98 protein-coding genes, 1 tRNA gene and 1 pseudogene (2 of these 100 only partly in view) are annotated in these 115,343 nt (G+C 70.0%); 61 read left to right on the forward strand and 39 right to left on the reverse strand.

Annotated features, from left to right (window positions below; all coding sequences use genetic code 11):
* The 3 genes from LX16_RS06715 to LX16_RS06725 all read left to right on the forward strand — a co-directional run.
* A protein-coding gene (locus LX16_RS06715; protein WP_147134682.1) for a quinone oxidoreductase family protein crosses the window boundary here: on the forward strand, positions 1-866 show its 3' portion. The gene continues 100 nt to the left of window position 1, outside the view; 866 of the gene's 966 nt are visible here — the last part of the coding sequence; its start codon lies off the left edge, out of view; its stop codon occupies positions 864-866.
* A 314-nt stretch (positions 867-1,180) separates the two neighbouring features.
* On the forward strand, positions 1,181-1,987 hold the full coding sequence (locus tag LX16_RS06720; RefSeq protein WP_147134685.1) for a DUF6042 family protein: 807 nt from the start codon (positions 1,181-1,183) through the stop codon (positions 1,985-1,987).
* A gap of 57 nt (positions 1,988-2,044) precedes the next feature.
* A complete protein-coding gene (locus LX16_RS06725) occupies positions 2,045-2,248 on the forward strand; it encodes a CsbD family protein (protein ID WP_147134688.1) in 204 nt (67 codons plus the stop codon).
* A gap of 63 nt (positions 2,249-2,311) precedes the next feature.
* Here the strand turns inward: LX16_RS06725 and LX16_RS06730 are convergent, their stop codons facing one another.
* Together LX16_RS06730 and LX16_RS06735 are read right to left on the reverse strand one after the other, a co-directional pair.
* Positions 2,312-3,877, reverse strand: coding sequence for a multicopper oxidase family protein (locus LX16_RS06730; RefSeq protein WP_147134691.1), 1,566 nt, complete (start codon positions 3,875-3,877; stop codon positions 2,312-2,314).
* Positions 3,874-4,311 (reverse strand): hypothetical protein, encoded by a 438-nt coding sequence (locus LX16_RS06735; RefSeq protein WP_147134694.1) that lies wholly within the window; start codon positions 4,309-4,311, stop codon positions 3,874-3,876. The genes LX16_RS06730 and LX16_RS06735 overlap by 4 nt, the downstream gene beginning before the upstream one ends.
* Positions 4,312-4,511: 200 nt before the next feature.
* Here LX16_RS06735 and LX16_RS06740 point away from each other — a divergent pair, with 200 nt between their 5' ends.
* The 5 genes from LX16_RS06740 to LX16_RS06760 all read left to right on the forward strand — a co-directional run bounded on the left by LX16_RS06740 (position 4,512) and on the right by LX16_RS06760 (position 9,841).
* Positions 4,512-5,672, forward strand: coding sequence for a sensor histidine kinase (locus tag LX16_RS06740; protein WP_147134697.1), 1,161 nt, complete (start codon positions 4,512-4,514; stop codon positions 5,670-5,672).
* Positions 5,669-6,331, forward strand: a complete 663-nt coding sequence (locus tag LX16_RS06745; protein ID WP_147134700.1) for a response regulator — start codon at positions 5,669-5,671, stop codon at positions 6,329-6,331. The genes LX16_RS06740 and LX16_RS06745 overlap by 4 nt, the downstream gene beginning before the upstream one ends.
* A 63-nt stretch (positions 6,332-6,394) precedes the next feature.
* On the forward strand, positions 6,395-6,955 hold the full coding sequence (locus LX16_RS06750) for a DUF4352 domain-containing protein (RefSeq protein WP_147134703.1): 561 nt from the start codon (positions 6,395-6,397) through the stop codon (positions 6,953-6,955).
* Between the two features lie 62 nt (positions 6,956-7,017).
* Entirely contained in the window at positions 7,018-8,784 is a 1,767-nt protein-coding gene (locus LX16_RS06755; RefSeq protein WP_147134705.1) for a glycoside hydrolase family 20 zincin-like fold domain-containing protein, read from the forward strand.
* 82 nt (positions 8,785-8,866) lie between these two features.
* Positions 8,867-9,841, forward strand: coding sequence for a magnesium and cobalt transport protein CorA (locus LX16_RS06760; protein ID WP_147134709.1), 975 nt, complete (start codon positions 8,867-8,869; stop codon positions 9,839-9,841).
* Between the two features lie 9 nt (positions 9,842-9,850).
* Here the strand turns inward: LX16_RS06760 and LX16_RS06765 are convergent, their stop codons facing one another.
* The 3 genes from LX16_RS06765 to LX16_RS06775 all read right to left on the reverse strand — a co-directional run bounded on the left by LX16_RS06765 (position 9,851) and on the right by LX16_RS06775 (position 14,360).
* A complete protein-coding gene (locus LX16_RS06765) occupies positions 9,851-12,325 on the reverse strand; it encodes an ATP-dependent Clp protease ATP-binding subunit (protein ID WP_147134712.1) in 2,475 nt (824 codons plus the stop codon).
* A 64-nt stretch (positions 12,326-12,389) separates the two neighbouring features.
* Positions 12,390-12,953 (reverse strand): HdeD family acid-resistance protein, encoded by a 564-nt coding sequence (locus LX16_RS06770; protein ID WP_147134715.1) that lies wholly within the window; start codon positions 12,951-12,953, stop codon positions 12,390-12,392.
* Positions 12,954-13,103: 150 nt separating this feature from the next.
* The gene (locus LX16_RS06775) at positions 13,104-14,360 is read right to left on the reverse strand and encodes a multidrug effflux MFS transporter (RefSeq protein ID WP_244615696.1); all 1,257 of its coding nucleotides are present in this window, start codon (positions 14,358-14,360) and stop codon (positions 13,104-13,106) included.
* 482 nt (positions 14,361-14,842) lie between these two features.
* Here LX16_RS06775 and LX16_RS06780 point away from each other — a divergent pair, with 482 nt between their 5' ends.
* Entirely contained in the window at positions 14,843-15,574 is a 732-nt protein-coding gene (locus tag LX16_RS06780; RefSeq protein ID WP_147134721.1) for a DUF7873 family protein, read from the forward strand.
* 534 nt (positions 15,575-16,108) lie between these two features.
* Here LX16_RS06780 and LX16_RS06785 read toward each other — a convergent pair.
* Entirely contained in the window at positions 16,109-16,951 is an 843-nt protein-coding gene (locus LX16_RS06785) for an endonuclease/exonuclease/phosphatase family protein (RefSeq protein ID WP_244615697.1), read from the reverse strand.
* Positions 16,952-17,193: 242 nt separating this feature from the next.
* On the reverse strand, positions 17,194-17,931 hold the full coding sequence (locus LX16_RS06790; protein ID WP_147134726.1) for a GNAT family N-acetyltransferase: 738 nt from the start codon (positions 17,929-17,931) through the stop codon (positions 17,194-17,196).
* 382 nt (positions 17,932-18,313) lie between these two features.
* Between LX16_RS06790 and ruvC the strand changes: the two genes are divergently transcribed.
* The 6 genes from ruvC (at position 18,314) to secF (ending at position 24,310) form a co-directional block, all read left to right on the forward strand.
* Positions 18,314-18,841 (forward strand): crossover junction endodeoxyribonuclease RuvC, encoded by a 528-nt coding sequence (gene ruvC, locus LX16_RS06795; RefSeq protein WP_147134729.1) that lies wholly within the window; start codon positions 18,314-18,316, stop codon positions 18,839-18,841.
* A complete protein-coding gene (gene ruvA, locus LX16_RS06800; RefSeq protein WP_147134732.1) occupies positions 18,838-19,443 on the forward strand; it encodes a Holliday junction branch migration protein RuvA in 606 nt (201 codons plus the stop codon). Before ruvC ends, ruvA begins: the two co-directional genes overlap by 4 nt.
* On the forward strand, positions 19,440-20,516 hold the full coding sequence (ruvB, locus tag LX16_RS06805; RefSeq protein ID WP_147134735.1) for a Holliday junction branch migration DNA helicase RuvB: 1,077 nt from the start codon (positions 19,440-19,442) through the stop codon (positions 20,514-20,516). Before ruvA ends, ruvB begins: the two co-directional genes overlap by 4 nt.
* A gap of 146 nt (positions 20,517-20,662) precedes the next feature.
* Positions 20,663-21,022, forward strand: coding sequence for a preprotein translocase subunit YajC (gene yajC, locus LX16_RS06810; RefSeq protein ID WP_211354318.1), 360 nt, complete (start codon positions 20,663-20,665; stop codon positions 21,020-21,022).
* Between the two features lie 96 nt (positions 21,023-21,118).
* Positions 21,119-23,098 (forward strand): protein translocase subunit SecD, encoded by a 1,980-nt coding sequence (gene secD, locus LX16_RS06815; protein WP_147134741.1) that lies wholly within the window; start codon positions 21,119-21,121, stop codon positions 23,096-23,098.
* A gap of 3 nt (positions 23,099-23,101) precedes the next feature.
* On the forward strand, positions 23,102-24,310 hold the full coding sequence (gene secF / locus LX16_RS06820) for a protein translocase subunit SecF (protein ID WP_147134744.1): 1,209 nt from the start codon (positions 23,102-23,104) through the stop codon (positions 24,308-24,310).
* Positions 24,311-24,422: 112 nt separating this feature from the next.
* On the opposite strand, the gene LX16_RS06825 is transcribed toward secF, so the two are convergent.
* The 4 genes from LX16_RS06825 to LX16_RS27050 form a co-directional block, all read right to left on the reverse strand.
* Entirely contained in the window at positions 24,423-24,674 is a 252-nt protein-coding gene (locus LX16_RS06825) for a hypothetical protein (RefSeq protein WP_147134746.1), read from the reverse strand.
* A 93-nt stretch (positions 24,675-24,767) separates the two neighbouring features.
* Entirely contained in the window at positions 24,768-27,158 is a 2,391-nt protein-coding gene (locus tag LX16_RS06830) for a RelA/SpoT family protein (protein ID WP_280176794.1), read from the reverse strand.
* Positions 27,159-27,257: 99 nt separating this feature from the next.
* On the reverse strand, positions 27,258-28,175 hold the full coding sequence (locus LX16_RS06835; protein ID WP_147134749.1) for a peptidylprolyl isomerase: 918 nt from the start codon (positions 28,173-28,175) through the stop codon (positions 27,258-27,260).
* 57 nt (positions 28,176-28,232) lie between these two features.
* On the reverse strand, positions 28,233-28,577 hold the full coding sequence (locus tag LX16_RS27050; RefSeq protein WP_211354319.1) for a hypothetical protein: 345 nt from the start codon (positions 28,575-28,577) through the stop codon (positions 28,233-28,235).
* 350 nt (positions 28,578-28,927) lie between these two features.
* On the opposite strand from LX16_RS27050, the gene LX16_RS06845 reads away from it, so the two are divergent.
* On the forward strand, positions 28,928-29,632 hold the full coding sequence (locus LX16_RS06845) for an MBL fold metallo-hydrolase (protein ID WP_147134751.1): 705 nt from the start codon (positions 28,928-28,930) through the stop codon (positions 29,630-29,632).
* Positions 29,633-29,696: 64 nt separating this feature from the next.
* Positions 29,697-31,022, forward strand: coding sequence for a histidine--tRNA ligase (gene hisS / locus LX16_RS06850; protein ID WP_147134754.1), 1,326 nt, complete (start codon positions 29,697-29,699; stop codon positions 31,020-31,022).
* Between the two features lie 45 nt (positions 31,023-31,067).
* On the opposite strand, the gene LX16_RS06855 is transcribed toward hisS, so the two are convergent.
* Positions 31,068-31,769 (reverse strand): hypothetical protein, encoded by a 702-nt coding sequence (locus LX16_RS06855; RefSeq protein WP_147134757.1) that lies wholly within the window; start codon positions 31,767-31,769, stop codon positions 31,068-31,070.
* Between the two features lie 274 nt (positions 31,770-32,043).
* Here LX16_RS06855 and LX16_RS06860 point away from each other — a divergent pair, with 274 nt between their 5' ends.
* The 3 genes from LX16_RS06860 to LX16_RS06870 all read left to right on the forward strand — a co-directional run bounded on the left by LX16_RS06860 (position 32,044) and on the right by LX16_RS06870 (position 34,808).
* Positions 32,044-32,400 (forward strand): DUF485 domain-containing protein, encoded by a 357-nt coding sequence (locus tag LX16_RS06860; protein ID WP_147134760.1) that lies wholly within the window; start codon positions 32,044-32,046, stop codon positions 32,398-32,400.
* Entirely contained in the window at positions 32,397-34,070 is a 1,674-nt protein-coding gene (locus LX16_RS06865; protein ID WP_147134763.1) for a solute symporter family protein, read from the forward strand. Before LX16_RS06860 ends, LX16_RS06865 begins: the two co-directional genes overlap by 4 nt.
* A 168-nt stretch (positions 34,071-34,238) precedes the next feature.
* Positions 34,239-34,808 carry a DoxX family membrane protein gene (locus LX16_RS06870; RefSeq protein ID WP_147134766.1) on the forward strand — a complete coding sequence of 190 codons (570 nt, stop codon included), beginning with the start codon at positions 34,239-34,241 and terminating at the stop codon, positions 34,806-34,808.
* 87 nt (positions 34,809-34,895) lie between these two features.
* Here LX16_RS06870 and LX16_RS06875 read toward each other — a convergent pair whose 3' ends face one another.
* Positions 34,896-35,726, reverse strand: a complete 831-nt coding sequence (locus LX16_RS06875; protein ID WP_147134769.1) for an LppU/SCO3897 family protein — start codon at positions 35,724-35,726, stop codon at positions 34,896-34,898.
* Between the two features lie 490 nt (positions 35,727-36,216).
* On the opposite strand from LX16_RS06875, the gene gltB reads away from it, so the two are divergent.
* The 6 genes from gltB (at position 36,217) to LX16_RS06905 (ending at position 45,681) form a co-directional block, all read left to right on the forward strand.
* A complete protein-coding gene (gltB, locus tag LX16_RS06880) occupies positions 36,217-40,686 on the forward strand; it encodes a glutamate synthase large subunit (RefSeq protein ID WP_147137147.1) in 4,470 nt (1,489 codons plus the stop codon).
* Positions 40,679-42,172, forward strand: coding sequence for a glutamate synthase subunit beta (locus LX16_RS06885; protein ID WP_147134772.1), 1,494 nt, complete (start codon positions 40,679-40,681; stop codon positions 42,170-42,172). The genes gltB and LX16_RS06885 overlap by 8 nt, the downstream gene beginning before the upstream one ends.
* 38 nt (positions 42,173-42,210) lie before the next feature.
* Complete coding sequence (locus LX16_RS06890) at positions 42,211-42,798, forward strand: GNAT family N-acetyltransferase (RefSeq protein ID WP_211354320.1); 588 nt, start codon at positions 42,211-42,213, stop codon at positions 42,796-42,798.
* 63 nt (positions 42,799-42,861) lie between these two features.
* Positions 42,862-43,278 (forward strand): hypothetical protein, encoded by a 417-nt coding sequence (locus tag LX16_RS06895; protein WP_147134777.1) that lies wholly within the window; start codon positions 42,862-42,864, stop codon positions 43,276-43,278.
* A gap of 85 nt (positions 43,279-43,363) precedes the next feature.
* Positions 43,364-44,785 carry a pyruvate kinase gene (gene pyk, locus LX16_RS06900; RefSeq protein WP_147134780.1) on the forward strand — a complete coding sequence of 474 codons (1,422 nt, stop codon included), beginning with the start codon at positions 43,364-43,366 and terminating at the stop codon, positions 44,783-44,785.
* On the forward strand, positions 44,785-45,681 hold the full coding sequence (locus LX16_RS06905; RefSeq protein WP_147134783.1) for an acyl-CoA thioesterase: 897 nt from the start codon (positions 44,785-44,787) through the stop codon (positions 45,679-45,681). Before pyk ends, LX16_RS06905 begins: the two co-directional genes overlap by 1 nt.
* A 67-nt stretch (positions 45,682-45,748) precedes the next feature.
* On the opposite strand, the gene LX16_RS06910 is transcribed toward LX16_RS06905, so the two are convergent.
* Positions 45,749-46,921: a hypothetical protein gene (locus LX16_RS06910; RefSeq protein WP_147134786.1), complete on the reverse strand. Its 1,173-nt coding sequence runs from the start codon at positions 46,919-46,921 to the stop codon at positions 45,749-45,751.
* A gap of 180 nt (positions 46,922-47,101) precedes the next feature.
* Between LX16_RS06910 and LX16_RS06915 the strand changes: the two genes are divergently transcribed.
* From LX16_RS06915 to LX16_RS06940, 7 genes are all read left to right on the forward strand, one after another.
* Positions 47,102-50,107, forward strand: coding sequence for an AfsR/SARP family transcriptional regulator (locus LX16_RS06915; RefSeq protein WP_147134789.1), 3,006 nt, complete (start codon positions 47,102-47,104; stop codon positions 50,105-50,107).
* A gap of 131 nt (positions 50,108-50,238) precedes the next feature.
* The gene (locus LX16_RS06920; RefSeq protein WP_147134792.1) at positions 50,239-50,688 is read left to right on the forward strand and encodes an RrF2 family transcriptional regulator; all 450 of its coding nucleotides are present in this window, start codon (positions 50,239-50,241) and stop codon (positions 50,686-50,688) included.
* Positions 50,689-50,827: 139 nt separating this feature from the next.
* The gene (locus tag LX16_RS06925) at positions 50,828-51,709 is read left to right on the forward strand and encodes a sulfite exporter TauE/SafE family protein (RefSeq protein WP_147134795.1); all 882 of its coding nucleotides are present in this window, start codon (positions 50,828-50,830) and stop codon (positions 51,707-51,709) included.
* 50 nt (positions 51,710-51,759) lie between these two features.
* Positions 51,760-51,900 (forward strand): hypothetical protein, encoded by a 141-nt coding sequence (locus LX16_RS26515; RefSeq protein WP_158645509.1) that lies wholly within the window; start codon positions 51,760-51,762, stop codon positions 51,898-51,900.
* A gap of 109 nt (positions 51,901-52,009) precedes the next feature.
* Complete coding sequence (locus LX16_RS06930) at positions 52,010-52,969, forward strand: MBL fold metallo-hydrolase (RefSeq protein WP_147134798.1); 960 nt, start codon at positions 52,010-52,012, stop codon at positions 52,967-52,969.
* A 1-nt stretch (position 52,970) separates the two neighbouring features.
* Complete coding sequence (locus LX16_RS06935; protein ID WP_147134801.1) at positions 52,971-54,500, forward strand: FAD-dependent monooxygenase; 1,530 nt, start codon at positions 52,971-52,973, stop codon at positions 54,498-54,500.
* A 114-nt stretch (positions 54,501-54,614) separates the two neighbouring features.
* Entirely contained in the window at positions 54,615-54,827 is a 213-nt protein-coding gene (locus tag LX16_RS06940) for an alpha/beta fold hydrolase (RefSeq protein ID WP_147134804.1), read from the forward strand.
* A 10-nt stretch (positions 54,828-54,837) separates the two neighbouring features.
* Here the strand turns inward: LX16_RS06940 and LX16_RS06945 are convergent, their stop codons facing one another.
* Complete coding sequence (locus LX16_RS06945) at positions 54,838-55,605, reverse strand: RNA polymerase sigma factor sigma-70 region 4 domain-containing protein (RefSeq protein ID WP_147134807.1); 768 nt, start codon at positions 55,603-55,605, stop codon at positions 54,838-54,840.
* 54 nt (positions 55,606-55,659) lie between these two features.
* Positions 55,660-55,734: transfer RNA gene (locus LX16_RS06950), tRNA-Leu, on the reverse strand.
* Between the two features lie 317 nt (positions 55,735-56,051).
* On the opposite strand from LX16_RS06950, the gene LX16_RS06955 reads away from it, so the two are divergent.
* From LX16_RS06955 to LX16_RS06975, 5 genes are all read left to right on the forward strand, one after another.
* Positions 56,052-56,672: an ANTAR domain-containing response regulator gene (locus LX16_RS06955; protein WP_147134810.1), complete on the forward strand. Its 621-nt coding sequence runs from the start codon at positions 56,052-56,054 to the stop codon at positions 56,670-56,672.
* Positions 56,673-56,831: 159 nt separating this feature from the next.
* Positions 56,832-58,214 carry a branched-chain amino acid ABC transporter permease gene (locus LX16_RS06960; protein WP_211354321.1) on the forward strand — a complete coding sequence of 461 codons (1,383 nt, stop codon included), beginning with the start codon at positions 56,832-56,834 and terminating at the stop codon, positions 58,212-58,214.
* A gap of 15 nt (positions 58,215-58,229) precedes the next feature.
* Complete coding sequence (locus tag LX16_RS06965; protein ID WP_147134813.1) at positions 58,230-59,234, forward strand: branched-chain amino acid ABC transporter permease; 1,005 nt, start codon at positions 58,230-58,232, stop codon at positions 59,232-59,234.
* On the forward strand, positions 59,224-60,114 hold the full coding sequence (locus LX16_RS06970) for an ABC transporter ATP-binding protein (RefSeq protein ID WP_147134816.1): 891 nt from the start codon (positions 59,224-59,226) through the stop codon (positions 60,112-60,114). The genes LX16_RS06965 and LX16_RS06970 overlap by 11 nt, the downstream gene beginning before the upstream one ends.
* Positions 60,114-60,947 (forward strand): ABC transporter ATP-binding protein, encoded by an 834-nt coding sequence (locus tag LX16_RS06975; protein ID WP_147134819.1) that lies wholly within the window; start codon positions 60,114-60,116, stop codon positions 60,945-60,947. Before LX16_RS06970 ends, LX16_RS06975 begins: the two co-directional genes overlap by 1 nt.
* A 316-nt stretch (positions 60,948-61,263) precedes the next feature.
* On the opposite strand, the gene LX16_RS06980 is transcribed toward LX16_RS06975, so the two are convergent.
* Positions 61,264-62,514, reverse strand: a complete 1,251-nt coding sequence (locus LX16_RS06980; RefSeq protein ID WP_147134822.1) for an ABC transporter substrate-binding protein — start codon at positions 62,512-62,514, stop codon at positions 61,264-61,266.
* A 194-nt stretch (positions 62,515-62,708) separates the two neighbouring features.
* Here LX16_RS06980 and polA point away from each other — a divergent pair, with 194 nt between their 5' ends.
* The 5 genes from polA to coaE all read left to right on the forward strand — a co-directional run bounded on the left by polA (position 62,709) and on the right by coaE (position 70,257).
* Complete coding sequence (gene polA, locus LX16_RS06985; protein ID WP_147134825.1) at positions 62,709-65,402, forward strand: DNA polymerase I; 2,694 nt, start codon at positions 62,709-62,711, stop codon at positions 65,400-65,402.
* A 213-nt stretch (positions 65,403-65,615) separates the two neighbouring features.
* The gene (rpsA, locus tag LX16_RS06990; RefSeq protein ID WP_147134827.1) at positions 65,616-67,121 is read left to right on the forward strand and encodes a 30S ribosomal protein S1; all 1,506 of its coding nucleotides are present in this window, start codon (positions 65,616-65,618) and stop codon (positions 67,119-67,121) included.
* A 99-nt stretch (positions 67,122-67,220) separates the two neighbouring features.
* Positions 67,221-67,952 (forward strand): lysophospholipid acyltransferase family protein, encoded by a 732-nt coding sequence (locus LX16_RS06995; RefSeq protein WP_147134830.1) that lies wholly within the window; start codon positions 67,221-67,223, stop codon positions 67,950-67,952.
* A gap of 130 nt (positions 67,953-68,082) precedes the next feature.
* Entirely contained in the window at positions 68,083-69,024 is a 942-nt protein-coding gene (locus LX16_RS07000; RefSeq protein WP_211354322.1) for an acyl-ACP desaturase, read from the forward strand.
* A 33-nt stretch (positions 69,025-69,057) separates the two neighbouring features.
* Positions 69,058-70,257: a dephospho-CoA kinase gene (gene coaE / locus LX16_RS07005; RefSeq protein ID WP_147134833.1), complete on the forward strand. Its 1,200-nt coding sequence runs from the start codon at positions 69,058-69,060 to the stop codon at positions 70,255-70,257.
* On the opposite strand, the gene LX16_RS07010 is transcribed toward coaE, so the two are convergent.
* A complete protein-coding gene (locus LX16_RS07010) occupies positions 70,247-71,002 on the reverse strand; it encodes a class I SAM-dependent methyltransferase (RefSeq protein ID WP_147134836.1) in 756 nt (251 codons plus the stop codon). The two genes, coaE and LX16_RS07010, sit on opposite strands and share 11 nt — an antisense overlap.
* 99 nt (positions 71,003-71,101) lie before the next feature.
* On the reverse strand, positions 71,102-72,520 hold the full coding sequence (locus tag LX16_RS07015; RefSeq protein WP_147134839.1) for a hypothetical protein: 1,419 nt from the start codon (positions 72,518-72,520) through the stop codon (positions 71,102-71,104).
* Positions 72,521-72,654: 134 nt separating this feature from the next.
* Here LX16_RS07015 and uvrB point away from each other — a divergent pair, with 134 nt between their 5' ends.
* Positions 72,655-74,754, forward strand: coding sequence for an excinuclease ABC subunit UvrB (uvrB, locus tag LX16_RS07020; RefSeq protein WP_147134842.1), 2,100 nt, complete (start codon positions 72,655-72,657; stop codon positions 74,752-74,754).
* Between the two features lie 6 nt (positions 74,755-74,760).
* On the opposite strand, the gene LX16_RS07025 is transcribed toward uvrB, so the two are convergent.
* Positions 74,761-75,258 (reverse strand): mycothiol transferase, encoded by a 498-nt coding sequence (locus LX16_RS07025; protein WP_147134845.1) that lies wholly within the window; start codon positions 75,256-75,258, stop codon positions 74,761-74,763.
* A gap of 375 nt (positions 75,259-75,633) precedes the next feature.
* Here LX16_RS07025 and LX16_RS07030 point away from each other — a divergent pair, with 375 nt between their 5' ends.
* Positions 75,634-76,740, forward strand: coding sequence for a TerC family protein (locus LX16_RS07030; RefSeq protein WP_147134848.1), 1,107 nt, complete (start codon positions 75,634-75,636; stop codon positions 76,738-76,740).
* Positions 76,741-76,794: 54 nt separating this feature from the next.
* On the opposite strand, the gene LX16_RS07035 is transcribed toward LX16_RS07030, so the two are convergent.
* Together LX16_RS07035 and LX16_RS07040 are read right to left on the reverse strand one after the other, a co-directional pair.
* Positions 76,795-77,706, reverse strand: coding sequence for a C40 family peptidase (locus LX16_RS07035; RefSeq protein ID WP_147134851.1), 912 nt, complete (start codon positions 77,704-77,706; stop codon positions 76,795-76,797).
* Between the two features lie 94 nt (positions 77,707-77,800).
* Positions 77,801-78,913 carry a mandelate racemase/muconate lactonizing enzyme family protein gene (locus LX16_RS07040; protein WP_147134855.1) on the reverse strand — a complete coding sequence of 371 codons (1,113 nt, stop codon included), beginning with the start codon at positions 78,911-78,913 and terminating at the stop codon, positions 77,801-77,803.
* Between the two features lie 272 nt (positions 78,914-79,185).
* On the opposite strand from LX16_RS07040, the gene LX16_RS07045 reads away from it, so the two are divergent.
* Positions 79,186-80,922 (forward strand): thiamine pyrophosphate-dependent enzyme, encoded by a 1,737-nt coding sequence (locus tag LX16_RS07045; RefSeq protein ID WP_147134860.1) that lies wholly within the window; start codon positions 79,186-79,188, stop codon positions 80,920-80,922.
* 18 nt (positions 80,923-80,940) lie between these two features.
* Here LX16_RS07045 and LX16_RS07050 read toward each other — a convergent pair whose 3' ends face one another.
* From LX16_RS07050 to LX16_RS07070, 5 genes are all read right to left on the reverse strand, one after another.
* Positions 80,941-82,323, reverse strand: coding sequence for a sulfatase family protein (locus tag LX16_RS07050; RefSeq protein WP_147134862.1), 1,383 nt, complete (start codon positions 82,321-82,323; stop codon positions 80,941-80,943).
* A gap of 122 nt (positions 82,324-82,445) precedes the next feature.
* Entirely contained in the window at positions 82,446-83,528 is a 1,083-nt protein-coding gene (locus LX16_RS07055; protein WP_147134865.1) for a hypothetical protein, read from the reverse strand.
* A complete protein-coding gene (locus LX16_RS07060) occupies positions 83,525-84,037 on the reverse strand; it encodes a SigE family RNA polymerase sigma factor (RefSeq protein WP_147134868.1) in 513 nt (170 codons plus the stop codon). The genes LX16_RS07055 and LX16_RS07060 overlap by 4 nt, the downstream gene beginning before the upstream one ends.
* A 123-nt stretch (positions 84,038-84,160) precedes the next feature.
* A complete protein-coding gene (locus LX16_RS07065; protein WP_147134871.1) occupies positions 84,161-85,012 on the reverse strand; it encodes a serine hydrolase in 852 nt (283 codons plus the stop codon).
* 78 nt (positions 85,013-85,090) lie between these two features.
* A complete protein-coding gene (locus tag LX16_RS07070) occupies positions 85,091-86,365 on the reverse strand; it encodes an RNA polymerase sigma factor (RefSeq protein WP_244615700.1) in 1,275 nt (424 codons plus the stop codon).
* A gap of 151 nt (positions 86,366-86,516) precedes the next feature.
* Between LX16_RS07070 and LX16_RS07075 the strand changes: the two genes are divergently transcribed.
* Both LX16_RS07075 and LX16_RS07080 read left to right on the forward strand, forming a co-directional pair.
* Complete coding sequence (locus tag LX16_RS07075; protein WP_147134875.1) at positions 86,517-87,101, forward strand: hemerythrin domain-containing protein; 585 nt, start codon at positions 86,517-86,519, stop codon at positions 87,099-87,101.
* Between the two features lie 187 nt (positions 87,102-87,288).
* Entirely contained in the window at positions 87,289-87,906 is a 618-nt protein-coding gene (locus LX16_RS07080; RefSeq protein WP_147134878.1) for a hypothetical protein, read from the forward strand.
* A 3-nt stretch (positions 87,907-87,909) separates the two neighbouring features.
* Here LX16_RS07080 and LX16_RS07085 read toward each other — a convergent pair whose 3' ends face one another.
* Positions 87,910-88,512: a response regulator transcription factor gene (locus LX16_RS07085; protein WP_147134881.1), complete on the reverse strand. Its 603-nt coding sequence runs from the start codon at positions 88,510-88,512 to the stop codon at positions 87,910-87,912.
* Complete coding sequence (locus LX16_RS07090) at positions 88,509-89,702, reverse strand: sensor histidine kinase (RefSeq protein ID WP_147134883.1); 1,194 nt, start codon at positions 89,700-89,702, stop codon at positions 88,509-88,511. The genes LX16_RS07085 and LX16_RS07090 overlap by 4 nt, the downstream gene beginning before the upstream one ends.
* Positions 89,703-89,858: 156 nt before the next feature.
* On the opposite strand from LX16_RS07090, the gene LX16_RS07095 reads away from it, so the two are divergent.
* From LX16_RS07095 to LX16_RS07105, 3 genes are read left to right on the forward strand one after another with little or no spacing between them, the layout of a single operon-like run.
* Positions 89,859-90,833: an ABC transporter ATP-binding protein gene (locus LX16_RS07095; protein ID WP_147134886.1), complete on the forward strand. Its 975-nt coding sequence runs from the start codon at positions 89,859-89,861 to the stop codon at positions 90,831-90,833.
* Positions 90,830-91,585 (forward strand): ABC transporter permease, encoded by a 756-nt coding sequence (locus LX16_RS26520; RefSeq protein WP_158645510.1) that lies wholly within the window; start codon positions 90,830-90,832, stop codon positions 91,583-91,585. Before LX16_RS07095 ends, LX16_RS26520 begins: the two co-directional genes overlap by 4 nt.
* Before the next feature lie 17 nt (positions 91,586-91,602).
* Positions 91,603-91,830, forward strand: a complete 228-nt coding sequence (locus LX16_RS07105) for a hypothetical protein (protein WP_147134889.1) — start codon at positions 91,603-91,605, stop codon at positions 91,828-91,830.
* A 56-nt stretch (positions 91,831-91,886) separates the two neighbouring features.
* Here the strand turns inward: LX16_RS07105 and LX16_RS07110 are convergent.
* From LX16_RS07110 to typA, 3 genes and pseudogenes are all read right to left on the reverse strand, one after another.
* A pseudogene (locus LX16_RS07110) lies at positions 91,887-92,234 on the reverse strand (MerR family transcriptional regulator); the annotation flags it as partial.
* A 24-nt stretch (positions 92,235-92,258) separates the two neighbouring features.
* On the reverse strand, positions 92,259-93,026 hold the full coding sequence (locus LX16_RS07115; RefSeq protein ID WP_147134895.1) for an SDR family NAD(P)-dependent oxidoreductase: 768 nt from the start codon (positions 93,024-93,026) through the stop codon (positions 92,259-92,261).
* Between the two features lie 87 nt (positions 93,027-93,113).
* Positions 93,114-94,973 carry a translational GTPase TypA gene (gene typA / locus LX16_RS07120; RefSeq protein WP_147134898.1) on the reverse strand — a complete coding sequence of 620 codons (1,860 nt, stop codon included), beginning with the start codon at positions 94,971-94,973 and terminating at the stop codon, positions 93,114-93,116.
* A gap of 174 nt (positions 94,974-95,147) precedes the next feature.
* On the opposite strand from typA, the gene LX16_RS27885 reads away from it, so the two are divergent.
* A complete protein-coding gene (locus LX16_RS27885; protein ID WP_147134901.1) occupies positions 95,148-97,544 on the forward strand; it encodes an Hsp70 family protein in 2,397 nt (798 codons plus the stop codon).
* Positions 97,545-97,555: 11 nt separating this feature from the next.
* On the opposite strand, the gene LX16_RS07130 is transcribed toward LX16_RS27885, so the two are convergent.
* The 3 genes from LX16_RS07130 to LX16_RS07140 are packed head-to-tail and all read right to left on the reverse strand — an operon-like array spanning position 97,556 to position 100,258.
* Positions 97,556-98,023 (reverse strand): GNAT family N-acetyltransferase, encoded by a 468-nt coding sequence (locus LX16_RS07130; RefSeq protein WP_211354323.1) that lies wholly within the window; start codon positions 98,021-98,023, stop codon positions 97,556-97,558.
* Positions 98,020-99,021, reverse strand: a complete 1,002-nt coding sequence (locus tag LX16_RS07135; RefSeq protein ID WP_147134904.1) for an acetylxylan esterase — start codon at positions 99,019-99,021, stop codon at positions 98,020-98,022. Before LX16_RS07135 ends, LX16_RS07130 begins: the two co-directional genes overlap by 4 nt.
* Positions 99,022-99,031: 10 nt before the next feature.
* Positions 99,032-100,258, reverse strand: a complete 1,227-nt coding sequence (locus tag LX16_RS07140) for a LysR family transcriptional regulator (protein WP_244615770.1) — start codon at positions 100,256-100,258, stop codon at positions 99,032-99,034.
* A 108-nt stretch (positions 100,259-100,366) separates the two neighbouring features.
* Here LX16_RS07140 and LX16_RS26525 point away from each other — a divergent pair, with 108 nt between their 5' ends.
* Complete coding sequence (locus LX16_RS26525; protein ID WP_158645511.1) at positions 100,367-101,599, forward strand: hypothetical protein; 1,233 nt, start codon at positions 100,367-100,369, stop codon at positions 101,597-101,599.
* A 431-nt stretch (positions 101,600-102,030) separates the two neighbouring features.
* On the opposite strand, the gene LX16_RS07150 is transcribed toward LX16_RS26525, so the two are convergent.
* Positions 102,031-102,678 carry an MBL fold metallo-hydrolase gene (locus LX16_RS07150; protein WP_244615701.1) on the reverse strand — a complete coding sequence of 216 codons (648 nt, stop codon included), beginning with the start codon at positions 102,676-102,678 and terminating at the stop codon, positions 102,031-102,033.
* Between the two features lie 280 nt (positions 102,679-102,958).
* On the opposite strand from LX16_RS07150, the gene rsgA reads away from it, so the two are divergent.
* The 3 genes from rsgA (at position 102,959) to uvrA (ending at position 108,238) form a co-directional block, all read left to right on the forward strand.
* On the forward strand, positions 102,959-104,038 hold the full coding sequence (gene rsgA, locus LX16_RS07155) for a ribosome small subunit-dependent GTPase A (protein ID WP_244615771.1): 1,080 nt from the start codon (positions 102,959-102,961) through the stop codon (positions 104,036-104,038).
* Between the two features lie 122 nt (positions 104,039-104,160).
* Complete coding sequence (locus LX16_RS07160) at positions 104,161-105,246, forward strand: hypothetical protein (RefSeq protein WP_147134916.1); 1,086 nt, start codon at positions 104,161-104,163, stop codon at positions 105,244-105,246.
* 100 nt (positions 105,247-105,346) lie between these two features.
* A complete protein-coding gene (gene uvrA, locus LX16_RS07165; protein WP_244615702.1) occupies positions 105,347-108,238 on the forward strand; it encodes an excinuclease ABC subunit UvrA in 2,892 nt (963 codons plus the stop codon).
* Positions 108,239-108,286: 48 nt separating this feature from the next.
* Here the strand turns inward: uvrA and LX16_RS07170 are convergent, their stop codons facing one another.
* Positions 108,287-108,889 carry a DUF1349 domain-containing protein gene (locus LX16_RS07170; protein WP_211354324.1) on the reverse strand — a complete coding sequence of 201 codons (603 nt, stop codon included), beginning with the start codon at positions 108,887-108,889 and terminating at the stop codon, positions 108,287-108,289.
* Positions 108,890-109,104: 215 nt separating this feature from the next.
* On the opposite strand from LX16_RS07170, the gene LX16_RS07175 reads away from it, so the two are divergent.
* Positions 109,105-109,701, forward strand: a complete 597-nt coding sequence (locus LX16_RS07175; RefSeq protein ID WP_158645512.1) for a prepilin peptidase — start codon at positions 109,105-109,107, stop codon at positions 109,699-109,701.
* Here the strand turns inward: LX16_RS07175 and LX16_RS07180 are convergent.
* Positions 109,688-110,053, reverse strand: a complete 366-nt coding sequence (locus LX16_RS07180) for a YbjQ family protein (protein ID WP_147134922.1) — start codon at positions 110,051-110,053, stop codon at positions 109,688-109,690. The genes LX16_RS07175 and LX16_RS07180 overlap by 14 nt on opposite strands.
* A gap of 149 nt (positions 110,054-110,202) precedes the next feature.
* On the opposite strand from LX16_RS07180, the gene aroC reads away from it, so the two are divergent.
* From aroC to aroQ, 3 genes are read left to right on the forward strand one after another with little or no spacing between them, the layout of a single operon-like run.
* Complete coding sequence (gene aroC / locus LX16_RS07185; protein WP_147137171.1) at positions 110,203-111,381, forward strand: chorismate synthase; 1,179 nt, start codon at positions 110,203-110,205, stop codon at positions 111,379-111,381.
* Entirely contained in the window at positions 111,378-112,940 is a 1,563-nt protein-coding gene (gene aroB / locus LX16_RS07190; RefSeq protein ID WP_147134926.1) for a 3-dehydroquinate synthase, read from the forward strand. The genes aroC and aroB overlap by 4 nt, the downstream gene beginning before the upstream one ends.
* Positions 112,937-113,371, forward strand: coding sequence for a type II 3-dehydroquinate dehydratase (gene aroQ, locus LX16_RS07195; protein ID WP_147134929.1), 435 nt, complete (start codon positions 112,937-112,939; stop codon positions 113,369-113,371). The genes aroB and aroQ overlap by 4 nt, the downstream gene beginning before the upstream one ends.
* 6 nt (positions 113,372-113,377) lie before the next feature.
* Here the strand turns inward: aroQ and LX16_RS07200 are convergent, their stop codons facing one another.
* On the reverse strand, positions 113,378-114,625 hold the full coding sequence (locus LX16_RS07200; RefSeq protein ID WP_147134932.1) for a CynX/NimT family MFS transporter: 1,248 nt from the start codon (positions 114,623-114,625) through the stop codon (positions 113,378-113,380).
* Between the two features lie 304 nt (positions 114,626-114,929).
* On the opposite strand from LX16_RS07200, the gene efp reads away from it, so the two are divergent.
* A protein-coding gene (efp, locus tag LX16_RS07205) for an elongation factor P (RefSeq protein ID WP_147134935.1) crosses the window boundary here: on the forward strand, positions 114,930-115,343 show its 5' portion. The gene runs 144 nt beyond the window's last position; 414 of the gene's 558 nt are visible here — the first part of the coding sequence; its start codon is at positions 114,930-114,932; its stop codon lies off the right edge, out of view.

Consider the following 115,343-nt stretch of genomic DNA (forward strand, 5'->3'; position numbering starts at 1 on the left):
ACGTCTCCGCGTGCGGCGTCAACTTCATCGACGTCTACCACCGCACCGGACGGTACCCCGTGGACACTCCGTTCACCCCGGGTCTGGAGGGCGCCGGGACCGTCGCCGAGGTCGGTGAGGACGTCACCGACCTGGCGGTGGGGGACCTGGTGGCCTGGTTCCAGGTGATGGGCAGCTACGCCGACCAGGTGGTGGCCCCCGCCGACGCCCTGATCCGGGTTCCGCAGGGCGTGACCGCCCGGTTGGCCGCCGCGGTCCTACTCCAGGGTGTCACCGCCCACTACCTGAGCCATTCCACCCACGAGGTCCGGCCCGGCGACCGGGTTCTCATCCACGCCGCGGCGGGCGGCGTCGGCCTCCTGTTGACCCAGCTGGTGAAGCATCGCGGGGGCTGGGTCGCCGCCACGGTGTCCACTCCCGAGAAGGCGGAACTGGCGCGCGACGCGGGAGCCGACGAGGTGCTGGAGTACGCGGGCTTTGCCGAACGGGTACGCGACCTGACCGACGGCCGGGGTGTCGACGTGGTGTACGACGGTGTGGGTGCCGACACCTACGAGGGCAGCTTGGCGGCGTTGTCCCGCCGTGGTCTGCTGGCGCTGTTCGGGCAGTCGAGTGGGCCGGTGCCGCCGATCGACCCGCAGGTCCTGGCCCGGCACGGTTCGCTGTTCCTGACCCGTCCGACCAGCGGTGACTACGTCGCCACCACCGAGGAGTTCCGTTCCCGCAGCGGCGAACTGTTCGCGCTGGTGGCGGACGGGACGTTGTCGGTGCGGATCGGCGCGGAGTACGAACTGCCGGACGCGGCTCGGGCGCACCGGGACCTGGAGGAACGCCGGACGACCGGCAAGCTGCTCTTGCTGCCCTGAGCCGGTGTGGCACGACTGAATGAATACTTGAAACGCACACCTTGTGCGTCGTGGGAGTCCGTCCTTGTGGATAGGTTGTGGCCGTGCAGCTTCCTCACGGCCCCGGCGGGTCCGCCGGTCCGGCACCACGGCGGCGTTCCGGGACCGCCCGGCGGCACGGCGCACCGACACCCCGCCTGGCGATTCCGGACCACCATGCCGCCCGCCCGCCGTCGGCCGAGGACCCGAACAATTCGAGCTGAGTGTGCGCGCGGGCCTGTGGCTCCGGATCGACCTGGTGCGACGTCCGGGCCGGCGCAGTCAGGAGCACGGCGATGTCGTACAACGAGGAGCACTGGACCAGGCTGATGGACTGGGACCACACCGGATGGTGCCGGTTCCTCCCCTGGGAGGGCGCACTGCTGTGGCGGATGTTCTGTGAGGCCACCGCGAACGACGTGACCGGTGACCTCGACACCCTGGTGGACTGGTACTCCGAGGTCGATCCGGTGGCGTTCGGTCCGGAGTTCTTCTCCGGTCTGGACGCGCGCATCGAACACCGCCGCAGTTGGTCGGACCGCCGTCGGTTGGCGCGGTTGTTCGACAAGGCGACGCTGGTGTACCCGCAGACCGCCCGGCAGACGGCCTGGGCGGGGAGGGACCTCGGGCTGTACCGCTTCGACCCCGATCCGCCGCGGTGGCGCGTGCCGATGGCGTTGCCGCTGCCGACCGAGGTGCTTCCGATGACGCCGAGGCAGCGGCAGGTGGAGGACGCCCGGCGGCAGCACCTGTTGTGGTCCGAACCGGCCGCGGTGATCGTGGAGGTGCTGCGGGACGTCGGATGCCCGGAGCGGGTGCGTACGAGCGTCGACGAGTTGGCCGATCTGATCTGCGAGCCGCCCGAGACGGTGAGGCACAGCCTGGCGTTCCTGAACGACACGCGGTTCGGCGGGCACCTGGGGCGACCCATGATGCGGGTGATGACCTCCTTTCCGCAGGGCGCCGACCGCACCGCCGATCCCGAGCGGCTGGAGGGGCCGGAGGAGTTCCAGCTCGTCCCGAACTGGCAAGCGCTTGCTGCTACCTATGGCACCGTCTGGGAACTCACCCACCCCGGAGAGGACTGGCTCGACCGGGCGTGACCTGCCGGTTTCGGACGTCCCGGGGCGGGGTAAACCGCTGTCGGAGGTGAGTAACTGATGTCGGAGAAACAGGACAAACTGATCGGCAAGGCCAAGGAGATGGCGGGCAAGCTCACCGGCAACGAGAAGCTTGAGGCCGAGGGCAAGACCCAGAACGCCAAGGGGACCGTCAAGGACAAGGCCGACGAGGTCAAGCGCAGCGTGGAGGGGACCGTCAAGGGACTGCGCGACGACAAGCGCGACAACCCGATGGACCGCTGACCGGTCGATCACCACAGCGCGACGGCCCGCCCGGCCCAGACGCCGGGCGGGCCGTCATCGTGCTCAGACGACGTCGAAGTTCGCCATCATCGCCATGTCCTCGTGTTCCAGGTTGTGGCAGTGCATCATGTACCGGCCGCGATGTCCGGTGAACCGCACCGCCACCTCGACGAACTCGTAGGGCCGCAGGTCTACGGTGTCCTTCCACCCGGCGTCCTCCGGCACGGGCGGTTTGCCGTTACGGGTCAGCACCCGGAAGTGCGCCAGGTGCAGGTGGACCGGGTGATGGAAGTCCGAGGTGAAGGTCCACCTCTCCACGGTGTTCAGTTCCGGGGATGCCAACGAGTCCGCCGGATCGAACGGCCGCCCGTTGATGGTCCACATCTGTCCGTGGGAGTGGTTCGTCAACGCGAACGCGAATTCCCGCTCCGCGACCGAGTCCTCGGCGCTGATCTCGACGGGGTCGGCGAGCCGGTCGGGGACCGTGTAACCGGTTCCGCCGCCGCGATCGACGTCGAAGCGAAGCAGCTCGGCCATCTCCCCGGTCCCGAGCAGGTTCCGCAGCACCACCCGGTCGCCCACCCGGTGGCCGCCGAAGTCGACCAGCACGTCGAACCGCTCGCCGGGGGACATGGTGAGGGTCTTCAGGCGTTGCGGCCGTGCCAGTAGACCCTGATCGCTGCCGATCTGCACGAAGTCGCCGCCGTCGTCGCGTTCGAGCCGGTAGCGCCGGGCGTTGGAGGCGTTCACCAGTCTCAGCCGGTAGGTCCCGGTGTCCACCGACACGACCGGCCACGGGGTGCCGTTCACCAGTGCGACGTCGCCCTCCACACCCTGGTGGAAGTCCCCGGTCACGCCCGGTTCGGCCAACAGGGAGTCGTCGACGGCCGGGTACTTGAAGTCCCCGTCGGCGTCGAACGCACGGTCGCAGATCATCATCGGGAGCTCACGCTCACCCGAGGGCAGCCCGAGCCGGTCCTCCTCCTCGTCCCGGATCAGGAACATCCCCGCCAGGCCCCGCCACACCTGCGGCGCGGTGAAGTCCATCCGGTGGTCGTGGTACCACAGGCCCGCTGCGGGCTGGTCCAGCGGATACTCGTACTCGCGGCCTCCGTCGTGGAGCCGCCACTGATCGGCGGCCACGGCCATGTGGGAGTGCGCGCCGGGTGTGAAGGCGTCCGCGTGAGCCGTCGCCACGATCAGGTCGGTGGGGTAACCGTCGGACTCCGCCGGGGTAACGCCACCGTGCAGGTGGGTCGAGGTGGGGGCGGGCAGTTCGTTGCGGACCTCCACCGCGATCGGTTCGCCCCGGCGCACGTCGAACGTCGGGCCGGGGAAGACCCCGTCGTACCCCCACACCCTCGTCCGGGTGCCGGGGACGATCTCCAGCTCGGCCTCCCGCTGGGCCATCAGGTAACGGCCGGGAGCCACCGGCGTGGCGACCGGGGGGATCCGCAACGGCGTCGTGAACCGTTCAGGGAGTGGGAGGTCGCTGCGCAACAGGCGTCCGGCCTGTTCGGGGGTGATGAGGTTGCAGCCCGCCAGCGCCCCGCCGCCCGCGACCGCCGCCACTCCCAGCGCGCCCATCGTCAGCACGCGACGGCGGCTCCACCGGTGTCCCGTCGTCATCGGCCGGCCTCCGCTCGCCGTGCGGCGGGCGACACCGACCACCGTGCGAACGCGACGGCGGCGGCGGCGACCACGAACGCCAGCGGGAAGTGCAGTTCGAGGATCCGGAACGCGCCCAGGACGGCCTGCGCGGCGACGAGCAGGAAGAGGATCCCGGCGCGCAGCACGAGTCGGCCGGAACCGCGTCCGGGCCGCCAGTACAGGACCGCGGCGACGACGAGCGACAACGACGCCAGCGCCATGAACACGGCGACCAGTGCGTGTACAAGGAGCATGGCGACGTCACCCGTGACGAACAGGCCCGCGACGATCGGCTGGACGATCGCCGAGGCCGCCAACGGGAAGGCGAGAACGCGCAGCGTCCAGGTGATCCATCCGGGTATCGTCGGCGGGTCGCCGACCGTCTCCGGCACCGGTGTGGTGGTGGTGCTCATCAATCCTCCGAATCTCCGACGGCTCGCTGAATCCTTCCCGCGCGAGGCCGGGCCGGCGTCGGTCCGCAGAAGACATTTCGCGGTACCTCCCGGGGAGTGGGTGACCACCGGTCGGAACCCGGGTCGTACTCCCCCGGAAGTAGGCACCGCTCGTCCACCGGGATGGTGTGACACGGTCACGGGTGCCGTAGTTTGGCCGGATGCGACGTGGTCATGAGGCGGTGAACGCCCGTTGGGATCCGCTGGTGGCGCTGGTGGTCACGGTCGTCTCGGTGGTCGGCGCCGGGGCCGCGCAGGAGAGCGAGGTCGTCGTCCGGATTCCCGCGTTGCGGGCGGCCGGACTCGTACTCCTGGTCGCCGCCTGCCTCTCACTCGTGGTCCGGCGGCGGTATCCGACCGTCGTGGCCGTGTTGGGGGCGTCGTGCGCGGGCACCTACTTCTTCCTGGTGAACGACAACATCGCGGCGTCGATCCCGGCCGCGCTCGGCCTGTACACGCTGGCGAGCCAGGGGTACCGGGCACGTGCCGTCCTGCTTACGGTGGCGTGCACGGTCTTGGCGGTCCTGACCGCCGTACTGCTCGACGACTCCCCGGTGGACTCCCTGCAACGGACCGCCGGACGCACCGGCTGGATGGTGGCGGTGATGGTCGCGGGGGAGGTCACGCGGCACAACTGGCAGAACCTGCGGCGGGCGCGGGCGCGGGCGCGGGACGCCGAGCACGCCCGGGAGCAGACGGCCCGCCGCAGGGCCGCCGAGGAACGGCTGCGCATCGCCCGGGAGCTGCACGACTCCCTGACGCACTCCATATCGGTCATCAACGTGCAGTCGTCCGTCGCCCTGCACATGCTGCCCGACCGGCCGGAGGCGGCGGAGGTCGCCGTGCGGCACGTCAAGGACGCCAGCCAGGACGCGATGCGGGAACTCCGTGCCACCCTCCAGACGTTGCGGATCAGCGAGACCGACGCGAACCCCACCCTTCCGGCGCTCCCCAGACTGTTGGACGGGGTGTCGGCGGTGGGGATCGACGTCGCGCTGGTGGACGAGTCCGGTGACCGACTGCCATCCGAAGTGGACACCACGGCCTACCGGATCGTGCAGGAGGCGTTGACGAACGTGGTGCGCCACTCCGGCGCCGCCCGGACGTGGGTGACCCTGCGGCGCGAGGCCGGGGACCTGGCGATCACCGTCGTCGACGACGGACTCGGCACGGACGGTGTCGTGGTGGCCGGCTACGGGATCGACGGGATGCGCGAACGCGTGGCGGCATTGGGCGGTCGGTTGTCGTTCGGGAACCGGCCGGGTGGCGGTTTCGGCGTGGAGGCGTGGTTGCCGGTGGCGGGTGTGGAGGCGGCGGCGTGATCCGGGTGCTGTTGGCGGACGATCAGGCGCTGATCCGGGCCGGCTTCCGGGTGCTGCTGGAGGCCGAGAGTGACGTCGTGGTCGTCGCCGAGGCGAGCGACGGGGAGCAGGCGGCCGACCTGGCGCGGCGGTATCGACCGGACGTGGCGCTGGTGGACGTGCAGATGCCCGGCCACGACGGGATCCACGCGACCCGCCGGATCTGCGCCGACCCGGAGACGGCGGGGGTCAAGGTGGTGATCCTGACGAACTTCGCGCTGAAGGAGTATCTGTTCGACGCGCTGCACGCCGGGGCGAGCGGCTTCCTGGTGAAGGACTCCGAGCCCGAGGACCTCATCCGGGCGGTGCGCCTGATCGCCGGTGGCGAGGCGTTGTTGGCGCCGTCGATGACCCGGCAGTTGATCGCCGAGTACGTGGCCTCGCCGAGGCGGGCGGCGACGGTTCCCGAACTGGACGTGTTGACGCCCCGTGAGAGGGAGGTGCTGACACTGGTGGGCGGTGGTCTGTCCAACCGGGAGATCGCCGAGGCGCTGTACATCAGCCACACGACCGCCAAGACGCACGTCAGCCGGATAATGGTCAAACTGGCGGCCCGGGACCGGGCGCGGCTGGTGGTGATCGCCTACGAGGCCGGCCTCGTCGTGGCGAGGGGCCGGTGAAGATCGAGACGTGTAGATATCGCGTTCTTGACGGGATGTTAACAGAACTACTATCGTGCAGCCATGAGATGGCTGATCGGATGCGCCGCCGCGGTCGTGCTCGTCGGTGCGGTCACGGCGTGCGGTGGCGAGGCGACTCCGCCGGTGGCGGACGAGGACGAGCATCACCACCACGGCGACGGCACCGTCGCGGAGGGCTCGGGCGAGTTCGACATCGGCCTCGGCGGGCCGGTGTCGCTGTCGGGTGACTTCGACGCGATCTCCTACGAGGTCACCTATGCGGTCACCGGTGTGACCGTGGTGGAGACCGACGACGCCGGTGAACCCGCGGCCGAGAATGACGTGCTCCTGGTGGCCGAAGTGGAGATCACGGGATTCCGGGGCGACCACGAGGCCGGACCCGGCAACACCGACTTCGTCTTCAGTCTGCTCGACGCCGAAGGCCGGGAGTATCCGCGCTCGGACCAGGTGGTGGCACCCGAGCTGGTGGGCACCGTCGAGGCCGACCAGACCCTGACCGGCAGGGTGGTGTTCGACGTACCCGAGTCCGCCGCGGAGTCGGGCAGCGTCCGCCTCGCGGCCGAGGCCAACGGGAGCGACCTCCTCATCGACTGGGAGTACTGACCTGCTCGCGGGTTTGTTCTGCCCCTGTACAAAATAGGGGCGGCCGGGTACCGTCTCTGGCCATGGCAGCCACCGAACTCACCCTGGTGCCGCGCCCCCGCCGGATGGAGACCACCGGACAGGCAGGCTGCGGCATCGACACCCCCGTCCAGCGAGCGCACGACGCGAGCCTGCCCGCGCAGGGCTTCGACCTCACCGTCACCGAAGACACCGTGTCACTCCGATACGCCGACGACGCCGGCGCCCGGTACGGCCTGGCCCTGCTGGACCAGATCCGGGGACAGTCCCACGGACAGCTGCCCGCCGTCCACGTCTCCGACTGGCCGGACTTCGCCGTCCGGGGCTTCATGCTCGACATCAGCAGGGGACGGGTGCCCACGAGGGACACCCTCGACCGGCTACTCGACCTGCTCGACCTGGTCAGGATCAACCAACTCCAGCTCTACACCGAACACACCTTCGCCTACCCCGGCCACGAGATCGTGTGGCGGGACGCCTCACCGATGACCCCCGAGGACATCGCGTGGCTCGGCGACCGCTGCGACGCGCTCGGCATCGAACTCGTCGCGAACCAGAACACCTTCGGGCACATGGAGAACTGGCTCCGCCACCCGGCGTACCGGCACCGCGCCGAGATCCCCGACGGCTTCGAACTGTTCGGCCAGCACCGCCCCGCCACGACACTCGCGCCGACCCAGGACAACGCGGACTTCGCGATCGGCCTCATCGACCAGCTCATGCCCCACTTCCGCAGCAGGCGGGTCAACATCGGATGCGACGAGACCTGGGAACTGGGGAGGGGCGCCAGCGCCGCCGAGGCGGCCTCCGTCGGTAAGGGAAGGGTCTACGCCGACCACCTGCTGCGATTGCTGAACCCACTGCTCGCCAAGGGCTACGACGTCCAGTTCTGGGGCGACATCATCGCCCACCATCCCGAACTGGTCCCCGAGCTCCCCACCGGCGCCACCGCCGTCGCCTGGACGTACGAGGCACCCAAGCCACCGGTCGACTGGCCGGCCCCCGTGGTGGCCGCGTTCCGTGAGGCGGGGGTGGACCCCGAGACGTTGAGCGCCGGATTCGGGCACACCGCCTCGGCGTTCACCGACGCCGGCTACCCGTTCTGGGTGGCACCCGGCACCTCCACCTGGCGTTCCTTCCTCGGGCGCATCGACAACGCCGTCGGGAACCTGATCGACGCGGCCGAGGTCGGCATGGCCCACGGAGCGGGCGGATACCTCGTCACCGACTGGGGCGACCTGGGGCACATGCAGCCGCCGTCGGTGTCCTACCCGCCCATCGTGTTCGGTGCCGCCGTCGCCTGGTCGCTGGAGGCCAACCGCGACCTCGACCTGACCGCGGTGGTCGACCGGTACGTGTTCGAGGACGCCACCGGCAGGCTCGGCGCCGCCATGGACGGGCTCGCCCGCGTCTGGGACCGCACCGGCCTCATCACGTTCAACGCCAGTCCACTGTTCGTCGCGGTCACCCAGGCACGCAGCACCGTGGCCGGCGCGGCCGACGTCGACCGGATCACCGAGGTCGTGGCCGACATCGACCGGGCCGTCGCCGAGATCGCCGCGTCCTCACCGGACAGTCGCGACGCCGACACCGTTAAGGCCGAGCTGACCGCGGCCGCGCGACTCGCTAGGCACGGCGGATACCGACTGCTCAGCGAGGCCGGCGGCAAGGCCCCCGACGGCGAGGCGCTGGCCGCCGACCTCGACGAGGCCATCGGCCTGCACAAGGAGGCGTGGGCACTGCGCAGCCGCCCCGGCGGCATCGAACGCGGCCTGGCCGAACTCGAACGCACCGCCGCCACCTACCGGTGACCCCTACCGGGCCGGTGCACCGCACCGGCCCGGTTCACCCCGCCGCCACCGCCGTCTGTGGGATCCTCACACCGGGGGAGTGATGAGCGGGACGACCTACTGGCACGGTGACTCCGAGGGGCTGCGCAGGATCACACCGGAGGACGCGGCGGCCGAGGCGGGGGCGGAGCCGGCCGACGACGGGTTCCTCTGGATCGACACGGCGGACCCGGAACCCGCCGAACTCCACCGGCTCGCCGAGACCGTGCGGCTGCACCCCTCGGCGCTCAGAGACGCCGCCACCGTCAACCGCCGCTCCCGGTACGACTCCTATGGCGGGATCCGCACCATCGTCCTGAAGACACTGTGGTCGAGGCACGGCGACGACGGACTCGGCCACGGCACCGTCACGATCGTCGTCTCATCCACGGTGCTCCTCACCGTCAGGCACGGCGACCACGACCCGCTGCCGGACACACGGGAATTCCTGGACGCGCACCCCCGGCTGCTGTCCCACGGCGCGGCGGCGGCGGGTTTCGCCGTCCTCGACCGGATGCTGTCGCGGTACAGGGAACTGTGCGACGACGTGGACGAACGGGTGACCGAGGTGGAACGCCGCGTCTTCTCCGGCGGCAGGGTCGACGCGGTGGGCGACATCTACGCCGTGCAACGCCGGGTCGTGGAGCTGCGGGAGGCGGTGACGCCCCTGCTGGCGCTCGCGGAGGACCTGCTGGAGGACGACGACGCCCGGCCCGGCCGGGCGACCGGGTTCCTGCGCGGGGTCGGCCACCACATCCGCCGGGTGGACGCGTCGGTGACGTCGAGCGAGATGGTGCTCGACAACATCCTCAACGCACACCTCGGCCAGATAAGCATGTGGCAGAACGAGGACATGCGCAGGATCTCCGCGTGGGGCGCGATCATCACCGTGCCCACCCTCATCGCCGGCGTCTACGGGATGAACTTCCGGCACATGCCGGAACTGCGCTGGTGGATCGGCTACCCGTTGATCCTGGCGGTGATGGCGGTGGTGTGCCTCCTGCTGTACCGGGGCTTCCGTCGCAACGGCTGGCTGTGACCGGTGCCGTCAGGACGCGGCCGCGTCGCCGCCCTCGCCGCCCTCCACCGTGACGACGAGCCCGTCCTCTCCGGAGTCGACGCGGACGGTGTCCCCCGGTCCCGCGTCGCCGCCCAGTACCAGTTGCGACACCCGGTTCTCCAACTCGCGCTGCACCGTGCGCCGGAGTGGCCTGGCACCGTACTCCGGCTGGTGACCGGTCGCCGCCAGCCGGTCGAGGGCGGCGTCGGTGACCTCCAACCCGATCTCCTGGGCGGCCAGCCGCCGCCGGGTCCGGTCGACGAACAACGCGGTGATCTCCCGCAACTGGGTTCGGTCGAGTCCCGAGAAGACGATGATCTCGTCGATCCGGTTGAGGAACTCCGGCCGGAAACGCTCACCCAACAGGCCCAGCAGCGTGTCGTGCAGTTCCGACACCGGCCGCCCGGCGCTCTGCGCCGCCAGGATGCGATCGGCCCCGACGTTGCTGGTCATGATGACGATGGTGTTGCTGAAGTCGACGGTGCGGCCCTGCGCGTCGGTGACCCGGCCGTCGTCCAGCAGCTGCAGCAACGTGTGGAACACGTCCGGATGCGCCTTCTCGACCTCGTCGAACAACAGGACCCGGTACGGCCGCCGCCGCACCGCCTCGGTGAGTTGACCGGCCTCCTCGTAGCCGACGTACCCGGGAGGCGCGCCGACCAGCCGGGAGACGGTGTGCTTCTCCTGGAACTCGCTCATGTCGAACCGGACCATGCTCGCCTCGTCGCCGAACAACGCCTCGGCGAGCGCCCTGGCCAGCTCGGTCTTGCCGACCCCGGTCGGCCCCAGGAACATGAAGGAACCGTCGGGCCGCTTCGGGTCACCCAGGCCCGCGCGTGCCCGCCGGACGGCCTCGGCCACCGCCGTGACCGCCTCGTCCTGGCCCACCACCCGCTCGTGAAGGTGCGTCTCCAGCGACAACAGCCGTTCCCGTTCGGCCTTCGTCAACTGGGACACCGGTACACCGGTGCGGCGCGAGACCACCTCGGCGATGTCGTTGACGTCCACCTCGGGGACCGGCCCGCCGTCACTGCGGGCCTCGGAGAGCCGTGCCTCGGCGGCGTCGATGTCGGCCTTGATCTCGGAGGCGCGCGCGTAGTCCTCGGTGTCGACGGCGGCGTCCTTGTCGTTGCGCAGCCGGGTGATCCGGTCCTCCAGCTGCCGCGTGTCGGGTGCCGGGGTGCGGGCGAGCAGCCGTACCCGGGCGCCCGCCTGGTCGATCAGGTCTATCGCCTTGTCCGGCAGGAAGCGGTTGGTGATGTACCGGGCGGACAGTCCGGCGGCGGCGTCCAACGCCGCGTCGGTGAACCGGACCTGGTGATGCGCCTCGTAGTGGTCGCGCAGGCCGCGAAGGATCTCGACGGTCTCGTCGACGCTCGGCTCGGGGATCAGCACCGGCTGGAACCGGCGCTCCAGTGCCGAGTCCTTCTCGATGTGCTTGCGGTACTCGTCGAGGGTGGTGGCGCCCACCACGTGGAGTTCGCCCCTGGCCAGCGCCGGCTTCAACATGTTGGAGGCGTCCATCGCGCCGTCGCCACCGCCGCCGGCACCCACGACGGTGTGCATCTCGTCGATGAACAGGACCAGGCCGCCCTCCGCCGCGGCGCCCTCCTCGATGACCTTCTTGAGCCGTTCCTCGAACTCGCCGCGGTACTTGCTGCCCGCGACCATCCCGGCGAGGTCGAGGGCGACGACCCGCCTACCCGCCAGCACGTCGGGCACGTCGTTGTTGACGATGCGTTGCGCCAGGCCCTCCACGATCGCCGTCTTGCCGACGCCGGGTTCCCCGATCAGGACGGGGTTGTTCTTGGTGCGGCGCGACAGGATCTCGATGGTGTCCTGGATCTCCTCCTCGCGTCCCACCACCGGGTCGAGGGCGCCCGCCTCGGCCTCGGCGGTCAGATCCCTGCCGTACTCGTCGATGGTGGGGGTCCGGCCGCGGCCTTCCCCGCCGCCGCGCGGTGGACGGGTGGGGGACGTGCCGTCCCCGCCGCTCACCAGCGCCCGCAGCGCGCGTCCGGCGGCCGTCTCGGGGTTGGCGGCCAGGCCGAGCAGGATGTGGTCGGGTCCGATGTAGGACACGCCGGCCTCCCGCGCCTGGGTGTGCGCGTCACGCAGGGCGCGTTTCGCGGCCGGCGTCAGTGGCGGTACCCGGTCGGTGGCCTGTCCCCGTTCCGCCAGGGCGTCCATCTCCTCGGCGAGCGCGTCGGGGTCGGCGCCGCTCTCCGACAGCATCCGCCGGGCCGGGTCCTGCCGGGCCGCAGCCCACAGGATCTGGTTCACGTCGACGTCCACGCCCTGTTCCCGGGCGTGCCGCACGGCGGCGGCCAGCAGCGAACGCGACTGGTCCGACAACACCCGGTCGAGGTCGATCCGCTGCACCGGCCGGGCGGCGAACGGGTCACCCCCGAAGAAGCGGTTGATCAGGTCGTCGAACGCGCCGGTGCCGGCGTACGAATCCATGGACGTGCCCTCCCCCTCGTCACTGTCGTCGCCGCGGCCCGCGGGCCGCGCTCACGCCTCGGGATCAGCCGAACGCCGTCGCACCGAGGCCGCCCTCCCGCCGCGAGACACCCCGCATACGCAGTCCCAGGACGATGCTGAGCACCCCCCACACGATCGCGAACACCCCGATCGTCACGACCAGGGCGACCGCTCCGGCGGCCGGTTGGAACAGCAGGACCACGCCCAGACCGATGGAGGCGACACCGGTCAGGCCCAACAGCCACTCGTTGTCGATCTCCCTGCGCAGCCGCCACGCCGCGACCAGGTACATGACACCGGTCAGCACCGCCCAGAACGCGATGACCCACAACAGCACCAGCGCCGTCACACCCGGCCAGACGAACGCGATCAGTCCGGCCAGGACGCCGACGAGCCCCATGGCCACGAGCACCCACCGTTCTCCACCGCGCCCCGAGAACCCCATCACGATCGCCATGACGCCGTCGACGATCGCGTACGCGCCGAACAGGACGACCAGCGCCAACAACGTGATCTGCGGCCACAACAGGGCCAGCGCCCCGAATATCACCCCGATGACGCCCCGGAACACGACGAGCCCCCAGGTGCGTCCGAGAAGTTCCCGCATCGCCGCCGCCTCTCCCCGCCGGATGGACCACTGTCAATCGCATCCTCACCCGGCGCGGGGCGTTTCGTGGCCGATTCGCGGTATTCCGGCCCGTGCACGCCGAGGGGCGGACCGGGGATACCGGTCCGCCCCTCGGCGTGTCGTCGGCGGTCAGGCGGCCAGGCGTGCCACCCGCCGCGACGAGAAGGCGTACACGACCGCGGCCAGGACCGTGACACCCAGCATCACCACCGCCATGCTGTCGAGCGTGACGGTGCCGCTGCCGGTCATGGTCGCCAGCGAGGACAACCCGCCGCCCAACGCGAACTGCAGGGTGCCCATGAGGGCGGAGGCGGTGCCCGCCACCTGCGGGGACTGGCTGGCCAGTGACATGGTCGAGGCGTTGGGGAAGACGAACCCGACGCTGAACATCATCACGAAGAACACCACGGTGATCGAGACCAGGCCGGCCCCACCCGCCACGTCCAGGAGCGCGAGCGCGGCGACGGCCGTGAGCGTCCCCACCAGGCCGTAGACCAGCCGCCGGTGCATCTCGACCTTCCCGATGAGGAAGGCGTTGAGCTGCGTCCCGGCCAACAGGCCGACCGTGTTGATGCCGAACATCAGCGCGAACTGCTGCGGTGTCGCGCCGAACTCGTTCTGCGACACGAACGAGAAGTTCGCGATGTAGGTGAACATCGCGCCGAACGCCATCGACAGGGTCAGGGTCGGGCCGATGAAGCGGACGTCCCGGAGCAGGCCCTTGACCGTGCTCCACAGGGTGGCGGGCCGCAGCGGAACGCGCTGCTCCCTCGGCAGCGACTCGGGCAGGAAGAAGTAGACCAGCACCAGGCTGATCACCGACACCGCGGTCAACACCGCGAAGCCGAGCTGCCAGGGGCCGAACTCCAGGAGCTGCGCTCCCAGCACCGGCCCGAGCATCGGGGCGAGCATCGTCACCAGCATCAGGCGCGAGAAGAACCTCGCGACGTCGTCGCCCTCGAAGTGGTCGCGGGCGATCGCCCGGGAGATGACGGCACCGGCGGCGCCGGCGAGACCCTGAACGAACCGCAGCGCGATGAACGCCTCCGCCGAGGGCACGAACATGCACAGCAACGACGTGATCGTGAATATGACGGTGCCGATGAGCAGCGGCCTACGGCGGCCCCAGGCGTCGCTCATCGGGCCGACGACGAGCTGGCCCAGCGCCATGCCGATCATGGCCGAGGTCAGGGTGAGTGCGATCTGGTTCTCGGTGGCGTTGAGGTCGTCGGCGATGACCGGGAACGCCGGCAGGTAGAGGTCGGTCGCCAGTGGCCCGGTGGCGGCGAGGGTGCCGAGCACCAGGACGAGCGCCACGATCGAGCGACGCGGTTTCGGCGCGGTCGTGGTCGTCGTGGTCTCGGCGGGCGCGGTTGCGGTAGACAACAGAAGTCCTAAGCGGGGTCGCGTGCGTGTGTTACCGGAGGAGTTCGGGGAACGGGGATCGTTGAAGACCGGTGAGTGGGTGTCCACCGGCACCGTTCGCAATGCGCGGCGATGGGCCTCGCGATTCCGGTGTGCGGGATGCGGCCCGGAGGAGGGGCGGCATTCGGGTGATCCTGTCCCCAGGAGGCCGCGCTCACACCGGTACGTACGTCGTGAAAGCGGTCTCCAGGAAGTCCGTAACAGACGATACGTCTCCTCGGCGGTTATGCACAGGCATTTGAGAGTGAGGCAACACCGGCGACTTTGCGGCGGCGACCGGTCACCCACCATCGGTGCCGGAGTACCCGGTGTCACCCGTCTCACCGAATGACCGGCCCTCCCACGACACCGGACGCGACCCACGTCCACAGCGGACCGGAATATCCCGTTGTCGCCCTTGACCGTCCCCACTACAGTTCGGCTGCGAACCGAGGAGAACGCCGATGACAAGACTGAACCAGCTGATCGCCGTCGAGAAGACCGTCAAGGGCAAGGCGCAGCAGAAGATCGCCGAGGTCGGCCGCGACCTGGCCAAGGCCGGCCTGCTGTCGGGCATATCGCGCACCTACCAGCCCAAGGACGAGGACGGGGAGCAACTGCCGCCGGAATCGACGCGGGTGCAGGTCCGCGCCGACGTCGTTCTCAAGGAGGTCGCCGACGGTCTCACCCGGCTGTTCGACGTGACGGCCTCCAAGGACCTCACCAACTGCACCGCCCGCGCCGACGTGGTCGTGGACGGCCAGCCCCTGCTGCGGGACGTTCCGGTCACCACACTCCTGTTCCTCGAGAAGCAGTTGGCCGAGATGCAGGCGTTCCTGCGGCGGCTGCCGGTGCTCGACGCCGCGGAGGTGTGGGGCTACAACGACGCCGCCGACTGCTGGTCGACCGAACCGGTCCGCACCATCCGGACCAGGAAGGTGCCCCGCAACCACGTGAAGGCCGAGGCCACCGAGCACCACCCGGCCCAGGTCGAGGTCTACCACGAGGACGTCCCGGTCGGATACTGGACGTCGGTCAAGTTCTCCGGAGCCATGCAGGCCAAGCGGCTCGGTGACCTGCTCGACCGCGTCGACACACTGCAGCACGCCGTGAAGTTCGCGCGCGAGGAGGCAAACGCCACCGAGGTCGTGGACAGCCGCATCGGCGACAAGGTTTTCGGTTACCTGTTCCGGTAACCTGGAGACTTCCCCCGAGCGGGGGAAGAAGTGCAGGAGCACAAGCTGAAACTGAAGTCGAAACTGATTCGCGGTCAAGACGCGGGTTCGAATCCCGTCACCGGTACGTGCCGGTGTAGCCCAATGGTGAGGCAGCCGCGTGAGACTCAGACTATCGCTCCAGACTCAGCATTCGCCATCACGCACCGGCCGACGACGGACGGACGACGGGACTTGAGGTTGCAGGTTCGACTCCTGCCCGCCGCGCCACATGCGGCGGTAGCTTCAATGGGAGAGCGCAAGGCTTGAAACGGATCCGTCCGCGACGGGCCGGCAGCGGCGATCACGGTGGCATCTCCGGGGCTCGGGGGAAGGCAATCCTCCGAGCCTCCCTCATGCCCGGTCCGCCGTGAGGCTCCACCGTGGAACATTCACCGGGCGGGCCACGGGCGGCCGTCGCCGGGTCGCTTCACGGTCGCGCAGGGTCCCGGCGGGGCGCCGCCGGACGGGCCGCGGTGCCGTGCGCCTCACGCCCACGACACCGCGGCGACCGGACTAGTGGAGCCGCAGCTTGTACTCCGCCACCAGCGGAAGGTGGTCGGAGGCCAGCGGGTCGTCGGTCACGACCTCGGCCGACACCGGTGTCAGGTCGGCCGAATGCCAGACGTAGTCGATCCTGACCTTCGGGTCGATCGTGTTGTAGGTGTGGCCGGGGCCGTCGCCGACGGCGGTCCACACGTCGTCGACCACCGAGTCGATCGTGCTGATCTCGGGGGTGCCGGTCTCGGCGTTGAAGTCGCCGGTGACGACGGTCCGCCGCGGCCGGTTACCCAGGATCTCCGCGATCGCGGTCGCCTGTGCCTCACGTTCGAGGTTGTTGTTGTGCTGGAGGTGGGTCGTCGCCACGTGCACCGGCATCCCGGCGGGCGTGGCCACGGTGACCTCCAGGAAACCCCGCTGTTCGCCGTTCTCGAACTTCGGCAGCAGGGTGTTGTGCCTCCTGATGATCGGCCACTTCGACAGCACCAGCGTTCCGTACTCACGACCGGGATCACCCGGCCGCTCGGCGGGCAACTGGACGTTGGGCGCGTACGCCTTCCACATCCGCAGCCGGCGCGCGAACCACTGCGGTTGGTCGACGAAGTCACTGCGGGACCAGAAGCGGTCCACCTCCTGGAGCCCGATGACGTCGACGTCCATCGACTCGATGACGGTGGCGATCCGCTCCAGGTCCACCACGTTGTCGGGGCTGGCGGCGTGATGGATGTTGAACGTGGCGAAACGGAGCCGGTTGTGCCTGTTCGTGGCGACCTCCTCGGCCGACGCCGCGCCCGGCGCGGCGAGGGAGGCGCCCACGGCACCGATTCCCAGACCGGTCAGCAGGGCTCTACGGGACACTGCGAGAGGTTTGTTCCGGGCGGACAATGGGGGCCTCCATTGTGGTGCCCAAGCCGTCGCGGCTTGGTGGGCGATACGGGACGAAGCCATCTTGGCGCATCCGGGCGCGCTTTGCACGCACGTCGCGCCGCACAGCCACATTGGAGTGTCGCCGCGCCCGGAACCGCCGCACCGCCATCGTGCCCGGCCGAGGTGACGACCGGGTGTCCGTCCGGTGGCCGTCGACCCACCCGGCGGCGACGTCAGGCTGCGGGCATCCGGCCGGAACACAGCACGTGGACGTCCCGGTACCCCAGTCTCCGGTACAACCGGTGCGTGGCCTCCTCACCGGCGTAGGACCCCAACGCCACCATGGGATGCCCCCGTTCCAGCAACCGCCGGGTGACCCACGAGGTCAATGCCGACGCCAGGCCACGCCGCCTCGCGTCGGGATGCACCGCCACCGAACCCAGCATGGGGCCGATGCCCTGACCGGTGTTGGCGTTCCCACAGGCGACGATCCGACCCGAGGCGTCCCGCGCCCCGAACCACTCCATACCCGGGCGTTCCCCGTCCGGCCGGCTGGAGGCCGTCGGGAACGCCACCTCCAGTAGCGCGTCCACCTCCGCATGGTCCACCGGATCGATCCACTCGCACGCGGCCTCGGCCGGTGTCTCCGGTGGCGCCGAACGGGTGTAGAACCAGTGCCACGCGCCCTCCACGGCGGGCCTACCCGGTTCGGGCAGTTCCTCCAGCACCGGGCGCGGGATCGTGAACCGCTGCACCGGTACCTCGGCGGCGACCCGCGCGAACAGCCCCGCGACCGCCCGGGGCTCACCGTCTCCCATGAGGACGGTCCGGTCGTGGTGGCCGCGATACCACACCACCGCGCCCTCCTCGGCGAAGCCGACCGAGTCCTCGGAGGCGAAGCAGCGGACCAACGGGAGGTCGGCGGCGGCGAGCAGCGCGCCACGCCCGCTCAACCGGGTGGGAAGGCTCATCGCCTCCGCTCCACATCGCCGTCGCCACCCGTCGGACTCACGGCCGGGGGGACCGGCCCGCGCATCACCCAATCCACGGCTGAATCGTGACACCGCCGCCTCGGCATCCGCAATGTAATGCGGAGCACGCCTATGGCGTGGGTGCCGAGCACGCCTCCGGCGCGACGCCGAGCACGTCTCCGGTGTGGGTACCCAGCACGGTGCCGAGCACGTCGGCGGCGTCTGGCGACGTGTTACGGCGGCGCGGGGCCGGGTCCCCGACCACGGTCGTGTCCCCGGACGGCCGTCCCCGATGCCGTCGCGCGACGAGTGTCCGGACGGACCTGTCGGTCCCCACGACTAGAGTGATCGAACGGACGTTCGCGGCGGAAGGGAACGGAACATGCGGATTCTGGGCGTCGATCCCGGCCTGACCCGTTGCGGCGTCGGCGTCGTGGAGGGACTGCCCGGCAGGCCGTGCCGGCTCGTGGCCGTCGGCGTGATCCGCACCCCTCCCGAGGACGACATACCGGACCGGCTGCTGGCGGTGGAGGCCGGAATCACCGAATACCTCGACCGGTACCGGCCCGAGGCCGTCGCCGTGGAACGGGTCTTCAGCCAGCACAACGTCGCCAGCGTCATCGGCACCGCCCAGGCCGCCGCCGTGGCGATCCTCGGCGCCGCGCGGCGGGGCATCCCCGTGCACACCTACACGCCCAGCGAGGCCAAGGCCGCGGTCACCGGTTCCGGTACCGCCGACAAGAGACAGATGACCACCATGGTCACCCGGCTGCTGCGACTCGCGGAACCGCCCAAACCCGCCGACGCCGCCGACGCCCTGGCGCTGGCGATCTGCCACGTGTGGCGCGGTGGCACCAAGGCGCGACTGCTGGCGGCCGGGCGACGGACGACGAAGGGAGTCAGGACGTGATCGCCAGCCTCACCGGCACGATCACCTCGGTGACCGGCGACAGCACGGTCATGACGGTCGGAGGGGTCGGCTACCTCCTGCGGGCCACACCGGGGACACTCGCCAACCTGCGGGTGGGAGCCGAGACGACCCTGCACACCACCCTGATCGTCCGTGAGGAGTCCCTGACCCTGTACGGATTCGCCACCGTCGCCGAACGCGACCTGTTCGAACTGCTGCAGACCGCGAGCGGCGTCGGGCCCCGGCTGGCGCAGGCGGCGTTGGCCGTGCACAGCCCCGCCGCCGTCCGGCACGCCATCGCCTCCGCCGACACCGCGACACTGACCCGCATACCCGGTGTCGGGAAGAAGGGCGCCGACCGTCTCGTGCTGGAACTCAAGGACAAGATCGGGGCGGCCCCCGCCACCGACGAACCGTCGGGCGGCGGTGACCGGCCGCCCGCGTGGCGTGAGCAGGTCTCCCAGGGCCTCCAGGCGTTGGGCTGGTCCGCCAAGGACGCCGCCACGGCCGTCACCAAGCTCGACGCCGGTTCCGAGGTCGACGCCACCGACGTGCCGGGCCTGCTCAAACAGGCGATCCGGCTGCTGGGGCGGACCCGATGACCGAGTTCGGCGACCTCTACGAACCCGACCTCGTGTCCGCGCAGGCGCTTCCCGCCGAATCCGGCGCGGAGTCGGGAGTGCGTCCGGCCAAACTGGACGAACTCATCGGCCAGTCCCGGGTCCGCGAACAGCTGGAACTGCTGTTGTCCGGCGCGCGGGCGCGAGGCGGCGCCCCCGACCACATCCTGCTGTCGGGACCGCCGGGACTGGGCAAGACCACCATGGCGATGATCGTCGCCGCCGAACTGGGCGTGTCGCTGCGGCAGACCTCCGGTCCCGCCATCGAACGGTCCGGCGACCTCGCCGCGGTGTTGACGTCGCTGGGGCCCGGGGAGGTGCTGTTCATCGACGAGATCCACCGGATGGCCCGGCCCGCGGAGGAACTGCTCTACACCGCCATGGAGGACTACCGGGTCGACGTCATGGTCGGCAAGGGCCCGGGGGCCACCGCCATCCCGCTCGACCTGGAGCCGTTCACACTGGTGGGCGCCACCACCCGGTCCGGGCTGCTCACCGGCCCGCTGCGCGACCGGTTCGGTTTCGTGGGCCAGCTCGACTTCTACGACCGGCCCGAACTGGAGGCGATCGTGCGACGCACCGCCTCGATCCTCCAGGTCGACATCACCGAGGACGGCGCGGTCGAGATCGCCGGGCGCTCCCGTGGCACACCCCGCATCGCCAACCGGCTGCTCCGGCGGGTCCGGGACTTCGCGCAGGTGCGTGCCGACGGTGTCATCACCCGCCCGGTCGCCCACGAGGCGCTCGCGCTCTACGACGTGGACCACATCGGGCTCGACCGGCTCGACCGTGCCGTACTCACCGCCCTCATCGACCTCTTCTCCGGTGGGCCGGTCGGGCTCACCACGCTGGCGGTCGCGGTGGGGGAGCAGCCCGACACCGTGGAGGAGGTGTGCGAGCCGTTCCTGGTCCGGGCGGGGTTGCTGGCCCGGACGCCCCGTGGCCGGGTCGCCACGGTGCACGGTTGGCGGCACCTCGGCCGGACCCCGCCCCAGTCGGGTGCCGGGGTGGCTCCGGCACCGCTGTTCGGCGCGCGGGAGTCCGACGAAGACTGAGGTCGCCAAGGGTTGTGGCGGCGTTCACGTACCCAGATCGGCAGGCTAGACTCCGCAGACGTCCCAGAATCCGTATCTCAGGAAAGGCCCTGCGCGTGGGTAACGAAGGCTCAAGCGGCTTGCTTATGCCGGCGATCATCATCGTGATGATCTTGGCGATGTACTTCCTCATGATCCGTCCGCAGAACAAGCGCCGCCGCGAGATGATGGAGAAGCAGCGTCAGGCCGGCCCCGGCCAGACTGTCGTCACCATCGGCGGATTGCACGCCACGATCATCGACAGCGACGACACCACGGTGACCCTGGAGGTCAGCCCGGGTGTCATGTGCGTCTACGAACGGGGTGCCATCGCCCGGGTCCTGGACGACGACGGCGTGGACGAGGACACCACGACCGATTCCGAGCCGGAGGACGGTATGCCCGCGACCGACGCCAAGGCCGACGAGCCGGCCGCCGAGGACTCGAAGGCCGGCAACCGGCCGCCCGGCGACGGAACCCAGAACTGAGGCATTCCGGCGCGCCGACCCACGCGCCGCCCGATACGGCTGCCGGACCACCCCCAACCCGATTCCCGGCACCCGAAGTGAGGAGAGAACACGGCTGTGGCTCGTAGACGAAAAGGGCTGGCCCGCAAACAGCTGCGGGTAGCGCCCTACTTCATCGCGCTGCTGGCGCTCACCGGCCTGCTATGGCTGTCGGCGTTCGCAGGCGTCGGGTTCAAGAGTTTCCCGATGCCCAAGCTCGGCCTCGACCTGCAGGGCGGCATGAGCATGGTCCTGTCCGCCGAACTGCCCGACGGCGGCACCCCCGACGCCGAGAGCATGGAACAGGCCCGGCAGATCATCGAGGACCGGGTCAACGGCACCGGTGTCGCCGAGCCCGAGATCTACGTCGAGGGCACCAACAACATCGTGGTCAACGTGGCCGGTGACCAGACCGACGCCGACCAACTGCGCGAGGTCGGTGCCCCGGCCGAGTTGCGGTTCCGCCAGGTGCTCCAGGGTCCGTTGCCCGACTACACCCTTCAGGACCCGGCCGACTTCGAGGACGAGCCCAACGACGGTGCCGAGGACGGCGAGTCCGGCGACGAGTCGGGCGATGCGTCCGAATCGCCCTCGGCGGACGGCTCCGAATCCCCGTCGGCCGACGGCTCGGAGACCCCGTCGGCGGACTCCTCCGAGTCCCCCTCCGGTGAGGCGTCGGTGAGCCCGTCCGGAGACGCCTCCGAGTCCCCCTCGGGCGAGCCCTCCGAATCGCCGAGCGAACCGGCCGCCGAGGACCCGGCCGAGACCAACCCGGACATCGAGCAGCGCCGCGAGGAGGTCCGCGCCAAGATCGGCGAGGACGTCTGGGCGATGGCCGAGAGCCTGGTCGCGTCCGGCACACCGGTGCCCACCGACCAGCTCGCCGTGTACATGCAGGCCTTGGCGCCGTTCGGTGAACTGTTGGGCGAAGAGGTCGCCGTCCTCTCCCCGGAGATGCAGTTCTTCATCCCCACGATCGGCTGCGGCCAGCTCACCGGGCGGCCCGCCGGCTCCATCTCACCGATGGACCAGCAGGTCGTCGCCTGTGACCGCGCCACCCCGGAGGAGGTCGCGGCGGCCGAGGAGAGCGGACAGTCTCCCTACGGCAAGTACCTGCTCGCGCCCTCGACCGTGGAGGGACGTGACGTCTCCACCGCGGCCATGCAGCAGGACCAGCAGTCTCCCGGCGCCTGGGCCGTCGGCCTGACCTTCACCAACGATGGCCAGGACCGCTGGATGACGCTCGCCAACGAGGCCGTCAACACCCAGGTCGCGGTCGTGCTGGACAACGTCGTGGTCACCGCCCCGACCATCCAGCCCGGAGCCGCCAACGGCGGCACCGTCGAGATCACCGGTGGATTCACCTCCGACCAGGCCAGGCTGCTCGCCGAACAGCTCAACTACGGTTCGCTGCCGCTGGCCTTCGACGTCGAGACCATCGACACGGTCTCGGCGACGCTCGGCCTCGACCAGATGGAGGCCGGTCTGCTGGCCGGTGGCATCGGCGTCGCCCTGGTCATCCTGTACTGCCTGGCCTACTACCGGTTCCTCGGCGTCATCGTGATCCTCAGCCTCATCGTCTCCGGTGCGCTGCTGTACCCGGCGATCGCCATGCTCGGCGAGCAGATCGGCTTCACGCTCACCCTGGCCGGCATCGCCGGTTTCATCGTCGCGATCGGTATCACCGCCGACTCCTTCGTGGTGTTCTTCGAACGACTGAAGGACGAGATGAAGGAGGGCAGATCGCCGCGCAGCGCGGTTCCACGCGCGTGGGTCAGGGCCAGGCGCACCATCATGTCCGCCAACGCCGTGTCGATCCTCGCGGCCATCGTGCTGTACTTCCTGGCGATCGGCGCCGTGAAGGGCTTCGCCTTCACGCTGGGCCTGTCGACCGTCATGGACATCGCGGTGGTCTTCCTGTTCACGCACCCCGTGGTCTCGTGGCTCTCGCGACGTGGCCGCATCCTGTCGTCCTCGCGGCTGTCGGGTCTCTACAGCGGTACCGCGATCCGAGTACAGCCGTCCCGCCGCGCCGTGACCCGCCCGAAGGAGTCCTGAGCCGTGAACCCCTTCTCCAAGGTCGTACGCGTATGGCGCACGCTCTACCACGGTGACAACAACTACAACTTCATGGGCTACCGCCCATGGTGGTACGGGCTGTCCGCGGCGTTGGCGCTCGTCTCGATCGTCGGGATCGCCGTCGTCGGCTTCAACCTCGGCATCGAGTTCTCCGGCGGCAGCCAGTTCACGGCTCCCGCCACGCAGAGCGACGCCACCCTCGACGACGTCCGCGGCGCCGTCGAATCCACCGGTGTGGAAGTCGCCTCCGCGCAGGAGTTCAGCGGCGGTGAGCGCTACCTGATCCGCACCGAACTGGTCGGCGAGGACGAGTCCCTGGAGATCCGGGACGTCATCGGCTCCGAGCTCGGGATCACCGCCGACGACGTCGACGTCACCGAGGTCAGTTCCTCGTGGGGCAGCAGCGTGAGCCGTCAGGCGATCATCGCGCTGTGCGTCTTCCTGGTGCTGGTGTCGATCTACCTGTGGTGGCGTTACGAACGCAAGATGGCGGGCGCCGCGATCGCGGGTCTGATCCACAACCTGGTGTTCACCGCCGGTGTGTACGCGCTGGTCGGATTCGAGGTCACGCCGGGAACCGTGATCGGGATGCTCACCATCCTCGGTTACTCCCTCTACGACACCGTCGTCGTGTTCGACAAGGTCGACGAGAACACCCGCGGCACACTCGCGCAGTCCCGTTACACCTATCAGGACGGCGCGAACCTCGCCATCAACCAGACCCTGATGCGGTCGGTCAACACCTCGATCATCGGTCTGTTGCCGGTGGCGGGCCTGTTGTTCGTCGGTGCGGGCCTGCTCGGCGTCGGAACCCTGATGGACCTGGCGCTGGTGCTGTTCGTCGGTATGTTGACCGGTTCGTTCTCGTCGCTGTTCCTGTCGACGCCGCTCCTGGTGGACTTCAAGCTCATCGAGCCCGCCTACAAGACCCACACCCGCAAGGTCCTGGCCAAGCGGAGTGCGGGCGGCGACGCCGCCAAGGACGCCGAGGAGATCCGCGAGGAGATCACGGCCGACGTGGAGTCGGAGGTGGACTCCGACCTCGACTCCGACGGCGAGCCGGAGGAGTCCGAGGAGTACGACGTCACGGCGGAGGCCGAACCTGAGGGCGACCGCCGCGCGTTGGCGGGTACGGCCCCCCGGCCGGGTGCCCGGGGAAGCCGCAGGCCGCCCAAGCGCCGGCGGCGCTGACCGGCCTCACGCACACGAACGGGGCGGATCAGACATCGTCTGATCCGCCCCGCGTGTTGCTGTCACCGCTCGTGGGGCGACACGTCACCGCACCGCCTCACGGGCCAGGCGATCAACGGCGGCCGGGGTCCTTCGCCCGTCCTGCCGTCCGGTTGGCCTGGTCCTGGTAGGACCGGTTTCCGGTCTCCGCGGTGCCGGCCGCGCCACCCCGGGCCTGGCTGCGCGCCTGCGTGGCCTTGCCCTTGGCTTCCGCCTTCTTTCCCTTGGCGCGGCTCTCGGCCTCGGTGCGCTTGCCCCGGGCCGCGTCGCCGGCCTTGCCCCTGGCGCGATCGGTGGTTTCGTCGAACCTGTCTGAGATCCCCATTGCTGCCCCTCGTGTAGGAATGGCTGCATTTCGCATCTACACGTTAGGACGGCCGGAACGATTCCGGGGGAAGTCCGCTAAGTTACCGGGAAGTCACTCGTCGTCGCCGGAGGTGATCCGATAGGCGTCGTACACACCCTCCACCTTGCGCACCACGCGCAACACGTGATCCAGGTGTTTGGGGTCCGCCATCTCGAAGGTGAAGCGGGACAGGGCCACCCGGTCCCGCGTCGTGGTGACCGTCGCCGACAGGATGCCGATTCGTTCCTCCGACAGGGCCTGTGTCACGTCGGCGAGTAGCCGGTGCCGGTCGAGCGCCTCCACCTGCATCACCATCAGGAACGCAGAATCGGACGCGGGCCGCCACGAGACCTCCACGAGGCGTTCCGGTTCGTCCTCGGCCCGCATCAGGTTCGGGCAGTCGCTCCGGTGCACGCTGATGACGTTGTACCGGGTGACGAAACCGATGATGTCCTGATGCGGCACCGGGTTACAGCACCCCGCGAGCTTGACCGCGGCGTCGCTGTTGCCCATCCCCGCCACCACGACCGCGGCGTCCTGGACGTGCCGGTGCTGCTTGCTGCGGTCGGGGGAGGTGACCTCCGCGATGTCCTCCACGGCGCCCTCGGTGCCGCCGTAGCCGGTGACCAGCCGTTGCACGATGTGCTGCGCGGACACCTGGTTCTCGCCCACGGCCGCGTACAACGCCGACACGTCGGTGAGGTGGAGTTCCCGGGCGATGGCGTTGAGGGCGCTGGTGGTCAGCAGCCGCTGCAACGGCAGGCCCTGCTTGCGCATCGCCTTGGTGATCAGGTTCTTGCCGTTGTCGATGGACTCTTCCCGGCGCTCCTTGTTGAAGTGCTGCCGGATCTTGGTGCGGGCGCGGGGGCTCTTGACGAACGACAACCAGTCCTGGCTGGGATTGGGGGCCTCGTTGTTGGACGTGAAGATCTCCACGACGTCGCCGTTCGACAACGGTTCGTGGAGCGCCACCAGTTTCTCGTTCACCTTGGCGCCGATGCAGCGGTGACCGATGTCGGTGTGCACCGCGTAGGCGAAGTCGACCGGGGTCGAACCGGCGGGCAACGCGATGACGTCGCCCTTGGGTGTGAAGACGTACGCCTCGGAGCTGGCGAGGTCGAACCGCAGCGCGTCCAGGAACTCGCTGGGGTCGGCGGCCTCCCGCTGCCAGTCGAGCAGTTGCCGCAGCCACGCCATCTCGTCGATGTGCGCGGGCGGGCCCGCGATCGTGGCGCCCTTGGTCTCCTTGTACTTCCAGTGCGCCGCGATGCCGTACTCGGCCGTGCGGTGCATCGCCCAGGTGCGGATCTGCATCTCGACGGGTTTGCCGGTCGGGCCGATCACCGTCGTGTGCAACGACTGGTACATGTTGAACTTCGGCATCGCGATGAAGTCCTTGAACCGGCCGGGGACCGGCTGCCAGTTCGCGTGGATGACGCCCAGGGCGGCGTAGCAGTCGCGCTCGCTGTCGACGAGGATGCGTATCCCGACCAGGTCGTAGATGTCGGAGAAGTCCCGGCCGCGCACGATCATCTTCTGATAGATCGAGTACAGGTGTTTCGGCCTGCCGGACACGGTCGCCTTGATGCGCGCGTCCCGCAGGTCGGTGTTGACCCGGTCGGTGACCTGCGCCAGCAGCATCTCCCGCTGCGGCGTGTGCTCGGCGACGAGCCTGCCGATCTCGGCGTACCGCTTGCGGTACAACGTCGCGAACGCCAGGTCCTCCAGCTCCCACTTGATGGTGTTCATGCCCAGCCGATGGGCCAGTGGCGCCAGGATCTCCAGTGTCTCGCGGGCCTTCTGCTCCTGCTTGGCCTGCGGGAGGAAGGTCAGCGTCCGCATGTTGTGCAGCCGGTCGGCGAGCTTGATGACCAGTACGCGCGGGTCCTTGGCCATCGCCACGACCATCTTGCGGATCGTCTCGGCCTTGGCGGCGTCGCCCAGCTTGACCTTGTCGAGCTTGGTGACGCCGTCGACGAGCAGCGCCACCTCGCCGTCGAAGTCGCGCTGCACGTCCTCGATCGTGTAGTCGGTGTCCTCGACGGTGTCGTGCAGCAGCGCGGCCACCAGGGTGGTGGTGTCCATACCCAGCTCGGCCAGGATCGAGGCCACCGCCAGCGGGTGGGTGATGTAGGGGTCGCCCGACTTGCGGAACTGGCCCTCGTGCAGCCGCTCGGCGGTGTCGTACGCCCGTTGCAGGAGCCGCACGTCGGTACGGGGGTGCGACGCCCGGTGCGTCGCCACCAGCGGTTCCAGCACCTCGGGGAGCTGTGGTGACTGCCAGGGCGTGTTGAATCTGGCGAGTCTCGCGCGGACCCGGCGGCCGGTGGGCGCGCCGGAGAGGCCGGAGCGGTTGCCGTTGCCGTTGGACTGCGCGCGTTCGGCCGCCGGCGGCGTACCACCGGCGGCCGAGCCGCGCCTACTGTCCTTGTCTCCGGGAGAGACCACTGTCTCACCAGCCACTCTGGGCTCCTCACCACCACGGTTACGCATCAGGGAGCCGGTTCGGGATCCCAGTGCCCATCGTAGTGCGCCCGTCGCGCGACCGGCGACAGGCGGGCGTCAGCCCATCGGCATCTGCTGCTGGGAGGCCGGCACCTCGGCCCCGGCCTGCGCGATCTCCCGCACGATGTCGAGGCCCTCGGTCAGTTCACCGAAGACCGTGTAGTCGGCGGGCAGGTAGGTGTCCTCGTACACGATGAAGAACTGGCTGCCGTTGGTGTCGGGCCCGGAGTTGGCCATCGCGATGGTCCCGGCCATGTAGTTGGGCTCGGGCTTCTTGCCCTCGGCGATCTCCTCCTCGGTCAGGTCCTCGGCGGTGTCGTGGGGCAGGTTCTCGTTGGCGAAGCTGTAGCCCGGGCCGCCGGAGCCGGTGGCGGTGGGGTCGCCGCACTGGAGGACGAAGATGCCCTCGGTGGTGAGCCGGTGGCATTCGCTGCCGTCGAAGTAGCCCTGACCGGCCAGCGCGGTGAAGCTCGCCGCGGTACAGGGGGCGTTCTCGGTGTCGATCTCCACGGTGAGGTCGCCGTGGTTGGTCTGGATCGTCATGGTCTGCGTGCCGCTGGCGGGCTGCGCGCCGTCGGCGGGTGCCTCCGCGTCCTGGAGGTTCGGGTTCGCGGCCCGCTCCTCGTCACTGGCGGGCACGTACGCGCACTCGGCGGTGCCGTCGTCGGCCGAGGCCGGGTCCGACATCGTCAACGCGGTGATGTCGACCTGTTCGACGGGCTGGCCGTCACCGGCGGGGACCATCTCCTCCTCGGTGGGGCCGTCGTCCCCGGTGGCGGTGGTGTCGGTGGTGTTCGCGGTGCTGATCACCTTGTACAGCAGGAAACCGATCCCGCCCACCAGGACCAGGGCCAGCACCGAGGCCAACGTCACCTGGATGCGACGGGTACGGCGGGCCGCGGCGGCCTTCTCGGCCATGCGGGCTTCGAGTTTGGCGCGGGCCGCTTCCCGTTGCTGTCGAACTGAGGATGGCACCGGATGCTCCGATCGTGGTGTGTGGTGGAGGTGGAAGGCAGGTGAGATGGTGAGCCGTCAGGACTCGTCGGTGTCCCCGCTGGGAGTCTCCGACGGGTCCTCGCTGCTCTCGGCGTCGCCGTCGCTCGACGGTTCCTCCGACGGCTCGTCGGAGGGCGCCGGGGTCGGTTCCTCTTCGGCGGGCGTGGTGGTCTCCGCCGTGGGATTGTCGTCGGGCTCCGCGGAGTCGAACGCGCCCAACAACCACGCCAACCCGAATCCGGCCAGGATCAGCACGAGCACGCTCGCTCCGGCGATCAACTGCCGGCGACGTCGCGCCGATGCGGCGCGCCTGCTGAGCTGGCGCTCGTACTTGGCCCGGGCGAGTTGCCGCTGGCGGGCCTTGCCCTTGCTGGAGGACACGGGTACTACCTCTTCTCTCGGCGGACGCGGACGCCGGTGACTGCCTCGTTCAGATGAATGGCGAATCCTGCCGGTGACGGGGCACCGGCCACGGACCCCGCGGTGGCGCGGCGTCGGACCGGACGGCGGGCGCGTGCGGTGACGCCGCACACGTGCTGGACGCCGCGCGCGTGCCGTGATGGGTCGGAAACCGGTTCGCCACGGGCGTTCCATTGCCGGACTGTCTCCGTGCGGTTCTGGACGGGGAGTCTATAACGTCAAGCCCGGATGCGTATACGTCCGTGTCGTCGGTACGCTTACCGGATGTGGGCCGAAAAGGCCGTATAAACCCACCGAAAAGGGACGAATCCGTGCTGATCCGCAGTCTCGTCGCCGAGGCGTTCGCCACAAATTGTTATGTGGTTGCGCCCGAAGCGGGCGCGGAGTGCGTGGTCGTCGACCCGGGCATCGGCGTGGTGCCGGGCCTCGACGAGGTCCTGGCCGAGCACCGGCTCAAACCGGTGGCGGTGTTGATGACCCACGGCCACCTCGACCACACCTTCTCGGTGACACCGGTGTGCGGAGCGCGTGACATCCCCGCCTACATCCACGCGGGTGACCGGGAGTTGTTGGCCGACCCGATGAAGGGCCTGTCCCCGCAGCTGGGCGCGATCTTCGGTGGACGACTCACCTGGACCGAACCGGACGACGTGGCGATCCTGCCCGACGGAGGCGACCTGCGGCTGGCGGGCCTGGAGTTCACCGTCGACCACGCCCCCGGCCACACGCCGGGCTCGGTGCTGTTCCGGTTGCCCGGGGACGACGACGCGGCGGCCTACTGCCTGTCGGGTGACGTGCTGTTCGCGGGTTCGATAGGTCGCACCGACCTGCCCGGCGGCAGCACCGAGGCGATGATGACGAGCCTGCGCGACAAGATCCTGCCCCTGGCGGACGAGACCGAGGTACTGCCGGGGCACGGCGGCGCCACCACGATCGGGCGGGAACGCCGCACGAACCCGTTCCTGCGTCAGGTGAACGAGAGCGGCCATATGCGGGCACCGACCCGCGGGATGTGAGCCGCGCGGTCGGTGCCGCGCCGAGCCGTCCGTCTTCCGTTCACCACGCCAGGAGTTTCAAGTAATGAGCCGTATCGCGCCGCTGTCCGGATTTCCCGAACTGCTGCCGGGACAGCGCATCGTCGAACAGCGGGTCCTCGACCGGCTGGCCCACACCTTCGAGCTCTACGGGTTCTCGTCGATCCAGACCCGTGCCGTCGAACCGATGGAACAACTGCTTCGCAAGGGCGAGACCTCCAAGGAGGTGTACGTCCTGCGGCGCCTGCAGGCCGACGAGTCCGACTCCGGTGACTCCGGCCTCGGGCTGCACTTCGACCTGACCGTGCCGTTGGCGCGGTACGTCCTGGAGAACGCCGGCAGGCTCCAGTTCCCGTTCCGCCGGTACCAGATCCAGCCGTGTTGGCGCGGGGAACGGCCGCAGGAGGGCCGTTTCCGGGAGTTCTGGCAGGCGGACGTCGACGTGGTCGACCGCGACGACCTCTCGGGCCACTACGAGGTGGAGTTGCCGCTGCTGATCGGGGACGCGCTGAGGTCGCTGCCGATCCCCCGGATGCGGATGCACGTCAACAACCGGAAACTCTCACAGGGCTTCTACCGGGGCCTGGGGATCGCCGACCCCATGGCGGCCATCCGTGCAGTGGACAAGCTCGACAAGATCGGTCCCCGCGGGGTGGCCGACCTGCTCGCCGAGACCACCGGAGCCGACGACGCACAGGTGGCGGCCTGTCTCGCCCTGGCGGAGATCCACAGTGAGGACGAATCCTTCGTCGACCGGGTCAGGGCCCTCGGCGTCTCGGACCCGTTGCTGGACGAGGGACTGTCGGAACTCGGCGCCGTCGTCACCGCCGCCGCCGAGGACGCGCCGGGCCTCGTCGTGGCGGACCTGCGGATCGCGCGGGGCCTGGACTACTACACCGGAACCGTCTACGAGACCTACATGGACGGTTACGCGAACCTGGGTTCGGTCTGCTCGGGCGGGCGTTACGACGACCTCGCCAGCGAGGGAAGGAACCGGTTCCCGGGTGTGGGACTGTCGATCGGTGTGTCCCGCATCCTCGTTCCGCTGTTGAACGAGGGGCGGCTCGCTCCGACCCGGGAGGTGCCGACGTGTGTCCTGGTCGCGCTGCCGAACGAGGAACGCCGGCGCGACTGCGACCGGATCGCCCGGGCGTTGCGGTCGCGGGGGATCGCCGCCGAGGTCGCGCCCGCCGCGCAGAAGTACGGCAAGCAGATCCGGTTCGCCGAGCGGCGTGGGATCCCGTTCGTCTGGTTCCCGGGTGACGCCGAAGGCGGTGACGAGGTGCGGGACATCCGCTCGGGGGAGCAGTCGGCCGCCGACGGCGCGAAGTGGAGTCCGCCGGACGCCGACCTGCGGCCGCGGATCGCATGAGACGACCGGGGGCGGGCGGGGTCTTCCGCCCACCCCCGGGTCCGGTCACACCGGTGTGAAGTCGAACCGTTGGCCGGGGAGGTCGGCGTCGCAAGCCATGATCGCCATCGCCGTTCCGACGGCGGGTGTGGACTCCAGCGCGTCCAGGCACATGTCGTCGGTGCCGTTGACCGCCACCCCGAAACCGCCCTGCGGGTGCGGCACGAGTGTGAAGTCGGCGAAGGTGGCGTCGGCGCAGTCGTAGGGGGCGAACAGGTACCCGATCTCGTCGGCGGGGGCGTCCACCGACAGGCAGGCCGTCCAGTCCTCCTCGGTGAAGTCCATGAGCATTCGGTGTCCCCCGGAGGCGGCCGGTTCCAGGGTCACCGGCGGCGCCGCCTCCGCGCAACCGGCGAGCACCACGACGGTGCGTTCCTCGTTGCCGGGCTCGGGACCGGCCGACATGCACAGATCGGTGTCGGCGACCCGGATCCGGTAATCGCCGGGGCCGGGAGGGGGAGTGTCGGAGGTGGTGTCGGCCGGTGCCTCGGACTCCTCCGGTGAGGGGGACACGGTGGAACCGGCGGACGGTTCGGCGGGACCGTCACCGGTCATCAGCACGGCCGCGACGATGCTGCCCGCCAACAGCACGACCGCCGCGCAGATCAACGTGACGATGAATCTGGTCCGCTTGCGGCGTGTGCGTCGCGCCGCAAGCGGTTCGTAGGATACCGGGGGATACGCGGGTGTTCGGTGGGGAGTGGACATGTCGTCACCTGTCGTGTGAGAATGCCGGGCTTCACCGCGCGGGTCGCGGGGTGCGAACACGCTACATCGTGACAAAGTGCATAAGACGTCCATACCCGTCTCGGTGCGGCCACCGGTTTCGGGGCCGTCGCGTTCCGAAGGCGGGCAGCGTGTCCGGCCGTGGGAGCGATCCCCATCGGGTCAAAACGATCGAGCGCGACATCTAGCGCAAATCGATCAATGACGATACGGTACTTCGCACCTGAGCATCGCTCAACGTCCATGGAGGACAACAATGCCTGATTCGAAAGGAACGGGACGAGAGCCGGACGACCACGTGGACAGCCTCGCCGTCCAGCAGAGCCCCGAGTTCGCCGCCCTGCGCAAGGCCCTGCGACGGTTCGTCTTCCCCGCCACCGTGGCGTTCCTGGCCTGGTACGCACTGTACGTTCTACTGTCGACTTACGCCCGTGGCTTCATGGCCTTGCAGGTCACCGGGCACATCAACGTCGCGCTGATCTTCGGGGTGCTGCAGTTCGTCAGCACCTTCGGCCTCGCCTGGGCGTACGCCCGATACGCCGCCAGGCACCTCGACCCCAAGGCCGACGCGATCAAGGCCCGGATCGACGGTGACGAGGAGACGACGTCATGAACCTGATCGCACAGGGTGTCGACGACACCTCCCGCACCTGGACCCTGTCGCTGTTCGTCGTCCTGGTGATCGCCACACTGGCGATCACGGCGTGGGCGGGGATGAAGTCCCGCAGCGCCAACGACTTCTACGCCGGTGGCCGTTCGTTCTCCGGTTTCCAGAACGGCATGGCCCTCGGCGGCGACTACATGTCGGCGGCCTCGTTTCTGGGGATCGCCGGGATCATCGCGCTGTCCGGTTACGACGGATTCCTCTACTCGATCGGCTTCCTGGTCGCCTGGCTGGTGGCCCTGTTGCTCGTGGCCGAGCTGCTGCGCAACTCCGGGAAGTACACGATGGCCGACGTCCTGGCCTTCCGGATGCGGCAACGACCGGTGCGCACCGCGGCGTCGGTCTCCACCGTCACGGTGTCCATCTTCTACCTGCTGGCGCAGATGGTGGGCGCCGGTTCGCTGGTGGCCCTGCTACTCGGCATCGGGGAGAACGACACCTTCCTGGGCATGACCGCCGCGACCGCCGAGGCGCTCACCATCGTCGTGGTGGGTGTGCTGATGATCGTGTACGTCGTCATCGGCGGCATGAAGGGCACCACCTACGTACAGATCATCAAGGCGGTGCTCCTGCTGTTGGGCACCGCCCTGATGACGGTCCTCGTCATGTGGGCGTTCAAGTTCGACCTGTCCGGCCTGTTGGGTACCGCGGCGGCCGAGTCCGGTCAGGGTGAGGCGTTCCTGAACTCCGGCCTCAAGTACGGCACCGAGGTCTCCGGAGACCTGTGGCAGACCACCGTCAACAAGCTCGACCTGTTGTCGCTGGGCCTGGCGCTGGTGCTGGGGACCGCCGGCCTGCCGCACATCCTGATCAGGTTCTACACCGTTCCCACCGCCAAGGCCGCCCGTAAGAGCGTGCTGTGGGCGATCGGGATCATCGGGGTGTTCTACCTGATGACCCTCGCGTTGGGATTCGGCGCGGCGGCCCTGGTGGGCGGTGACGCCATCAAGGCGCAGGACCCCGCGGGCAACGTGGCGGCGCCGCTGCTGGCCCAGGAGCTGGGCGAACGATTCTTCGGCGGTGACACCGGAGGCGCGGTGCTGCTGGCGTTGATCGCCGCCGTCGCGTTCGCCACGATCCTGGCGGTCGTGGCCGGACTGACGCTGGCGAGTTCGTCCTCGCTGGCGCACGACCTGTACGCCAACGTGTTCCGGCACGGCAAACCGCAGGACGAGCGGCAGGAGGTGCGGGTGGCGCGGTTCGCGGCGCTCGGTATCGGTGCGGTCGCGATCCTGTTGGCCATCTTCGCCCAGAACCTGAACGTGGCCTTCCTGGTGGCGTTGGCGTTCGCGGTGGCGGCGTCGGGCAACCTCCCCGCGATCCTGTACAGCCTGTTCTGGAAGCGGTTCACCACGTCCGGTGCGGTGTGGGCGATCTACGGCGGCCTGGGCACGGCGGTGCTGCTGGTGGTGTTCTCGCCGGTGCTGTCGGGTGCGGAGAACTCGATGTTCCCCGAGGCGGACTTCGCGTTCTTCCCGCTGAGCAATCCCGGACTGGTGTCGATCCCCGTCGGCTTCCTGTGCGGTTGGCTGGGGACGGTCCTGTCGAGGGAGCGGCCCGACGCCGGCAAGTACGCCGAGCTGGAGGTCCGGTCGCTGACCGGGATCGGGGCCCACTGAGGCAGGGGTGTGGCGGTCGGCGCACCGGCCGCCACACCCCGGTGCCGACCGGGCTCCCGGAAACTGTCAAGTATGTAAAGAGAACCATAAATATTTGATTAGGATCTTTACAGATTCGTTGCGGCACTTCGATACTGGGCGTCATCGACCCTTGTGAAAGGCACGCCCATGACCGGTACCGCATCCCCGACCCGGATACCCGACCACGCCCCGGCCGCCTACCCGGCGCAGGCCCCGCCCGCGCTCGGAACGGCCGCGCGATACACGTTGGCGATCGCGCGCATCGCCGTCGGTTGGGTGTTCCTGTGGGCCTTCCTCGACAAGACCTTCGGTCTCGGACTCCCGACGCCCGCGGGTTCCGGCTGGCTCGACGGCGGCAGTCCCACCTCCGGTTACCTCGCCGGCCAGGCCGCCAAGCCCGGTGGACTCGCCCAGCTCTTCGCCGGACTCAGCGGGCAGACGTGGGTGGACTGGCTGTTCATGATCGGCATGGGCGGCGTCGGTGCCGCCCTGGTGCTCGGCGTCGGAATGCGGCTCGCCGCCGTCGGCGCCGTGTGCGTCATGGTTCCACTGTGGCTGTCGTCGTGGCCGCTGGCCGCGAACCCCTTCATGGACCAGCATCTGGTGTACCTGTTGGCCGCCGTCGCCCTGGCCGCCACCGACGCCGGTGACACCGCCGGACTCGGCCGTCCGTGGTCCCGCACCCGGCTGGTCCGCGCGCTCCCCGTCCTGCGCTGAACGACCCCGGAAACGATTCGGCCCGTGAACCCGAACGGGTTCACGGGCCGGACATGTCCGAGGCGGTGCCTCAGACCGGTCGAGTCGTCACGCGAGCGACTTGACGCAGAAGATCCACTTCAGCTCACCGGGGTACTCGGTGAGGTTCGAGTAGTAGAAGTCGAATTCCTGGCCACACACCGAGATGGCCTCGTTCATCTCCTGCTCCGAGTCGTTCATGGTGCCCGACAGCCCGGACTGGCTGGCCGTGACCTCCTCGTACGCCTCGGCCGAACCGCAGTCCACGATGGTCAGCGGGTACTCCGAGGTGCTGACGTCGGCCAGGCACTGCCCGGTCTCCGCCGGCGAACCCCACTTGGGGGTGTCCACGTTGATCGGGTCGAGGCAGATCAACCAGTCGAGGCTGCCGCTGCGGGCGTCCTCCTGGTAGAGGTACTCCGCCGCGTCGGTACCGGCGCAGGTCGCCTCGGCCACCGCGACCTCGTCGCTGCCGGACGGGCTGTCCTCGCGGGCGACGATGTTGAAGTACGCCTCGGGGTCGGCGCAGTCGACGGTCTTGACGTCCTCGGCGCTCAGCGCCTGGGTGGTGCAGTCACCGACGTCGGCGACCGAGGTGTCACCGGTCATGACGCTGATGATCCAGCCGCCCGCACCGAGCACCACGACCACGACCACCGCGATGACGATGCGCAGCGCGATGTTCTTGCCGACGTTCTTGGCGGCACCGCCGAAACCCCCACCGGGCGGGGGAGTGCCGGGGCCGCCGGCTGCCGGGAAACCGCTGGGCGTCTGCCCCGGGTGACCCTGTTGTTGTCCGTACCCGGGCTGCTGCGGCGGCGGAGTCTGCTGTCCGTAGCCAGGCTGCTGAGGCGGCTGCTGCCCAGGGTAGCCACCCTGGTAGGGCGGTGGCTGAGTCATGTCTGTCTCTCCGAAGGGTTGTGATTTCCGACCGCGCCGATTGGGGGATAGGTGCGCGGACTTGGTGACAATAGCGGCCGGGTGCCACAATTTTTCGCCGCGTCCCGCCTGGTCACACCCGGTCACCGGCGACTTCCGCACCGTTGCGCGCGCCGCCCCTTACCGGCCCTCGCGCGCCCGATCGCCCCGTTTCGCCGGAGCCGGTCGCTTCCGCGCCGTTCGGCCGGTTCGGGCGGCCGCGGTCCCCTCCGTCCGCGACCGGCCCGCTACCAGATCACGGGACGGGACTGGAAGGCCGCCATCACGTCGAATACACTGACACGACTACGGGCCGACGTCGTCCCTGTTCCGAAACACGACCCCGGTGCAAGACGCCCACGTCACCGGCGGATCACATCCGACGACGAATGGAGGCCCGAGCGTGCGTCTCTCCCTACCCGCGCACCGCCGTCACGAGACGGACACGTCCAGCACCGCCCCGGCGGCGGCCATGCCCGGCGGCCTCTACGACCCCGCCCACGAGCACGACGCGTGCGGCGTCGCCTTCCTCGTGGACGTGCCCGGTCGTCGCAGCCACCGGATCATCGCCGACGGGCTGGCGGCACTGGTGCGCATGGACCACCGGGGAGCCCGAGGCGCCGACCCCGACACCGGAGACGGTGCCGGCATCATGATCCAGATCCCCGACGCGTTCCTGAGGGACGTCGTCGACTTCCCGCTGCCGGCGGCCGGGCACTACGCGACCGGACTGGTCTTCGCCCCCCACGGCGCCGAGGAGACGGTCCGCCGCACCGTCGAGAAGTACGCCCTGGCCGAGGGCGCCACCGTGCCCGGTTGGCGGGACGTCCCGGCCGACCCCACCTGCCTCGGTGCCACCGCCCGCGCCGCCATGCCCCGGATCCTCCAGGTCTTCCTCACCGGAGAGTCCGGCCAGTCGGGGTTGGAGCTGGACCGGCTGGCGTTCGCCGTCCGTAAACAGGCCGAACGGGAACTGAGGGAACGCGACGTCGCCGCAGCCCTGATCACCCTGTCGTCCCGCACCATGGTGTACAAGGGGATGCTCACCCCCGAACAGGTCGGACGCTTCTACACCGACCTCACCGATCCCCGGGTGACCTCCGCCCTCGCGCTGGTGCACAGCCGGTTCTCCACCAACACGTTCCCCTCCTGGCCGCTCGCGCACCCGTACCGGATGGTCGCCCACAACGGTGAGATCAACACGATCCGGGGCAACCGCAACTGGATGACCGCCAGGCAGGCCCAACTCGCCACCGCGGCGCTGCCCGGCCGCATCAAGCGGCTGTACCCCGTCTGCACGCCCGGCGCCAGCGACTCCATGAACTTCGACGAGGTCGTGGAACTGCTCCACCTCGGTGGCCGCAGCCTCCCGCACGCCATGCTCATGATGATTCCCGAGGCGTGGGAGTCCAACCCGACCATGGATCCCAAGCGGCGCGAGTTCTACCGCTTCCACGCCAGCATGATGGAACCCTGGGACGGGCCGGCCTGCGTCGCCTTCACCGACGGCACCCGCATCGGCGCGGTCCTGGACCGCAACGGCCTGCGCCCCGCCCGGTGGTGGCGCACCCACGACGACCTCGTCATCCTCGCCAGCGAGGCCGGCGTCGTCGACATCGACCCCGCCGACGTCGCGCAGAAGGGCCGCCTGAAGCCCGGCCGGATGTTCCTGGTCGATACCGACGCGCGGCGGATCGTCGGCGACGACGAGATCAAGGACGAACTCGCCGCCGAACACCCCTACGGCGACTGGACCCACGCGGGGCTGGTGCACCTGGACTCGCTGCCCGACCGCGACCACATCGTGTACACCCACGAGTCGGTGCGGCGGCGGCAACTGACCTTCGGCTACACCGAGGAGGAGTTGCGGCTGCTGCTGGCGCCGATGGCCACCACCGGCGCCGAACCCGTGGTGTCGATGGGCAGCGACACCCCCATCGCGGGCATGTCGAAACGCCCGAAGCTGCTGTACGACTACTTCACGCAGCTCTTCGCGCAGGTCACGAACCCGCCGCTGGACGCCATCCGGGAGGAGTTGGTCACCTCGCTGGGGTTGACCATCGGACCGGAGCACAACCTGCTGGAGGCGTCGGCGGCGTCGTGTCGGCAGATCGAGCTGCCCTACCCGGTGCTCGACAACGACGAACTCGCCAAGATCCTGTCCATCGACGCCGACGGCGACATGCCGGGGTTCAAGGCCGTTCGGGTGTCGGGCCTGTACAAGGCCCGTCACGGCGCCGACGGGATCAAGTCGAGGCTGGTCGAGATCTGCCGGCACGTCTCCGAGGCGATCGAGGACGGTGTCCGCATCCTGGTGCTGTCCGACCGCGACTCCACCGCCGACCTGGCGCCGATTCCCGCGCTGTTGTTGACCGCGGCCGTGCACCAGCACCTCATCCGGGAGCAGACCCGCACCCAGATCGCGCTCGTCGTCGAGACCGGCGAATGCCGCACCGTTCACCACGCCGCGGTGCTGCTGGGATACGGCGCCGCCGCCATCAACCCGTACCTGGCGTTCGAGTCGATCGAACACATGGTGTGGGACGGCGCGATCTCGCTGGACCCGCGTGTGGCGGTCCGCAACTACGTCAACGCCCTGTGCAAGGGCATCCTGAAGATCATGTCGAAGATGGGCATCTCGACGGTCTCGTCCTACTGCGGTGCCCAGGTCTTCGAGGCGGTCGGCCTCAACGAGCGGTTCGTGCGCCGGTACTTCACCGGCACCGACTCCCGTATCGGCGGTGCGGGGCTGGCCGAGATCGCCGACGAGGTCGCCCGTCGTCATCGCTCCGCGTACCGGCGGCCCACGACCGAGCCACGCCTGCTCGACGTCGGAGGCGACTACCAGTGGCGCCGCGAGGGCGAGGTCCACCTGTTCAACCCCGAGACGGTGTTCCTTCTGCAGCACGCGACCCGCAGCGGCCAGTACGACGTGTTCAAGAAGTACACCCGGACCGTCGACGCGCTCACCGCCGACGCCGGGGCACTGCGCGGACTCCTGGAGTTCCACAGCGACCGCAGGCCCCTGCCGCTGGAGGAGGTCGAGCCCGTCGAGTCGATCCTCACGCGGTTCTCCACCGGCGCGATGTCCTACGGGGCGCTGTCGGCCGAGTCCCACGAGACCCTGGCCGTGGCGATGAACCGCCTGGGCGGGAAGTCGAACAGCGGCGAGGGCGGTGAGGACCTGGACCGGCTCGACGACCCGTTGCGGCGCAGCGCCGTCAAACAGGTCGCCTCCGGCCGGTTCGGCGTCACCAGCCGTTACCTCGTCAGCGCCGACGACATCCAGATCAAGATGGCGCAGGGCGCCAAACCCGGTGAAGGCGGGCAACTGCCCGGCAACAAGGTGTACCCGTGGATCGCCCGGACCCGGCACGCCACGCCCGGGGTCGGCCTGATCTCGCCGCCGCCGCACCACGACATCTACTCGATCGAGGACCTGGCGCAGCTCATCCACGACCTCAAACACGCCAACGACACCGCCCGGATCCACGTCAAGCTCGTCTCCGAGGTCGGGGTGGGCACCGTCGCGGCGGGCGTCGCCAAGGCCCACGCCGACGTCATCCTCATCTCCGGGCACGACGGCGGCACCGGCGCGGCGCCGGCCAACTCGATCAAACACGCCGGGGCACCGTGGGAGATCGGCCTGGCCGAGGCGCAGCAGACACTGCTGCGCAACGGCCTGCGTGACCGGGTCACGGTGCAGGTCGACGGCGCGATGAAGACCGGGCGGGACGTCGTCGTGGCGGCGCTGCTGGGTGCCGAGGAGTTCGGGTTCGCCACCGCCCCGCTGATCGTGTCCGGTTGCGTCATGATGCGGGTGTGCCACCTCGACACCTGCCCGGTCGGCGTCGCCACACAGAACCCCGAGCTGCGCCGGCGGTTCACCGGCAGGCCGGAGTTCGTGGAGAACTTCTTCCGGTACATCGCCGAGGAGGTGAGGGAACTGCTCGCCGAACTCGGTTTCCGCAGCCTCGACGAGGCGATCGGTCGCGTCGAGGTGCTCACCGAACGCGACACGCCGGCACCCGGCAAGGCCGGCCGCCTCGACCTGTCGCCGCTGCTGTCACTGGCGGGGATACCTTCCGGCGCGGCCCGCCGCCGCACCCGCGACCAGCAGCACGGCATCGAGTCCACCCTCGGGTACCGGCTCCGCCGTGACGCCGCCGAGGCCGTCCGCGCCGGGGCACCCGTCAGCCTCGACTACGCCGTCGCCAACACCGACCGGTCCCTGGGCACGCTGCTGGGCGCCGACGTCACCCGGGCGCACCCGGAGGGCCTGCCCGACGACACCGTCACCGTGAACCTGCGCGGTACCGCCGGGCAGTCGCTCGGGGCGTTCCTGCCCGCCGGTGTCACCATCAGGCTGCACGGCGACGCCAACGACTACGTCGGCAAGGGCCTGTCCGGTGGCAGGCTCGTGGTCCGGCCCGACAGCTCGGCACGCTTCGCCGCCGAGGACAACATCATCGCCGGGAACACCGTCCTGTACGGGGCGACGTCCGGCGAACTGTACTGCCGGGGCCAGACGGGCGAACGGTTCGGGGTGCGCAACTCCGGTGCCGTCGCCGTCGTCGAGGGCGTCGGCGACCACGGCTGCGAGTACATGACCGGCGGCACCGTGGTCGTCCTGGGCTCCACCGGCCGCAACTTCGCCGCCGGGATGTCGGGTGGTGTGGCCTACGTGCACCGGCTCGACCCGGTCAAGGTCAACACCGAGATGGTCGACCTCGACCCGATGGGTGCCAGCGACATCGCCGTCGTGCACAAGCTCCTGACCGCGCACCACCGAGAGACCGGTTCCGTCGTCGCCGCACGCCTGCTGGCCGACTGGCCCCGGTCCGCGGGTGGATTCACCAAGGTGATCCCCGGCGAGTACAAGCGTGTCCTCGCCGAGCTGGAACACCGGGAAGCCGAACGCAAGGAGGCCGACAATGCCTGACTCGACCGGATTCCTCCGGCATCGCCGCGGGTTGCCGCCGCGCCGGCCGGTGCCGCTGCGGCTGATGGACTGGCGTGAGGTCTACGAGGCCGGCGAGGAGGGCGCGCTGCGCGACCAGGCGTCACGTTGCATGGACTGCGGTATCCCGTTCTGCCACGAGGGATGTCCACTGGGGAACAAGATCCCCGAGTGGAACGACCTGGTCCGTACCGGGCGGTGGGAGGAGGCGTTGCGCCAGTTGCACGCCACCAACAACTTCCCCGAGTTCACCGGCCGACTGTGCCCCGCCCCCTGTGAGGCGTCCTGCGTCCTGGGCATCGGCACCGGCGCGCCCGGCTACGGAGACGACGTCGGCGCCGTCACGATCAAACAGATCGAGGTGGAGATCATCGACCGGGCGTTCGCCGACGGGACCGTCGCCCCGGTGGCACCGCCGCCGGCCACCGGCCGCAGCGTCGCCGTCGTCGGTTCCGGGCCGGCGGGCCTGGCCGCCGCCCAGCAGTTGGCGCGCGCCGGGCACGCCGTCACCGTGTACGAGCGCGACGACGCCCCCGGCGGCCTGCTCAGGTACGGCATCCCCGACTTCAAACTGGAGAAGCACCACATCGACCGCCGGCTCGACCAGTTGCGGGACGAGGGGGTCCAGTTCGTCACCGACTGCGAGATCGGCGTCGACGTGTCCATGACCCACCTGCGCCGCCGCCACGACGCCGTGTTGCTGGCGGTGGGCGCGTTGGAGGCACGCGACACCGACACACCCGGCAGGTCGCTCGGGGGAGTCCACCTGGCGATGTCCCACCTCGTCGACTCCAACCGGGTCGTCGCCGGGCGGGCACCGTTCCCCACCATCGACGCCGCCGGTAAACACGTCGTGATCATCGGCGGTGGCGACACCGCCGCAGACTGCCTCGGTGTCGCGCACCGGCAGGGCGCCGCGTCCGTCACCCAGCTCGACCTCTACCCGGAGCCGCCGCGCCTGCGCGACGAGGCCCGGGACCCGTGGCCGGTGTGGCCCACCCTGCTGCGCGACTACCCCGCCCACGAGGAGGGCGGTGAACGCGTGTTCGCGGTGGCCGCCGCCGAGTTCGTCGGTGACGACGCCGGTCGGGTCAAGGCGATGCGCATCGCCGAGGTGACCGTCGACAAGTCGGGTGGCCGCCGTGTCGTGAACGAGGTGCCCGGTACCGCCCGGGAGATTCCCGCCGACCTCGTGCTGCTCGCCATCGGCTTCGCCGGGACCGAACGACAGCCGCTTCTGGAACAGGCCGGCCTTCAGCGCCGCGCCGGGGTGCTCGACTGTGGACCGGACTGGCAGACCGACGCCGACGGCGTCTTCGTCGCCGGTGACGCCCACCGCGGCGCCTCGCTCATCGTCTGGGCGATCGCCGAGGGGCGTGCCGCGGCGGCCGCGATCCACCGTCGGCTCGGCGGTGAGGACGACCTCGCCTCCCCGGTGACCTCCGACGAGGTGCCGCTGCGCACATGACCGGCTGCGGACGGCCCCGCCGTGTGAGGATGACGGACATGGTGAAACTGACCCGCGTCGAGGACGCGGCGGCATACGGCGGCGGCCTGCTCACCGGCGAACGGGTGAGACTACGACCGTTGCACGCCGACGACCTCGACGTGTTCGAGCGGTGGTGGGAGGATCCGGCGTGGATGGTGCTGCAACAGGTGATGGTGCGGCCGGCCCCCGTCGGTCGCGCCCGTGAGCTGTTCACGCGCTGGAGCGCCAACACCACCCCCGGCTCGGTCGGTTTCAGTGTGACCGACGCCGACGGCGTCCTCGTCGGGCACGTCACCCTCTACGGGGCGGAGCTGCCCGAGCGGGCGGCGACGCTGGCCGTCGTCGTCGCGCCGGACCGGGTCGGCGAGGGACTGGGCCCGGACGCGGTCAGGGTGATGCTGCGGTACGGGTTCCGGGAGATGGGCCTGAACCGGATCGAACTGACCGTCTGGGAGTTCAACACCCGGGCGGTGCGGGCGTACGCGAAGTGCGGTTTCGTCATGGAGGGCCGTCGCCGCCAGGCCGTCCACCACGACGGCCGGTTCCACGACCAGATCATCATGTCGGTGCTGGCGTCCGAGTGGGAGGCCGCCCGGGGTGGCTGAGGGCGGTACGGCTCACCGTGACCGGCCGGGTCGCCGGCTCCGTCGAGGCGCTACGGTTGCCGGGTGTCGCAACAACCCGGTGAACCCGAATCCCCAGAGCCCGGCGGCCCCCGTGACGGGCACCGGCAGGCCGGCGAACGGGACCTGAGGGAGGCCCGGGAGACCCTCGACCGGGTACGCCGCGAGATGCCGTTCCGGCGGTCCCTGTGGGGATTCCGCCTCTACTACACCGCGATGTTCTCCAGCCTGGGGACCATCCTGGTGGGCTGCTTCGACGGACTGGAGTCGGCGCTGGTGGTGGTGCCGGTAGCCCTGCCGTTCGCGCTGGCCGGGTACCTCTACGGCTACTTCCAGAACCGGGACGAGTACCGCAGGTTCCTGGAAGCGGCCACCCCCGACGTGTGGCACGCCCGCCGGGACCGGAAGAACCAGTGGCAGGCCGCCGTCCTGCGGGACTCCTTCATGGGCCGCCTACAGTGAACGGTGAATACACCGGATTTTTAGCGGTCGTTAACCTCCCCGCCCGTGTGACCAGCCGAAATCGTCGGGGACTAGGCTCGAACACGTGACCCGTCGAGCCAAGATCGTTTGCACCATAGGACCCGCCACCGCCACCCGGGAACGCATCCGGGGTCTGGCCGAAGCCGGCATGGACGTCGCCCGGCTGAACTTCAGTCACGGCAGCCACGCGGACCACGAGGCGGTGTACCACCTGGTACGCGCCGCGGCCGAGGAGACCGGCCGGGCCATCGGCATCCTCGCCGACCTGCAGGGACCGAAGATCCGGCTCGGCAAGTTCCAGAACGGCAGCGCCGAATGGCGTACCGGCGACCACATCACCATCACCGGCGACGAGGACGTCGTCGGCATGGCCGACCGTGTCGGGGTCACCTACACGAAACTTCCGGCCGAGGTCAACACCGGAGACCGGCTCCTCGTCGACGACGGGAAGCTCTCCCTGGAGGTGCTGGACGTCGAAGGCGACGACATCCGTTGCCTGGTGGTGGAGGGCGGCCCGGTCTCCGACCACAAGGGCCTGTCACTGCCCAACGTGGCCATCAGCGTCCCCGCCCTGTCCGAGAAGGACACCGAGGACCTGCGGTTCGCGCTGTCGCTCGGCGTCGACCTGGTCGCGTTGTCGTTCGTGCGCACCCCCGAGGACATCAAGCCCGTCCACGCCATCATGGCCGAGCTGGACGCCCGGCGGCCGGTGCTCGCCAAGATCGAGAAACCCGAGGCCGTCGACCGCCTCGAGTCGATCGTGCTCGCCTTCGACGGCATCATGGTCGCCCGCGGCGACCTGGGTGTGGAGCTTCCGCTGGAGCAGGTGCCGTTGGTGCAGAAGCGCTGCGTGCAACTGTGCCGGGAGAACGCCAAGCCGGTCATCGTGGCCACCCAGATGCTCGACTCGATGATCAACAACGCCCGCCCCACCCGCGCCGAGACCTCCGACGTCGCCAACGCCGTGCTCGACGGCGCCGACGCGGTGATGCTGTCGGGCGAGACCAGCGTCGGCAAGTACCCCGTCGGTACGGTCAGGACCATGGCCCGCATCGTCGCCACCACCGAAGGCGGCCACTTCACGCCACCGCGCCTGGCGCACGACCCCAAGACCCAGGGTGGCGCGATCACCGCGGCGGCCTCCCGGGTCGCGAGCGCCGTCGACGCCAAGGCGCTGGTGGCGTTCAGCCAGACCGGCGACACCGTGCGGCGGTTGTCGCGGCTGCACTGTCCGCTGCCGCTGCTGGCGTTCACCCCGGAGGAGAAGACCCGCGGCCAGTTGGCGCTGTCGTGGGGCGTCGACGCGCACCTGGTGCCGTTCGTTCACCACACCGACGAGATGTTCCAGCAGGTGGACGAGGCGATGATCCGGCTCGGTGCCGCCGAGGCAGGTGACCTGGTCGTCATCGTCGCCGGTTCCCCGCCGGGCACCCCCGGCTCCACCAACACCCTGCGAGTCCACCGGGTCGGATCGGTGGACCGGTAGTGGAGGACATCCTCACCGGACAGGCGGCGGTCGACGAACTCCTCCGGGTCCTCGACCTGGAGCAGATCGACGTCAACCTGTTCCGGGGTGTCGGTCCACGGGTGTCGCCGCAGCGCGTGTTCGGGGGACAGGTCGCCGGGCAGGCGCTGGTCGCCGCCGGCCGCACGGTGGACCCCGACAGGTCCGTCCATTCGCTACACGGGTACTTCGTGCGTCCCGGTGACTCGACCAAACCCATCGTCTACCAGGTGGAACGCATCCGTGACGGCCGATCGTTCTCGGTGCGGCGCACCCAGGCGTTCCAGGGCGGACAGCAGATCTTCTTCATGTCGGCCTCGTTCCACATAGGCGAGGAGGGTCTGGAGCACAACGCCCCGGCGCCGAGTGACGTGCCGCCGCCCGAGGAGGTCCCGACCCTTCCCGAACGGCTGGCGGCCCACCCGGATCGGCTCGGCATCTGGTCGAGGACGGCGCGACCCATCGACGTGCGCTACATCGGGGAGTCCGGGTTCGCGGCCTCCGGTGAACGGCCTCCCTCGTCGCAACAGCGGGTGTGGATGCGCGCCGCCGGTGACCTGCCCGACGATCCGCTGCTGCACGTGTGCGTCCTGACCTACGCCAGTGACCTGACCCTGCTGGACACCGTCCTCAACCAACACGGCCAGGTGTGGGGACCGGGCGGCTATCTGGGCACCAGCCTCGACCACGCGTTGTGGTTCCATCGCCCGTTCCGCGCCGACGAATGGTTCCTCTACGACTCCGAGTCGCCGTCGGCGGCGCGGGGCCGGGGACTCGCCACCGGCCAGTTCTTCACCGCCGACGGCGTCCACATCGCCTCGGCCGTCCAGGAGGGACTGCTGCGCCGCACCCCGCAGGTCCCGCCGGGCGTGCCTTAGAGCTCTCAGTCGCCACGACGCCTCGGGGGCGCCGGCCGAAGCCGACGCCCCCGAGACCGCGCGGTGATCAGTGGCCTTCCACCAGCCCTCCGGACGTGTCGCCCGCGGGCATCGAACCGTCCACCATGCCCGGTGCGGTGTCGGTGTACCCGTCCGAGGGGAGCGAACCGTCGACCATGCCGGGTGAGTCGTCCACGTAGCCCTCGGCCATCGGGTCGACCGACACCAGGCCGGTGCCGGCGGAACCGGTGTCGTCGTACAGGACGACGTGGTCGTACTCGTCCTGCGGCGCCGGTTCCGAGTACGTGTACGGCGAGTCGTCGTAGGTCTGGTACTCGGTGTACGGCCCCGAGTCGACCGGGGGCTCCGACTCGTACTGCGGCTCGGTGGGGTAGTACTCCGGCTGCGGCTCGTACACGGGTTCACTGGGCTGCGGCGACGGTTGCGAGGTCTCCGGCTCGGGCGTCCACGACTGCGCGGGCGTTGTCGAGGTGCCCGTGTCGTCGCCCCCGGACGGGGCGTCGGAGCCGGCCGCCGGCGTGTCCCCGCCGGCGGGCGCGTCCTCATCGGACTCCGCGGCCTCGTCGCCGGTGGATTCGCCCGGTGAGTCGGCGTCGGTGGGCGACTCCGGTTCCACGGTCGTGCCGCCGCCCGTCCACGGGTCGATCGCGCCGTCCTCGGTGACGACGATCGTGGTCTCGGCGGGGAGGTCGGTAGCCGTGGACGTCACCACACCACCGACGCCGACCGCGGCCAGCACCACCACCGACAGCGCGGCCACCGTCACCTTCACCCGCTGCACCACCAGTTTCAACTGCGCGGCCCGGCTGCGAAGCGCCGCCGGAATGCGCGCCAGCCGCTCGGTGGCCTCGCTCCAGCGGTCCGACAGGTCGGTGAAGAACGCCGCGATGGGTGCCGCGATCGGCCACGTCGACGGCCGGGTCAACCTGATCGCTCCACCGGGCGCGGTTGGCACCACCGTCGCCCGTGGCGCCCGGAACACCGCCAGCGGCGACCGGTCCACGGCGGTGCGGGGCCTGGCCGCCGCCACGATGGCGCGGACCGACCGGTACACGGCGGGTTCGGCGACCGCGCGCGGCCGGTCGTAGACCACCGGCACCGGCGCGGACCTGAACACCCCGGCGCGGGCGGCCCTGGCCCGCGGCGCCTGCGACAGATCGGCGAACGGTGACACCGCCGACGCCGTCTCCGGCCCGGTCACCTCATCGATGGTGCGCATAACTTCCAGTCCCTCCGCGAAACGACGCAGTAAGCCGCGGCGACCGCTGTCGTCGCCGCCGCGACCACGTCACGTTACGATTCGCCGGTTGCACAAAGGTTGCAGCAGGAACCGGGACGACCGACCACATCGGCCCGGATCGGAGATGACAGCCCGGAGGCGGCGCATTAGGGTGGTGACGTGACAAAGCCTTCGGAGGGCGTCCGCATCGGCCTACTCGGCGAAGTCGTCCTGTATGGACAACGGGGCCACGTCAGTGCCGGAACCCCCAAACAAGCCTGCGTGTTGGCCGTGCTCGCCATGCAACCCCACCGTGCCGTCACCGCCGACGCTTTAATGGACCGGCTGTGGGGCGACAACCCGCCCGACACCGCCCGTAAGACCCTCGCGGGCTACGTCGCCCGGTTGCGGGGACTGCTGAAAGACTGCGACCTCAGCATCACCTGCCGCGCCTCCTCGTACACCCTGTGGGCCCGGCCCGAACACATCGACCTCCATCTGATGCGGGAACTGACCGGCCGCGCCAGGCAGGAGGAGCCCCACGCCGCCGCCGCCAGCCGCCGTGCCGCCGCCTCCCTGTGGCGCGGAACCCCGTTGACGGGAGTGCGCGGTCGTTGGGCGGAACTGGCCCGCACCAGCCTGGAGCGCGAACACGTCGGAATCTGGAGCGAACTGTTCGCCGCCGAGCTCGCCGCCGGGAACCACCAGCGCATCCTGCCCGAACTCGCCGAATGGGTCGCCCGCGAACCGGTCCACGAGACCCTCACCGCGCACCACATGCTCGCCCTGCACCGAAGTGGACGTACCACCGAGGCGTTGGCCGCGTACCGGTCGATCAGGGCCGCGCTGCGCGACGAACACGGCAGCGAACCGGGTCGCGCCCTCACCGAGCTCCACCGGCGGATCCTCCAGGACGACCCCCAGTTGCGTCCCGAGGCGGCCACCGAACCCGTCGCCGCGTCGCGCTCCGCCCGCACGCCCCGGCAACTGCCGGCCGCGCCCCACGCCTTCACCGGCCGTCACGCGGAACTGACCCGGCTCGACGACCTCATCGCCCCCGACGGGACACTCCCGGTCATCGCGATAGTCGGGGCCGGCGGCACCGGAAAGACCGCGCTGGCGCTCGCCTGGGCGCACAGGGTCATCGACCGGTTCCCCGACGGGCAGCTCTTCATCGACCTGCAGGGCCGGTCGATCACCGAACCGGTGCGCGCCGAGGACGCCCTGGAGATGCTGCTGAGGTCGCTCGGGGTCGCGATCGCCGACATCCCGGAACGCCCCGCCGACAAGGCCGCACTGTACCGCTCGCTGCTGGCGGGACGCCGCGTGCTCATCGTCTGCGACAACGTCGCCGACTCCGCCCAGTTGCGCCCGCTGTTGCCCGGCGGCGACAGCAGCCTCGTCGTCGCCACCAGCCGCACGCGACTGACCGGGATCGCCGCGGGTCACGACCTGCGTAGCCTCACCCTCGACGCCCTCTCCCACGCCGACGCCGTCGCGTTGCTGGACCGGCTCCTCACCGAACCCGACACCCGCCCCTACCACTCCCGGTTGGCGTTGCTGTGCGGCGGCCTCCCCCTGGCGTTGCGACTGGCGGCCGGCCGGCTCGACCCCGATCTGACCGCCGAGGAACTGACCGACCTGTTGACCGGACCCGAACGGCTGGCCGCCCTGACCGCCGACGACGACCCGGCACTGGGACTGCGCGCCAGTTTCGACCGCTCGATGCAGGCACTCCCGGAGGCCGCGGCGAGGCTGTTCCGCGCCATGGGCGGCTTCCCCGTCAGCCCCGCCGAACCCGAACCACTCGCGGCCGTGACCGGGACGACCGTCGCCGACACGCTGACCCGGCTGAGGACGCTGGCCTCGGCGCACCTGGTCCACCGCGTCGACAAGACCCAGTGGGGGATGCACGACCTCCTGCGGGAGTACGCCGCCGCCCGGCACCGTGAACTCGACGGACCGGGCGACCGCACCCCCGCGTACAACTGGTACGTGGACGCCGCCCTGGCGGCCCGGGAACTGGTCTTCGGGGTACCACCGCACATACGGCTGTCACCCCCGTCGGAGGTCCCCACACCGGAGCTGGCCGACCGGCAGGCAGCACTCGACTGGGTCGACCAGCGGCTGGACACCCTGTTGGCGATCGCGCGACACGCGGTCGCCGACCAGGCCTGGTGCCAGGTCGCCGACCTGGTGTCCGGCCTGTGGCGTCACCTGTTCTTCAGGCAACGCGTCGAACGCATGCGGGGCCTGTTGACCGACGGCGTCCTGGCCGCCACCCGGTTGGGAGACGATGGGCGGCTCGTGGAGTTCCTGCGGTTGGCCGCGCACGCGGAGTCCGACGCCGGAGAGCGGACCGCCGCCGCGGAACGGCTCACCGAGTCCGTCGCCATCGCCGAACGCATCGGACACGGGTTGGGCGCCGCCCTGGGCCGCCTCGCCATGGGACAGGTCCAGCTCCAGCTCGGCGACAACGACTCCGCCTACCGGAACGCGCAGGAGGCACACCACGCCGCCGTCGCGCTGGAGGTGTGGCACATCGCGGCCGACGCCCTGGACGACATGGGGCACGCCGCCGCCGTCCGCGGCGACCACCTGCTGGCCAAGGAGCACATCACGGCCGCCCTGCGGCTGCTGGCCGAACACGGCGAACAGGGCAACCGAGACCCGATCACCACCCACCTGGGCCGGGTCCAGGTGCGTCTGGGTGAACTGGACGCCGCCGAGGAGTCGTTGCAGTCGTCGCTGCGGGTCGCGGTGTCGACCGACGACCGTATCGCCGAGGCGTTCAACCGCAGCATCATCGGCTGCCTGCGCACCGCCCAGGGACGACACCAGGAGGCGGTGGAGGAACACCATCGCGCACTCCTGCTGGGACTCAACAGCGGCGGCACCGGCCTCCACACCGAACTGCTCAACAACGCGGGGGAGGGGTACACCGCCGCCGGGCGGCCGCAACGCGCCCGCGACCACCACGCCGAGGCACTACACATCGCCGAACAGGCCGATGACCCGTACGAGACCATGCGGGCGTGCCGGGGCCTGGCGGACGCGTGTACGGCGCTGGGCGAGTCCGACGCGGCGGCCGAACACCGTGCCCGCGCCGACCGTCTGGCACTGCGACTCGGAATCGTGCCCCGCTCCCACGAACCGCCGGCCCGGGAGCCGCAGTCGGTCGGTTGACGGCCGTCCCGCCGGGGTCGTTCCCGACGGCGGGACGGTCACCGCGACGCCGACCAGCCGGGTCGCCTCTCCAGGCGCGAACCCACCCCTCCACGGGGTCGATCCCGGCGGGCCTGGGCGACAATCGACGCATGCGACTGTCCGCCCGTGTTGACTACGCCCTGCGTGCCTGCCTCGCCCTCACCGAGGCGGGTGACGTCTGGACCTCGGCCGAACGCGTGGCCACCGCCCAGCAGATCCCCGCCAAGTTCTGCGAGTCGATCCTGCTGCAACTGCGGCGCGGCGGGATCGTGGAGTCCAGGCGCGGCCCCGACGGTGGGCATCGCCTCGCGCGCGCCGCGGAGGAGATCTCGCTCGCCGAGGTGATCCGGGTCGTGGACGGTCCACTCGTGGGCGTGCGGGGGCAACGACCCGAGCACGTCGACTACTCCGGCGCGGCCCGTACCCTCCAGGACGTCTGGATCGCTCTGCGCGCGAGCGAGCGGCGGATCCTGGAGTCGGTCACGCTGCGAGACGTCGCCGCCGCCGACCTGCCCGAGAGCGTCGCCGAGCTGGCCGCCGACCCGGCGGCGTGGCGTTGACGTCCCGGTAGACCGGGCGGAACGAGGGTCCTCGTTCCATGTCCTCCGTGTGCATCCGAGACACACCGGCCCACTTAGTTGACAAATCCTACTGTTTTAGTCAAGCTAATGGGAATTCAATCGCCTCAGGGAGCACACCATGCCCACCCTCATCATCATCGCCGCAGCCGGACTCCTCGCCCAACTCATCGACGGCGGGCTGGGCATGGGCTACGGCGTCATATCCACATCCCTACTCCTGGCCACCGGACTCGCCCCCGCCGCCGCATCCGCCACCGTCCACCTCGCCGAGATCGGCACCACCCTCGTATCCGGCATCTCACACTGGCGCTTCGGCAACATCGACTGGGGCGTCACCCTCCGCATCGCCGTCCCCGGCGCGATCGGCGCCTTCCTCGGCGCCACCGCTCTGGCCAACCTCCCCGCCGCCAACGCCGCACCATGGACCGCCGGCATCCTCATCCTCCTCGGCATCTACCTGCTGACCAGATTCGCCCGGCCCCGCGCCGTCCCCACCTCCGGCCGCCGCCCCCTACGCACCCGCCACCTCGCCCCCCTCGGACTCGTCGGAGGTGCCGTGGACGCCACCGGAGGCGGCGGCTGGGGCCCCATCGCCACCACCACGCTCCTCGCCGGCGGCAGACTGCACCCACGCAAGACCATCGGCTCGGTCAGCGCCGCCGAATTCGCCGTCTCCGTCGCCGCGAGCATCGGATTCCTCATCGCACTCACCGACTCCGGCATCCTGTGGCCCGCCGTGGCCGCCCTCCTCATCGGAGGCGCCGTCGCCGCACCCCTCGCCGCCTGGCTGGTCCGCCGCCTCCCCACCCACATCCTCGGAACCGCCGTCGGCGGCGTCATCATCGCCACCAACGCCCGGACCGTCCTCAACGCACTCGACGCCGCCACCACGGTCCACGCCGTCACCTACACCGCCGTCGCCGCCGCCTGGGCCACGACCCTCGTCCTCACCCTCCGCAACCACGCCGCGAAACGACTCCAGACCGCCACCGCGGCATGAAAAGCCCGAAAACACCGCACCACCCCGGCGACGCCGATACCGTCGACGACATGAACAAGCGACGCATCCTCTCGGCCACCGCCGCCGCCCTCCTCGCCGTCACCCTCACCGCCTGCGGCGGTGGCGACGACGGAGACGACAACCAGGAAGACCAGCAGAACGAACAGCAGGAAGACAACGACGACGACTGACCACACCGGACCCGGCGGCACCCGCCGGGTCCGAACCCCGCCCACACCACCGGTTCGGCGATAGACTCCCAGCCACCGCACTCGGCCCCCACCACCGTCGAGGAGCCACATGAACCGGCCGTTCGCCTCCAGTCGAGACCTCACACCCAAGACCCAGACCCTCGAAACCATCGGCGACGGAGTCTGGGCACTCACCGCGGAAGGCGACCCCAACGTCGGCGCCGTCGAAGGCGAGGACTTCCTCGTGTGCATCGAGGCGACCGCCACACCCCACACCGCCAGTCAATGGCTGCGGCGACTCCGCAGGCACACCGACAAACCCGTCCGACACCTCGTGCTGACCCACTACCACGCCGTACGAACCCTCGGCGCCTCCGCGTTCGACGCCACCGAGATCATCGCCCACGAGAACACCCACGCGCTCATCCGGGAACGCGGCCGCCAGGACTGGGAATCCGAACACGCCCGCATGCCACGACTCTTCGACCACCCCGAGACGATCCCCGGCCTCACCCACCCGACCGTCACGTTCACCGACCGCCTCACCATCCCCCTGGGCGGCGACCGCGGCGACCTCGTCCTCGCCCACTGCGGCCCCGGCCACACCGAGGGCGACATCGTCGCGTGGATACCCCGGCAACGGATCCTCTTCGCCGGCGACCTCGTCGAATCCCGCGCCGCCCTCTACACCGGAGACGCCTTCCACCACCCGTGGTCCACCACCACACTGGACCGCATCGCCGCCTTCGAGGCCGACACGCTCGTCGGCGGCCGCGGCGCCACCGTCACCGGACACGCCGACGTGAACGCCGCCATCGGCCAGACCCGCCGATTCCTCACCACCATGATCGAGCGGACCCGCGCCGTCCACGACGCCGACGGCACCCTGGAAGCCGCCTACGCGGCGGTCCACGACGCACTCGCCCCCGAGTACGGCCGGTGGCCGATCTTCCAGCACTGCCTGCCCTTCAACGTCTCCCGCCTCTGGGACGAACTCGACGGCATCACCCGCCCACGCATCTGGACCACCGAACGCGACCGGCAGATCTGGGAAAGACTCCAGGACTGACATGACCGCGACCGTCATCGTCATCGGCGCCGGCCCGGTCGGACAGACCAGCGCCCTGCTGCTGGCCCGATGGGGCCTCGACGTGACACTCCTCGACGCCGCCCCCGGCCGCACGGCTACCGGATCACGCTCGATCTGCCAACAACGCGACGTCCTCGACATCTGGAGCCACATCGGAGCCCGCGCGGCCACCACCGAAGGGCTCACCTGGACCACCGCCAAGACCTACCACCGGGGCCGACCGATCCACAGCGCCACCTTCCCCGCCACCACCGGCACACCCCCCTTCGTCAACCTCTCCCAGTCCCGCACCGAGACGATCCTCGACGGACTCATCGCCGCTCAACCCCGCATTACCGTCCACTGGGACCACCCCGTCACCGACGTCGCCGAGACCGGCCACACCGTCACCGTCACCACACCCCACGGCACCCACCACGGCGACTACGCCGTCCTGGCCACCGGCGCACACGGCAGAACACTCCGCGAACGACTCGGCATCGACTTCCCCGGCACCAGCTACGACGACGTGTTCCTCATCACCGACGTCGCCGCCGACCTCGACCACCCCGACGAACGGCACTTCCACTTCGACCCGCCCGGAAGCCCCGCCCGGCAGACCCTCATCCACCCCTGCCCCGGCGGCACATACCGGATCGACTGGCAACTCGACCCGCGACACCGCACCGTCTCACCACCGGACCTGCGGCGACTCGTGCGCGCCGCCACCGGAACCGACCGGTTCCGCATACTGTGGAGCACCACCTACCGGTTCCACTCCCGCGTGGCCACCCGCATGGCCACCGGTCGAGTGCTCCTGGCAGGCGACGCCGCGCACCTCTACGCCCCCTTCGGGGCACGCGGCCTCAACTCCGGCATCCCGGACGCGGAGAACCTGGCCTGGAAGATCGCCGCCCACGCACACGGCTGGGCCCACCCGGACATCCTCGACAGTTACCACCGGGAACGGCACGCCGCCGCGCGGGAGAACCAGGAGGTCGTCGACACCACGATGCGATTCCTCACCCCGCACACCGACGCGCAGCGTCACCACCGCGAGCAGGTGCTGCGGGCCGCCCACACCGACCCCGACGCCGCCCGGCACATCGACTCCGGCCGCTTCGCCGAACCGTACTGGTACCCGGAGTCGCCACTTCACACCGCCGCACCGCACCGGCCGCCCGGTGACCGGCCGCCCAAGGGCGGGACCGCCACCACCGCGCCCGGCGCCATCCTGCCCGACCCGCCGGAGGGCACACCCTCCCTACGGCCCAGAGTCCGCGGAAGGTTCACCCTCATCACCCGCGACCACGCCGACACCACCTGGTTCCACCGCACCACCGACGCACCCACCGCCCACATCGCACTCTGCGACGTGGACCCCACCGGCCACGCCGCCGACCACCTCGGCATCCGGCCGGGCGAGGCATGGCTCACCCGGCCCGACGCCCACCTCGCCGCCACCATCGACACGGCCGGCCCCGCCGACGTCGCCCGAGCCGTCAGGACCGCGCTCGCTCATCCGGACTGACCCGCGCCGGAGGCCGTCGCGTCGCACCAGGTCCGCTCAAGAGGAGGGTCGCAACCGCGACAGGTACGCGTCGACGGCCTCCACCGCCTGGGCCACCTCCTGGCCGACGACACGTTGCGGGAGATCACCGTCCCGACCCACCTACTACTGGGCGGCCGGTCCCGGCTCTACGACTCGCACGCCCTGGCCGCGCGGGCCGACCGGCTGCTACCCGACCTGACCACCTACGTCGAACCCGACGGCGGTCACGGTTTCGGATACGACGACCCCGAGTCGCTTGCGACACGGGTGCTCACCTTCATCGACCACCACGACCCCCGCCCCTGACATCGCGGCCTCACTTCTTCGGGCCGATGAACTCGTCCAACAGCGCTACCGCTTCCCGTGTCGCCACCGAGATGGAATTGCGTCGATTGAACCGCCAGGCGGCCCCGACTCGATCCAACGTTTCACCGCACAACCGGAGGATGTCGGAGGACTCGTTGGCGAAGAAGTACCGGGGATACTCGTACACCTTCTCACCACGGGTGACTCGATTCACGGAGCGGCAACCGTCGGCATGTATCAGTCCACGCAGGAATGGCCTGGGATGCGTCGCGACCAACTCCTCCTGCCAGTCGGCCAGCACGATCCTGCGGGTGTGCTTCATGCCGGGGCCGTGCTGTGGGAACAGACACGTCCAATGGCGGTGATACGCACAGACGGCTGTGCAACCGCGCTTGGGCGCCAGGTGGACGCTGCGTCCCAGCGTTCGCAGTATCGCGGAACGACACTCATCGATGATCCCGACGTGGGATGAAGTGCAGTAGATGCGCAGCACGGTGTTCCTGTCGGTCACGACGATGTGTCCGTCGCCGAGATACTGCCCGAGCAGGTAGCAGTATGTCGCGGCGTCCGCCGGGATCGTGGGTGTCGACAGGCACCGAGGGCATTCCGGCATGGTGTGATGCGACAGAGGTGCGAGCAGGCCGGCCGCCCTATCCAGATGCAACCAGTATCCGACCGTGCCGTAGGGCACGCCCATCTGCTTCGCGATCTCGCGGTTCGTGAATCCGTCACTGGACAACCGGCGGCATTGGACACGCTGGGCAGAATGGGACGCCATTCCGTCACCATCCGTCACGGGTATGACGATTCCGGTGGAGGTGGGTGCTGTCGGTGCCCTGGGTGGGATTCGAACCCACACTGTATGGTGTTTGAGACCATTGTCTACTGCCAGTTGGACTACCAGGGCTTATTCAATTTGGTCGATGCGGTCCGCCGCATCGCTCGCCTGCCGCCTCACCGTCACGGATGGCCGTGACCGCCGGTCGGAGCACGGTCATCATAGCGAGCCGCCGGGAGCGTCGATCGCCAGCCTCCGCCGTTTCAGGATACGGATCGGCCGCCGCGCCGCCACCGGATATCCCCGGCCGTGGCGGCGTCCGCACCACCACCGGTTCGGTGGTCCGTGCCCTCACCCGCCACCGGCTGACCGGTTACGCTTTCATTTCGCGTGTGCACGGTCGTCGGGCACACGACCTCCCGACATGTGAGAAAGGTGCCACGGTGATGACGGGCAACGCCGAGACCGCGCGCCGCCGGGTGTTGATCGCCGAGGACGAGGGGCTGATCCGCCTCGACCTCGCCGAGATGCTGACCGAGGAGGGCTACGAGGTCGTCGCCGAGGCCGGCGACGGTGAGACCGCCGTGCGGCTGGCCGAGGAGAAGCGCCCGGACCTGGTGATCTGCGACATCCAGATGCCGATCATGGACGGCCTGCAGGCGGCCGAGAAGATCGTCGCCGCGCGGATCGCCCCCGTGGTCATCCTCACCGCGTTCAGCCAGCGGGATCTCATCGCCCGCGCCCAGAGCGCCGGCGCGATGGCGTACCTCGTCAAGCCGTTCCAGAAGAGTGACCTGGTCCCGGCGATCGAGCTGTCCCTCGCCCGGTTCGCCGAGATGGTGGCGTTGGAGCGGGAGGTCGAGAGCCTCTCGGAACGGTTGGAGATCCGTAAGCTCGTCGACCGTGCCAAGGGTCTACTCATGACGAGGTACGGCATGTCGGAGCCGGACGCCTTCCGGTGGATCCAGCGTGCCGCGATGGACCACCGGTTGTCGATGCGTGACGTGGCTGTCCGCATCATCGAGGAGTCGCAGCCCGCGGACGCCTCGGGGGAGCCCGCCGGCTGACCGGACGGCCGGCGCCCCACCCCGTGTGATGCGGGTCGCCTCAATGCCGCGACTTGGTAACAGCTTGGCAACGGTGGTCTTGGGGCTGCCGTCGCCTGGGTATGATCCCGGACACGTTTGCACTCGAACCTGTCCGTTCGTACCCCTACAGGAGCCCCGTTGCGAAGATTCGCGGTATCGCTGTGTGCCTTGGTGGGCGCACTGTTCGCCTTGTTGAGTCTGGGGGCCACGGCCGCCTGGGCGGAGGGCGAGCAGGGTTTCAAAGGCGTGTTGGAGAACAAGGACGCCGGCGACGAGCCCGTGCCCGGTGTGACGTTGCGTGTCTTCGACGCCGAGGACAACGAGGTCGTCACCGCCGAGTCGGCGGACGACGGCAGTTGGGAGGCGCTGGTCCCCGAGGCCGGCGACTACCGGGTGGAGTTGGACGCCTCGACGCTTCCGGACGGCCTGGTGGTGCGTACGGGTCGTACCTCCACGGACCTGCTGCGAGTGGACGAGGGCCAGGTGCGCAACGCGTTGTTCCCGCTGGGCACGAGCGTGACGACGCCGGGCGGGGACGCCCCCGAGGGTGAGGAGACGGCCGAGGAGTCGACCACACCGGAGGAGGAGTGTGTCGTCGACGAGGAGACCGGTGAGGAGATCTGCGGGGGTGGCAGCGGCTGGCTGGGCCAGTGGGGCAACGTCATCTACAACGGTCTGCACTTCGGGTTGATCATCGGCCTGGCGGCGGTGGGCCTGTCGCTGATCTTCGGGACCATGGGCCTGACGAACTTCGCGCACGGCGAGCTGGTGACCTTCGGCGGCGCGGCGACCTACATCATCAACGTGAGTGTCGGGTTGCCGGTGTTGGTGGCGATTCCGGCGGCGGTGCTGTTGGGCGGCCTGTTCGGTTGGGCGCAGGACAGGTACTTCTGGGGCTGGCTGCGAAAGCGCGGCACCGGCCTGGTGACGATGATGATCATCTCGATCGGTGTGGCGCTGGCGCTGCGTTACCTGATCAACTTCATCATGGGGCCGAACACCGAGCGGTACACCGACTACGTGCGGCAGGCATCGATCGACCTCGGGTTGTTCCAGGCGACGCCGAAGAAACTCATCGTGGACGCGGTGGCCATCACCGCGGTGGTGATCGTCGGCCTGGTGCTCATGTACACCCGCGTCGGTAAGGCCATCCGGGCGGTGGCGGACAACCCGTCGCTGGCGGCGGCCTCGGGCATCAACGTCGACCGGGTGATCCGGTGGGTGTGGATGGCGGGTGCGGCCCTGGCGGCGTTGGCGGGCGCCTCGTTGGCGTTGGACCGCGGTGTCAAGTTCGACATGGGCATGCAGTTGTTGTTGTTGATCTTCGCCGCGGTCGTCCTGGGTGGTCTGGGCACGGCGTTCGGCGCGATCGTGGGCGCCCTGATCATCGGCGTCTTCACACAGGTGTCGACCGTGTGGATGGAGCCGCAGTTGAAGTACGTCGGTGCGCTCGTGGTGCTGATCGTGGTCCTGCTGTTCAGGCCACAGGGCATTCTCGGTCGTCGTGAGCGGATCGGATAAGGGTGGAGTAGCGCGATGGACTTTCTTCAGATCCTCTCCAGTGCGTTGCAACAGGCCCTCGGGCCGACGATGTTGGCCTACGCGATCTGCGCGATCGGTTTGAACATCCACTTCGGGTACGCGGGCCTGTTGAACTTCGGTCAGGCCGGTTTCGCGGCGGTCGCCGCGTACGGTCTGGCGATCTCGGTGGCCTACCTGGGCCTGTCGTTCTGGTTGAGTCTCCTGATCGGTCTCGCGGGCGCCGTCGTGCTGGCGTTGCTTCTGGGTGTGCCGACACTGCGGTTGCGCGCCGACTATCTGGCGATCGTGACGATCGCGGCGGCGGAGATCATCCGAAGGCTGGGACGTTCCACGACCTTCAGCGACTACACCGGTGGTTCGGACGGGACGCGCCCGATCGGCAGCTTCAACGACAGCTTCGTGGCGTTGAATCCGTTCCCGCAGGGTTGGTCGCTCGACCTGGGGATCATCCGTTTCACGCGGGCGGACGCCTGGGTGATGCTGGTGGGCTGGGCGCTGGTGGCGTTCTGCCTGCTGGTGATGTTCCTGGCGATGCGCAGCCCGTGGGGCCGGGTCCTCAAGGGCATCCGGGAGGACGAGGAGGCGGTGCGCAGCCTGGGCAAGAACGTGTTCTCGTACAAGATGCAGGCGCTGGTGTTGGGTGGCCTGTTCGGTGCCCTGGGCGGCTTCGTCTTCGCGCTGGCGAGGGACAACGTCCAACCCGACACGTTCTCCACGGAGTTGACGTTCTACTGCTACGTCATGTTGATCCTGGGTGGCGCGGCGCGGCTGTTCGGGCCGCTGCTGGGCGCGATGCTGTTCTGGTTCCTCTACAACTTCCTGGTGGGGACCCTCAACGATCTGGCCGGTTTGCAGGTGTTGCCGACCTGGCTGCTGACCACGACGAAGTCGGGTCCGCTGGTGTACGTCCTGATGGGCTTGGGCATGGTGCTGTTGCTCATCTATCGGCCGCAGGGAATCCTGGGTGACAAGAGGGAGTTGAGTCTGGATGTCCGGTGAGGAATCCACCGCCTCGGGGGCCGTCGCGGGTACCGCCGCGGGCCCGTTGGCGGGAGTGGCCGCGCAGCCCGGTGTGCCGAAGCCGGATGCGATTCTGGTGGCAGACGGCGTGACGCGGTCCTTCGGTGGCCTGCGCGCGGTGGACGTGGCGCACCTGGAGGTGCAGCGGGGCGCGATCACGGCGTTGATCGGCCCCAACGGTGCCGGCAAGACGACGTTGTTCAACCTGCTGACCGGTTTCGACCGGCCCGACTCGGGCGAGTGGTCGTTCGACGGCCGGTCGTTGGCGGGTCGCCGGGCGCACCAGGTGGCGCGTAGCGGCATGGTGCGGACGTTCCAGCTCACGAAGGCGTTGTCCCGGATGACGGTCCTGGACAACATGCGACTGGGCGCGATGGGCCAGGCCGGCGAGAGCTTCTGGCGCGGCCTGATTCCGCCGCTGTGGGCGGGCCAGGAGAAGGAGAACACGGCGCGTGCCATGGACCTGCTGCGGCGGTTCAAACTGGACGCGAAGTGCCACGAGTACGCCGGAAGCCTGTCGGGTGGCCAGCGGAAACTCCTGGAGATGGCACGTGCGTTGATGGCGCAGCCGACGATGGTGATGCTCGACGAGCCGATGGCGGGTGTGAACCCGGCGTTGACGCAGTCGCTGCTCGGCCATGTCAAGGAGTTGCGTGAGGAGGGCATGACCGTCCTCTTCGTGGAGCACGACATGGACATGGTCCACGACATCAGTGACTGGGTCGTGGTGATGGGGCAGGGCCGGGTGATCGCCGAGGGCACCCCGGACTCGGTCATGGCCGACCCCGAGGTGATCGACGCCTACCTGGGAAAGCACCACGACGACGTGGCGACGGATTCGAGTGAGGGTGATTCCTGATGAGCCGGGATGAGTCGGTTCCCGACAAGGGACTGTCGCAGGCGGACCTGGAGGACGACACCGCCGGGGTCGAGGTGGTGGACCGGTCGGCGCACGTCGCGGGTTCGCAGGGCGCGTTGCTGGTGGCGGACGAGTTGTTCGCGGGCTACTCGACGGACGTGGACATCCTGCACGGCGCCGACCTGTACGCGGCCGAGGGCGAGTTGGTGGGCATCATCGGCCCCAACGGCGCCGGGAAGTCGACGTTGCTCAAGTCGCTGTTCGGGATGGTGCGGGTGCGCAGGGGCCGGGTGACGCTGGCCGGTGAGGAGATCACCAACTTCAAGGCGCACGCGCTGGTGCCGCGTGGCGTGGGCTTCGTTCCCCAGACGAACAACGTGTTCGCGCAACTGACCATCGAGGAGAACCTGGAGATGGGCACGTTCCTGCGGCCCAAGCGGTTCGCCGAGCGGTTCGGTTTCGTGACGGAGTTGTTCCCGACGCTGGCCGACCGCCGTAAGCAGCGGGCGGGCTCGCTGTCGGGCGGTGAGCGGCAGATGGTGGCGATGGCGCGTGCGTTGATGATGGAGCCGTCGGTCCTGCTGCTGGACGAGCCGTCGGCGGGCCTGTCGCCGATGATGCAGGACGAGGTCTTCGCGCAGACCAAACGGATCAACTCCGCCGGCGTGACGGTGGTGATGGTGGAGCAGAACGCCCGCCGGTGTCTTCAGATCTGCGACCGCGGCTACGTGTTGGATCAGGGCCGCAACGCGTACTCGGCGTCGGGTACCGACCTGGTGAACGACCCGAAGGTCATCGAGTTGTACCTGGGGACGTTGGCGCGGGTGCGCTGAGTCCTACACACTTAGAGGCTGTCTTCAAACCTACTGTTCTACTGCGCGACGACCGGTCGGCGCCTCGCGGCGTTGTCGAAGGCCCTGCGTACAACACCGGTACGCAGGGCCTTCTCCGCCTTGCGAATGCACTCGACCGGACCGCCGCTCGCCACGAACGAGGTTCAAGGACAGCCTCTTTAAGGGACCCGGGCCGACATCGGCCCGGGTCCCTCCGTATGTGTGACCGGCCCGGCCGGGGCACGCGTCCGGTGCGAAGACGGAGGCCCGGCCACCGCGGGTGCGGTGGCCGGGCCTCGACGGTCGGTGTCGCGGGTCAGTCCAGGGAGCCGGTCTCGAAGCCCAGCAGGCTGAACTCGTTGGTGGCGTCGTACTGGTAGACGCCGATGCTGCCGACGGCGATGTCGCCTTCCTCGGTCCACTCGATGGGGCCGGAGCGGCCGTCGTAGTCGATGTCCTTACCCTCGTCGAGGAGCGCCTTGCAGGAGGCGAAGTCCTCGCACTTCTCGCCCTCCTTGGTGACACCCACCAGTTCGGCCTTAATGGCGTTGGGGTGGTCGCTACCGGCGGCCTCGGCGGCCAGGGCGGCGATGATGGTGGCGTCGTAGGACTCGGGGCCGTAGGTGAAGTCGTTCAGCTCCGGGTCGACCGACAGCAGCGCCTCCTGGAAGTCCTCACCGGACTCCACGCCGGGCTTGGTGCCCTTGACGCCGTCCAGCAGCCCTTCGGGAAGCTGGTCGCCGTAGTTGGACAGGTTGCCGTCCACCATGTACCACGGGACGTCCTCGGGGCTCATGCCGCCCTCGGCGAGCTGCGGCGCGAGGGTGGTGAACTCCTCGAAGGTGATCAGGACCAGGGCGTCGGCGCCGGATGCCTTGGCGGCGGCGACCTCGGCGCTGAACTCGGCGGCCTGCGGGTCGTAGACCTCCTTGAGGACGACCTCGCCTCCGGCGCCCACGATGTTCTTCTCGACCTCGTCTGCCAGGCCGGTTCCGTAGGAGTCCTGCAGCGCCAGGATCGCGACGGAGCTGTAGCCGTCCTCGATGATGGTGTCTGCGAGGACTCGTCCCTGGATGATGTCCGAGGGGGCGGTCCGGTAGTAGTACTCGGCGTCGGGGTCGGTGGTGAAGTCGGGGGAGGTGTTGGCGGGGGAGATCTGGATGATCTGCGCGTCGTTGAGCTTCGCCATGAAGTTGAACGACACGCTGGAGGAGGCCGCGCCGATGACGACGTCGGCGCCTTCGCTGATCAGGGCGTCGGCGGACTGGCTGGCGATGTCGGTGGAGGTGTCGCCGGAGTCCTTGTGGCTGACGACGACGTCCTTGCCCAGGACGCCTCCGGCCTCGTTGATCTCCTTGACGGCCAGGTCGACGCCCGCGAACTCGGGCGGGCCGAGGAAGGCGAGGGTGCCGGTCTGGGGGAGGATCGTTCCGACCGTGAGGGTGCCGTCGCCTTCGGGGGTGTCACCACCGCTGGTCTCATCTCCGCCGCCACCGCAGGCGGTGAGGGCGAGGGTGGCGACGCCTGCTATCGCGATACCGCGCAGCGCGTAGCGTGAGCGAAACATTATGTGTTGTCTCCTTGGTCTGGCGTGAGCAAGCTGACGCCGGAGTCCGGCTGTGATGTGCATGACAACTTAGTACGAATGTGGTTACCGCACCAGGCCGCCGACCTTTTCGGAGCCATAGAGTTATGCACTTGTGATGATGTCCGCACCGGTGCCGGACGGGATGTCGGGGGTGGCCGTTAGAGTCTGGTGGCGTGACGCAGACTCGACCCCGCCTGTTGTTGATCGACGGGCATTCGATGGCCTACCGGGCGTTCTTCGCGCTGCCGGCGGAGAACTTCTCGACCACGACCGGGCAGACCACGAATGCCGTCTACGGCTTCACCTCGATGTTGATCAACGTGTTGCGGGACGAACGGCCGACGCACGTGGCGGTCGCGTTCGACGTGTCGCGTCAGTCGTTCCGGACCGAGCAGTACCCGGAGTACAAGGACGGCCGGGCCGCGACGCCGGACGAGTTCCGCAGTCAGATCCCGTTGGTGCAGCAGGTGCTCGGCGCCATGAACGTCACGTGGCTGACGCTGGAGGGGTATGAGGCCGACGACATCCTGGCGACCCTGGCGCATCAGGCGACCGAGGCGGGTTTCGACACGCTGATCTGCTCCGGTGACCGTGACGCCCTGCAGTTGGTGGACGACGACGTGACGGTCCTGTACCCCGTCAAGGGCGTCTCGGAGTTGTCCCGGATGACGCCGGAGAAGGTGCAGGAGAAGTATGGTGTGCCGCCGCACCGCTACCGGGACCTCGCGGCGCTGGTGGGGGAGAAGAGCGACAACCTCCCCGGGGTCCCCGGCGTCGGACCGAAGACGGCGGCCAAGTGGATCACCACCTACGACGGCCTGGACGGCGTGATCGCCGCCGCCGACCAGATCAAGGGCAAGGCGGGCGAGAACCTGCGTGCCCACCTGTCCGACGTCCTTCGCAACGCCCGGCTCAACAAACTGGTGTGCGACCTCGTGCTGCCCAAGTCGGCGGGGGAGCTGCTGTGGGAGGGATGGGACGCCGAGGCGACCGCGGAACTGTTCGACGTGCTGGAGTTCGCGACCCTGCAGGACCGGTTGCGTTCCCAACTGTCCGAGCGGCAGGTCGGCGAGTTCACGGCGGTGGCGGAACTGCCCGAGGTGGTGGCGACGTTCCGGCGGTTGGAGACCGGTGAGCTGGCCGGCTGGCTGGAGTCGCGTGACCCGTCGGAGCCGGTGGGGATCGCGGTGGCCGGCGAGTTCGCCAAGGGCTCCGGCCACATCACCGGCCTGGCGTTGTCGGACGGTGAGGAGGAGGTCTGGTGTGACCCGGCCGCCTTCGATCCGGGGGACGAGTCGGCGTGGCTGGCGTGGTTGGCCGACCCTGGGCGGCGTAAGGCGGTCCATGACGCCAAGGGCCTGTTGTGGGCCTGTGCGGGTCGTTCGTGGCGGGTCGCGGGCATCGAGATGGACACGGCGTTGGCGGCGTATCTGATCCGGCCCGACCTGCGGTCTTACGCCCTTGAGATCCTCGTGGAGCGGTACCTGGGGCGTGAGCTGACGGCGGCTTCGACCACGGCGGACCAGCCGGCGTTGGAGGGCATCGACGCGGCCGGCGAGGACGAGGCGGCGCTCGGGCGCCGGGCGGGCGCGGTGAGGGACCTGGCGGGCGTGCTCGCGGGCGAGCTGGCGAGCCACGACGTGGCGGGGCTGCTGGCCGACATGGAGTTGCCGGTGTTGTACGTGCTGGCGGACATGGAGACCACCGGGATCGGCGCCGACACGACGCACCTGTCGAGCCTGGAGGCGGAGTTCGCCGGTCGGGCGAAGGAGGCGGTGGCCGCCGCGCACGCGGCGGTGGATCAGCAGTTCAACCTCCGGTCGCCCAAGCAGTTGCAGGAGATCCTGTTCGAGAAGCTGGGGATGCCGAAGACCAAGCGCACCAAGACCGGGTACACCACGGACGCGGAGGCGTTGGCGGGGTTGTTCGCCAAGACCGGGCACCCGGTGTTGGAGGCGATCCTGCGGCACCGGGACGTCGAGAAGTTGAAGCAGACCGTCGACGGCCTGCTGGCGGCGGTGGCCGACGACGGCCGCATCCACACGACGTTCCACCAGACGGTGGCGGCCACCGGGCGCCTGTCGTCGTCGGACCCGAACCTCCAGAACATCCCGGTGCGGACCGGGGCGGGGCGGGAGATCCGGCGCGGCTTCGTGGTCACCGAGGGGTTCGACGCGTTGATGACCTGCGACTACTCGCAGATCGAGATGCGGATCATGGCGCACCTGTCGGCGGACGAGGGCCTGATCTCGGCGTTCCACTCGGGTGAGGACCTGCACACCACGGTGGCGTCGCGGGTGTTCTCGGTGGCGCCGGAGGCGGTCGACGCCGAGCAGCGCCGCAAGATCAAGGCCATGTCGTACGGCTTGGCGTACGGCCTGTCGGCGTACGGCCTGTCGCAGCAGTTGACGATCACGCCCGAGGAGGCGCGTGGTCTGATGGACGAGTACTTCGACCGGTTCGGCGGGGTGCGGGACTATCTGCGGTCGGTCGTGGACGAGGCGCGTCGCAAGGGCTACACCGAGACGATGTTCGGGCGGCGGCGCTACCTGCCGGACCTGTCGAGCGACAACCGGCAGCGCCGTGAGATGGCGGAGCGGGCGGCGTTGAACGCGCCCATCCAGGGCAGTGCCGCCGACATCATGAAGGTGGCCATGCTGCGGGTCGCCGCCGGGTTGCGGGAGGCGGGCCTGACGTCGCGGATCCTGCTCCAGGTGCACGACGAACTGGTGTTGGAGGTGGCTCCGGGCGAGCGTGACCGGGTGGAGGCGCTGGTGCGCGACAGGATGTCCCACGCGGCGGAACTGGCGGTGCCGCTTGAGGTGTCGGTGGGGTTCGGCCGGGACTGGGACACCGCCGCGCACTGACCGCCGGAGTCAATCGGCAGGTGGTGCGCCGGATCATGTCGCGGTCGCATCGGGTGCGACTGTGTGTGGTAGGTCGAGACACGGTAGGCTTGTGGTTGCGATCGTGGGAGCCGGTGGCCTCGGCATGGAGCAGGTCTACACCACCTGGCGATTCAGGTGAACGGCCCCGCACTCAGGCACGAGAGACCACCAGTTACCGGAGCACCAACCCACATGACGAGCAGCATCGAGGCCACCTCGAGCACCGCCGCCGAGAGCGGCAGCAAGGTCGCAGTCGACGATCTTGGCAGTGAGGAAGCCCTCCTCGCCGCGATCGACGAGACCATCAAGTACTTCAACGACGGTGACATCGTTGAGGGCACCGTAGTCAAGGTCGACCGGGATGAGGTCCTGCTCGACATCGGCTACAAGACCGAGGGTGTCATCCCCTCACGTGAACTGTCCATCAAGCACGACGTGGATCCGGCCGAGGTCGTCTCCACCGGCGATCACGTCGAGGCCCTGGTCCTTCAGAAGGAGGACAAGGAAGGCCGTCTGATCCTGTCGAAGAAGCGCGCTCAGTACGAGCGCGCCTGGGGCACGATCGAGAAGGTCAAGGAAGAGGACGGCGTCGTGCGCGGCTCCGTCATCGAGGTGGTCAAGGGTGGTCTGATCCTCGACATCGGCCTGCGTGGGTTCCTGCCCGCCTCGCTGGTGGAGATGCGCCGGGTCCGGGACCTCCAGCCCTATGTCGGCCGGGAACTGGAAGCCAAGATCATCGAGCTGGACAAGAACCGCAACAACGTGGTCCTGTCCCGCCGGTCGTGGCTGGAGCAGACCCAGTCGGAGGTCCGCACCGAGTTCCTCAACAAGCTCGCCAAGGGCCAGGTCCGCAAGGGCGTCGTGTCGTCGATCGTCAACTTCGGCGCCTTCGTCGACCTCGGCGGTGTCGACGGTCTGGTGCACGTGTCGGAGCTCTCCTGGAAGCACATCGACCACCCCGGCGAGGTCGTGGAGGTCGGCAAGGAGGTCGAGGTCGAGGTTCTCGACGTCGACATGGAGCGCGAGCGCGTGTCGCTGTCGCTCAAGGCGACTCAGGAAGACCCGTGGCGTCAGTTCGCCCGGACTCACGCCATCGGTCAGATCGTGCCCGGCAAGGTCACGAAGCTGGTGCCGTTCGGCGCGTTCGTGCGGGTCGAGGACGGCATCGAGGGCCTGGTGCACATCTCGGAGCTGGCCGAGCGCCACGTCGAGGTGCCCGAGCAGGTCGTGGAGGTCGGCAGCGACGTCATGGTCAAGGTCATCGACATCGACCTGGACCGTCGCCGTATCTCCCTGTCGCTGAAGCAGGCCAACGAGGCGTACGTGGAGAACGAAGAGGCGTTCGACCCGACGCTCTACGGCATGGCCGCCCAGTACGACGACCAGGGCAACTACATCTACCCGGAGGGCTTCGACTCCGAGACCGGGGAGTGGCTGGAAGGCTACGACGCGGCTCGCGAGGAGTGGGAGCGGCAGTACGCCGACGCCCGCGCCCGCTGGGAGGAGCACGGCCGTCAGATCGCCGAGCGTGTCATCGGGGAGCCCCCGGCGGACGCCGGCGAGGGTGCTCCGGAGCGCAAGGCACCGGGTGAGAAGAAGAAGCAGCCTCAGCAGGCGCAGGCCGACCAGGGTCCCTCGGGCACCCTGGCGACCGACGAGGCGCTGGCGGCTCTCCGGGACAAGCTCGCCAAGGGCTGACCCCCGTTCCGCGTTGTCTGAAAGCGGCCGTCCCGTCTGGGGCGGCCGCTTTTCCGTGCCGCGTGAGGGCCCCACGGCCGCGCGGCGTACCGTTGCGGAATGTCGGAGCTTGTGTACCCACCGGTCATCGGATTGGCGTTGGCGTCGTTCAAGGCGCTGGACATGCGTATCTCGGTCACGGGCGCCGAGCACATTCCCACCGAGGGCGGGGCGATCCTGGCCAGCAACCACGTGAGTTACCTGGACTTCATCTTCTGCGGACTGGCGGCACGGCCGTCGCGGCGGCTGGTGCGGTTCATGGCCAAGAAGCAGATCTTCGACCACGCGATCGGCGGACCGCTGATGCGGGGCATGCACCACATCCCGGTGGATCGGGACGCGGGGATGGGGTCGTTCCGGGCCGCGTTGGGGGCGCTGAAGGCGGGCGAGGTGGTGGGGATGTTCCCCGAGGCCACGATCAGCCGGTCGTTCACGGTCAAACCCATCAAGAGCGGCGCGGTCCGTCTCGCGCAGGCGGCGGGTGTCCCGTTGATCCCGGTGGCGCTCTGGGGCACGCAGCGCCTGTGGACGAAGGGGCGGCCGCGGCGTCTGTGGCAGCGGCGGCTGCCGGTGTCGATCCGGGTGGGGAAGCCGACGTTCCCGGGTCGGCGGGACGATCAGGCGGCGCTGACGGTCCGGTTGCGGGAGGACATGCAGCGGCTTCTGGACGAGGCGCAGCGCGAGTACCCGGATTCGCCGGCGTCGCAGTCGGAAGCGTGGTGGCAGCCGGCGCACCTGGGGGGCACCGCTCCGGAGCCGCCGGCCGAGCCCGCCGCGGACGACTCGGACTGACGCGACCCGCCGCCCGCCCGGTTAGCTACGGTCCCGTAGGTTACGGTATCGTAGGTAGCCGGGCCGATGAGCGTGCGCAGTCCGAACAGGGAGCGATCGCCTCGGCAGACACGACGCGCCGGAGGCGGACATGCGGGAACCCATAGACACGATGGCCCTGTTGCGGGAGCTGGAACCGGTGGTGGAGGTGAACCTCAACCGGCACCTGGCGACCGCCAAGGAGTGGTTCCCCCACGAGTTCGTCCCCTGGAGCCTCGGCCGTGACTTCGACGGTCCGCTGGAGGGCGTCGAGTGGAGCCCCGACCAGTCGGCGATCCCGGACGTCGCGAGGACGTCCCTCATCGTCAACCTCCTCACCGAGGACAACCTCCCCAGCTACCACCACGAGATCGCGACGTTGTTCGGCAGGGACGGCGCGTGGGGCACCTGGGTGCACCGCTGGACCGCCGAGGAGGGCCGGCACGGGATCGCGATCCGCGACTACCTGCTGACCACCCGCGCCGTGGACCCGGTGGCGTTGGAACGGGCGCGCATGGTGCACATGTCCACCGGATACGACAGCAGCAACGACGGCGTCATCGAGTCGCTCGCGTACGTGTCGTTCCAGGAGCTGGCGACCCGGGTGTCGCATCGCAACACCGGCCGGATCAGCGGTGATCCGGTGTGCGACCAGCTGCTGGCGAAGGTCGCCGCCGACGAGAACCTGCACATGCTGTTCTACCGCAACCTGCTCGCGGCCGCCTTCGAGCTGGCACCGGATGTCACGATGCGCGCGATCTGCCGCGTCGCCACGACCTTCCAGATGCCCGGCAACGGCATCGAGAACTTCAACCGCAAGTCGGTGCAGATCGCGATGGCGGGGATCTACGACTTGCGCATCCACCACGACGAGGTGCTGATACCGGTGCTTCGACAGGTGAAGGCGATGGAACGCACCGGACTGTCGGGCGACGGTGAGGCGGCCCGCGAGGAGCTGGCGGTGTTCCTCGACGACCTCGACCGCAAGGCGGCCCGGTTCGTCGAACGTCGTGACGCCGCCCGCGACAAGCTCACCGCGAGGGCCGCCGCCTGACCGGCCGGTATCGCCGGTGACAGAATCTACGTCGTGTTGAGCGTGGGATTGACGGGCGGTATCGGGTCGGGCAAGAGCACGGTGGCCGACCGGTTGGTGAGTCACGGTGCGACCCTCGTCGACTCCGACCGGCTCGCCAGAGAGGTCGTCGCGGGGGGCACCGAGGGGTTGGCGGCCGTCGTCGACACCTTCGGTGACGCCGTGCTGGACGACCGGGGCGAGCTCGACCGGGCGGCACTGGCCGCGCTGGTGTTCGGCGACGACGGGGCACGGCGACGGCTGGAGGGAATCGTCCATCCGCTGGTGCGCCGCCGCGCCGCCGCGCTGGCCGCCGAGGCCGGGGACGAGGCGATCGTCGTCAACGACATACCCCTGCTCACCGAGATCGGTACCGCGCCGACGTTCGACCTCGTCGTCGTCGTCGAGACGCCCGAACGACAGCGCCTCGACCGGCTCGCGGCCCGGGGCATGGACCGCGACGCCGCCACCGCCCGCATGGCCGCGCAGGCGGGAGACGACCGGAGGCGGGCGATCGCCGACGTGCTCATCGACAACTCCGGTGACCTGGCGCAGGTGCATCGGGCGGTGGACGCCCTGTGGCACGACCGCCTGGTCCCGTTCGCCGACAACAAACGCAACCGGACGCCGGCGCGACGTCCCGGACCGGCGTCGATAGTGGACTACGACCCGCGATGGCCGGACCGGTTCCGCCGGTTGGCCGATCGGCTGCGATACGTCCTGGGCGACGCGGCGGTCGCCATCGATCACATCGGGTCCACGTCGGTCCCGGGACTTCCCGCGAAGGACGTCATCGACGTCCAGATAGCGGTGTCCGACCTGGACGTCGCCGACGGTTTCGCCGACCGGCTCGGCGACGCCGGCTTCCCGGCCGTGGAGTCCCGGCACGACAACCCCAAGGCGTTCGCGCCCGAGCCCGGCGAATGGCACAAGCGGTTCCACGCCGGTACCGACCCGGGCAACCTGTGCCATCTGCACGTCCGCCGCCACGGTGCCGCCAACTGGTACGTCGCCCTGGCGATCCGCGACCGGCTGCGCGCCGACCCCGCCGTCGCCGCCGACTACGCGGCCCTCAAACGACGGCTCGCCGGCGACACCGACACCACCTCGGATTACGCGCGCCGCAAGGAACCGTGGTTCGAGCGGATGTGGGACGGGGTGGAGCGCTGGGTCGCCGACACCGGTTGGCGTCCCGGCGACGGCCTCACGGCTTGACGGCCTCGATGAGGAACCGCGACGAGTGCGCCACGAAGCACCCGTCGGCCTCGATCTGCCGGTGCAGCGCCTCCAGCTCGGGGGCGAACCGTTCGACACTGAACCCGGGGACGATCCAGACGACCTTACGGAGGAAGTAGACGACCGCCCCGATGTCGAAGAACTCCATGCGCAACCGTTCGGACCGCAGATCGACCACCCGCAGGCCGGCCGCCCGCGCGGCCTCCCTCGCCGCGTCCGGGTGCCTGGCGTTGCGTACCTCCTCCGGCTGCGGTCCCAGGAAGTACTCCGACAGTTCGAAGACGCTGGCCGGCCCGACCTCCTGTGAGAAGTACCGGCCGCCGGGCGTCAGGATCCGGGCGATCTCCGGCCACCTCGCCTGGACCGGGTGCCTGCTCACCACCAGGTCGAATCGGGCGGAGGTCAACGGCAGCCGGTCGGCCTCGGCGGCGACCACGTGAACGCCGCGCGGCCCCAGCCGGGCCTGCGCCAACGTGAGATTGGGCCGCCACGACTCCGTAGCCACGACGCGCCGGGGTAGTCGTTCGGCCTCGGCGAGGACCTCGCCACCGCCGGTGTCGATGTCGGCGGCGGTGTCCGCCAGGGCCATGCGCGCCGCCATGGCGCGGGCGTAACCCCAGGACGGGCGGCGCTCGGTGGCGCGGCCGGCCAGCCATCCGAAGTCCCAGCCGTCGACGGGGACGGTGGCGGCCTCCTCGATCAGGTCGGCGAATCGGCGGGACATGCCACGATCCTGGCACCCGTCCGGCCCCGGCGCCAGCCGATTCCGGACGCGCGTGGCGCGGTACCTCGGCAGGCGGGCGCGACGTCGCGTCCGGACCGGTCAGCTCGACAGGGCGGTGACGATGCCGTACGGAATCGTCACCGGCGCGACCTCCTTCGACGTCAGGTCGAGGTGGGCCATGCCCAGGCCGGTCGTACGCAGTTCGATCCGGTGCAGCAGGCCGTCGTCCCGGCCGACCCAGTACCGGTACGGGGCGGCCCCGGGTTCGGTCTCGGGGTCGCCGGCGAGGGGGAACTCGTACACGTCCACGGTCGTTCCGCCACGGGTGTCCTCACGCAGCCACCGTGCGGAGTCGGGGACCTCCTCGACCGGTCCGTTCTGGGCGCTGCCCATGACCAGCAGCTTGTACATGAGGGTGTCGAGATCGCCCGCCTCACCGGACTCGATCCGGTCGTCCCAGCGTTGCGCCGTCCATCCCTCCGTGGGCGGCGGCGACGGCGGGAGACCGTTCACCGGCTGCCGTAGGGTCGCCGCGCCGGTCGGGAGCACGAACAGGAGGCCGTCGTTCTCCTCGCCGGGCGCGTCGACGGCCAGGTACACCAGTGACGCGCGCCAGTCCAGGTAGCCCTCGGCGCGGATGACCCGGTCGTCCGACACCGGCAGCTCGAGTGAGACCTCGGCCGTCCTGCCGCTGTTGGCCGCCCGCAGCCCCGCCAGCCTCGCCACCTCCTCGTCGGTGAGTTCCCGGGGGTCGCCGGTGGCGCCGCCCAGCACGTCCACCGGGGTGATCTCCGGCGTGTCCGACCGGGCGAGCAGGAAGTCGACCGTGGCGAGCCCGTGACCGCCCGGGTCGATCTGGACCCGGCGCAGTCTGGACTCCCGATCGACCCAGAACACCGCCTCCGGGACGGCCGCGGTCTCGGAGGCGGCGTCGGCGTCGCCGGTGGGGACGTCCGGTTGTAGCAGGAACGGTGCCCGCACCACGTCCACCGTGGCGCCGTCCACGGCGGCCTCGCGCAGCCACACGCCCTTCTCGCGCAGGTACCCGGAGTCGGCGGGTTGCGGGGAACCCAGTGCCATCAACGCGGACAGCACGATGTCGGTCGCGGCCTGGGCGGGCGGCACCGAGGCGGGGTCCTCGGCGGCGGCCATGCGACGCACCGTCCAGCCCCGGTCGGGAACCTCCCCGGACTCGGGATCGGCGTCGCCGGTGTGGCTGGCGATGAGCCCGGGGACCGCCTGGACCAGCGTCGCGTCGGATCCCTCGATGTCGGCGCCGGCGTGGACGAGGTGGCGGCGCCAGTCGATGTGCCCCTCCAGGCCCCCGCCGCCGAGCGAGTCGGGCAGCGCGAGCCGCATCGCGACGGGGCCGGCCTCCTGATTCGTCGTGCGGACTTCCGCGAGACGGGTGGCCTCGGCCTCGGTGAGTCGCCGGGCCTGTTCGACCGGGTCTCGCAGACAGCTCGTGGCGGCCCATCCCACCGCGCCGATCATGCCGGCGCAGACCAGCCAGACCACGGCCCGGTGCAGTGTGTCACGTCGTGTGCTCGTTGTACCCACACAAGTGCAACGAGTGAACTCCGGTGAGGTGATTGGCGCGTGACACGGGTCGGTCCCGGCCCGGTGTCGGTGGTGGCGCGTAGGTTGGTGTGGTGACAACCGACATCCCACGGCAGGACGGCACCTTCACCGTCGTCAGCGATTTCCAGCCCTCCGGCGACCAGCCCGGCGCCATCACGGAACTGGCGAGGCGGATCGACGCGGGGGAACGCGACGTGGTGCTGCTGGGCGCCACCGGAACCGGTAAGAGCGCGACCGCCGCGTGGCTGGTGGAGCGGTTGCAGCGCCCGGCGCTGGTCATGGCGCACAACAAGACGCTGGCCGCGCAGTTGGCCAAGGAGTTCCGTGAGCTGCTGCCGAACAACGCGGTGGAGTACTTCGTCTCGTACTACGACTACTACCAGCCGGAGGCGTACGTCCCGCAGACCGACACCTACATCGAGAAGGACTCCTCGATCAACGACGAGGTGGAACGGTTGCGGCACTCGGCGACGTTCTCGTTGCTGACCCGGCGAGACGTCGTGGTGGTGGCGACGGTGTCGGCGATCTACGGCCTCGCGACACCGGCGGAGTACCTGCTGGGCGCCACCGAGATCAAGGTGGGCCAGGAGTACGACCGCAACCAGTTGCTACGCCGCCTGGTGGACGTCCAGTACACCCGTAACGACCTGGCTTTCACCCGGGGGACGTTCCGGGTGCGGGGTGACACGATCGAGATCATCCCCGCCTACGAGGAGCTGGCGATCCGGATCGAGATGTTCGGCGACGAGATCGAGCGGCTGTACTACCTCCACCCGCTGACGGGGGACGTGGTCCGAGAGACCGACCGGGTCGTGATCTTCCCCGGCAGCCACTACGCGACCGGTTCGGAACGCATGGAACGGGCGGTGGGCGACATCGAGGCGGAGCTGGCCGAGCGGCTCGCCGAACTGGAACGGCAGGGCAAACTCCTCGAGGCGCAACGCCTGCGGATGCGGACCACCTATGACCTGGAGATGATGCGCCAGATCGGTAGCTGCTCGGGTATCGAGAACTACTCGCGTCACATCGACGGCCGGGAGCCCGGTTCGGCGCCGCACTGCCTGCTCGACTACTTCCCCGAGGACTTCATCACGATCATCGACGAGTCGCACGTGACGGTGTCGCAGATCGGCGGTATGTACGAGGGTGACGCGTCACGGAAACGGACGCTGGTCGACCACGGTTTCCGGTTGCCGAGTGCGATGGACAACCGGCCGTTGCGGTTCGACGAGTTCCGGGACCGGGTCGGGCAGACGGTGTACATGTCGGCGACGCCGGGCAAGTGGGAGATGGAGCAGGCGAAGGGCCAGTACGCCGAACAGGTGATCCGGCCCACCGGTCTGGTCGACCCGCAGGTGGTGGTGCGTCCGACGAAGGGCCAGATCGACGACCTGATGCACGAGATTCGGGTCCGCGCCGACCGCGACGAGCGGATCCTGGTGACGACCCTCACCAAGAAGATGGCGGAGGACCTGACCGACTACTTCCTCGACAACGACATCCGGGTGCGGTACCTGCACTCCGAGGTGGACACGCTCCGCCGGGTGGAACTGCTCCGGGAACTGCGTTCGGGCGACTTCGACGTGCTCGTGGGCATCAACCTGCTACGGGAGGGCCTGGACCTGCCGGAGGTGTCGCTGGTGGCGATCCTGGACGCCGACAAGGAGGGCTTCCTGCGCTCGGGTACGTCCCTCATCCAGACGATCGGCCGTGCCGCCCGCAACGTGTCGGGCGAGGTCATCATGTACGCCGACAAGATCACCGACTCGATGCGCAACGCCATCGACGAGACCGACCGCCGCCGCGCGAAGCAGATCGCCCACAACGAGAAGCACGGCATCGACCCGCAACCGTTGCGGAAACGCATCGGAGACATCCTCGACGACATCTACGCCGAGGCGGAGGACTCCCAGACCCTCATCGGCGGTTCGGGCAGGCAGCAGAGTCGCGGCAAGGCACCGGTCCCGCAGGTGCGCAGCCGGACCGGGGCGATCGTCGCCACGGGCGAGGGGGCGCCGCGCGAGGAGCTGGCGGCCATGATCACCCAGTTGAACGAGCAGATGTTGACCGCCGCTCGTGAACTGCAGTTCGAGGTGGCCGCCCGGTACCGCGACGAGATCGCCGAACTCAAGCGTGAGCTGCGGCAGTTCGACGAGGCGGGGGCGAAGTAGTCCCGCTCACGGCCGGTGCCGGAGCAGGTCCCGGGTCAGCTCGAGGTGGCCGAGGTGCTGGTACAGCTCCTCCAGGATGTGGACCAGCGCCTCCTCCTGAGTGAACTCCGTCTCCCGCCCCTGCGGACGCCAGTCCGGCCGGGGCGGATGGCGCAGCGGTTCACCCGGTAGCAACGCCGCGAGGTCGGAGCGCAACCGGGCCACGGCGGTGTGGGCGCGCACCGCCAGCGCCGCCGGGGAACCGGCGGCGCTGAACTCGGCGTCGCGGTCGCGGGTGACCGCGCGTCCGGCGATGCCCCGGCCCGCCCAGAACGAGACGACGCCCAGGCAGTGCGTCAGTATCTGGTACGGACTGTTGGCGCCGGGCAGGTCGGGGCGGGTGTTGGCGAGTTCGTCACCCAGGCCGGTGACGATGTCGATCATCTGTTCCAGCGCATGTCCGGCGAATCGGAAGAGCTGGTCGGTGGTGACGATGCGGGGACTTCCGGTGTCGGTGGACATCATGTGCCTTTCGTGACCGAGGACACGACCACGTGCGGGTCCGGGGGCCTCACCGGAGGGCCGGGCTGCGGTGGCCGGAAGACGGAATTACCCATCCACGAGCCAAAGCCCGTCATCGGGAGGATGATCGAATTGTGATCTTCGGACCGTCCCCGGTGGCGTTCCGAGAGAGGTAAGGCAGAATGGGCGGGTACGACAGGAGGGGAGTATCCCCGAGCGTCAAGGTCGTCAACACGGAATGGCGGTGTCTCCGCCGGTCCCGGCCTTGTCGGTCGTCCCAGCACGGCACGGTGCCAGCGAGACGGCGCGCCTGGTGTTGGCGGCGGGAGAGACCTCCGGTATCACCATCGCAGTGTTAACCGGAAGGTTTCGAAGAACGTGGATGTATCTGTAGCTGTCTGGGTCGTCACCCTGGTGGCTGTCGTGGCTTTGCTGGCCGTCGACCTCATCATCGTGGGACGACGCCCACACGAGCCCTCGACGAAGGAGTCGTCGCTGTGGGTGGTGTTCTACGTCTCCCTGGCCGTCCTGTTCGGCGCGGGTGTGTGGCTCACCTCGGGCGGCGAGTTCGCCGGTCAGTTCTACGCCGGATGGATCACCGAATACAGCCTCTCGGTGGACAACCTGTTCGTATTCCTGGTCATCATGAGCAGTTTCGCGGTGCCACGCATCTACCAGCAGAAGGTGCTGATGATCGGCATCATCACCGCCCTGGTGCTGCGCGGTGTCTTCATCGCCATCGGTGCCGCGCTGATCGAGCGGTTCGTCTGGGTGTTCTTCATCTTCGGCGCCTTCCTCATCTACACCGCCTTCACCATGCTGCGCACCGGCCTGGACGAGGACGAGCACAAGGAGAACCGGGTCATCAAGTGGAGCCGCCGGGTCCTTCCCGTGACCGACGGCTACGTCGGGGCGAAGATCATCACGAAGATCGACGGTCGCCGGATGGCCACCCCCATGCTGATCGTGATGATCGCCATCGGTACCACCGACCTGATGTTCGCGGTCGACTCCATCCCGGCGATCTTCGGCCTGACGCAGGAGGGCTACCTGGTCTTCACCGCCAACGTCTTCGCCCTGATGGGGCTGCGCCAGCTCTACTTCCTGCTGGGTGGCCTGGTGAACCGGCTGGTGTACCTGTCCTACGGCCTGGGGGCGGTGCTGGCCTTCATCGGGGTGAAGCTGGTGCTGCACGCCCTGCACGACAACAACCTGCCGTTCATCAACGGCGGTGAGCCCGTGCCGGGCATCCCCGACATCTCCACCCTCACCTCGCTGGTCGTCATCGTGTCGATCCTGGTGATCGCCACGGTCGCCAGCCTCATCAAGTCCTCCTCCGACCGGCGCAAAGGCATCCTGCCGGATTCCCCGGCGGCCGAGGCCGCCAAGGCACCCGACCCCTACACGGCCGGCGCGCAGGGCGACGTGAAGGACGACCGCGACCTCAAGGACACCCGCGACGCGCGGTCGTCCCGCAGGCGCTGACACACGACGACGGCGGCCGGACGAGTCATCCGGCCGCCGTCATCTTGGTCAGGTTCAGTCGGCGAACACGCGGTGGGCGCCGACGAAGGTCTCCGCCCGTTCCTCCGTGAACTCCTCGGCCACGACCTTGCCGTAGTTCCCGGCGGCGTGGATCATGGCGGGTTTCCCGGACGGGCCGGGCTCGGTCGCGACACCGATGTGGTGGATGCGCTTGCCGCGGCGCGCGAAGAAGTACAGGTCGCCGGGACGCGCGTCCTCCGGTGCGATCGCGGTGGTGGCGTCCGCCTGGTCGTGGGCGTCACGCGGCAACTGGATGCCCAGCATCCGGTACGCCAGGTACACCAGCCCCGAGCAGTCGACGCCGTAGGCGGTGAGCCCACCCCACACGTACGGGGTGTCCAGCAACTGCCCGGCGACGTTCACCGCGTCCAGTCGGCCCGCCGCGGACCCGACCGGCTCGTTCGGCGCCTCGGTGATGTCGCGGACGCGGACCCAACCCGGCGGCTGCGGGCCGGGCAGCACGACCCGGCTCCAGCCCCGGTAGGACTCCTCGTCGATGACCGTGAGGCGGGTACCCAGGGTCACGCCGGGGATCAGCACCTCGCCGTCGGGCTCGTCACGGACCGCGGTGGCGGTCGCCGACACCAGGTGCGGGCGACCAGGCCGTACGGGCGCGGTGGTCGTGAGCTGGCGCGTCGGGATCCAACCGGGGTAACCACGCGCGTCCTCACTGGACGGCTGACCGGGCACGATCACCTTCGCCCAACCGTCCTCGATCTCCTCCACGTGCACCTCGTCACCGAGGAGCACCTGGCTGAGGGTGCGGTCCACCAGGCCGTCGACCCGTTGTTCGCGTGTCATGCCACTGACCCAGTCGCGGATGGCCGAGTGGGTTCCGAGCGCCAGGCGGTCTGACGTCTCGGCGGCCTTGGGGGAAGTCCACAATGTCGCCGCGGCGACCGCCACGCGTGCATCGTGTCCGATTTCGACTGTCACGTGTTCCCCTCCCGGGGTTCGATACCAAGGGTGTTGTCGGTGGTCGCAGGAACCTTAAACAATCTCATGACCCGGTTGCCCCCTCGGCACGCCGAACGGAATCGGTTTGCGGCGAAAAAGTTACCCGGCCAAGACCCGGGCCGGTGTCGAGGTGTAGGGAACCGTCGGCGTACCGCAGGCCCGGCGGGGTCTGCGACAGCCACCACGCGGCGTCGAGGTCGGCGGTGACGTCCACGCCGTGGGCCGCCGCCAGCGAGGCGATCGCCGCCACACCGACCGGTCCCTCCATCATGGAACCGACCGTGGTGCTCAGGCCGTGCGCCCGCGCCAGCTCCAACTGGGTCCCGGCGGCGCGGATGCCACCGCACTTGGCGAGCTTGACGTTGACGGCGTCGGCGGCGCGCGCCTCGATCACCGCCGACAGGTCGCGAACGCCGTGCACCGACTCGTCGGCGAGGATCACGGTGTCCACCGAGGCCGTCACGTGGGCCATCCCCGCCAGGTCGTGGGCGACAACCGGTTGTTCCACCAGCTCGATGCCGAGACCGGCACGTTCCATACCCGATATGATCCGCACCGCCTCCTTCGCGGTCCAGCCCTGGTTGGCGTCGACGCGGACCGACACCGCGTCGCCCACCGCCTCCCGGACGGCGCTCAACCGGGCGAGGTCACCCGCCGGGTCGAGTCCCACCTTCACCTTCAGGGCGGTGAACCCCTCGGCGACCCGCGCCGCGGCCGCCCGGGCCATGTCCGCCGCCTCGCCCGCCGCCAGGGTGACCACCGTCGGGACGCGTGTCGCGGTGCCGCCGAGTGCGGCGGCCAGCGGCCTGTCCAGCCTGCGCGCCCACAGATCGTGCAGGGCGACGTCCACGGCGGCCTTGGCGGCACTGTTGCCGATCACCGCCGCGTCGACGGCGTCCAGCGCGTGGTGCAGGTCCATCGGGTCCCGGCCCAGGAGCACGTCGCGCAGCGGGCCGGTCACGCACGCGTGGGCGCCCGCCAACGACTGTCCGGTGATGCGCCAGGTCTGCGGGGCCTCACCGTGGCCGCTGACGCCCTCGGAGTCGGTGATCGTGACCAGGACGGTCTCCACGGCGGAGGTGCGGCGAAGCGCGGTGACGAACTCTGTGTGAAGTGGGGCGGTCACCACCTGGGCGGTGACTTCACTGATCGACATGTCCGTACCCTACGACATCCCCGACGGTGCCCCTCCCGGCGAACGGGCGCCCGATGACCCGCGATCGCCGCGTACCGAACCCGCCGGAAAGTCCGGATGCCGCCGCCGGGTGCGTTATCGTGCGGGAATGCCGTCCGATATGGGCGAACCCGCCCGGTGTCGGGGCGTCGCCGCGTGATCGGTCCGCCGCCTCCGGTCGCCGTGCCGCCGCGCGGCGCGGCGGGTGCCGTCCGTCGTCGCCGACCGGTTCACCCATCGACGTAGGAGGACGAATGGCGCGCAAGACGGTCAGCGAGACCATCGTGACCGGTCTGCTCCACAACGGGGTCTCCCAGGTGTTCGGCGTGGTCGGTGACGCGCTCAACAGTGTCACCGACGCCATCCGTCGTACCGAGGGCATCGAGTGGATCGGCACCCGGCACGAGGAGGCCGCGGCGTTCGCCGCCAGCGCGCAGGCCCAGCTGACCGGGAACCTGGCGGCGTGCGCCGGAACGGTCGGCCCCGGCGCCGTACACCTGCTCAACGGCCTCTACGACGCCGCGAAGAGCCACGCGCCGGTGCTCGCCCTGACCGGGCAGGTCCCGCTCGCCGAGATGGGCTCCGACTACTTCCAGGAGGTCGACAACGACCAGGTGTTCCGCGACGTCGCGGTGTACAACCGGACCATCACCAGCCCCGCCCAGGTGCCGCACGTGGTGGATTCGGCCATCGCGGCGGCGGTGTCGCAGCGTGGCGTCGCGGTACTGAGCCTGCCCGGTGACGTAGGGCCGCAGGAGATCGACGGGGACCAGACGGTGCGGGTCTTCAAGGACCAGGCGGCGCTCCGCCCGGCGGAGGACGCCGTGCACCGGGCCGCCGAGGCGATCAACCGCGCCGAGCGGGTCACCGTGCTGGCCGGTATCGGCGCGGCACCGGCGCGCGACGAGACGCTGCTGGTCGCGGAGCGGCTCGCGGCGCCGATGGTGGTGACCCTCAAGGGCAAGGAGGCGTTCGACTGGGACAACCCGTTCCAGGTCGGGCAGAGCGGCCTGATCGGCAACCCGGCCGCCGCCGCCGCGATGCGCGACTGCGACCTGTTGTTGATGCTGGGAACCGACTTCCCCTACCGGGACTGGTATCCCGAGTCCACGACGGTGGTGCAGATCGATCGGCGCGCCGGACACATCGGCAGGAGGGTGCCGGTGTCGGTCGCCGTGGTGGGCGACACGCTCAGTTCACTCCAGGCGTTGTTGCCGAAACTGCGCGCCAAGACCGACCGGGCGCACTTCGACAAGGCGCAGCGCCGGTACGACCGGTGGCGCGGCAGGCAGGCGGCGCTCGCCGACCCCGATCACGACACCGGCGCGATCGGGAAGGCCCGATCGATCGTCGACAACCCCGGGGAGCGGATCCGGCCCGAGGCGGTGGCCGCCTACGTCAACGACATCGCCGACGACGACGCGGTCTTCACCGCAGACACCGGCATGTCGACGGTGTGGCTCTCCCGGTTCGTGCACCTGCGCAAGGGGCAGCGGTTGATCGGGTCGTTCAACCTGGGTTCGATGGCGAACGCCATGCCGCAGGCGATAGGGGTGCAGTCGCGGTTCCGGGACCGTCAGGTCATCGCCTTCTGTGGTGACGGCGGCCTCACCATGCTGTTGGGTGACCTCCTGACACTCGTGAGGTACCGGCTGCCGGTGAAACTGGTCGTGTTCGACAACCACCGGCTGGGCATGGTGAAGCTGGAGCAGGAGGAGGCGGGCCTGCCGGAGTTCGGCACGGTCCTCGACAACCCGGACCTGGCGGCGGTGGGCAGGGCCTGTGGACTGGCCGGGGTCCGTATCACCGAGCCGGGGGAGTTGGGGCGCAGACTGGCCGAGGCGCTGAGCATGCCGGGGCCGGTACTGGTCGACGTGCTGACGAACCCGCAGGAGGTCTCGGTGCCGCCGAGCCCGACACCCGGGCAGGCGTGGGGTTTCGCCATCGCCAAGCTCAAGGAGACACTGCGGAGCCGGGACGACGAGGACTGAGCCGCCGGAACGTCCCGGTCAGGCGGGTGCGGTCCGCCGCCGCCAGTCCTCTCGCGCCTCGGTCAACCGCGCGACCACGTCGGGTCGGTCCGAGGCGAGATCACGCAGTTCGCCGGGGTCGTCGCCGAGGTGGTGCAGGGAGAGCCCCGCACCGAGGTCGGTGTGTTCGTGACGCAGCATCTCGGTCACCTGGGGCGCCTGCGGATCGGCGTAGCGCAGCTTCCACTCACCGACGCGGGTGGCGTACTGGAATCCGCAGTCCCAGTGGAGTTCGGTGTGCCCGGTGGTCGTGTCACCGCGCAACAGGGGAAGTTGGTTCATCCCGTGCCCGTCGCCGGGGTCGTCGCCGGCGGCCGCCAACAACGTCGGGTACAGGTCGAGCGCGCTGACGACGCCGTCGACCTCCCGTCCGCCGGAGACGCCGCCTCCCTCCCAGCGCATCAGCCACGGGGTGCGTATGCCGCCCTCGAAAAGGGTGTACTTCGACCCGCGCAGCGGTGTGTTGTCCCCGTAGTTGCAGTGTGATCCGCCGTTGTCGGTCAGGTACACCACGACGGTGTCGCGATTCCGGTTCCGGTTGTCCACGGTGTCCAGGATCCGGCCGATCTCGGCGTCCATCAGTTCGAGTTGCGCCAGGTAGTACTCCCTGCCGTGCGGGAGGTTCGGCGCGATCGCGTCGTCGTACCAGTCGAGGTAGGGCCGCCGTCGCGGATCCCAGTCGGATCGCTCGGGGAGCCCGCGTGCCGCCAACTCCTCCGGCGGCAGTTGCCAGCAGAAGTTGTGCACCGCGTTGAACGCGACCATCAGGAAGAACGGCGCGTCCCCGGCGGAGCCGCGGGTGATGAAGTCGCGGGCGCGTTCGCCGATCTCCCAGGTGAGGAAGGTGTCGGTCTCGTACTCGTCGTCGCCTTCGAGAAGGGGTTGCACCCCGGTCCGCCAACCGGCCTCGCCGCGGGCGCGGTACTCCTCGCGGGAGTGCCGCAGGTAGTGCAGCCGCCCCTGTGAGCGGCCCGCGAGTCCGTACATCGACTCGTGGAACCCGTGGTGTGGCGGACAGCCCCGGTCTCCGACGTTCTCGGGTCCGTAGTGCACCTTCCCGAAGTACCCGGTGTGGTACCCGAGGGCGGCGAACCGCTCGGCGAGGGTCGTGGTGTCGTCGGGCAGGTGGGAGTCGTCGAACCACGTCGTGCCGAAGGACAGCGGATGTCTCCCGGTCATGATGGCGGCCCGGGAGGGGCTGCATATCGGGGCGGCGGTGTACGCGTGACGTGCCGAGACGCCTTCGGCGGCGAGCCGGTCGAGGTGCGGTGTGCCGACCTCGGGGTGGATGCCGAGGGCGGACCGGTCGGCGTATCCGTGGTCGTCGGAGAGGATCACGACGACGTCCGGTGGTGCGGTCATGTGGCGCCTCCTCAAACAAGCCGGCGGAAGCCACGGTATCGCACAGGATACGACATGAACACACACGACCCGGGGGTCAGGCCCGGGCCGTGTGCGCGTGTGTCGGTTTCTCGGATCGCCGGCTATTCCACGATCACCTGCGGCAGTGCGAGTGCGAGCGCCGCCAACTCCTCGAAGTCGAGCTCGGGTTCGACGTCGGTGATGTCCACGACGTCGCCGTGTTCACCTCCGAACACGTTGGGTGTGATCGAGCTCTGGACGACGACCGCGTTTCCGTTCGGCAACGTCACGATCACCGCGTTCATCTTGTTGGAGACGAAGCCGTCCTGGGTGATGAGAGTGGACGAAAGCTGCTGGATGTGTTCGCCGTTGGGACCGGTGGCCTCGGAGCAGTCGTAATCGACGGTCCAGTTACGTTCGGCCTGGCCCTTCGCGGTGACGTCCTCACAGCCGGCGAGAAGGTGCGGGGGAACGGGTGTGCCCGAAACGGACTCCGGGTAGCTCATGGGCGTGGCGTCGTAGCTGCCCTTCGGATGCACGGTCAGGTCCATGTGGTGGAGCGGAGATCCCTCGCCGCCGAACGTGAGCCACAGGGTGCCGTAGGTGCCGACGGCGGGGTTGAGTCCGTACATCGGCACGACGTAACCCGTGCTGGACTCCCGGTCGCTGTAGCTGTATCCGTACGGGTAGTCGTTCTCCAGCTTGAGCAGGTACAGCTCGTTCTCGGAGCGGCTCATGGCCGGGAAGTCCTCGGGCTCGAGTAGTTCGTCGTACCCGGTCTCGATGTCGATGACCCCCATGTCCGAATACTCGGTGGTCATGTGGTCCCAGAAGGCCTCGGTGAGCTCGGCGGTCGCGGCGGTCTCCTCGTCGTCGCCCGAGTCCCACATGTACTTCCGGTCCGGGTCGAGTTCGGGGAACGGGAACTCGGGTTGCGTTGTGGTCGTCTCCTCGCCGTCCTCGGCGGCCGGCAGGGTCACCGGGGTCTCGGTGCCGTCTGCGGGCGCGCCACCGAGGGCTCCCGGCAGGACCAGTGCCACCGCGGTGACGGCGGCGACGCCGACCGCCCCGGCTCCGGCGGCCCCCCAACGGCGCCGGCTCAGCGCGCGGGAACCCCGCTTCTCCAGGCCGTCGAGGTCGAGATTCTTGGCGGGCGGCTCGTCGTCCACCGCCCGCTGGAACAGGTTCTTGATGTCGTCGTTCACTTGTTCGCCCCTTGTGGAGTATCGGAGATCGATTCGATGACCATGCCTCGCAACGTCTGCAGGCCACGGGCCGTCTGGCTCTTCACGGTGTTGACGGAGCACCGCATCACCCGCGCCGTCTCCTCGACCGACAGGTCCTCCCAGTAGCGGAGGATCAGGGTCGCCCGGCGCTTGGCGGGCAACGCGGCGAGCGCCTGCATGACCGCCATGCGCTGGGTGCCGTCGTCGGACACCACCGGGCGATCCGGCATCGTGTCGGTCGGTCGCTCCCGGCGGAACCAGCCCCGCCGGCGCTCGTCGATCAACGCGTTCACGATGATGCGCCGGGTGTACGAGTCCAGTGAGGACTTGGCGGCGCGGTTCCACGCCCCGTACAGCCGCACGAAGGCGGTCTGGACGAGGTCTTCGGCGCGATGCCAGTCCCCGCAGTTCAGGTACGCGAAGCGGCGCATCCGCTCTTGTCTGGAGACCACGTATTCTCGGAACTCCGTCGTCTGGTCGGGTCGCATCTGCTCTCCTCGATGTCACCTACATCCGTAGCTACGCACCGGGTGCCGGTTGACGGGTGGTCCGCGGGGAAGAAAAAACCGGCCGCGCCGCACGATGCGGCCGGCCGGGTGCAGTGGGAGGGGTCAGGCGGCGGTGACGGGGGAGCCGAGCCGGTGCCGCAGCCGCCACACCACGGCGCTGAGGTCGGCGAAGGTGCGGCAGACCGGGTCACTGCCGTCCTCTGAGGTGGCCAGTGGGGTCGTGGCGCACGCCACCAGCACGTACGGGGGAGCGTCGTCGGGGTAGACCAGGGTCGCGCCGTGCCTGACGCCGTCGATCCAGCCGTTCTTGGACGCCGTGCGGGTCCCCGGCGGCAGGCCCGCCACCAGGTCGTCGGTGAACTCCTGGTCGGCCAGTACGGCGAGCATCTCGTCACAGGACGCGCGGTCGGCCATCCGGCCCAGGTGGATGGCCGAGAGCTGCCCGGCGAGGTCCGCCGCGGTGATCTCGTTGTCGACCCCGGCGTCCCGGGCCGCCATGTCCTCGATGCCGCGGCGGGTGATGCTGTCGGTGGCGCCGGCGACCCGGAACGCCTCCTGCGCGGCGGCGTAACCGACCTGCTCCAGCACCAGGTTCGTCGCCAGGTTCGACGAACGCACGATCATCCGGCGGATCAGCCAGCGCAGCGACGCGGTCCCGCCGACCAGGCGCCACACCTGCTGGTCGCTGTCGTAGGAACGGCTCATGCCGAACACGCCGCCCACGGCGGACGTGAACTGTTCGTGTACCGGGATCTCGGTGTCCAGATCGAGCCTGCCCGCGTCGGCCAGGCGGTAAGCCGCCGCCATCACGCCGACCTTCATGGTGCTCGCCGGATAGTGCGTCACGTCGGGCGACCGGGTGTAGGCGGCGGCCTCGCCCGGCCTGCCACACCACACCGACACCGTTCCCCCCAGCGCCGCCAGCCGGCTTTCAAACGTTGTCAATTCCTCCATGGCGCCAGAGGCTACCGGCCGCCGTCGACCCACGCCATCGACAAAATGGCCGAGCCACCGCGCCGGGTGACCGGCCCGTCACGACCGGGTCGGAGCGGTCCGGTCCGTCAGCCGCCCGGCCCGGTCCAGCATGAGACGCCGTTCCCGCATGTTCTCCGTCAGGGTCGCGGCGGCCCGGAAGGCGTCGTAGGCCTCGGCCGAACGGCCCAGCCGTTCGAGCAGGTCGCCCCGAACCGCGGGCAGCAGGTGGTAGGTGTTCATCAGCCCGGTGGCCGCCAGTGCGTCGGCGATGGCCAGGCCGGCCTCCGGTCCGTGGGCCATGCCGACCGCCACCGCCCGGTTCAGTTCTACGACCGGGGACGGCACCGCGGTCACCAACCGGTCGTAGAGTTCGGCGATCTGCCGCCAGTCGGTGTCCTCGGCGGTCACCGCGCGGGCGTGGCAGGCCGCGATGGCGGCCTGGAGCGTGTACGGACCGGGATCGTCGGTCAGGCCCCGGGCGCGGGACAGCGACTCCAGGCCACGGCGGATCAGCAGCCGGTTCCACCGGGTACGGTCCTGGTCGGCGAGGAGCACCGGCTCACCCGAGGCGTCCACCCGGGCGGCCATGCGGGACGCCTGGATCTCCAACAGGGCGACCAGACCGTGGACCTCGGAGTGTTGCGGTGCCAGACCGGCCAGGATACGTCCGAGCCGGAGCGCGTCACCGCACAACCGGGGCCGGATCAGATTCTCGCCCGCGGTGGCGGAGTAGCCCTCGTTGAAGATCAGGTACACGACCTCCAGCACCGACGCGAGCCGCGCGGGGATCTCCTCGGCACCGGGGACCTCGAAGGGCACTTGCGCCTTGGCCAGCGTCTTCTTGGCCCGCACGATCCGCTGCGCCAGCGTCGCCTCGGGAATAACGAACGCCCTGGCGATCTCGGGTGTGCTGAGTCCACCCACCACCCGCAGCGTCAACGCCACCTTCGCCGGGGTGGACAGCACCGGATGGCAGGCCGTGAAGATCAGGCTCAGCATGTCGTCGCCGATGTCGTCGGTGACCGAGTCGAAGTCGGTGTCGGTGGGCAGCCGCGCCTGCGCCCGACCGATCTCGGCGGTCTTGTCGGCCAACCGCTCGTTACGCCGGAACAGGTCTATCGCGCGGTTCTTCGCGGTGGCCATGAGCCACGCCCCGGGCTTGTCCGGCAGACCCGTCTCCGGCCACTTCTCCAACGCCGCGACCAACGCGTCCTGGGCCAGCTCCTCGGCCAGTCCGACGTCGCGGACGACCCGCGCCAGGGAGGCGATCAGCTTCGCCGACTCGATGCGCCACACCGCCTCGATCTGCGGTCGGATGTCGATGCCGTTCACCCTCACAATGTAGTGGGACTCCCCGCGTCACGGAAACCGGAGGCAGCGGGCCCGATCCGAGTACCACGCCGCGTCGCCCGCCCGAAACGGCCGAAGCCGCCGTGCCGCGACCGATCCGCCACTAGGTTGACGGTGGACAGGAGGAGGAGATGTGGACGCGGTGAAGGCGATCGAACGGGATCACCGGGTGTTGGAGTCGCTGTACAACGAGCTGGGCGCCGGGAAACCCCGGCAGCGGGAACTGATCGCCGAGATCGAGGCGCGCCTGCAGGCCCACAGCCGCGCAGAGGAGGCGGAGGTGTACCCCGCGCTGGCGGAGGCGGACCCCTCGGAACGCGGCGAGGTGCACCACGGCGTCGAGGAACACCGCGAGGCGGAGGAGAAGCTGCGCCGCGCGGAACAGGCGATCGGTTCCGACGGCTACGACGACGCCGTCGGCGAGTTCGTCTCCGCGATCAGCCATCACGTCGAGGAGGAGGAGTCGGACATCCTTCCCGCGCTCAAGGAGGCGGTCTCGGCCGCGCGACTGCGGGAGCTGGGCGAGGCCTTCACCCGGCGACGCGAGTCGGAGCTGTCGGCGGCCGGAATCGAGGACACCGGCTCCCGTGGAGACGACCGCAAGGGCGGAGACGAGGACGTGACCCGGCAGGACCTGTACCGGCGGGCGCAGAAGGAGGACGTCCACGGGCGTTCCGACATGACGAAGGACGAACTGCGCCGCGCCCTGGACGACTGACCGAGCCCGGAGGCGTGACCGGTGGCCCCCGCCCACGGTGGGGGCCACCGGCGTGACGGTGTGGCCCGCCCGCCCGCCGGCCGGGCGCGGCGGTCACCAAGGGGAGCCGGTGGCGTGCGCGGACCGGCCACCGATTGCGCCCGGCCGGTAGAGTCGCGGCACAACCCCCGGCCCCGGAGTTCTCGCAATGTCGGTTCCGCACCCGTCCCCCACGGCCGCCGCGACACTGTGGCGACTGTCGATCGTGTTCAGCGCGCTGTACGGGCCGTACCGGCTGATCTTCTCCACCGGCGAGTTCAATCCCGACGCCCTGTACGAGCTGAGCCAGCTCGCGGGCGTCGTCGTCGGGGTGTGCTACCTGGGATTGGCGCTCTTCCCGCTGTTCGCCGGAGGACGCCGCGACGAACCGGCGTCGGCGTGGCTGCGGGGCGCCCTCGCGCTGCTGATGCTGTTGGTGTCGTTGACGTCGATACTGATCCTCAACGGCGGGCGGCTCAGCCACGGTGCCTTCTTCTTCGAACACCTCGTCGCGCCCGTCATGGTGGTGCTCGACTTCGTCTTCGTGGGCCGCAACCAGTTCCGGACACGTTGGTGGCACCCGCTCACCTGGCTGCTGCCGCCGCTGGCGTACTTCGTGTTCCTACTGGCGACGGGGGTACAGGCGTACGGCTGGCTGTTCTCGCCGCACAACCCGTACTTCGCCGGCGTGGTCGCCGGATTCGTCGTCGGCCTGACCGCCGTCGGATACGCGCTGTTCGGGATCGTCAGGCTACGGGCGACGTTGTCGGCCCGGCCGGCGGCCTGACCGTCAGATCCAGCCCTGTTCCCACGCCGCGTGAGCGGCGGCGTGCCGGGTGGACACGCCGAGCTTCGCCATGATCGTCGACAGGTAGTTGCGGACCGTTCCCGGTGCCAGGTGGACGGCCGACGCGATCTCACTGATCGGTCGCCCGGTGCGGGCGGCCCGCAGGATCTCGAGCTCCCGCGCGGTCAACGGGCAGTCGTTCTCGGTCAACGCCGACGCCGCGATCTCCGGATCCACGTACCGCCTGCCGTCGTGTACGTCACGGATGATCCCGGCCAACCGCTCCGCCGGAGTGGTCTTGGGCACGAACGCGCTCACCCCCACCGACAGGGCTCGCCGGAGGATCCCCGGCCTGGCGTGACGGGTCACCAGGATCACGGGCGGTCCCCCGGCGGCGAGTATCCGTTCCGCGGCGACCAGCCCGTCGGCCGGCGGCATCTCCAGGTCGAGTACGGCGATGTCGGGCCGGTGCGAGGCGACGGCCTTCACCGCGGCGTCACCGTCGCCGACCTCCGCCACCACCGTCAGGTCCGGTTCCAGGTTCAGCAGCGACACGAGCGCACCACGCAACATGGCCTCGTCGTCGGCCACCACGATCCCTATCACGACGTACCACCCGTTCCCGCGGCGGCGGGCAGCCGTCCGCGAATCGTGAACCACCCGGAGGCGTGCTCCCAGTCGAGCGCGCCGGAGGCGGCGGTGAACCTGTCACGCAGGCCGGTCAGCCCGGTCCCCGCCGCCGCCACGGGCGCCTCGTCGGCGCCGTCGTTGCGGATGGTGATCACCATCGCCGAGGGCTCGGCCTCCAGAGTCAGTTCGCACCTGCGTGGCGACGCGTGCCGCAGCACGTTGGTGGTCGCCTCTCTGACCAACAGTCCCATGTCGCGTTCCACCGACTCGTGCCAACCGGTGTCGCCCGGCGGCAACCGCACGGCGGTGTCGATCCCCGCCGAGGACAGGACCCGCGAGGCGTTGCCGATCTCGGTGCGAAGCGAGACACGGCGGTACCCGGCGACCACCGCGCGGGTGTCCCGCAGCGCGTCGTGCGCCAACTGCTGCACCTCACGCATCAACGCCACCGCCTCGTCGGCGCAGTCCGGCCGCAACCTGGCGGCCAGCTCGCTCTTGAGGGCGATCACCTGCAGGTGGTGGCCCTGGATGTCGTGCAGTTCGGCGGCGAAGCGAAGCCGTTCCCGGGCCACCGCCAGTTCACCGGTGACCCGCCGGGCCAGTTCCAGTTGACGCGCCACGTCGTACTGCCACCAGCTCATCCAGAGTCCGGTCGCGATGGAGAACACCCCCAGGCCGGCCACCGTGACGGTCGAGGCGGGAAGGCCGCGCCACCACGACAGGCCGGCGGCGACACCGATCGCCAGGATCGTCACCGCCGCCAGACCCACCGGCCGCCGTCCCGCCGGAAGCCTCAACAGGACGGCCGTGGCCAGTACCGCGCCGTGAGTCAACAGGCCGAAACCGGCGGCCCCGGACGGATCGGCGGTGACCGCCAGCACCGCCAGCGCCCCGGCCGCCGCCGTGAGCATCCCGATCTCGCGCCGGTCCACCGGGGGCGGCTCCTCGGTGCCGGTCACCCGCAGGAACGACCACGTCGGACCCACCGCCGCCACGGCGAGGACCACGGCCGTGACACCCGCCCGGACCGCCGGTTCGCCGTCACGCACCATCGCCCACACGGTGAACCCGAACATCACCGCCGGAGACGGCACCAGGGTCCACCACACGCACTGCCGTAGGCGGGCCAGGTCGCGTACGCCCGGCGGATCGGTTCGGTGGGTCATGCGTCAAGTATGCGGGCCGCGGCCCGCCCGCGCGAATCCGCGATACGGCGCTGACCTGGCCTCATGACATCCGTCATCTCGATCGGTGACACCGCCACGGCCGGCGGTGCCGCTTCGGCACTACGCGTCCGGGGCGGCGGCGGCCACGGTGGAGGCATGACCACCAGAACCGAATCGGCCGGGCGCGACGCCCGGCACCCCACGGGCGTCGTCGGTGACGGCCCGGCCATCGAGGCGACCGGCCTGCGTTGCTGCTACGGGGACCACGTGGCCGTCGACGGAGTGGACCTGGCGATCGCGCCGGGCGAGCTGTTCGCGCTGCTCGGCACCAACGGCGCCGGCAAGACCACGACCGTGGAGACACTGGAGGGACACCGGACCCCCGACGAGGGCCGGGTGCGCGTGCTCGGCCGCGACCCGGCGCGCCACCGCCGTGCTCTCGCCGGTGAGGTCGCACAGGTCCTCCAGGAGTCCGGGTTCGCCGGTGACCTGACCGTGGCCGAGACCCTGAGGTTGTGGCTGCGGCTGCATCCACGTCGACAGTCCTATTCAGACCCGCTCACCGAGGTGGACCTGCGTCATCGGAGCGACGTACGGGTCGCGCGGCTGTCGGGCGGGGAACGGCGCAGGCTCGATCTCGCACTGGCGCTGGCCACCGGACCCCGGATCCTGTTCCTCGACGAGCCGACCACCGGCATGGACCCGGCGTCCCGGGAACGGACCTGGCGGCTGCTCCGCCGGCTGGCCGACGACGGGTGCACCATCCTGTTGACGACCCACTACCTGGAGGAGGCCGAGGAACTGGCCGACCGCCTCGCCGTCATGCACCGTGGCCGCATCGCGGTGACCGGGACGGTGGCGGAGGTGGCCGCGACCCGGCGCGCCCGAATCCACTGTGTCCCGAGCTCCGGTGCCGGGCGCGACCTTCCCCCGTTGGCCGGCGACACGACGTGGGACGGACCGGCGTTGACGGTACGCACCCGTCACCTGCAGGCCGACCTCCACCGGCTGCTCGACTGGGCCGACCGCACACACGTCACATTGAACCGGCTGAACGCCGCCGAGGCGTCACTGCGCGAGGTCTTCGCCGCGGTGCAGGCCGACCGGGGCGAAATCGAGGAGACATCATGACCGACACCGACACCCGATTCCGCCGGACGCCGGGATGGCTGGTCGTCGCCGGAAACGAACTCCGGCTGATCATGCGCAACAAGACGGTCGCCGTGACCGCGACCCTCGTCCCGCTGGCGATGATCGTGGTGATGAGCCTGGGCGACGGCGACGGATCCCCCGGCATGGCCGCCATGCACCTGGTGATGCTGTTGGGGTTCTCCGTCTACGCGACCACCACCATGGCCCTGGCGCACCGCCGGGCCGCCATGTTCCTCAAGCGGTTGCGCGCCTCCCCGGTGCCCTCGATGGGCATCGTCGCCGGACTGGCCTGCGGCCCGGTACTGCTGTTCTTCGCCCAGTCGGGCCTGTTGGCGGCGGGGCACGCGGTCGCGGGGGACATGCCGCCCCGCGACCCGGCGGTACTGGCGGCGGCGGTGGTGACCGGAGCCGTCACCTGTGCCGCCCTGGCGTTCCTGACCGCCTCGTTCACGAACACGCCGGAGGCCGCGCAACTGACGACCATGCCGGGCTTCATGGTCCTCATCGGCGGGATGCTGTGGGTGTTGAACACCCCCGCCGACGAGGTGACCGCCGTGCAGTTGGCGATCCCCGGTGGCGCGGTGACCCAGTTGGCCCGCGCCGGCTTCACCACGCCCGGTGAGATCGCGGCGGTGCCCGGAGTGTGGTCTCCGGTACTGGCCGCCGTCGTCGTCTCGACCGTCTGCTGCCTACTGGCCGCCCGCCTGTTCCGGTGGGAACCCAGATCCTGAACCCGAAGGAGCCCACGGTGTTCCGTTCCCCACTGGTCGAGGCGCTGTTCGGCGTCCGGCTCGCGGACAAGACCTCCACCGAACTGATCGCAGGGGTCGTCGGTGTCGCCGTGGTGACACCGGTCGCCGTCACGGCGTTCGACGGACCGGCGAGGGTGTTCCTCCCGCTGGCGGCCGTCGGCTACTGGCTGACACGGGCGGCACTGGTCGCCCGCCGCAACCGGGCGGGACGTCCGTCCCACTGAACTCCCTGATGGTCGTCGACCGAGACCCGGTCCTCCGCCCGCGTCACGGGCGGAGGACCTGCGATCGCGTCGAGCGCCGCAGCGAGACGCTCACGCACCGCGACCTGTGCCGCGATCCGTTCGTCCAGCGCGGCCAACCTTCGACGGGCCACCTCGATCCCGTTCGAGGAAGGTGGTGCCGAGGCCACGTCTCCGTCGAGGCACGGCAGGAACGACGCCACGTCCGCCAACGTCAGACCCGCCGCGAGCAGATACCGGATGTTCGCCACCCGGTTCACGGTCGCGGCGGGGTAGTCGCGATAGCCGTTCGCCGAGCGCGTCGACTCGATGAGTCCGGCCGCCTCGTAGTGCCGCAGCGATCGCGGCGTCGCACCGGACGCGGCCGCCACCTCCCCGATACGCATGTTCCCTCCTCGTGGTTGCGGTACTCAGGCGACCAGCGCACCGCCGTCGACCGACAGGACCGTACCGGTGACGAATCCCGCCGCCGGCGACGCCAGGAACCGGATGGCGGCGGCGATCTCCTCCGGCCGCCCGACCCTACCCAACGGGGTGTGCTGCCGCTGCCACTCCCGTACCGTCGCCAGTTGTTCCGCGCTGAGGCCCCGATGTTCACCGATGGGCGTGTCGACGGCCCCCGGTGCCACGGTGACGACGCGAACCCCCTCGGGAGCCAACGCAACCGCCCAGCTCCGGCCGAGGGCCTCGACGGCCGCCTTGGTGGCGGCGTAGAACGCCTCGGACTCCGGCCACGCCCGTCCATCGACGGCGGTCGACACGTTAACGACGACCCCACGTGACCGGCGCAACTCCGGCAACGCCGCCTGCACGAGCAGCGCGGGCGCGATCAGGTTGGTGGCGATCATCGGGGCCAACACCGACGAGGTGATCGCGCCCAACGGTGCCGTCACCACCACCCCGGCGTTGTTCACCAACACGTCCAGCCGGCCGTGCCGTCGCACCACCTCCGAGACGATCTCCTCGGCGGCACCCTCACGGGTGATGTCCGCAGTCAGCGGCGTGATCCGGTCGTCGCTTCCGGCCGTCTCCGCCAACCGCGCGAGGCGGCGGCCGACCGCGATCACTCTGGCGCCGTCCTCGGCGAACGCGCGCGCGGTGGACCGGCCGATGCCGGTTCCCGCGCCCGTCACGAGCACGACGGGTGAGGAGGTGGTTGCTTCGTCTTCAATCGTCATGACCCGATCGTCCGACCTTCACACCGGTGTCAGGGTCAAGTCGACGTGCCGAGGGTCACTCCCCGGCCGGCTCGCCGCCCACGCCGGTCAACGCGCGCCCAGCCGCCGGGAACGCTCCCGCTGCTTGGCCTCCAGCACGACCTTGCGGATACGGACCGCCACCGGTGTGACCTCGACGCACTCGTCCTCGCGGCAGAACTCCAACGCCTGTTCCAGCGAGAGCCTGCGCGGCGGGATCAGTCGCTCCAACTCCTCACCGGTCGACGACCGGACGTTGGTGAGCTTCTTCTCCTTGCAGATGTTGACGTCCATGTCGTCGGCGCGGGAGTTCTCGCCGACGATCATTCCCTCGTAGACCTCTGTGGTGGGCTCGACGAAGAGCGTGCCGCGTTCCTGGAGGTTGAACATCGCGTAACTCGACGCCACACCGGACCGGTCGGCCACCAGCGAACCCGACTGCCGGGTGCGGATGTCGCCGAACCAGGGCTCATAGGACTCGAACACGTGGTGGGCGATGCCGGTTCCGCGGGTGTCGGTCAGGAACTCCGTCCGGAAGCCGATCAGGCCACGGGCCGGGATCAGCCACTCCATCCGGATCCAGCCGGTGCCGTGGTTGATCATCTGCTCCATCCGGCCCTTGCGGGTGGCGAGGAGTTGGGTGATGGCCCCCAGGTACTCCTCCGGGGCGTCGATGGTGAGCCGTTCCACCGGTTCGCAACGCCTGCCGTCGACCTCCCGGGTGACGACCTGCGGCTTGCCGACGGTGAGCTCATAGTTCTCCCGGCGCATCTGCTCGACCAGGATCGCCAGCGCGAGCTCACCTCGACCCTGTACCTCCCAGGCGTCCGGCCGCTCGGTGTCCAGGACCCGCAGCGACACGTTGCCGACCAGCTCCTTGTCGAGCCGGTCCTTCACCATCCTCGCGGTGACCTTGGCGCCCTTGACCTTCCCGGTCAACGGGGAGGTGTTGGTGCCGATGGTCATCGAGATGGCCGGCTCGTCGACGGTGATCAGCGGCAGCGGGACCGGGTTCTCGGCGTCGGCGAGGGTCTCGCCGATCATGATCTCCGGGATGCCCGCCACGGCGATGATGTCGCCGGGCCCGGCCTTCTCCGCAGACTTGCGTTCCAACGCCTCGGTCATCAACAGTTCCGAGATCCGGACGTTGCCGATGCTCCCGTCGGTGCGGCACCAGGCCACCGTCTGACCCTTGCGGATCTCGCCCTGCCGCACGCGGCACAGCGCGAGCCGCCCCAGGAACGGCGACGCGTCGAGGTTCGTGACGTGTGCCTGCAGCGGCGCGCCCTCCTCGTACTCGGGCGCGGGAATCGTCGACAACAACGTCTCGAACAGCGGCATGAGGTCACGGCTGTCGGAGGGGACCTCGCCGTTGGCGGGCTCGGTCAGCGAGGCGATCCCGTCCCGCGCGCACGCGTAGACGATCGGGAAGTCGATCTGGCTCTCGTCGGCGTCGAGGTCGAGGAACAGTTCGTAGGTCTCGTCCACGACCTCCTTGATCCGCGCGTCCGGCCGGTCGACCTTGTTGATGACCAGGACGATCGGCATCCGCGCCGCCAGCGCCTTCCGCAGCACGAAACGGGTCTGCGGCAGCGGCCCCTCCGAGGCGTCCACCAGCAGTACCACGCCGTCGACCATGGTGAGGCCGCGTTCCACCTCGCCGCCGAAGTCGGCGTGACCGGGCGTGTCGATGATGTTGATGGTGATGTCCTGGCCCTGCGGCGTACGGTGCTGCACCGCCGTGTTCTTGGCCAGGATCGTGATGCCCTTCTCCCGTTCCAGGTCCATGGAGTCCATGACCCGGTCGTCGACGGCCGCTCCCTCCCGGAATGCGCCGGCTTGGCGGAGCATGGCGTCGACCAGCGTGGTCTTACCGTGGTCGACGTGAGCGATGATCGCGACATTGCGCAGGTCAGTGCGTTGGGCCATGACTTCCATTGTCGGTTACGGCCATCGCAGGTCCGGCGGCGACCCCGGGTGACGCAGCGCACTCCGGCGCGTGTGCGCCTCCCGGTGCCGCTGACCAGCCCCGCGCCCGGTCGCGGGACGGTGCGGGAAAGTCGGGCTCCCGGGTGTCGGCGCGCGTGTCATATTCTTCGTTGCATGGCGGCGACCGGATCGATACGACTGGCTGTCGACTTCGGCACGTCCAACACCGTCGCCGTGATGTCGGTTCCGGGCCGCCCCGCGCTGCCCCTGCTGTTCGACGGCTCACCGATACTGCCCTCGGCGATCTTCGCCGGCCCCGACCGGCTGCTGACCGGCCGGGACGCCGAACGCGCCGCCATGTCCGACCCCGCCGCGTTCGAACCGCACCCCAAGCGGTGTGTCGCCGACGGACACCTGCAACTCGGCAGGATCGAGGTCGCGGTGCCCACCGCGATCGCCGCGGTCCTGTCCCGGGTCTGGCAGGAGGCGTGGCGAGTGGCGGGCGCGGCACCGGCGGAGCTGGTCCTGACGCACCCGGCGGGCTGGGCGGGGGAGCGGTTGCGGGTCCTGGCGCAGGCGGCGGCCCTCGCCGGCATGCCGGTTCCCAGGTTCACCCCCGAACCGGTCGCGGCGGCCACCCACTTCGCCGTGCACCTCGGCCACCGGATCCCGGCGGGCGGCCACATCGTCGTCTACGACCTGGGCGGCGGCACCTTCGACATCAGTGTGGTGAGGCAGTCGCCCGCGGGAGTGGAGGTCGTCGCCACCGGCGGCCTGACCGACGTCGGCGGCGTCGACATCGACCACGCGATCATCAGGCACCTGGAGGCCACGTACCCCGACGCCGACGCCTGGCCGCGCCTCCACGCGCCGCAGACCCCGATGGAACGCCGCCACCGTCGTGGACTGTGGAGCGACGTCCGTGACGCGAAGGAGATCCTCAGCCGGGAGAGCAGCACTTCGCTGTACCTCCCGCTGCTGGACCGCGACGCCCTGCTGACCCGGAACGAACTGGAGACGCTGGCCAGGCCGCTGCTCGACCAGACCGTGGAACTCACCGTCGGGGTGCTCGCCGGAGCCGGAATCGAGATGGCGCAGGTGTCCGGGCTGTTCCTGGTCGGCGGTGCCAGCCGGATGCCGTTGTCCTCGACGTTGCTGATGCGGCAGACCGGTACCGCGCCGACCGTGCTCGAACAACCCGAACTCGTGGTGGCCGGTGGCGCCATGGACGCGCCGCACCGTGTACTGCCCGCCCCGGATCGCCGGGAGCCGCTGCCGAACCTGGCGGTGCCGGTGTCGGCCCCGCCGGGCCCGGGGACACCGGATCCGGTATCGGTACTGCGGATCCCGGCACCGGCGCAGCCGCAGGTGCCGCCGCCCCCGGCTCGCACCGATCCCGTGCATCCCGTGTCGCCCGCCGCTCCGGTTCCGATGCCGGTTCCCGCTCCGGAGGTCCTGCCGGTCTCGACCTCGCCGGACGGGGCCGCGCCGGTGGCGGAACGGGTGTACCGAGGTATCGCGAAGGTGCCCGACACGCTGCGCCGGAGTCACCCCGTCGTGGGCGCACACGCCTCACCACCGACCCGGACCGAACCGCCGCCGCCGCCCGCCGAGGCACCGGAGCCACCGAGGCCCCGTCCGGCCGAACCGCCGCCACGTACCCCGGCCCCCTCGACCACGGCGCCCGCCCCCACCGACCACACCGGACACGGCGCGGTCCTGCCGGGCCCCGTCACGGTGGCCGCGTTCGGGCCGGGCGACGTCCTGGCCGGGGTCGCCCGCAGCGGCGTGCTCGTGACCGGAACGGCACCGGGATCGCCGCGGGTGACACTCGCCCGTCACGACGTCGAACCCGCCGTCCTGGCGTGGCATCCCACCGCACCCCGGCTGGCCACCTCGGACGGCAACCTGGTGAAACTGTGGTGGGCCGGCCGCGCGGACGCCGGATTCGGGGACGCGGTGCTCCGGCACACCCTCAACTTCCCCGGCGAGGTCCGGTTCGTGGGGTGGATGGACGACGCCGTGGTGGTGGCAGGTACCCGCACCATCTGGCTGTGGCGGCCTGACCGTTCCGACGAACCGGTCAGGCGGTGGAACGCGCCCGGCCCGGCCGTCGCCGAACTGCGCGCGCTGGCCGCCGTCGGCGACCGGTTCGCGACCGGCGACTCACTGGGCTGGATCCGGTTGTGGGACGTCACCGCGACCGAACCGGTGATGGACCTGCACGAGGAGTCGCTCGCGGTCCGCGCGCTCGCCTGGTCCACCGACGGAGGGCGGCTGTTGGCCGGCGACGCCGCCGGGGGCCTCCGCACGTGGCGGCTGTCCGACGGGGCGTCCTCGGCCGGGGTGCGTGGTCACGAGGCCGCCGTGCGGGCGGTGGCCTGGTCGACGGACGGGGCGTTGGTGGCCTCGGCCGGCCTGGACCGCGTCGTGCGGGTGGCCGCGGCGGACACGCTGAGCTTCCGGGCGCAGGCCCGCTGGGACGCCCGGGTCGTGGCCCTGCGCTTCGTCGCGGACGACGGGCTCGTCGTCGCCCTGGAGGACGGTGCGGTCCACACCGTGGCGGTGTGACCCGTTCCGGCTCACACCAGTCGAAGCCGGTAGTGCTGTCGGCTGCCTCCCTCGGGACCCGTGGGAGCCGCCTCGCCCGGCGTGAAACCGAGCCGTTCGTAGAACACCCGCGCGCCGCCGTCGCGGGCGGCGGGGTGGTCGGCGCCGAAGGTGACCACGTCCACCGTGGCCGGACGTGTCGTGACGCGATCCAGCAGCGCCGACACCAGGAGTCTCCCGATCCCGCCGCCGCGCGCGGTCTGCGAGACCACCAACCAGCCGATGTGGAAGGTGTCGCCCGTCCCCTCGGCGAGCATCGCACCGTGTGGCCGGTCGGGCGACGGGCCCCGCACCACGAAGGCGTCGCCGGCGGTGATCGCCGACTTCACGGCCGTATGGAAACCGGGCACCTCGACCATCGGCCCGAACCAGTGCTCGACCTCGCCGGCGAGGGCCAGGAAACCGGGGAAGTCGGTGTGGTCGGCGACATCCACCCTCACGGCCGCAAGCCCAACCGCTCCGCAACCCCGTCGGCCATCTGCCGCAACCGTGCGAGCTGCCGCTCCACCTGGTGGCCCTGGCCGCCCTCGTGCTCGTTCCACGGCCACACGTCGATCTCCTTGTCGCCGGCCCAGTGGTGGTAACCCGCGAACACCGTGGACGGCGGGCAGGTGGTGTCCCGCAACGCCACCGAGTACAGGGCGGCGGTACGGGCACGGGCGGCGAAGTGCATTCCGTCGAAGTAGGACAGTGTGCGCATCACCGGTTCCTCCAGATCCCGTCGCGCGGCCAGGAGACGCACGATCTCCGGATACGGACCGGTGGAGGCGATGTCGAGGGCGCGCCGGAAGTGGGTCAGGAACGGGACGTCGATGAACGCGGCGAGCAGGTCGTCACGGAGACCCGCCACCGCCTGCGCGATGCCGCCGCCCTGGCTGCCGCCGCACACCACGATCCGGCCCGGTGGGACGCCCTGCCGTGTGGTGGCGACGTCGACGGCGCGTACCGCGTCGACGAAGAGGCGGCGGTAGTAATAGGTCTCCGGTGACAGGATCCCCTTCGTCATCATGCCGGGGGCCTGCGGGTCGTCGGTGCCGTGCGGGTCGCCGGTGGCGCCGGGGCTGCTCGTGCTGGATCCCCCCTGCCCCCTGCTGTCCATCACCAGGGTGGCCCAGCCGGCGGTCGGCCACACCAGGTGTTGATGGGGGAGGCCGCGGCCGCCGTGGTAACCGATGTAGGTGACGACGCAGCCGAGCGGCGTGGTGTGGCGGGGCGCGATGTACCACGCGTGGACCGGATCGCCGTTCCAGCCGGCGAAACGGACGTCCTCCACCGTGACACCCGTCAACGGGGTGTCCACCGGGTGGGCGCGCACGTCCAGCGGGACGGCGGCGGCGGTGTCCAGAGTGCCCCGCCAGAAGTCGTCGAAGTCGGCGGGCTCGTCGCGGTCGGGGCGGTAGGCGCGCAGTTCCGTGAGGGGTAGGTCGAACAGAGGCATGCCGGTGTTTCTACCACCGGCCCGGCATCGCCGTGTCGCCGCGCCGGGCCGAACCGGTCAGGGCGGCGGGTTCGCGGTGCGGGTGTCGCGGGCGCGCCGGGAGCCGCGCGGGTGCTCGCCGTGCAGGTCCCGCCCGGTGGTGCGCACGAGCGTCTCGTCGGGGCTGCCGCAAGCCGAGCACGTGTAGTCGTGGCTTCCGGTGTCGGTGTAGTGGTCGTCGTATTGGTGACGCCGATGGCCGCGCAGGTCCTCGAAGTACCCGGTGGAGTCGGCGTACCCGTCCGGTCCCACGGTGGAACGTCCGGGGCCGTAACCGGGCGACGGTCGTCTCCTCCGTGGACTCCGGAGCGGGGAGCCCGGCCTCTTCGAGTGCCCCCAGTACCGCGTCCACGGTCGGGCGGCCCCGGCTGCCGTCACGGGTCAACGCCAGGACGTCACGCCCGGTCCGTTCCCCGGCTATCGGGCGCACCACCACCGGATGCCAGTCGGCCGACCGCGCCGACGCCGGTATCAGCGCCACCCCCTGCCCCGCCGAGACCAGCGCGCCGATCACGAGGTGGTCGCTGGACCGGTGCCGGACGTCCGGAGTGAAGCCGTGACGGCGGCACAGCGACGGAACCAGTCGCCCGAACTGGCCGTCCGGTTCGCCGGTGATCCACGGTTCGGCCGCCAGGTCCGCCAACCTGACCGCCGCCACCTCCGCGAGCCGATGCCCCTTCGGCAACACCACCCGCAACGGATCGTGGCCCAACCGCCGGGACCGGACTCCCGGCGGAATCCGCAACGGCGTCGCCCGATACGACGGCACCACCGCGACGTCTGCGTCGCCGGCGGACACCGCGCGCACCGCCGCCTCGGTGTCGCGGGTGTGGCACTCGACGCGAAGCCCCGGATGCCGTTCCCGCAACACGGTGAGAACCCCGGGCATGACGTTGATCGCGATCGTCTGGACCGCCGTGACCGTCAGGGTGCCGGTCAACTCGCCACGCCACCGCTCCAGCACACCCTCACCGCGTTCCAGCTCCGTCAGCACCCGGGCGGCGTGGTCGGCCAGTGCGACACCCGCCTCGGTGAGCCGGATGCCGCGCCCCACCCGCTCGGTCAACGGCACGCCCGTGCGCCGTTCGAGTGAGGCGAGCCGGTGACTCGCCGCCGACCGGCTCATCCGCAGCGCCTCGGCCGCGGCGGTCAGGGTGCCGCGCATTCTCAACTGATGCAGTAGTTGCAGGCCGGTCATCGACAACACAGGTGAACGATATCGAACGGTCACCGGTGCAGAGTTGCGCTTGTCGCGCGGTTCATGCGCTGTTTGACTGGGCACACCCCCACCGCGAGGAGAGACCTAATGAGCAGTGCCCTGCCGTACGACTCCGGCGAGATCCTGACCGACACCGGCGACCACGTCCGCAAACTGACCGAGGCGTGGCGGCACATCGCGCGACGGCACGCCGCCGGCGAGGCGCTGTACAACGTGAGCGGGCTCGAACGCGGCCTCCCGATGCCCGGTGACCTCGACGACTGGGTCCTCGACGACGAGTGGAGCGGTGCGCTGTTCGGCGAACGGCTGCGTGAACTGGGCCTGGCCCATCTGGGGGGCGAATCCGGCCGAGACGACGTCATGGTCGCCAACCGGCTCACCGCCGCACTGTTCGCGGCACTCCAGGTGACCGTGGTCCCGGGTGCGACCGTGATCGGGGTCTCGCCGTCCTACAGCCACCCGGCGGTGGTGCGCGGAGTGCGCGACGCCGGTGGCGTCCTGGTCGAGACCGTCGGCGCCGAAGCCTGCGCGCGGGCGCTCGCCGCCCACCCGGAAGTCGGCGTGGTGGTGGTGACCCGGTTGGCGGTCACCTACGACGCGCTTCCCGAGGCCGACCTGCACCGCATCGTCGCCGACGCCCACGCGGCGGGGGCGGTCGTCGTGGTGGACGACGCCGGAGGGGCCAGGGTCGGGCCGGCGGTACTGGGACAGCCCCGCACACTGGAGTTCGGTGCCGACCTGGGCGCGACCGGCCTCGACAAGTACGGCGTCGCCGGTCCCCGTGTCGGTCTGCTGGGCGGCCGGGCCGACCTGGTGGCGAAGGCGAGGGCACGGGCCGTGGAACTGGGCTCCGAGTGCAGGCCGGTGCTCTACCCGTCGGTGGTGCGTTGCCTCGACGAGTACCGGCCCGAGCGGGTGCGCGAGCTGATCGCCTCCACACGCCTGGTCGGTGACGCGCTGCGGCGGCGGCTCGGCGACTGGGTCGAGGAGACGCCGTTCATCACGCGACTGCCCGGCGCGGGGATCCTGGCGGAGATCCGCCGCCGCGCGGCGGGCGTCCCCGTCGACCTGGCCCCCATCGAGGCCACCGCCGCGGTGGCGATGTCGTTGTTGGCGTCCGAGGGACTGCTGACCGTCCACTTCGCGGGCCTGCCGCCGGGGACCGACGCGCTGCTGATCAAGTTCATTCCGCCGGAGACGCTGGCGGAACTCGGTGGTGCCGAACGGTTCGCCGAGGCGATCGACGACGCGCTCGACGCGGTGGCCGCGATGGCGTCCGAGTCCGGCGCGTACCGTGCGCTGCTGCACGGAGCGGCCTGAGTCCCCGCGACGGTTGGACGAGGGGGCCGCCGCGACACCGGCGCCTACTCGTGGGGCCCGCCGCCGTCCGGTTCGGTTCCGGATGGCGGCGGGCCCGCGACGCCGGGCGCCGTACCCGAGATCGAGTCGGAGCGGGAGACGTGTCCTTGGCCGCTGGACGACCGGCCGGAGCCGGACGGGATTCGAACCCGCGAATCACTCATTGCGATTAGAAGTAGCCCACTCCTGCGCACCGGGTACGGCTGTGGTGACGATACACCGCCGGTGCCAACGGGCGGTCGGTCTGATGTGGAACAATCGGGGCCGATCGCCCGCCACACCCGCACGACGGGTCTCCGGCGGATGGACGTGGTGGTTCCGCCGGTATCACGGGCGGCACGGCCCGGGCCGGATGCGGCCTCGGCCGTGAGCCCGGTCCCCGGGGTCGGCCGTCACCAGCCGCGGGCGCGCCACTCGGCCAGATGGGGCCGTTCGGCGCCCAGCGTCGTGTCGTCACCGTGCCCAGGATGCACCACCGTGTCGTCGCCGAACCGCGCGAACAGCTTCGCCTCCACGTCACCGATCAGGGTGTCGAAGTCACCGGGACCCCACGTCTTTCCGACGCCCCCTGGGAACAGGCTGTCACCGGTGAACAGCCGGTCCGGTCCGGCGGGGTCGGCCAGGTGCAGCGCGACACCGCCGGGCGTGTGACCTCTCAGGTGGATGACCGACAACGTCAACCGGCCGCACCGCACGACGTCGCCGTCGGAGACCGTCCGGGTGACCACCGGGATCTCGTCGGCGTCGTCGGGGTGCGCCAGCGACTCCGCCGACGTGGCGGCCACCACCCGCGGCAGGGCACGGATGTGATCCCAATGACGATGCGTGGTGACGACCGCCGTGAGTCCGGCCTCCCCCGTCACGGCGAGGATGCGTTCCGGCTCCGCCGCCGCGTCCACCAGGACCTGAGTGCCCGTGACGGCACAGCCGAGCAGGTAGACGTTGTTGTCCATGGTGCTGACGGAGAACTTGGTGAGCCGCCCGTCGGTCAGTGGGAACACCAGTGGCGGGCCACCGGGTTCGACATGTCCGCTGTTCACGGTTCCAGGGTGTCAAACGCCGGGTCAGGTGCGAAAAGCGGCTTGCGGTCGGACTCGGCGCGTCCTAGCCTCTAAGGCGTCGTCGTCGTGTCGACCGTGGTGATGAAGCCGGAGAGAGGAGGTGGCGGGTATGCCCCAGCGGACCCGAGTACAGGGTCGATGTTCCCATGGCTGTTCCACTGGCGTACTCGCGACAGCCGCCGCCGTTCCGGTGACCGCCGCCCGCCACTGAGTGGCCGGCCCGGTACTGCGAAAACCTAGAAAAGGTGCTTCGTTGACCATGTCATTGGCGTCCCTCGGATGGGACGCGCAGTTCGCCGCCTCATACGCGCGCTTCGACCGCCGGGGCAACCGGCCCGGTCGCATCGCGCGCGTCGACCGCGGCGTGTGCACGGTTCTCACCGAGACCGGCACCACCCGGGCGAGTCTGGCGGGCCGGATGCTCGGCATCATCGCCCGTGACCCGCTCGCCATGCCCAGCGTCGGCGACTGGACCGCCGTCCGCAGGTGGGACGACGACCGGTTCACCGTGGAGGCGGTGCTGCCCCGGCGGTCGGCCATCGTGCGTTCCACCGCCGGTAAGGCCGCCGAAGGCCAGGCCGTCGCCGCCAACGCCGACACCGTGGCCGTCGTGGAATCCCTCGACCCGGATCCGGACGCCGGCCGTATCGAGCGGTTGATGGCGCTGGCCCACGAGTCCGGGGCCGAGCCGATCCTGGTGCTCACCAAGGCCGACGCCGTCGCCGATCCCGACCTGTTGGCCGCCGACCTGGCGACCGCCGTCCCGGAGGGGACCGCGGTGATACCCGTCAGCGCCGTCACCGGCCGCGGGATCGCGCGAGTGCGCGACTACATCGCCGTCGGCCGCACCCTGGCACTGATCGGCGCCTCCGGAGCGGGTAAGTCCACACTGGTCAACACCCTGGCCGGAGCGGAGGTCATGGCCACCCGGCGGCTGCGCGCCGACGGCAGGGGCCGTCACACCACCAGCTATCGCGCCCTCATCCCGATCCCCGGCGGCGGTGTCGTCCTGGACACCCCCGGGCTGCGGGCGGTCGGCCTATTCGACCGGCGCCCCGGCGACGCCGCCAGCCCCGCCGACGGCCTCGCCCTGGCGTTCGGAGACCTGGAGGAACTGGCCGCGGCCTGCCGGTTCGGTGACTGCCGCCACGACACCGAGCCCGGATGCGCGGTGGCGGAGGCCGTCGCGAACGGACTGGTGACCACGCGCAGGCTCGACAACTGGCGAAAACTGCAACGGGAGCAGGCGTTCGAACGGCAGCGCGTCGAGGTGCGGGGCAGGGACGGGCGCCGTAGGGGCCGCCGACCGAAACGGAACCTCCACCCGTGGGAACGTTAGGGGCACGCCCGGCGCCGTCGCGGGCGGCACTCGGGGCTCCGGCGGACCGCCCGATCCGGGCTGCGAGACTCTGAACCGCCCCGTGCGGTCCGGCCGTGGGCCGTCAACCGCCCGGAGAGGCAATGATCGACACCTCCGCCGCGACAGTCGTCGCGCTCGGACTCATCACCGTGATCGCCGCGCCGTCCCGGTTGCGACGTCACGTCGCCACACGCAGGATCGGTGACCGCACGGCCGTCGGGTTCGTCGTCCTCACCGTCGCCGTGGTGACGGCGGGCCTGGTGTCGGTGACCGCGCCCACGGTGGCGGTCCGGTGGGGCGCGACCGTGGTGGCGCTGACGGCGGCGGTCGGCCTGTTGGCATACGAACGCAACCGGTCGAGCCGCCGGGTGCTGCGGCACCTGTGCCTGGTCGTGTCAGCCCTGGCCGTGACCGTGATGGTGTCCGGAATCACCGCCGCGGCCACCGGGGGCACCGCGCCGGCCGCCGCCTGGGCGCTCACCGCCGTGGCGTTCGCGGTCCCCGTGGTGGTGCCGGTGGCCGGCGCGACCCGGTGGCTTCCCGGCGTCGCCGCCGGCCCGTGGGCGGTCGCGGTGCCGGTGAGTCTCGCGGGGGCCTCGGCCGCCGGGAGTCACGACCTCACCCGGGACGTGACGGCGGCGGTCCTGGGAACGGCGGCGGTGGTGGCGGTGTGGCGGGCGCGTGACCTGCGCGACCTGCTCGGTTGGTACACGGCCGGCCAGTTCGCCGTGGTACAGGCGTTGTCGGGCGGCCCGGAGGGCGGCGCAACCGGGATTACGGTGCTGTCGGCGGTCGCCTTGGGCGGGGCCGGACTGTGGCTGGCGGCCGGTGACGTCGTGTCCGTCGTCGGGTCGAGCCGGTTCGGGATCGCCGACGGCTGGTGGCGTCGACAGCCGCGTCACGCGCGTGCGGTGGTCGTGACGGGGCTGGCCGCCACCGTCCCACCGGTGTTCGTCGCCGTGTCCGGTGTGAGCAGCGTCGCGGTCGTCGTGATCGCGCCGGTGATCGCGGCGGCGGTACTGTTGGGGGCGGCCGTGTGGCGCGGCCTCGCGCGTATCCTCGACGGCGATCCCGCCGGTAACCGGTACGTGATCCCGGCCGCGTCGGAGACCCGGCTCACCACAGCGCCGTTGTACGCGGCGGCCATCGCGGCGGTCGTGGTCCCCGCCCTCACCTGGCCCGCCTGACCGCGGCGCGGTCACGGCCGCGTGGACCGGAGGGCGGTGAGTAGGCTTTCGAACGGCCGTCGGCGACGGCGATGTCATACCTGGGGGATAGGTTCCGCACGTGAGTAGTCCGCGTTCAGCACAGTCGAGCAAGCCCGGGAGTCGGCCCGGTGACCACATCAGCATCCGCGGCGCGCGGGAACACAATCTTCGGAACGTCAGCCTCGACCTGCCCCGGGACGCCCTGATCGCCTTCACCGGCCTGTCGGGGTCGGGAAAGTCGAGCCTGGCGTTCGACACGATCTTTGCGGAGGGGCAGCGGCGGTACGTCGAGTCGCTGTCGGCGTACGCGCGGCAGTTCCTCGGTCAGATGGACAAGCCCGACGTCGACTTCATCGAGGGCCTGTCTCCGGCGGTGTCGATCGACCAGAAGTCGACCTCCAAGAACCCGCGCTCCACCGTCGGCACGATCACCGAGATCTACGATTATCTGCGGCTACTGTTCGCCCGGATAGGCAACCCGCACTGCCCGATCTGTGGGGAACCGGTCTCCCGGCAGAGTCCACAGCAGATCGTCGACCAGGTGCTGGCGATGCCGGAGGGCACCCGGTTCCAGGTACTCGCGCCGGTGGTGCGCGACCGCAAGGGCGAATACGAGTCGCTGTTCGCGGACCTCCAGACCAAGGGGTACGCCCGCGCGCGGGTCGACGGCACCGTTCACCAGTTGACCGACGTGCCGAAGCTCAAGAAGCAGGAGAAGCACTCGATCGAGGTCGTAGTCGACCGGCTGGTCGTGAAGCCGTCGGCGAAGCAGCGGTTGACCGACTCGGTGGAGTCGGCACTCGGGTTGGCCGCCGGGATCGTGCTGTTGGACTTCGTCGACCTGGCCGAGGACGACCCGGTGCGGGAGCGCCGTTTCTCCGAACACCTCGCCTGCCCCAACAACCACCCGTTGGCGCTCGACGACCTCGAGCCGCGTTCGTTCTCGTTCAACACCCCGTACGGCGCGTGCCCGGAGTGCACGGGACTGGGCGTCCGCAAGGAGGTCGACCCGGAGCTGGTCATCCGCGACGGCGAGAAGACGTTGCGCAACGGTGCGCTCGCGCCGTGGTCGAGCGTCGGAATGGGCGACTACTTCCTCTACCAACTCGTGGCGCTGGGGGAGGTCCTGGGCTTCGACGTCGACACCGCGTGGGACGACCTGCCGTCGCGGGCGCAGAAGGCGATCCTGCACGGCCACGACGCGAAACTGTTGGTGAAGTACCGCAACCGGCACGGCCGCGACCGCTCGTACACCACCTCCTTCGAGGGGGTGGTGCCGTGGGTGGAGCGCCGGCACGCCGACACCGACTCGGAGTGGACCAGGGACAAGTACGAGGGCTTCATGCGTGAGGTCCCGTGCAACAGCTGCCACGGCACCCGGTTGAAGCCGGAGGTGCTCGCCGTGACGGTGTCCGGCCACAACATCGCCGAGGTCTGCGGGTTGTCGGTGGCCGGTTGCGCGGAACTGCTGGCGAAGCTGGAACTGACCGAGTCCCAGGCGATGATCGCCGAGCGCGTCGTCAAGGAGATCAACGCCAGGCTCCGCTTCCTGCTCGACGTCGGTCTCGACTACCTGTCGTTGGACCGCGCCTCGGCCAGCCTCTCCGGCGGTGAGGCGCAACGGATCCGGTTGGCGACGCAGATCGGCGCCGGCCTGGTCGGCGTCCTCTACGTCCTGGACGAGCCGTCGATCGGCCTGCACCAGCGGGACAACCACCGGCTCATCGAGACCCTGGTCCGGTTGCGCGACATGGGCAACACCCTGATCGTGGTCGAACACGACGAGGACACCGTCCGCACCGCCGACTGGGTGGTGGACATCGGCCCGGGTGCCGGCGAGCACGGCGGCCGGATCGTCCACTCCGGAACCGTGGACGAGCTGTTGGCCAACGAGGACTCCATCACCGGCGACTACCTGTCCGGCCGACGTGGCATCCCGGTCCCGGAGCGGCGCCGCAAGCCGCAGCCCGGTCGCAGCCTCAAGGTCAAGGGCGCGCGCGAGCACAACCTGCGCAATGTGGACGCGACCTTCCCGTTGGGCTGCCTGGTGTCGGTGACGGGGGTCTCGGGGTCCGGTAAGTCCACTCTGGTCAATGACATCCTCTACAAGGTGCTGTCCAGCCAGATCAACCGGTCCAAGGCGGTCCCCGGACGGCATCGCCGCGTCGAGGGCCTCGACGAGGTCGACAAGGTCGTCGGTGTGGACCAGTCACCGATCGGGCGCACACCGCGGTCGAACCCGGCGACGTACACCGGCGTCTTCGACAAGATCCGCAAGCTGTTCGCCGAGACGGCGGAGGCCAAGGTACGCGGTTACACGCAGGGCCGGTTCTCGTTCAACGTCAAGGGCGGCCGGTGCGAGGCCTGCTCGGGCGACGGGACTCTGAAGATCGAGATGAACTTCCTGCCCGACGTCTACGTGCCCTGCGAGGTGTGCCACGGCGCCCGGTACAACCGGGAGACGCTGGAGGTCCACTACAAGGGCAAGACCATCGCCGAGGTGTTGGACATGCCGATCGAGGAGGCCGCCGAGTTCTTCAAGGCGATCTCGTCGATCCACCGGCACCTGAAGACCCTCGTCGACGTCGGACTGGGTTACGTGCGCCTGGGCCAACCGGCGCCGACACTGTCCGGTGGCGAGGCGCAGCGAGTCAAACTGGCCGCCGAACTCCAGAAGCGGTCCACGGGACGGACCGTGTACGTGCTCGACGAACCCACCACCGGTCTCCACTTCGAGGACATCCGCAAGCTGCTCGGTGTCCTGTCCGGACTGGTGGACAAGGGCAACACCGTCATCGTCATCGAACACAACCTGGACGTCATAAAGAACTCCGACTGGCTGATCGACATGGGGCCGGAGGGCGGCGACAAGGGCGGCACGGTCGTGGTCGCGGGCACCCCCGAGACCGTCGCGGCCGACCCGGTCAGCCACACCGGGCGGTTCCTGCGGGACCTGCTTCCCACCGGCTGAGTGATCCGGGGCGGTCGACCGGCCGCCCCGGACACGCCTCGACCGGCGTCACCCCGCGGGGTCGTCGTGGATCCCGGTGTCGGCCGACGTCAACCGGAAACCGGTGAACCGTACCTGGAGACCCGCCCGCAACGGTGAACAGCAGAACGGCCCCGCCGCGGCGGGCGCGGTCGGATCCAACGGCGCCAACCGGACCATCCGCCACGACTCCCCGGCACGTCGCGCCCGCACGGTGACGGCGTCACTGCGCCTCGACACCCGGACCGTGATGCGATGTCCCCGCCACTCCGGTACCGGCGCCATGGACCAGTCCGACATGCCGCGCGTCACCACCGCCCCCAGATGCGGTGCGTCGTCGGTGTACTCGATGCCCGCCTTCAACCAGGTGAACTCGTCGGTGTAGACCATCGCGCCGGCCTGGTCGTACAGTTCCGAGAAGTCGGCGTCGAAGTCGACCTCCACGGCGGTGCCCTCCGGTAGCGGAGTGAGCAGCGCGTGGCCGTTGTGGTGTGTGAAGCCGTAACCGGTGACGCGCCAGAAGTCCGTGCGGTCGTCGGTCGTGATAAGCAGGTCGCCGCCGTCGACGTGCGAGCGCAACGGGGGATTGAGCCACCTCGCCTGAGACCAGTCGATGCGGTCCGGTGTGTCCACGCCAACCTCGCTTCACCACTCGGAGAACGGCCGTATCCTATGCGCCGCCGTCGGACCCGGTGTGTGCGAGGTGGACGGAATCCCTGCCGGCCCGGCGACACCGTGGTGCGCGCGTCCCGCCACTCGGCCCGGCCGGCCGTATCCGGGGTGGTGGAATACGGCGCCCGACCTGAAATCGCCTGGCGCGTGACGGCGTTCCGCGCTATATGTCTGATATGTACCTGTTCTGGTGTGCCGTGGTTCCCGTCCTCGCGCTTCCGGCGGCCCGGCGCCTGGTCGCCGGGTTCACGGGAGACCGGCCGACGGCCGTCGGACTCGGATGCGGCGCGGCCGCGGCCACCGTCACCGCCGCCTCGGTGCCGCCGGCGACGGCATCGGTGCTCCTGGTGCTGTGCCCGGTGTTGATGGCGCTCCCGGTGATCGACGCCCGGATCCATCGGCTTCCCGACCGGTTGGTGCTTCCGGCGTTCCCGGTGGTCGGGGCGTGGCTGATCGCGACCGTGATCGTCACCGGGACACCGGATGCCGCGACCCGGGCGGCGGCCGCGGCCGCCGCCGCGATGGCCGTCCTCGCGGTTCCCTGCGCCGCCGGCGGAATGGGCTTCGGCGACGTCAAGCTCGGCGGCCTGCTGGGGCTGATCACCGGATGGATCGGTGTGGACACCGCGATCGCGGCCGGACTCGCGGCACTGCTCGCCGGTGCCGGTCACGGACTGGTGGTCGCGGTTCGCCACGGTGTGACCGCGCGCCTGCCGTTCGGTCCGGCGCTGCTGGCCGGGACCGCAATCGGAGTCGTGGTCACGCGGGGCTGACGACGACGGCGGTTCCGTACGCGCACACCTCGGTGCCCGACTCACCCGCCTCGGTGACGTCGTATCGCATCGCCACCACCGCGTTCGCACCCCGGGCCTGGGCCTGTTCCAGCAGCCGGTCCATGGCCTGGTTCCGGCTCTCCACCAGGGTCTTGGTGAGGCCGCGCAGTTCTCCGCCGAACATCGACTTCAGGCCCGCGCCGATCTGGCTGCCCAGGTGGCGCGACCGCACGGTGAGACCGAACACCTCGCCGATGACCCGGTCGATGCGGTATCCGGGTACCTCGTTACTGGTGACGACGAGGATCCCGGCCCCCGGATCTATGCCGCCGCCGTACTCCTCGATACCCACACCGCCCCCAACCGCCGACCCATCACGTCTGTCGAGAGCATAGCGGTAGCCCCACCTCGGGCGCGGCCCGCGAGGGTGGCGTGTCCAACGGCTGGGAGCGGCCCGACCGGGTCGGTGACGTCCTCACCGCCCGTGACAGACTTGCCGACGTGCTGCGCTGGATGACCGCTGGAGAATCACACGGCCCGGCGTTGGTGGCGATCCTGGACGGGCTTCCCGCCGGGATCGGGATCACCAGCTCCGAGGTCGTCACCGAACTCGCCCGTCGCCGTCTCGGATACGGCCGGGGCGCCCGGATGAAGTTCGAACAGGACGTCGTGGAGTTCATCGGAGGGGTGAGGCACGGCCGCACCCTCGGTTCACCGGTGGCCGTCCGGGTCGGCAACTCCGAGTGGCCCAAGTGGGAACAGGTGATGGCCGCCGACCCGGTGGATCCGGAGTCGCTGGCGGGACTCGCCCGCAACGCGCCGCTCACCCGCCCTCGTCCCGGACACGCGGACCTGGCGGGCATGCAGAAGTACCACCACGCCGACGCCCGGCCGATCCTGGAGCGCGCCTCGGCGCGCGAGACCGCCGCACGGGTCGCGGTCGGGGCGGTCGCCAAGGCGTTCCTGAGTCAGGCACTGGGCGTCGAGATCGTCTCGCACGTGGTGGAACTGGGTTCCGTCGCCGCCGAACCCGGACTGCTCCCCGGCCCGGGCGACCGCGAGAAGGTGGACGCCGACCCGTTGCGGTGCATGGACCCGGCGGCCTCCGCGCGCATGGTCGCCGAGGTCGACGCGGCGAAGAAGGACGCCGACACCCTCGGCGGCATAGTGGAGGTGCTGGCGTACGGCGTTCCCCCCGGCCTGGGATCCCACGTGCAGTGGGACCGCAAACTCGACGCCCGGCTGGCGATGGCGTTGACCTCGATCCAGGCGATCAAGGGCGTCGAGATCGGTGACGCGTTCACGCAGGCCCGCTCCCGGGGATCGCGGGCGCACGACGAGATCACCGCGACACCGCAGGGCGTGCGTCGCACCACCGACCGCGCCGGCGGCCTGGAGGGCGGCATCACCACCGGTGAGCCGCTGCGGGTGCGTGCCGCGATGAAGCCGATCTCCTCGCTCACCCGTCCATTGAGTACGGTGGATGTGGTGACCGGCGAACCGGCCGAGGCCATCAACCAACGCTCCGACGTGTGCGCGGTACCCGCCGCCGCGGTGGTCGCCGAGTCGATGACGGCCTTCGTCCTGGCGGAGGCCGCGCTGGAGAAGTTCGGCGGCGACTCCGTCGGTGAGACCGCACGAAACCTGGCCGCCTACCTCGAGAACCTGGTGATCCGATGAGTCCCCGCGTGGTGCTGGTCGGCCCGCCCGGCAGCGGTAAGTCCACTGTGGGCGCGTTGTTGGCGCGTCGCTGGGACGTCGGCTTCCGCGACACCGACGCCGACATCGCCGCCGCCGCGGGTATGACGATCCCCGACATCTTCCTCACACACGGCGAGGACCACTTCAGGGCGCTGGAACGCGACGCGGTCGCCACCGCGCTCGCCACACACGACGGTGTGCTGGCACTGGGCGGCGGCGCCGTCATGGCCGACGCCACCCGGGCGCTGTTGGCCGACCACACCGTGGTCTTCCTGTCGGTCGAACTGACCGCCGCGGTGGGAAGGGTCGGGCTCGGCGCGGGCCGGCCGCTGCTGGCCGTGAACCCACGCGCCACCATGAAGGCGCTGCTCGAACAGCGCCGGCCGTTGTACCGCGAGATCGCCGACTTCGAGATCGCCACGGACGGGACGACCCCCGAGCAGGTCGCCGACGAGATCGCCCGGTGGACGGGCGAGCCCGCCGTCATCCGGGTCGGCGGCGAGTCCGACGGATACGACGTCGTCATCGGCCCCGACGCCACCATCGCCCTCACCGACCACCTCGCCGGGGCCACCCGCGCCGCCGTCCTGTACTCGGCCCCGCTGGAGGCGCACGCCGCCCGCGTCGCCGCGTACATCGGTGAACACGTCACCGTGCTCCCCGTGGAGGTCCCCGACGCCGAATCCGGCAAGACCGTGGACGTGGCGGCCCGGTGCTGGGACCGGCTCGCCGAGGCCGGGTTCACCCGCTCCGACGTCGTGATCGGCGTCGGCGGCGGCGCCGTCACCGACCTGGCGGGCTTCGTCGCGGCGTGCTGGCTCCGCGGCGTCCCGGTCATCCAGCTCCCCACCTCCACACTCGCCATGGTGGACGCGGCCGTGGGCGGCAAGACCGGCGTGAACGTCTCGGCGGGGAAGAACCTCGTCGGCGCGTTCCACCCACCCCGGGCCGTACTGTGCGACCTCGGCACCCTCGCCACCCTGCCGGAACCCGACAGGGTGGCCGGGCTGGCCGAGATCGTCAAATGCGGCCTCATCGCCGACCCGGTCATCCTCGACATCGTCGAGGCCGACCCCAAGGCGGCGATCGACCCGACGTCACCGCAGACCGCCGAGCTCGTTCGGCGGGCCGTCGCGGTCAAGGCCGAGGTCGTCACGGGGGACCTGCGTGAGACCGGTCGCCGCGCGATACTCAACTACGGGCACACCTTCGGGCACGCCGTGGAGAAGGTCGAGCACTTCGGTCGCCGTCACGGCGAGGCCGTGGCGATCGGGATGGTCTACGCCGCCGTGCTCGGCCGCCTCACCGGCCGGGCCGATCTCGTCGACCGGACGCGGGCGATCCTCACCGCGGTGGGCCTGCCCACGGGATACCCCGGCGGCCGCTGGGAGGAACTGGACGCGGCGATGCGACTCGACAAGAAGAACGTGGGCGACACCCGGCGCTTCGTGCTCCTCGACGACGTGGCCGCACCGGTGGTCGTCGACGACGTGACACCGGACCTGATGCTCGCCGCCTACCGGGAGGTGTCGACGTGAACGTGACGGTCCTCAACGGCCCCAACCTGAACCGGTTGGGTACCCGCGAACCACACATCTACGGTGCCGCCACCTACCGAGACCTGGAGACCCTGGTCGCCGACACCGCCGCACGGCTCGGCCTCACCGTGGAGATGCGCCAGACCAACGCGGAGTCGGAACTCCTCGGCTGGCTGCACGACGCGGCCGACACCGGCACCGACGTGGTGTTGAACGCCGCCGCCTGGACCCACACGTCGGTGGCGGTCGGTGACGCCTGCGCCATGCTGACCGGCCGGTTGATCGAGGTGCACATCTCCAACGTGCACCGGCGTGAACCGTTCCGGCACCACTCCTACGTGTCGGCGCACGCCGACGGGGTCATCGTCGGATGCGGGCCGGACGGTTACCGCCTCGCCCTGGAACACCTGGCAGCGACCGCCCCGGGCTGAACCCGGTCAACCGGCGGTCTCCGGCGGCAGTTCGTCCTCCAGGTGGTGCGGGCCGGTGGTGGTCCAGCCCGCCACGGCGTAGACGACGGCCGTCACCAGCAACAGCGCGAACGGCAGGGTCCAACTGCCGGTCGCCTCGAAGAGGACGCCGACCAGGAGCGGGCCCACACCCGCCATCAGGTAACCGCCGCTCTGCGCGAACGCCGACAGCGCGGCCGTGCCCGTGGGGGTGCGGGTACGCAGCGCGAACAGCGTCAACATGAGTGGGAAGGTCCCCATCGCGACGGCGGTCAGCACCAGGCCCACCCAGGTGACCACCGCGTTGCCTCCCCACCACATGGCCGGCAGGCCCAGGAGGTAACCGGACACCAGGAACAGCATCATCCCCCGCTGGGTCGGCCGCCTCGCGGCCAGCACCGGGATCACCAGTGAGATCGGGATGCTGATGCCCGTGAACACCGCGAGCATGACGCCGGCCTCCGCCGAGGAGTAGCCGTGGTCGCGCATGATCTCCGGTAGCCAACCGAACATCACGTACGCGATCAAGGACTGGCAGCCGAACGCCACCAGCATCATCCACGCGAGCCGGCTGCGCCCGATGCCGCGCACCCGGGCGGGCGCGGCGGGCACCGCGGTGTGCGACGGTGGCGCGGGCGGACGGCGCAGCAGCAGCCACGGCACCATCGCGACCAGGGCCGGAACCACCCACACACCCAGCGCGAGCTGCCAGTCGCCGCCGCTGGCCTGTTCCACCGGTACGGTAACCGCCGCCGCCAGCATCGCCCCGACCGCGAGCGACGTCGAGTAGGCGGTGGTGAGCGGGCCGATCCGGTCGGGGAAGTACCGCTTCACGATCGTGGGGATCGCGACGTTGCCGACCGCGCCTCCGGCCAGCGCCGCCGCACTGGCGAGCAGGAAGACCGGCACCGACGTGACACTCGACCGGACGACCAGTCCGAGGACCATCGCGCCCAACGCGGTCAACAGGACGATCCGGTCGCCGAAGCGCCGTACCAGGGCGGGCGTGACACCGCCCAACGCGGCGAAGCAGATGACGGGCAGGGTGGTGAGGACCCCGGCCATGGCGGCACTGGTGGACAACCCGGCCTGGATCTCGGCGAGCAGCGGCCCGATACTGGTGACCGCCGTACGCAGATTCAGCGCCGCGAGCAGGAGGCCCGTGACGACGAGCCACAGTGCGGGTGGGAGGGTGTCGCGCCGCCGAGCGCGGACCTGGGTGGATACCGCCGACATGAAGACCTTCGCGAGACTAGCGGGTGGGGTGGGAGGGCACCGTCCAGCGGTGGCAGCCACGACAGGCCAATGTAACCCCGGTCCGGTCCGGTCGATTCCGGGTATGGCCGAGGTGTGGGAGACCTAACCCCCGTGCGTGGGGGGCGGCGCCTGGCGCACGGTGGCCCGGCGTCGGCCGTTACACTTGTTCGTCGCCCGCCCACCTCCACAGTCCGGCACTTCACGGTCCGGGTGGCGATCCCGCCGCCTCCGGCGGCCCGGCACGGTACTGACCGACCCACACGTGAGAGAGATCCCAACACACATGGCAACCACGAACGACCTGAAGAACGGCATGGTGCTCAGCCTCGACGGCGTGCTGTGGACCGTGGTGAAGTTCCAGCACGTCAAGCCCGGTAAGGGCGGTGCGTTCGTGCGCACGACCTTGAAGAACGTGCTGTCGGGCAAGGTCGTAGACAAGACGTTCAACGCGGGCACCAAGGTGGAGACCGCCACCGTCGACAAGCGCACCATGCAGTACCTGTACGCCACCGACGACGACTTCATCTTCATGGACATGGACACCTACGACCAGATCGGCGTACCCGCCGCGACCGTCGGCGACGCCAAGAACTTCCTGCTCCCCGAGGCGGAGGTCACCGTCGGGATCCACGAGGGCACCCCGCTGTACATCGAGCTGCCCGCCTCCGTGGAACTGGAGGTGACCCACACCGAACCC

This window comes from Stackebrandtia albiflava, assembly GCF_007994225.1.
Classification (GTDB): Bacteria; Actinomycetota; Actinomycetes; order Mycobacteriales; family Micromonosporaceae; genus Stackebrandtia; species Stackebrandtia albiflava.

What these genes read in the sequence shown, in the direction of transcription:
- LX16_RS07175 (WP_158645512.1), top strand. Translation starts at nt 109,105, where the DNA reads ATGTACCTGTTCTGGTGTGCCGTGGTTCCCGTCCTCGCGCTTCCGGCG.
- LX16_RS27885 (WP_147134901.1), top strand. Translation starts at nt 95,148, where the DNA reads ATGGCGGCGACCGGATCGATACGACTGGCTGTCGACTTCGGCACGTCC.
- LX16_RS07080 (WP_147134878.1), top strand. Translation starts at nt 87,289, where the DNA reads ATGTCGGTTCCGCACCCGTCCCCCACGGCCGCCGCGACACTGTGGCGA.
- LX16_RS07000 (WP_211354322.1), top strand. Translation starts at nt 68,083, where the DNA reads ATGCGGGAACCCATAGACACGATGGCCCTGTTGCGGGAGCTGGAACCG.
- LX16_RS07095 (WP_147134886.1), top strand. Translation starts at nt 89,859, where the DNA reads ATGACCACCAGAACCGAATCGGCCGGGCGCGACGCCCGGCACCCCACG.
- LX16_RS06735 (WP_147134694.1), bottom strand. Translation starts at nt 4,311, where the DNA reads ATGAGCACCACCACCACACCGGTGCCGGAGACGGTCGGCGACCCGCCG.
- LX16_RS26525 (WP_158645511.1), top strand. Translation starts at nt 100,367, where the DNA reads ATGAGCAGTGCCCTGCCGTACGACTCCGGCGAGATCCTGACCGACACC.
- LX16_RS06955 (WP_147134810.1), top strand. Translation starts at nt 56,052, where the DNA reads ATGACGGGCAACGCCGAGACCGCGCGCCGCCGGGTGTTGATCGCCGAG.
- LX16_RS06750 (WP_147134703.1), top strand. Translation starts at nt 6,395, where the DNA reads ATGAGATGGCTGATCGGATGCGCCGCCGCGGTCGTGCTCGTCGGTGCG.
- LX16_RS06910 (WP_147134786.1), bottom strand. Translation starts at nt 46,921, where the DNA reads ATGCGCACCATCGATGAGGTGACCGGGCCGGAGACGGCGTCGGCGGTG.
- LX16_RS06720 (WP_147134685.1), top strand. Translation starts at nt 1,181, where the DNA reads ATGTCGTACAACGAGGAGCACTGGACCAGGCTGATGGACTGGGACCAC.
- LX16_RS06760 (WP_147134709.1), top strand. Translation starts at nt 8,867, where the DNA reads ATGAGCGGGACGACCTACTGGCACGGTGACTCCGAGGGGCTGCGCAGG.
- LX16_RS07200 (WP_147134932.1), bottom strand. Translation starts at nt 114,625, where the DNA reads ATGTCGGCGGTATCCACCCAGGTCCGCGCTCGGCGGCGCGACACCCTC.
- LX16_RS06770 (WP_147134715.1), bottom strand. Translation starts at nt 12,953, where the DNA reads ATGCGGGAACTTCTCGGACGCACCTGGGGGCTCGTCGTGTTCCGGGGC.
- LX16_RS07060 (WP_147134868.1), bottom strand. Translation starts at nt 84,037, where the DNA reads ATGCGACCCGACCAGACGACGGAGTTCCGAGAATACGTGGTCTCCAGA.
- LX16_RS06755 (WP_147134705.1), top strand. Translation starts at nt 7,018, where the DNA reads ATGGCAGCCACCGAACTCACCCTGGTGCCGCGCCCCCGCCGGATGGAG.
- ruvC (WP_147134729.1), top strand. Translation starts at nt 18,314, where the DNA reads ATGCGGATTCTGGGCGTCGATCCCGGCCTGACCCGTTGCGGCGTCGGC.
- LX16_RS07115 (WP_147134895.1), bottom strand. Translation starts at nt 93,026, where the DNA reads ATGACGATTGAAGACGAAGCAACCACCTCCTCACCCGTCGTGCTCGTG.
- LX16_RS07135 (WP_147134904.1), bottom strand. Translation starts at nt 99,021, where the DNA reads ATGCCTCTGTTCGACCTACCCCTCACGGAACTGCGCGCCTACCGCCCC.
- LX16_RS06995 (WP_147134830.1), top strand. Translation starts at nt 67,221, where the DNA reads ATGTCGGAGCTTGTGTACCCACCGGTCATCGGATTGGCGTTGGCGTCG.
- LX16_RS06825 (WP_147134746.1), bottom strand. Translation starts at nt 24,674, where the DNA reads ATGGGGATCTCAGACAGGTTCGACGAAACCACCGATCGCGCCAGGGGC.
- LX16_RS06860 (WP_147134760.1), top strand. Translation starts at nt 32,044, where the DNA reads ATGCCTGATTCGAAAGGAACGGGACGAGAGCCGGACGACCACGTGGAC.
- rpsA (WP_147134827.1), top strand. Translation starts at nt 65,616, where the DNA reads ATGACGAGCAGCATCGAGGCCACCTCGAGCACCGCCGCCGAGAGCGGC.
- LX16_RS06730 (WP_147134691.1), bottom strand. Translation starts at nt 3,877, where the DNA reads ATGACGACGGGACACCGGTGGAGCCGCCGTCGCGTGCTGACGATGGGC.
- LX16_RS07045 (WP_147134860.1), top strand. Translation starts at nt 79,186, where the DNA reads ATGGCGCGCAAGACGGTCAGCGAGACCATCGTGACCGGTCTGCTCCAC.
- LX16_RS07160 (WP_147134916.1), top strand. Translation starts at nt 104,161, where the DNA reads ATGATCGACACCTCCGCCGCGACAGTCGTCGCGCTCGGACTCATCACC.
- LX16_RS07140 (WP_244615770.1), bottom strand. Translation starts at nt 100,258, where the DNA reads ATGACCGGCCTGCAACTACTGCATCAGTTGAGAATGCGCGGCACCCTG.
- LX16_RS06855 (WP_147134757.1), bottom strand. Translation starts at nt 31,769, where the DNA reads ATGTCCACTCCCCACCGAACACCCGCGTATCCCCCGGTATCCTACGAA.
- LX16_RS06780 (WP_147134721.1), top strand. Translation starts at nt 14,843, where the DNA reads ATGACAAGACTGAACCAGCTGATCGCCGTCGAGAAGACCGTCAAGGGC.
- hisS (WP_147134754.1), top strand. Translation starts at nt 29,697, where the DNA reads ATGAGCCGTATCGCGCCGCTGTCCGGATTTCCCGAACTGCTGCCGGGA.
- LX16_RS06980 (WP_147134822.1), bottom strand. Translation starts at nt 62,514, where the DNA reads ATGTTTCGCTCACGCTACGCGCTGCGCGGTATCGCGATAGCAGGCGTC.
- LX16_RS06885 (WP_147134772.1), top strand. Translation starts at nt 40,679, where the DNA reads ATGCCTGACTCGACCGGATTCCTCCGGCATCGCCGCGGGTTGCCGCCG.
- LX16_RS06975 (WP_147134819.1), top strand. Translation starts at nt 60,114, where the DNA reads ATGAGCCGGGATGAGTCGGTTCCCGACAAGGGACTGTCGCAGGCGGAC.
- typA (WP_147134898.1), bottom strand. Translation starts at nt 94,973, where the DNA reads ATGGCCCAACGCACTGACCTGCGCAATGTCGCGATCATCGCTCACGTC.
- gltB (WP_147137147.1), top strand. Translation starts at nt 36,217, where the DNA reads ATGCCCGGCGGCCTCTACGACCCCGCCCACGAGCACGACGCGTGCGGC.
- LX16_RS26515 (WP_158645509.1), top strand. Translation starts at nt 51,760, where the DNA reads ATGAACAAGCGACGCATCCTCTCGGCCACCGCCGCCGCCCTCCTCGCC.
- LX16_RS06930 (WP_147134798.1), top strand. Translation starts at nt 52,010, where the DNA reads ATGAACCGGCCGTTCGCCTCCAGTCGAGACCTCACACCCAAGACCCAG.
- LX16_RS06875 (WP_147134769.1), bottom strand. Translation starts at nt 35,726, where the DNA reads ATGACTCAGCCACCGCCCTACCAGGGTGGCTACCCTGGGCAGCAGCCG.
- LX16_RS06935 (WP_147134801.1), top strand. Translation starts at nt 52,971, where the DNA reads ATGACCGCGACCGTCATCGTCATCGGCGCCGGCCCGGTCGGACAGACC.
- LX16_RS06970 (WP_147134816.1), top strand. Translation starts at nt 59,224, where the DNA reads ATGTCCGGTGAGGAATCCACCGCCTCGGGGGCCGTCGCGGGTACCGCC.
- rsgA (WP_244615771.1), top strand. Translation starts at nt 102,959, where the DNA reads ATGTCATTGGCGTCCCTCGGATGGGACGCGCAGTTCGCCGCCTCATAC.
- LX16_RS06890 (WP_211354320.1), top strand. Translation starts at nt 42,211, where the DNA reads ATGGTGAAACTGACCCGCGTCGAGGACGCGGCGGCATACGGCGGCGGC.
- LX16_RS06965 (WP_147134813.1), top strand. Translation starts at nt 58,230, where the DNA reads ATGGACTTTCTTCAGATCCTCTCCAGTGCGTTGCAACAGGCCCTCGGG.
- LX16_RS07050 (WP_147134862.1), bottom strand. Translation starts at nt 82,323, where the DNA reads ATGACCGCACCACCGGACGTCGTCGTGATCCTCTCCGACGACCACGGA.
- LX16_RS06740 (WP_147134697.1), top strand. Translation starts at nt 4,512, where the DNA reads ATGCGACGTGGTCATGAGGCGGTGAACGCCCGTTGGGATCCGCTGGTG.
- LX16_RS06725 (WP_147134688.1), top strand. Translation starts at nt 2,045, where the DNA reads ATGTCGGAGAAACAGGACAAACTGATCGGCAAGGCCAAGGAGATGGCG.
- LX16_RS07025 (WP_147134845.1), bottom strand. Translation starts at nt 75,258, where the DNA reads ATGATGTCCACCGACACCGGAAGTCCCCGCATCGTCACCACCGACCAG.
- ruvB (WP_147134735.1), top strand. Translation starts at nt 19,440, where the DNA reads ATGACCGAGTTCGGCGACCTCTACGAACCCGACCTCGTGTCCGCGCAG.
- LX16_RS06925 (WP_147134795.1), top strand. Translation starts at nt 50,828, where the DNA reads ATGCCCACCCTCATCATCATCGCCGCAGCCGGACTCCTCGCCCAACTC.
- LX16_RS06945 (WP_147134807.1), bottom strand. Translation starts at nt 55,605, where the DNA reads ATGGCGTCCCATTCTGCCCAGCGTGTCCAATGCCGCCGGTTGTCCAGT.
- LX16_RS06920 (WP_147134792.1), top strand. Translation starts at nt 50,239, where the DNA reads ATGCGACTGTCCGCCCGTGTTGACTACGCCCTGCGTGCCTGCCTCGCC.
- LX16_RS06865 (WP_147134763.1), top strand. Translation starts at nt 32,397, where the DNA reads ATGAACCTGATCGCACAGGGTGTCGACGACACCTCCCGCACCTGGACC.
- LX16_RS06765 (WP_147134712.1), bottom strand. Translation starts at nt 12,325, where the DNA reads ATGGATTCGTACGCCGGCACCGGCGCGTTCGACGACCTGATCAACCGC.
- LX16_RS26520 (WP_158645510.1), top strand. Translation starts at nt 90,830, where the DNA reads ATGACCGACACCGACACCCGATTCCGCCGGACGCCGGGATGGCTGGTC.
- aroB (WP_147134926.1), top strand. Translation starts at nt 111,378, where the DNA reads ATGAGTCCCCGCGTGGTGCTGGTCGGCCCGCCCGGCAGCGGTAAGTCC.
- LX16_RS07040 (WP_147134855.1), bottom strand. Translation starts at nt 78,913, where the DNA reads ATGTCGATCAGTGAAGTCACCGCCCAGGTGGTGACCGCCCCACTTCAC.
- LX16_RS07010 (WP_147134836.1), bottom strand. Translation starts at nt 71,002, where the DNA reads ATGTCCCGCCGATTCGCCGACCTGATCGAGGAGGCCGCCACCGTCCCC.
- LX16_RS06790 (WP_147134726.1), bottom strand. Translation starts at nt 17,931, where the DNA reads ATGAGCCTTCCCACCCGGTTGAGCGGGCGTGGCGCGCTGCTCGCCGCC.
- yajC (WP_211354318.1), top strand. Translation starts at nt 20,663, where the DNA reads ATGATCTTGGCGATGTACTTCCTCATGATCCGTCCGCAGAACAAGCGC.
- LX16_RS07065 (WP_147134871.1), bottom strand. Translation starts at nt 85,012, where the DNA reads ATGGAGGAATTGACAACGTTTGAAAGCCGGCTGGCGGCGCTGGGGGGA.
- LX16_RS06870 (WP_147134766.1), top strand. Translation starts at nt 34,239, where the DNA reads ATGACCGGTACCGCATCCCCGACCCGGATACCCGACCACGCCCCGGCC.
- LX16_RS07090 (WP_147134883.1), bottom strand. Translation starts at nt 89,702, where the DNA reads ATGACCCACCGAACCGATCCGCCGGGCGTACGCGACCTGGCCCGCCTA.